Annotated in this window: 93 protein-coding genes; 46 read left to right on the top strand and 47 right to left on the bottom strand. The window is 34.0% G+C overall.

The window, feature by feature from the left end:
- The 8 genes from N4A45_09710 to pyrF form a co-directional block, all read left to right on the top strand.
- Window positions 1-1,793: hypothetical protein (locus N4A45_09710; GenBank protein ID MCT4665495.1), on the top strand; the 1,793-nt coding region annotated here is incomplete at its 5' end.
- A 39-nt stretch (window positions 1,794-1,832) separates the two neighbouring features.
- A complete protein-coding gene (locus N4A45_09715; GenBank protein MCT4665496.1) occupies window positions 1,833-2,219 on the top strand; it encodes a hypothetical protein in 387 nt (128 codons plus the stop codon).
- Window positions 2,220-2,242: 23 nt separating this feature from the next.
- Window positions 2,243-4,213, top strand: a complete 1,971-nt coding sequence (locus N4A45_09720; protein ID MCT4665497.1) for a hypothetical protein — start codon at window positions 2,243-2,245, stop codon at window positions 4,211-4,213.
- Between the two features lie 6 nt (window positions 4,214-4,219).
- On the top strand, window positions 4,220-5,803 hold the full coding sequence (locus tag N4A45_09725) for a hypothetical protein (GenBank protein ID MCT4665498.1): 1,584 nt from the start codon (window positions 4,220-4,222) through the stop codon (window positions 5,801-5,803).
- Window positions 5,800-6,468 carry a hypothetical protein gene (locus tag N4A45_09730; protein MCT4665499.1) on the top strand — a complete coding sequence of 223 codons (669 nt, stop codon included), beginning with the start codon at window positions 5,800-5,802 and terminating at the stop codon, window positions 6,466-6,468. Before N4A45_09725 ends, N4A45_09730 begins: the two co-directional genes overlap by 4 nt.
- Before the next feature lie 88 nt (window positions 6,469-6,556).
- Complete coding sequence (locus N4A45_09735; protein ID MCT4665500.1) at window positions 6,557-7,723, top strand: AIR synthase-related protein; 1,167 nt, start codon at window positions 6,557-6,559, stop codon at window positions 7,721-7,723.
- A gap of 9 nt (window positions 7,724-7,732) precedes the next feature.
- Window positions 7,733-8,806 (top strand): peptide chain release factor 1, encoded by a 1,074-nt coding sequence (prfA, locus tag N4A45_09740; protein MCT4665501.1) that lies wholly within the window; start codon window positions 7,733-7,735, stop codon window positions 8,804-8,806.
- On the top strand, window positions 8,799-9,617 hold the full coding sequence (pyrF, locus tag N4A45_09745) for an orotidine-5'-phosphate decarboxylase (protein MCT4665502.1): 819 nt from the start codon (window positions 8,799-8,801) through the stop codon (window positions 9,615-9,617). The genes prfA and pyrF overlap by 8 nt, the downstream gene beginning before the upstream one ends.
- Before the next feature lie 321 nt (window positions 9,618-9,938).
- On the opposite strand, the gene N4A45_09750 is transcribed toward pyrF, so the two are convergent.
- Entirely contained in the window at window positions 9,939-10,715 is a 777-nt protein-coding gene (locus tag N4A45_09750; protein MCT4665503.1) for a DUF3667 domain-containing protein, read from the bottom strand.
- Between the two features lie 705 nt (window positions 10,716-11,420).
- Between N4A45_09750 and N4A45_09755 the strand changes: the two genes are divergently transcribed.
- Window positions 11,421-12,527 (top strand): Fic family protein, encoded by a 1,107-nt coding sequence (locus tag N4A45_09755; protein MCT4665504.1) that lies wholly within the window; start codon window positions 11,421-11,423, stop codon window positions 12,525-12,527.
- A gap of 515 nt (window positions 12,528-13,042) precedes the next feature.
- On the opposite strand, the gene N4A45_09760 is transcribed toward N4A45_09755, so the two are convergent.
- From N4A45_09760 to N4A45_09810, 11 genes are all read right to left on the bottom strand, one after another.
- Complete coding sequence (locus N4A45_09760; protein MCT4665505.1) at window positions 13,043-13,828, bottom strand: DUF3667 domain-containing protein; 786 nt, start codon at window positions 13,826-13,828, stop codon at window positions 13,043-13,045.
- Between the two features lie 154 nt (window positions 13,829-13,982).
- Window positions 13,983-14,549 (bottom strand): SRPBCC domain-containing protein, encoded by a 567-nt coding sequence (locus tag N4A45_09765; GenBank protein ID MCT4665506.1) that lies wholly within the window; start codon window positions 14,547-14,549, stop codon window positions 13,983-13,985.
- Window positions 14,550-14,656: 107 nt separating this feature from the next.
- Window positions 14,657-15,253: a YdeI/OmpD-associated family protein gene (locus tag N4A45_09770; GenBank protein ID MCT4665507.1), complete on the bottom strand. Its 597-nt coding sequence runs from the start codon at window positions 15,251-15,253 to the stop codon at window positions 14,657-14,659.
- Between the two features lie 98 nt (window positions 15,254-15,351).
- Entirely contained in the window at window positions 15,352-15,543 is a 192-nt protein-coding gene (locus N4A45_09775; protein MCT4665508.1) for a cold-shock protein, read from the bottom strand.
- A gap of 269 nt (window positions 15,544-15,812) precedes the next feature.
- Window positions 15,813-18,008, bottom strand: coding sequence for a radical SAM protein (locus N4A45_09780; GenBank protein MCT4665509.1), 2,196 nt, complete (start codon window positions 18,006-18,008; stop codon window positions 15,813-15,815).
- 307 nt (window positions 18,009-18,315) lie between these two features.
- Complete coding sequence (locus tag N4A45_09785) at window positions 18,316-19,269, bottom strand: acetyl-CoA carboxylase carboxyltransferase subunit alpha (protein MCT4665510.1); 954 nt, start codon at window positions 19,267-19,269, stop codon at window positions 18,316-18,318.
- Window positions 19,270-19,431: 162 nt separating this feature from the next.
- Window positions 19,432-20,415: a class 1 fructose-bisphosphatase gene (gene fbp / locus N4A45_09790; GenBank protein ID MCT4665511.1), complete on the bottom strand. Its 984-nt coding sequence runs from the start codon at window positions 20,413-20,415 to the stop codon at window positions 19,432-19,434.
- 11 nt (window positions 20,416-20,426) lie between these two features.
- A complete protein-coding gene (locus N4A45_09795) occupies window positions 20,427-22,115 on the bottom strand; it encodes a Na+ dependent nucleoside transporter (protein MCT4665512.1) in 1,689 nt (562 codons plus the stop codon).
- Between the two features lie 9 nt (window positions 22,116-22,124).
- Complete coding sequence (locus tag N4A45_09800) at window positions 22,125-22,733, bottom strand: bifunctional nuclease family protein (protein MCT4665513.1); 609 nt, start codon at window positions 22,731-22,733, stop codon at window positions 22,125-22,127.
- 62 nt (window positions 22,734-22,795) lie between these two features.
- A complete protein-coding gene (locus N4A45_09805) occupies window positions 22,796-23,755 on the bottom strand; it encodes an electron transfer flavoprotein subunit alpha/FixB family protein (GenBank protein MCT4665514.1) in 960 nt (319 codons plus the stop codon).
- 24 nt (window positions 23,756-23,779) lie between these two features.
- The gene (locus N4A45_09810; protein ID MCT4665515.1) at window positions 23,780-24,523 is read right to left on the bottom strand and encodes an electron transfer flavoprotein subunit beta/FixA family protein; all 744 of its coding nucleotides are present in this window, start codon (window positions 24,521-24,523) and stop codon (window positions 23,780-23,782) included.
- A 660-nt stretch (window positions 24,524-25,183) separates the two neighbouring features.
- On the opposite strand from N4A45_09810, the gene N4A45_09815 reads away from it, so the two are divergent.
- The 9 genes from N4A45_09815 (at window position 25,184) to N4A45_09855 (ending at window position 34,676) form a co-directional block, all read left to right on the top strand.
- Entirely contained in the window at window positions 25,184-26,320 is a 1,137-nt protein-coding gene (locus N4A45_09815) for a hypothetical protein (protein ID MCT4665516.1), read from the top strand.
- Window positions 26,321-26,623: 303 nt separating this feature from the next.
- Complete coding sequence (locus N4A45_09820) at window positions 26,624-26,788, top strand: hypothetical protein (protein ID MCT4665517.1); 165 nt, start codon at window positions 26,624-26,626, stop codon at window positions 26,786-26,788.
- A gap of 65 nt (window positions 26,789-26,853) precedes the next feature.
- Window positions 26,854-27,480: a hypothetical protein gene (locus N4A45_09825; protein ID MCT4665518.1), complete on the top strand. Its 627-nt coding sequence runs from the start codon at window positions 26,854-26,856 to the stop codon at window positions 27,478-27,480.
- An 86-nt stretch (window positions 27,481-27,566) separates the two neighbouring features.
- Window positions 27,567-27,998 carry a hypothetical protein gene (locus N4A45_09830; GenBank protein ID MCT4665519.1) on the top strand — a complete coding sequence of 144 codons (432 nt, stop codon included), beginning with the start codon at window positions 27,567-27,569 and terminating at the stop codon, window positions 27,996-27,998.
- 323 nt (window positions 27,999-28,321) lie between these two features.
- Window positions 28,322-28,765 carry a hypothetical protein gene (locus N4A45_09835; GenBank protein ID MCT4665520.1) on the top strand — a complete coding sequence of 148 codons (444 nt, stop codon included), beginning with the start codon at window positions 28,322-28,324 and terminating at the stop codon, window positions 28,763-28,765.
- On the top strand, window positions 28,762-29,616 hold the full coding sequence (locus N4A45_09840; GenBank protein ID MCT4665521.1) for a tetratricopeptide repeat protein: 855 nt from the start codon (window positions 28,762-28,764) through the stop codon (window positions 29,614-29,616). Before N4A45_09835 ends, N4A45_09840 begins: the two co-directional genes overlap by 4 nt.
- A gap of 339 nt (window positions 29,617-29,955) precedes the next feature.
- The gene (locus N4A45_09845; GenBank protein MCT4665522.1) at window positions 29,956-31,563 is read left to right on the top strand and encodes a CTP synthase; all 1,608 of its coding nucleotides are present in this window, start codon (window positions 29,956-29,958) and stop codon (window positions 31,561-31,563) included.
- A gap of 3 nt (window positions 31,564-31,566) precedes the next feature.
- Window positions 31,567-33,393, top strand: coding sequence for a membrane protein insertase YidC (yidC, locus tag N4A45_09850; protein ID MCT4665523.1), 1,827 nt, complete (start codon window positions 31,567-31,569; stop codon window positions 33,391-33,393).
- 176 nt (window positions 33,394-33,569) lie between these two features.
- Window positions 33,570-34,676 carry a glycosyltransferase family 4 protein gene (locus N4A45_09855; GenBank protein ID MCT4665524.1) on the top strand — a complete coding sequence of 369 codons (1,107 nt, stop codon included), beginning with the start codon at window positions 33,570-33,572 and terminating at the stop codon, window positions 34,674-34,676.
- An 83-nt stretch (window positions 34,677-34,759) separates the two neighbouring features.
- Here the strand turns inward: N4A45_09855 and N4A45_09860 are convergent, their stop codons facing one another.
- The 3 genes from N4A45_09860 to N4A45_09870 form a co-directional block, all read right to left on the bottom strand.
- Window positions 34,760-35,977, bottom strand: coding sequence for a bifunctional 3,4-dihydroxy-2-butanone-4-phosphate synthase/GTP cyclohydrolase II (locus N4A45_09860; protein MCT4665525.1), 1,218 nt, complete (start codon window positions 35,975-35,977; stop codon window positions 34,760-34,762).
- 101 nt (window positions 35,978-36,078) lie between these two features.
- The gene (locus tag N4A45_09865) at window positions 36,079-36,603 is read right to left on the bottom strand and encodes an HAD-IIIA family hydrolase (GenBank protein ID MCT4665526.1); all 525 of its coding nucleotides are present in this window, start codon (window positions 36,601-36,603) and stop codon (window positions 36,079-36,081) included.
- On the bottom strand, window positions 36,590-37,351 hold the full coding sequence (locus N4A45_09870) for a DUF2520 domain-containing protein (GenBank protein MCT4665527.1): 762 nt from the start codon (window positions 37,349-37,351) through the stop codon (window positions 36,590-36,592). The genes N4A45_09865 and N4A45_09870 overlap by 14 nt, the downstream gene beginning before the upstream one ends.
- 122 nt (window positions 37,352-37,473) lie before the next feature.
- Between N4A45_09870 and N4A45_09875 the strand changes: the two genes are divergently transcribed.
- Window positions 37,474-37,899, top strand: coding sequence for a DUF2147 domain-containing protein (locus tag N4A45_09875; GenBank protein MCT4665528.1), 426 nt, complete (start codon window positions 37,474-37,476; stop codon window positions 37,897-37,899).
- A gap of 276 nt (window positions 37,900-38,175) precedes the next feature.
- On the opposite strand, the gene N4A45_09880 is transcribed toward N4A45_09875, so the two are convergent.
- From N4A45_09880 to N4A45_09900, 5 genes are all read right to left on the bottom strand, one after another.
- The gene (locus N4A45_09880; protein MCT4665529.1) at window positions 38,176-39,528 is read right to left on the bottom strand and encodes an FAD-dependent monooxygenase; all 1,353 of its coding nucleotides are present in this window, start codon (window positions 39,526-39,528) and stop codon (window positions 38,176-38,178) included.
- A gap of 5 nt (window positions 39,529-39,533) precedes the next feature.
- Complete coding sequence (kynU, locus tag N4A45_09885) at window positions 39,534-40,811, bottom strand: kynureninase (protein MCT4665530.1); 1,278 nt, start codon at window positions 40,809-40,811, stop codon at window positions 39,534-39,536.
- A 20-nt stretch (window positions 40,812-40,831) separates the two neighbouring features.
- Window positions 40,832-41,635 carry a hypothetical protein gene (locus N4A45_09890; protein ID MCT4665531.1) on the bottom strand — a complete coding sequence of 268 codons (804 nt, stop codon included), beginning with the start codon at window positions 41,633-41,635 and terminating at the stop codon, window positions 40,832-40,834.
- Between the two features lie 32 nt (window positions 41,636-41,667).
- Window positions 41,668-42,450, bottom strand: coding sequence for a carboxypeptidase-like regulatory domain-containing protein (locus tag N4A45_09895; protein MCT4665532.1), 783 nt, complete (start codon window positions 42,448-42,450; stop codon window positions 41,668-41,670).
- An 82-nt stretch (window positions 42,451-42,532) separates the two neighbouring features.
- The gene (locus N4A45_09900) at window positions 42,533-43,696 is read right to left on the bottom strand and encodes a hypothetical protein (protein ID MCT4665533.1); all 1,164 of its coding nucleotides are present in this window, start codon (window positions 43,694-43,696) and stop codon (window positions 42,533-42,535) included.
- 372 nt (window positions 43,697-44,068) lie between these two features.
- On the opposite strand from N4A45_09900, the gene N4A45_09905 reads away from it, so the two are divergent.
- Window positions 44,069-44,371: a hypothetical protein gene (locus tag N4A45_09905; protein MCT4665534.1), complete on the top strand. Its 303-nt coding sequence runs from the start codon at window positions 44,069-44,071 to the stop codon at window positions 44,369-44,371.
- Window positions 44,372-44,392: 21 nt separating this feature from the next.
- Here N4A45_09905 and N4A45_09910 read toward each other — a convergent pair whose 3' ends face one another.
- The 3 genes from N4A45_09910 to folK form a co-directional block, all read right to left on the bottom strand.
- Entirely contained in the window at window positions 44,393-45,499 is a 1,107-nt protein-coding gene (locus N4A45_09910; GenBank protein MCT4665535.1) for a DNA helicase PriA, read from the bottom strand.
- Window positions 45,500-45,518: 19 nt separating this feature from the next.
- Window positions 45,519-46,655: an SPFH domain-containing protein gene (locus tag N4A45_09915; GenBank protein ID MCT4665536.1), complete on the bottom strand. Its 1,137-nt coding sequence runs from the start codon at window positions 46,653-46,655 to the stop codon at window positions 45,519-45,521.
- Between the two features lie 181 nt (window positions 46,656-46,836).
- Window positions 46,837-47,340, bottom strand: coding sequence for a 2-amino-4-hydroxy-6-hydroxymethyldihydropteridine diphosphokinase (folK, locus tag N4A45_09920; protein MCT4665537.1), 504 nt, complete (start codon window positions 47,338-47,340; stop codon window positions 46,837-46,839).
- A 318-nt stretch (window positions 47,341-47,658) separates the two neighbouring features.
- On the opposite strand from folK, the gene N4A45_09925 reads away from it, so the two are divergent.
- The 16 genes from N4A45_09925 to N4A45_10000 all read left to right on the top strand — a co-directional run bounded on the left by N4A45_09925 (window position 47,659) and on the right by N4A45_10000 (window position 63,943).
- A complete protein-coding gene (locus N4A45_09925) occupies window positions 47,659-48,021 on the top strand; it encodes a hypothetical protein (protein MCT4665538.1) in 363 nt (120 codons plus the stop codon).
- A 239-nt stretch (window positions 48,022-48,260) separates the two neighbouring features.
- Window positions 48,261-48,971, top strand: coding sequence for a UMP kinase (gene pyrH, locus N4A45_09930; protein ID MCT4665539.1), 711 nt, complete (start codon window positions 48,261-48,263; stop codon window positions 48,969-48,971).
- 15 nt (window positions 48,972-48,986) lie between these two features.
- Entirely contained in the window at window positions 48,987-49,619 is a 633-nt protein-coding gene (locus N4A45_09935; protein MCT4665540.1) for a tRNA-(ms[2]io[6]A)-hydroxylase, read from the top strand.
- 8 nt (window positions 49,620-49,627) lie between these two features.
- Window positions 49,628-50,236, top strand: a complete 609-nt coding sequence (locus N4A45_09940; GenBank protein ID MCT4665541.1) for a DUF4290 domain-containing protein — start codon at window positions 49,628-49,630, stop codon at window positions 50,234-50,236.
- A gap of 65 nt (window positions 50,237-50,301) precedes the next feature.
- Window positions 50,302-51,057 (top strand): polysaccharide biosynthesis/export family protein, encoded by a 756-nt coding sequence (locus tag N4A45_09945; protein MCT4665542.1) that lies wholly within the window; start codon window positions 50,302-50,304, stop codon window positions 51,055-51,057.
- Window positions 51,058-51,061: 4 nt separating this feature from the next.
- Window positions 51,062-53,554, top strand: coding sequence for a polysaccharide biosynthesis tyrosine autokinase (locus N4A45_09950; GenBank protein ID MCT4665543.1), 2,493 nt, complete (start codon window positions 51,062-51,064; stop codon window positions 53,552-53,554).
- A 19-nt stretch (window positions 53,555-53,573) separates the two neighbouring features.
- Window positions 53,574-54,587 carry an SDR family oxidoreductase gene (locus N4A45_09955; GenBank protein ID MCT4665544.1) on the top strand — a complete coding sequence of 338 codons (1,014 nt, stop codon included), beginning with the start codon at window positions 53,574-53,576 and terminating at the stop codon, window positions 54,585-54,587.
- Window positions 54,580-55,632: a dTDP-glucose 4,6-dehydratase gene (gene rfbB / locus N4A45_09960; GenBank protein MCT4665545.1), complete on the top strand. Its 1,053-nt coding sequence runs from the start codon at window positions 54,580-54,582 to the stop codon at window positions 55,630-55,632. Before N4A45_09955 ends, rfbB begins: the two co-directional genes overlap by 8 nt.
- Before the next feature lie 6 nt (window positions 55,633-55,638).
- The gene (gene rfbA, locus N4A45_09965) at window positions 55,639-56,502 is read left to right on the top strand and encodes a glucose-1-phosphate thymidylyltransferase RfbA (GenBank protein ID MCT4665546.1); all 864 of its coding nucleotides are present in this window, start codon (window positions 55,639-55,641) and stop codon (window positions 56,500-56,502) included.
- A complete protein-coding gene (locus N4A45_09970; protein ID MCT4665547.1) occupies window positions 56,502-56,915 on the top strand; it encodes an FdtA/QdtA family cupin domain-containing protein in 414 nt (137 codons plus the stop codon). Before rfbA ends, N4A45_09970 begins: the two co-directional genes overlap by 1 nt.
- Complete coding sequence (locus N4A45_09975) at window positions 56,905-57,327, top strand: FdtA/QdtA family cupin domain-containing protein (protein ID MCT4665548.1); 423 nt, start codon at window positions 56,905-56,907, stop codon at window positions 57,325-57,327. The genes N4A45_09970 and N4A45_09975 overlap by 11 nt, the downstream gene beginning before the upstream one ends.
- 30 nt (window positions 57,328-57,357) lie before the next feature.
- Complete coding sequence (locus N4A45_09980; GenBank protein MCT4665549.1) at window positions 57,358-58,461, top strand: DegT/DnrJ/EryC1/StrS family aminotransferase; 1,104 nt, start codon at window positions 57,358-57,360, stop codon at window positions 58,459-58,461.
- Window positions 58,462-58,464: 3 nt separating this feature from the next.
- Entirely contained in the window at window positions 58,465-59,610 is a 1,146-nt protein-coding gene (locus N4A45_09985; GenBank protein MCT4665550.1) for a glycosyltransferase family 4 protein, read from the top strand.
- 126 nt (window positions 59,611-59,736) lie between these two features.
- Window positions 59,737-61,203: a hypothetical protein gene (locus tag N4A45_09990; protein ID MCT4665551.1), complete on the top strand. Its 1,467-nt coding sequence runs from the start codon at window positions 59,737-59,739 to the stop codon at window positions 61,201-61,203.
- Window positions 61,204-61,360: 157 nt separating this feature from the next.
- A complete protein-coding gene (gene rpsO / locus N4A45_09995; GenBank protein MCT4665552.1) occupies window positions 61,361-61,630 on the top strand; it encodes a 30S ribosomal protein S15 in 270 nt (89 codons plus the stop codon).
- A 117-nt stretch (window positions 61,631-61,747) separates the two neighbouring features.
- On the top strand, window positions 61,748-63,943 hold the full coding sequence (locus N4A45_10000) for a polyribonucleotide nucleotidyltransferase (protein ID MCT4665553.1): 2,196 nt from the start codon (window positions 61,748-61,750) through the stop codon (window positions 63,941-63,943).
- Between the two features lie 149 nt (window positions 63,944-64,092).
- Here the strand turns inward: N4A45_10000 and rny are convergent, their stop codons facing one another.
- From rny to N4A45_10015, 3 genes are all read right to left on the bottom strand, one after another.
- Entirely contained in the window at window positions 64,093-65,637 is a 1,545-nt protein-coding gene (rny, locus tag N4A45_10005) for a ribonuclease Y (protein MCT4665554.1), read from the bottom strand.
- Between the two features lie 215 nt (window positions 65,638-65,852).
- Window positions 65,853-66,152, bottom strand: a complete 300-nt coding sequence (locus N4A45_10010) for a cell division protein ZapA (protein ID MCT4665555.1) — start codon at window positions 66,150-66,152, stop codon at window positions 65,853-65,855.
- A 5-nt stretch (window positions 66,153-66,157) separates the two neighbouring features.
- The gene (locus N4A45_10015; protein MCT4665556.1) at window positions 66,158-66,448 is read right to left on the bottom strand and encodes a hypothetical protein; all 291 of its coding nucleotides are present in this window, start codon (window positions 66,446-66,448) and stop codon (window positions 66,158-66,160) included.
- A gap of 138 nt (window positions 66,449-66,586) precedes the next feature.
- On the opposite strand from N4A45_10015, the gene N4A45_10020 reads away from it, so the two are divergent.
- The gene (locus N4A45_10020) at window positions 66,587-68,344 is read left to right on the top strand and encodes a gliding motility-associated C-terminal domain-containing protein (protein MCT4665557.1); all 1,758 of its coding nucleotides are present in this window, start codon (window positions 66,587-66,589) and stop codon (window positions 68,342-68,344) included.
- 273 nt (window positions 68,345-68,617) lie between these two features.
- Here the strand turns inward: N4A45_10020 and N4A45_10025 are convergent, their stop codons facing one another.
- Complete coding sequence (locus N4A45_10025; protein MCT4665558.1) at window positions 68,618-69,226, bottom strand: hypothetical protein; 609 nt, start codon at window positions 69,224-69,226, stop codon at window positions 68,618-68,620.
- Window positions 69,227-69,590: 364 nt separating this feature from the next.
- Here N4A45_10025 and N4A45_10030 point away from each other — a divergent pair, with 364 nt between their 5' ends.
- Complete coding sequence (locus N4A45_10030) at window positions 69,591-72,209, top strand: gliding motility-associated C-terminal domain-containing protein (GenBank protein ID MCT4665559.1); 2,619 nt, start codon at window positions 69,591-69,593, stop codon at window positions 72,207-72,209.
- A gap of 87 nt (window positions 72,210-72,296) precedes the next feature.
- Window positions 72,297-72,593 (top strand): antibiotic biosynthesis monooxygenase, encoded by a 297-nt coding sequence (locus tag N4A45_10035; protein MCT4665560.1) that lies wholly within the window; start codon window positions 72,297-72,299, stop codon window positions 72,591-72,593.
- A 222-nt stretch (window positions 72,594-72,815) separates the two neighbouring features.
- On the opposite strand, the gene N4A45_10040 is transcribed toward N4A45_10035, so the two are convergent.
- On the bottom strand, window positions 72,816-74,273 hold the full coding sequence (locus N4A45_10040) for an aminoacyl-histidine dipeptidase (GenBank protein MCT4665561.1): 1,458 nt from the start codon (window positions 74,271-74,273) through the stop codon (window positions 72,816-72,818).
- 154 nt (window positions 74,274-74,427) lie between these two features.
- On the opposite strand from N4A45_10040, the gene N4A45_10045 reads away from it, so the two are divergent.
- Together N4A45_10045 and N4A45_10050 are read left to right on the top strand one after the other, a co-directional pair.
- On the top strand, window positions 74,428-74,820 hold the full coding sequence (locus N4A45_10045) for a hypothetical protein (GenBank protein ID MCT4665562.1): 393 nt from the start codon (window positions 74,428-74,430) through the stop codon (window positions 74,818-74,820).
- Window positions 74,817-75,095 carry a DUF3817 domain-containing protein gene (locus N4A45_10050; GenBank protein MCT4665563.1) on the top strand — a complete coding sequence of 93 codons (279 nt, stop codon included), beginning with the start codon at window positions 74,817-74,819 and terminating at the stop codon, window positions 75,093-75,095. Before N4A45_10045 ends, N4A45_10050 begins: the two co-directional genes overlap by 4 nt.
- Before the next feature lie 10 nt (window positions 75,096-75,105).
- Here the strand turns inward: N4A45_10050 and N4A45_10055 are convergent, their stop codons facing one another.
- The 12 genes from N4A45_10055 to htpG form a co-directional block, all read right to left on the bottom strand.
- A complete protein-coding gene (locus N4A45_10055; protein MCT4665564.1) occupies window positions 75,106-76,782 on the bottom strand; it encodes a hypothetical protein in 1,677 nt (558 codons plus the stop codon).
- Between the two features lie 37 nt (window positions 76,783-76,819).
- Entirely contained in the window at window positions 76,820-77,884 is a 1,065-nt protein-coding gene (locus N4A45_10060; protein MCT4665565.1) for a DUF4835 family protein, read from the bottom strand.
- A gap of 10 nt (window positions 77,885-77,894) precedes the next feature.
- On the bottom strand, window positions 77,895-79,085 hold the full coding sequence (coaBC, locus tag N4A45_10065) for a bifunctional phosphopantothenoylcysteine decarboxylase/phosphopantothenate--cysteine ligase CoaBC (GenBank protein MCT4665566.1): 1,191 nt from the start codon (window positions 79,083-79,085) through the stop codon (window positions 77,895-77,897).
- Window positions 79,086-79,089: 4 nt separating this feature from the next.
- Window positions 79,090-79,419 carry a DNA-directed RNA polymerase subunit omega gene (locus N4A45_10070; GenBank protein MCT4665567.1) on the bottom strand — a complete coding sequence of 110 codons (330 nt, stop codon included), beginning with the start codon at window positions 79,417-79,419 and terminating at the stop codon, window positions 79,090-79,092.
- 5 nt (window positions 79,420-79,424) lie between these two features.
- Complete coding sequence (bamD, locus tag N4A45_10075; GenBank protein ID MCT4665568.1) at window positions 79,425-80,231, bottom strand: outer membrane protein assembly factor BamD; 807 nt, start codon at window positions 80,229-80,231, stop codon at window positions 79,425-79,427.
- A gap of 137 nt (window positions 80,232-80,368) precedes the next feature.
- A complete protein-coding gene (gene lepB / locus N4A45_10080; GenBank protein ID MCT4665569.1) occupies window positions 80,369-81,703 on the bottom strand; it encodes a signal peptidase I in 1,335 nt (444 codons plus the stop codon).
- A gap of 88 nt (window positions 81,704-81,791) precedes the next feature.
- Window positions 81,792-82,505, bottom strand: a complete 714-nt coding sequence (gene dapB / locus N4A45_10085) for a 4-hydroxy-tetrahydrodipicolinate reductase (protein MCT4665570.1) — start codon at window positions 82,503-82,505, stop codon at window positions 81,792-81,794.
- A complete protein-coding gene (locus N4A45_10090) occupies window positions 82,502-83,026 on the bottom strand; it encodes a DUF5683 domain-containing protein (protein MCT4665571.1) in 525 nt (174 codons plus the stop codon). The genes dapB and N4A45_10090 overlap by 4 nt, the downstream gene beginning before the upstream one ends.
- Entirely contained in the window at window positions 83,023-83,964 is a 942-nt protein-coding gene (locus tag N4A45_10095) for a ParB/RepB/Spo0J family partition protein (protein MCT4665572.1), read from the bottom strand. Before N4A45_10095 ends, N4A45_10090 begins: the two co-directional genes overlap by 4 nt.
- Complete coding sequence (locus N4A45_10100; GenBank protein MCT4665573.1) at window positions 83,954-84,721, bottom strand: AAA family ATPase; 768 nt, start codon at window positions 84,719-84,721, stop codon at window positions 83,954-83,956. Before N4A45_10100 ends, N4A45_10095 begins: the two co-directional genes overlap by 11 nt.
- Before the next feature lie 262 nt (window positions 84,722-84,983).
- Window positions 84,984-85,790 (bottom strand): NYN domain-containing protein, encoded by an 807-nt coding sequence (locus N4A45_10105; protein MCT4665574.1) that lies wholly within the window; start codon window positions 85,788-85,790, stop codon window positions 84,984-84,986.
- Window positions 85,791-85,947: 157 nt separating this feature from the next.
- Entirely contained in the window at window positions 85,948-87,810 is a 1,863-nt protein-coding gene (gene htpG, locus N4A45_10110) for a molecular chaperone HtpG (GenBank protein MCT4665575.1), read from the bottom strand.
- Between the two features lie 224 nt (window positions 87,811-88,034).
- Between htpG and N4A45_10115 the strand changes: the two genes are divergently transcribed.
- On the top strand, window positions 88,035-88,430 hold the full coding sequence (locus tag N4A45_10115) for a VOC family protein (GenBank protein MCT4665576.1): 396 nt from the start codon (window positions 88,035-88,037) through the stop codon (window positions 88,428-88,430).
- Between the two features lie 82 nt (window positions 88,431-88,512).
- Here the strand turns inward: N4A45_10115 and N4A45_10120 are convergent, their stop codons facing one another.
- Window positions 88,513-89,451, bottom strand: a complete 939-nt coding sequence (locus N4A45_10120; protein ID MCT4665577.1) for a tRNA pseudouridine(38-40) synthase TruA — start codon at window positions 89,449-89,451, stop codon at window positions 88,513-88,515.
- 57 nt (window positions 89,452-89,508) lie between these two features.
- On the opposite strand from N4A45_10120, the gene bshB1 reads away from it, so the two are divergent.
- Complete coding sequence (gene bshB1, locus N4A45_10125; GenBank protein ID MCT4665578.1) at window positions 89,509-90,225, top strand: bacillithiol biosynthesis deacetylase BshB1; 717 nt, start codon at window positions 89,509-89,511, stop codon at window positions 90,223-90,225.
- A 66-nt stretch (window positions 90,226-90,291) separates the two neighbouring features.
- The gene (gene msrA / locus N4A45_10130; GenBank protein MCT4665579.1) at window positions 90,292-90,909 is read left to right on the top strand and encodes a peptide-methionine (S)-S-oxide reductase MsrA; all 618 of its coding nucleotides are present in this window, start codon (window positions 90,292-90,294) and stop codon (window positions 90,907-90,909) included.
- A 38-nt stretch (window positions 90,910-90,947) separates the two neighbouring features.
- Here msrA and N4A45_10135 read toward each other — a convergent pair whose 3' ends face one another.
- From N4A45_10135 to N4A45_10145, 3 genes are all read right to left on the bottom strand, one after another.
- Entirely contained in the window at window positions 90,948-91,547 is a 600-nt protein-coding gene (locus N4A45_10135; GenBank protein MCT4665580.1) for a DUF3575 domain-containing protein, read from the bottom strand.
- 158 nt (window positions 91,548-91,705) lie between these two features.
- On the bottom strand, window positions 91,706-92,734 hold the full coding sequence (locus tag N4A45_10140; GenBank protein MCT4665581.1) for an o-succinylbenzoate synthase: 1,029 nt from the start codon (window positions 92,732-92,734) through the stop codon (window positions 91,706-91,708).
- Between the two features lie 134 nt (window positions 92,735-92,868).
- Window positions 92,869-93,258: a DUF302 domain-containing protein gene (locus N4A45_10145; protein ID MCT4665582.1), complete on the bottom strand. Its 390-nt coding sequence runs from the start codon at window positions 93,256-93,258 to the stop codon at window positions 92,869-92,871.
- Window positions 93,259-93,445: 187 nt separating this feature from the next.
- On the opposite strand from N4A45_10145, the gene N4A45_10150 reads away from it, so the two are divergent.
- Window positions 93,446-94,183 carry a T9SS type A sorting domain-containing protein gene (locus tag N4A45_10150; protein ID MCT4665583.1) on the top strand — a complete coding sequence of 246 codons (738 nt, stop codon included), beginning with the start codon at window positions 93,446-93,448 and terminating at the stop codon, window positions 94,181-94,183.
- A 46-nt stretch (window positions 94,184-94,229) separates the two neighbouring features.
- Here N4A45_10150 and N4A45_10155 read toward each other — a convergent pair whose 3' ends face one another.
- Genes N4A45_10155 through accC form a run of 3 tightly spaced genes read right to left on the bottom strand, consistent with a single transcriptional unit; the run spans window position 94,230 to window position 97,100 of the window.
- Window positions 94,230-94,964, bottom strand: a complete 735-nt coding sequence (locus N4A45_10155) for a 1-acyl-sn-glycerol-3-phosphate acyltransferase (protein ID MCT4665584.1) — start codon at window positions 94,962-94,964, stop codon at window positions 94,230-94,232.
- A complete protein-coding gene (locus N4A45_10160) occupies window positions 94,957-95,640 on the bottom strand; it encodes a DUF4294 domain-containing protein (GenBank protein ID MCT4665585.1) in 684 nt (227 codons plus the stop codon). Before N4A45_10160 ends, N4A45_10155 begins: the two co-directional genes overlap by 8 nt.
- The gene (gene accC, locus N4A45_10165) at window positions 95,619-97,100 is read right to left on the bottom strand and encodes an acetyl-CoA carboxylase biotin carboxylase subunit (GenBank protein MCT4665586.1); all 1,482 of its coding nucleotides are present in this window, start codon (window positions 97,098-97,100) and stop codon (window positions 95,619-95,621) included. Before accC ends, N4A45_10160 begins: the two co-directional genes overlap by 22 nt.
- Before the next feature lie 343 nt (window positions 97,101-97,443).
- On the opposite strand from accC, the gene N4A45_10170 reads away from it, so the two are divergent.
- On the top strand, window positions 97,444-97,890 hold a 447-nt coding region (locus N4A45_10170; protein ID MCT4665587.1), incomplete at its 3' end, for an Rpn family recombination-promoting nuclease/putative transposase.

The raw sequence follows: 97,890 nt of genomic DNA on the forward strand, positions 1-97,890 counted from the left end.
ACAATGCTGTGGGTACTCCACAACTGAAAGATGTTTCGGTAAGTGCTTCGAAAATTCAAGAAGATGCGGTTACTAGAGATCATATTAATCCAAATGTAGCGGGTGCGGGTCTTACTCAAGATGCAAACGGTGCGCTTATTGTTAATCCGGATGCAATATCGGGTGCAGGTAACTTAACTTCTACGGACATCACCGTTACAGGTGGTGATACTGCCCTACTTCACGATGTTTCTTTGGCCTTAGCCAATAACTCGGTAAACTCAGATGAAATTGCAGATAATGCAGTAAAAACTTCGGAGATTAACAATGGAGCGGTGACTGCTGATAAGATTGCAAACAATGCGGTTACTACTACGAAGATTATTAACAATGCAGTTACCACTGATAAGATTAACAATGGGGCGATAACAACTACAAAAATTGCCGACAACGCGGTTACTACTGCAAAGATTGCTAATAATGCAGTAACTACAGATAAGATTGCAACAGGAACGGCTAATAGTTTCTTAACTACCGATGGAAGTGGAAACCCTCAATGGTCTCTAACTTCAAGTATCGACAATTCAAATGATGCTTTTGTCAATAACTCTGCCAATAACCGTGTGGAATTAGGAACTCAAGCAGACGGAACCACCGCACGAGCGGCAGGTACAGAATTTGTTATTCAAAATAACGGAAGAGTCGGAATTGGAGAAACCACCCCGCAGGCACTCTTACAAATAGGGAATGATTTCCCTTCAAATGGAACTTCTTTAAAAGTAAATGGAAGCAATGTTGAAGGAGTTCTCGCTTCATATAATGGTGGTATTGAAGTTTTTAAAGGTAATGCAAACAATGCTAGTATATTCTTTGGAGAGAATAGTAGTTTCTCTGGTTATTCTGAAATACGATTTAAACATGAAGCTGATGATAAACATTACCTACAATTAGGAACTTTCAATACCAATTTCTTTGAATCTTCAACAATTAGAATTGGAAGCAGAAAACCAGGAGCTGGAAACACCTCAAACATTGAATTCAAAACCATAGAACAAAATGGTGCTATTTCTAAAATGGTAATGGATGGAACTGTTTTTTATCCAAACAATAGCATGTTCCTAGGAAGACCAGCAAATCATTGGACATCTACTTACACAGACGATATATTTATAACACCTATTGATAGCTCTGCTGCTGCTAACAAAGTATTAGTGTCGCTTAGTGCTATTGGTAATGCAACATGGTCAAAATTAGATTCAGCATATATTGATGATCTCTCTATTTCACACCAAAATCTAGCTCCTGGAACTGCAGATGGTCAAACATTAAAATGGAATGCTATAGACTCAGCATGGGAACTGAGCACTCCATTTAGCCAGACCTTAGCTGAAGTTTATAATACTACAGGAACACAAATTTTGGATGAAGGAACTTTTACAGATATCACTTTTGGAACCGACGGAATTGTGGATGGTGATTATACTACTGCGGCAACTTCTATTACTGTATCAAATGCAGGACGCTATGAAATTACTTATCGGGTATCGACTACATCAGAGGACAATGCACGAACAGGTGCGGAGTTCTATTTAGATATCAATGGAACAGAATCTCCAGGTTCTCGTTCTTATACCTACAGCAGAAATAATTTGGTAGGAAATAACTCAGCAACCGTTACCAAGATTGTACAGCTAGCGGCAAGTGCAGTGATCAGAATTAAAGGGCAAGTATATGCCTCTAACCAAAACGGGACATCAGCACAAATCAAAATGGCTGCAAATGGTTCTTCACTTATTGTGAAAAGAATTAAATAAAGTTTTATGAATGCACAAAAATCAAACACAAACAACAACATGATACGATATATCATGTTGTTGTTTACTCTACTTTTTATAGAAAATCAAGCGAATGCTCAAATTAGCTTGCCTGCCAATACCAATATTTCAACATACAATACGGCAAGTGAAGGGGATTATTACCAAGTTACGGGGAATCCAGAACTTTATATTGGGATGCAAAATGGTTCTCTTAAAATAGTTTCAGATTTTCAACCAAAAAAAGTTGAGAATGAATTATTTTTTGAAGACAACAGCTTTTATTATGTTTCTATGAGAATCAACACGAATGACTTCAAAGTCATTCGTTATAACAAAACAGACCTCAATGATGAGCAAGAAGCATCTGGAACAGCCACTCAACCCAATACATTGGCTTTAGTTCAAGGATTAACGTATAACTAATTTTTTTTCAGACACGCGCCGCCATGAAGTATCTTTTCCTTCTTATTAGTTCCTTGGTATTAACCGATGTATTATCCCAAGTAAATCTCGAAACTGTTTCAAATAACATTACGAAACAAGGTTCTGTATATACTGTTCAAAACGGTACTGTGAATGTTAATCAAGCGATTAACCCTGTTGAAGAAGGGATCATTATTATCCGCAATAGTGGACGACTACGATTTCGTCCAAATGCCGATATTACTTTGGGGAAAATAAAAAGAGAAAATGGGCAAATTGTTCGTGGTATTGATGGCAAACCTATTGTTGAAAAAAGAGTCATAATAATAGAAGAAAGCAATGCAGGAACATGGGGAGCTGATAACTACAACAACAGTACAGGTAATCGATTTAACTCGGGAGCTACAGTAAATTTAGAAGGAGTTACATGGATTCAGGCAACAAGTGGAACAAGTCATTTTGATATACGCTCGGGGGCGAATGTTCATTTTAGAAATTGCGAAATTATTCTTAAAGGTTCAACAAACTTTCCACACTTTGCCAGTACCAACGTTACCATAGATGGATTAATTATGGACAATAGATCTAATGCAACAGCTTTGGAATTTGCTCAAGGTGGCGTACCCAGCTCCATTAAGAACTTAGAACTTATTGATAATAATTCAGGTAGTACCACTAGGCATTTTGTTTTCGTAAGTACGCCTGCAGGAACCTATGAAGTAGAAAATCTTCAAGCGCGTAATATTGTTATTTGGAATGCTTCTTCTAACCGAATTATTCATCTCATCAACCCTTTATCTAATATGCAAAAAGCTCAGCAAACGGGTGGAAAGCTGAGTATATTTAGAGATTTATCAGTTTCAGCCATAGATCAAAGTGGAGCAGCTTTAGCTAATATCAAACTAAAAATCCGTAGGAAAAATAGTTCTTTAGCCTATGATCAAGAATTTTCTTTAGACAACATTGGTCAACACAAAGAACGATTATTACAATACGATATTAATCACGGTTCTTTTTCTAGAACAAATCATAATCAATATGATATTCAACTACTCAGTTATAACAAAAATATTTATTATAATGACTTCACTTTGGACTTAGTAGCGAATCTTAATGGAGAAAATAAAATTGAGAATGTCATGTTAATTGACGATCCCAATATTTCGAAAAACATTACCGATGCTGGAAATATATCAGGAATTAGTGTATCACACAATGCAAACAATACTGGAGGAACGATAAATATAACAGATAGCATCAGTTTATGCGACCTCTACGACTTTCTAAAGCTAGATAAAGTAGTTACCAATGAATTTGAACCTTCACCTTCTACACTGGTAGCAACACCATTGGGTAAAACCATCAATCTTGGAGATTACAATATCACCTTTGGAAATAATGGAAAACTCACAAGTTGTGATAAATTTAGTGAACTAACCACCAACGGTACCACTACCCTACCTAACCCAAGTTCCAATATCGAAATTTCCCTTACCGACAATAACTCTACATACAAACTCATCAAGTTAGAAGGACTTAGCAATGCTAATATTCAAATCCTTGATAATAATAGTAATACTACTCTAACAACAACGACAAATACTTCTGGAATTTTTTCATTTGTAACACAAAATAATTCAGACTCTTTAAGTATTTTCATCACAAGAAACGGATATACTAGTTGGGCTTCAACTTTAGATTTAACCGCTAGCAGTTTCTTTAACTATATTGTTAATCAAGCACCATTAGGGGGAAATATTGGAAATCCTGCAACAGTTGAAAATCAAACTGAAATGATTTATCTGATCCAAAAAAACATACAAAAATCTCAAGGAATACTCAATGGTGTAAATGGAACAAATGCAACTTTAAATATTTCAACAATTAATCAAACAAATAACAACGCAGCAACTCAAGAAAAACAAGAAGAGATTTTAAATAGCATCAAGACAGTACTGCTCAAAACAACAGCAATTAAACAACAATTAGAATAAGCAGATATGAAAAATTTCATCATCCTAATTATCTTTACACTTTACTCATCTTTGGCATTTGCGCAAATCGAACTACCAGCAGGTACCAACACGAATACATATTCCAATGCATCTGATGGAGAAATTTATAAAGACGAAAACAATCAATACTATATTGGACTTTCGGATGGTAAGCTCATGTCTATTGGAGATGGGCAACCACAAACTTCAGATTGGACGCATACAGGAAATGCGAATACAACAAACAATAGCTTCCTTGGAACATCCAACGATAGAAAAATGACCTTAAAATCTAACAATATAAGCGTTTTGGAATTCGGGAGACGCCAAACTTTGGGACTTGTTCAAAACATTCCTGATTACTCCAATAACAACCAATACCTAACACATCTATTGGGGCAAGGAGGTATTTCGGCTTTACAATTTCAAGCAAATGGTGCAGATCTCTATAAACCTATGTTTTTTTCTTCAACCAATGGGAGCTTTCGCTTAAAAGGATCGGCAGGTCGAACTGATTTATTTGAAATAGGTTCTGCAGGACCCGATAATGGAGGGCGTTTAGAATTTATCGTTGGTGATGATGGTGACGAACCCATTATATTTAAACGATATGATCATCGAAATAGTAAATCATATAGAGAGTTATTTCGTGTACAGGGTCATGCAAATTCTGCCGATGCTAAAACACGTTTTGGAATCAATATCAATACAGGAAAAATATCTCTCGATCCCAATTTTTCTCACAATTATAATGGAACAATTCCTGCAGGAACCCAAAACGCAATAACATTAAGAAAACCCAATTCTACCCTTGAAGTAGGTGGTTCTTTTGCCACTGCAATTACAGAAACTACAGGAACTATTACTCTTTCAGAGGATCATCACACAGTTATTATTGGTGGAAATCACACCATCAACCTTCCCACAGGAAGTACCTTAAAGGGACGAATCTATATTATCAAAAACCCCAATAGTTTTGCTACAGTGGTCAATAGCTATAAAGGGATGAATGGAACGACTACCATTAACACAATTAACCCCAATACCGTACTTTGGGTTCAACACGATGGCTCTGACTGGCAACAAATAAGTGGGGGAAGTAATCCTAATGGGATCGATAATAACTCAGGGGATATTAAACATGCTGAGTATAGTTTTACTGGAACAATCAATGTCAATACCTCAACCCTTACTTTTAAAAACTTTTTTGCAACAGAAATATCCAATGATGGTGCGGTAAGTCGTCCATCAAGTAATGAAATAGAAATAGAGGAAACAGGGCTCTATATCATTAGTTTTAATTCTGCACTTATTCTTGGAAACAATATTAATTATGTAGGATCTAAGTTTATTCTTTACAAAAACGGAAGTGTACTAACCAACGCCAGTATGGAAGCACAAAACGCTTGGGTAAGAGGTAGAGGAAACAGTAATGATGAAACCTCTATTCACTTTACGACAACCTTAAAGCTTAATGACAATGACAAACTCAGAATAGCAACAATTAGGGAAAACACTGTGGAATCTGGGAGTCTTAATGCTCAAGGAAATAGAACATCTCTAACCATCACAAAACTTAAATCTCTATGATAAAATACTCCATACTAAACTTTTTTCTTATTTTTTCGACATTAGTATGCGAAGCTCAAATAGCACTACCAGCTGGTACTAATATCGAAATGTACAATTCTGCTTCAGAAGGAGATTTCTACATAGACAATGATAGTAATTTCTATATCGGACTCAGTAATGGAGGTTTAAAAATAATTCCTAAAGAAGACTCAGAATCACTACCCACTGGAACGCCTACTATTCCTTTTGAAAACCCCGTGATATGGTTAAGCTCCACTTCTGTCCCTGTAACTTCTAGCTCCTATGAAACAATTAAATCTTTCACCCTCAAAGGTGATATTTTGCAAGACAAAAACGCCGTGAGAATTACTTGTTGGAGAAGGCGTCAAGGTGGGAATATGCAAATAAATTTCCGATATGGTGGACAATCATTCTTCACTTCTGGAAGCCTTGGAAACAACTCTGCTCGTATGGAGTTTATTATATTCTCAAACGGAAATGCGAACTCCCAAAGAGCTTATATGGACGATGCGAACACAGGTGGCAATGGTCAAAGAACTGGAACATTAAGCATTAATTCAGCGGTTGACCAAACTGTAGAAATTCGTGCCAGAAGAGCTAGTGGAAGTGGAACTGCTGGTTTTATAGATTTTTGTTCCTCAGAAGCCCTTATTTATGAATAAGAACTTTAGATCATCTCATGGTCTGATTTCTTAGAAGCCCACCCCCTCATCTAATAGGATTCACGTATATTTGCAAAAATTTCTATCCATGAGTGACCAAAGATATATGCAAAGAGGTGTTTCCGCCTCCAAAGAAGATGTGCACAATGCCATAAAAAACATTGACAAAGGGTTGTATCCAAAAGCTTTTTGTAAAATCGTACCAGACTACCTCACAGGAAGTCAAGATCACTGTATAGTAATGCATGCCGATGGTGCAGGTACCAAGTCTTCTTTGGCTTATATGTATTGGAAAGAAACAGGTGATTTGAGTGTTTGGAAAGGTATTGCTCAAGATGCTTTGATTATGAATATCGATGACCTTTTGTGTGTGGGAGCGACAGGACCTATTCTACTCTCTTCTACCATCGGAAGAAACAAAAACTTGATTCCTGGTGAAGTGCTTTCAGCAATCATCAATGGTACAGAAGAACTCCTTGAAGATCTTCGAAATCATGGAATCGAAATTTATTCTACAGGTGGAGAAACTGCCGATGTGGGTGATTTGGTAAGAACTATTATTGTTGATTCTACCGTTACGGCAAGAATGGAACGCAAGAATGTAATTGACAATGCCAATATCCAAGCAGGTGATGTTATTGTGGGCTTAGCATCTTTTGGGCAAGCAAATTATGAAAAAGAATACAACGGAGGAATGGGATCCAATGGACTTACCTCTGCACGTCATGATGTATTCGAAAAATATTTAGCCGAAAAATACCCAGAAAGTTTTGATCACGATGTACCAAATGATTTGGTTTATTCGGGGAGCAAAAAACTTACCGATACTGTAGAAAACGCACCTTTGGATGCCGGAAAAATGGTTCTTTCCCCTACTCGAACGTATGCGCCCGTGATTAAAGCCATTTTAGATAAAATGAGTGATCAGGTTCACGGAATGGTTCATTGTTCTGGGGGAGCTCAAACCAAAATATTGCATTTTGTAGAAAATTTACATATCGTAAAAAATAACCTCTTCCCTACTCCACCACTTTTTGAAATGATCCAAAAAGAATCGGGTACAGACTGGAAAGAAATGTACAAAGTGTTTAATATGGGACACCGCATGGAAGTATATCTACCAAAAGACGCAGCCCAAGAACTTATCGAAATTTCAAAATCTTTTGGAATTGATGCACAAATTGTTGGGTATTGTGAGGCTTCCGAAGGAAAATCATTAAAAATAGAATCTGCTCACGGAGTATTTGATTATTAAAAAAAGACTATGCTAGATAAATTAGAGAAAATACACCAACGCTTCATCGAAGTTTCTGATCAGATTGTAGATCCGAATATCATTTCGGACATGAAACGCTATGTGGCGCTAAACAAAGAATATAAAGATCTTCAAAAAATAGAAGATGCTTATCAAGAATACAAGCTCTTGGTTTCCAATATAGCAGAATCGAAAGATATTTTGGCAAACGAAACAGATCCTGAAATGAAGGAAATGGCGAAAATGGAACTCGACGAAGCACTCCCAAGAAAGGAAGAGATGGATGAAGAAATCAAATGGCTTCTGATTCCAAAAGATCCTGAGGATGCTAAAAATGCTCAAGTAGAAATCCGTGCAGGTACGGGTGGAGATGAAGCCTCTATTTTTGCTGGAGACCTTTTCCGTATGTACACAAAATATTGCGAAGGAAGAGGATGGAAAATTTCAGTTTCCGATTTTACAGAAGGTACTGCAGGAGGATATAAAGAAGTTATTTTTGACGTAAGCGGACAAGATGTGTATGGAACCATGAAATATGAATCGGGAGTTCACCGTGTTCAGCGTGTTCCACAAACGGAAACTCAAGGACGTGTTCACACTTCTGCTGCCACCGTTATTGTGCTTCCAGAAGCCGAAGAATTTGATATCGATATCAAAGAATCTGATCTTCGTGTAGATTCTTTCTGTTCGTCTGGTCCTGGAGGTCAGTCTGTAAATACCACTTATTCTGCCATCAGAATTACCCACGTTCCTACAGGAGTTGTGGCTCAGTGTCAGGATCAAAAATCGAAACTAAAAAACTACGATAAAGCCCTTAAAGTACTGAGAAATCGTATCTACGAAATGGAACTTCAGAAAAAGCTTGAAGCCGAAGCTGAACATCGTAAATCTTTAGTTTCTTCGGGTGACCGTTCGGCAAAAATTAGAACCTATAACTACCCACAAAGTAGAATTACAGACCACCGAATAGGACTTACACTTTATAGTCTAAATGACTTTATTAATGGAGATATCCAAAAAGTAATCGACGAGCTAACACTAGTAGAAAATACCGAAAGATTAAAAGAAGGTTCTGATGAATAAACAAGAGATTGTTGACCAAATAAAAAAGAAAAAATCCTTCCTTTGTGTAGGTTTAGATACCGATATAAACCGAATCCCAAAGCATCTTTTAGAAACAGAAGACCCTGTTTTTGAATTTAATAAACAGATTATAGATGCAACTAAGGATTTTTGTGTTGCCTATAAACCCAATATTGCTTTTTATGAAGCTATGGGACCTAAAGGATGGGAAAGCCTGAGAAAAACCTTGGAATATATTCCAAAAGATATTTTCACCATTGCCGATGCCAAGCGTGGAGATATCGGAAATACTTCAAAGATGTATGCCCAGTGTTTTTTTGAGCAATATCAATTCGACTCGGTAACCGTTGCACCCTATATGGGAAAAGACAGCGTGGAACCATTCTTGGATTTTGATGGAAAATGGGTAATTCTACTGGCACTTACCTCTAACCAAGGTGGCCTGGAAATGCAAACGGAAAAACTGGCATCAGGGAAACCTATTTATCAAATGACTTTGGAAAAATCCCAAAACTGGGAAAATGCCGATCGATTAATGTATGTGGTAGGTGCCACCAGAGCAGAAATGCTTACAGATATTCGAAAGACCATCCCAGATGCCTTTCTACTCGTTCCAGGAGTGGGAGCACAAGGAGGAAGCCTTACCGAAGTTGCCAAATACGGCTGGAACAAAGATTGTGGATTGCTCATCAATTCTTCCCGAGGGATTATCTATAAATCCGATGGAGAAGATTTTGCAGAAAAAGCCCAAGAAGAAGCTCAAAAACTCCAACAACAAATGGAGAAAATTATTATAGAAAAAGGATTGTAGTTTACAATCCTTTTTTTTATTCATCCGATTCAAAAGAAAATATACACTTCTCCCCTTTGAAGAGCTTGTCCCAATTTTTCGGGAGGATAAGGGAGATATTCCATCTTGTTTCATAATCGAATATCATTTTTATAGTTTCTTTTTCGAAGGTGTTTACTTTGGTAACATCCCTTCAAAGTCAGCTTATAACTGTGAGGCAATTAACAACATAAATGGTATAATATTTTAGTTTCCTTATTTCGAGATGGTTTCAATGTGGAATATCTCTTCCTCCCCCTTAAATAGCTGTCAATTAGTCTAGAGGACTGATTCTTTAATACTTCACTTGACTACTAAATCATAAAGGAATAACACCGCTCCAGCAGCTAACCCTAAAACTATTATAATCCCTAAAAAAACTAATAAAGCTTTTACATTTGCCCAAATGATTGCCCAGAACTTTAATTTATACATTCTTATAAATAGATAATTCAAAAACACTAAAGTAAAAACAGTGCTAATAAGGCTAAAACTAAAGACTTGAAAATTGAAAATCAGTAAAAATATAGTTTGCAAAACTAAACCTAAATACCCTACAAAAGACTGAATATAGGATTGATACACTATATGTTCTGCAAAATTATCTTTCCTCTTTTTGAAAATAATATAAGATATCAATGCCATGATTGGAATAGACCCGATAATGATGAAGTTGTAGTTATCATACATTCCTGATGTCCAAGTTTGTGCATCGACCACCAAAGGATCGGTAGTTTTTGGGTTAATGTTAATATTAGAAGTCTCAACACTTTTTTCCATTACATTTGTAAACTTCAAAAACAATAGAGAGATAGAGATATAAACCATCAAAAAAGAAAATGGCTGATAATACTGTTTTCTTGCTCCTGATGTATAAGCTCTACAGACCTTATCTGGTGCAATAACTAAGTGTTTCAAGGTTTTCCAAAAATAATTTTCCCAACTAAAAAATGGTCCAATAAATTCAAACCAAATACTCTTTAAAGTGAGACGGGAATCAACAACTTTTCCTCCACAATTTGAACAGAAATTAGCATTTTTTGGCAATACTACCGCACAAGATTTACATGCAACATTCATAAATCATTATAAATTTTAAGGTTATACAAAATGGATTCAGATATCATCGTCCATATATTATTACTTATTCACACTTCAAAAAATTAAAGTATGTATTACATCTCTCAAACGAGATGCATTCAAATATTTTTAATGCTCCAAAAATAGCAACCTCAGGATAATTATTCAAAAAAATACGATTACTGATCATAAAATCTATTTAAAAAGCAAATTATAGAACAAAATTGAACCGAATAGATTAATCAGCCAACATACAGAAGAAGTGTATTATCTTTCCATTGAAAACTTATTACTTAACACACTTTTTTGGATGGTATCATATTCCATCCTGCTTGATTATCGAATAACTAATGTTCTCTTTTTTCGAAATTGTTTCGACGCAGAACATTCCCCCTTCTCCTCCCTTTCAAAATCTTTAAAAGGAGACTTTCCCATCAGGATATAATACCATTTATGGTGTTAATTTACACATAGGTATTATGCCGATACATTGCTAAAAGCCAATTATGAACGCAGTGAAATTAGTGGGTAATTTTAGCAAGTAATCGGCATAAAAACCTAAAAAACAATATCATAAATTTATTTTGAGCCGAATAAAATTTTATTCGGCTCAAAATAATTCGTATATTTGAGCCGAATACATAAGTTAATCGGCTCATAAAAACCACACAATATGAGCCGAATACAAACCCTAATCGGCTCATCATGTATAATTGGCAACAAAAAGATTGGAAAAATTTTCAATACAATTTGACAGAAATTGAGGATCTATTACTCGTTTATCAAGAGCAAATAGGAACCCTTAAAGGAACTGTGCATGTCTTATCCGAAAAACAAAAAATAGAAACACTGGTGGACATGCTCGTGACAGAAGCGATCAAAAACACCGAAATTGAGGGGGAATTTGTGAGTCGTGAAGATGTGATGTCTTCTATCAAAAATAATTTGGGTATTTACCCAAAGGTAAAAAATATCAAAGATTTGCGTGCCAAAGGAATGGCTACCGTTGTTACCGAAGTACACAAGGGATATCAGAAAAAACTCACCGAAAAAGATTTATTTAACTGGCATAAGCTTCTTTTTCCTTATCCTACAAAGCTAAATATCGGTACTTGGCGAAGTCATGAAAACCCCATGCAAATTATTTCGGGAAGCTACGGGAAAGAAAAAATCCACTTTGAAGCTCCTCCTTCTCAACAAGTTCCAGAAGAAATGAAGGATTTCATTCATTGGTTTAATGACACTGCACCCAAAGGTGAAAATACGATTAAATACGCTCCCATCCGTTCGGCTTTGTCTCATTTGTACTTTGAAAGCATTCACCCTTTTGAAGATGGAAATGGACGAATAGGGCGTGCCATTGCCGAAAAATCCCTTTTACAAACTATTGGTTCCCCTATTCTTATTAGCCTTTCTGCGAGTATAGAATCTGATCGAAAAGCCTATTATCTTGCTCTAAAAAAAGCCCAAAAAAGTAATCAAATAACCGATTGGCTCAAGTATTTTATTGGTGTTATTATAGATGCCCAAAAAAAATCGGAGGAATTGATTCATTTTACTTTAAAGAAAGCCAAATTATTTGATCGTCACCAAGAATCATTCAATACTCGACAAACCAAAATACTCAAGAAAATGCTCGAAAAAGGTCCCGAAGGTTTTGAAGGAGGAATGAGTGCAAAAAAATATATGAAGATAACCAAAACCTCAAAAGCTACGGCGACACGAGATATCCAACAACTGGTAAAACTGGGCATTTTTGTGGCTCAAGGTGGTGGACGAAGCACTTCTTATTCGCTTCATTTGTCTTTTTAGGTAAAAGAGATGGTTATATTCTCGACACAATCCTGTCAGTTCGAGTGAATTTTCTGGAGAGAAACGTAAGAAAATTTTTATCGAGAACTTTTTTGATTATCGGATGCTATTCTCGATACAATTTTTGATTCCATTGCATTTCATCAAAAAACCACTCGAATTGACAAAAGTGATACAATTTTTGATTCCTGTCAGTTCGAGTGAATTTTCTGGAGAGAAACGTAAGAAAATTTTTATCGAGAACTTTTTTGGTGATCGGATGCTATTCTCGATACAATTTCTGATTCCATTGCAATTCATCAAAAACCACTCGAATTGACAAAAGTGATACAATTTTTGACTCCACTACTTTTCATCAAAAACCACTCGGATTGACAAAACGATACAATCTTTGATTCCTGTCAGTTCGAGTGAATTTTCTGGAGAGAAACGTAAGAAAATTTTTATCGAGAACCCACTGCTTTTCATCAAAAACCACTCGGATTGACAAAACGAGACAATTAGTAACCGCGGTATTACTGAGCTAAATTTACAGCCACGAAAATACCAATAGCTAAAGCTGATAAAATAAAAACAATTCCAAAAGCAAAAAGAGCTTTTAAATTTATCAAAACACCTTTCCAAAAACCGTAACGATAAAGTTTATAGAAAGCATAATTATAATAAAACAAAGAAATACAAGTACTTAAAACACCTATAACCACGATGTTGACTCCCAATAAGTTCATAAACAAAATTTGTATTAGAATCCCCACATAGCCTACGAATGCCTGAATATAAGACTGATAAACAATATGTTCTGCTAAATTGTTTTTATACTTTTTGAATATCCAATAAGAAATTAGCCCCAAAATAGGAATCATCCCAATAATGATGAAATTGTAATAGCCATAGAAAATATCTGCAAAATTTTTAGCAAACTCTTGTGATGCTTGTAGAGATTCTTCTGATCTATTTGGGTTATTTATTTTTATTCCTCTATTAAAAGATTTTTCCAATAAAACAGGATTAAACTTGAGCATCAACAAGGAAATCGTAGTGTAAACAATTAGAAATGGAAAAGGACGGAAGAACTTTCTACGGGCACCTTCTATATAAGCATTTAATACCCATTCTGGCTTCAATATCAAACTTTTAATTGTCTTCCAAAAATTATTTTCCCAACTAAAAAAAGGACCTACAAATTCTTTCCAAATACCACCTAAGGTTAAGCGTTCATTAACAATTTTTCCGCCGCAATTTGCACAAAATTTAGCTTGAGGCATTAAAGCTGCATGGCAAGATTTACAATAATCACCCATTTTTTCTATAGTTTTTTTATAAAAATAACAAATTTATAATGGCTAGAATATCGCTCGACAATATTTTGCAGAATATTAACAAAGTAGATTCACAAAAAAAGAGTTGAAAATTTTCTCTTCAACTCTTTGTAATCACACGAATACTAAAATAGTATTAATCTTCAACTTCTTTTTTTAACTGACTGTTAAATAAATTATACCCTTCTTGTGTTTGAGCTGATAAAGCAGGTAAAGGAAATTGAGGGTTTTCTCCTGTAAATTCGTCCGTTTGTATAAAGCGTGTCTGACAATCAGATATTGCTTCTAGTTTAAATAGATGATTATCTGTTATTTGTGGAGCAAATGCAATTGGGTCTGCCCATCCAAATTCTTCACCATCTACAAAATGCAAAGCATGTGGAAAATGTAATGTATCGGTTCCAAGTAGATAATGAGCTACAATTTGGCCTTCGTCTCGAATATCTCCTGTAAGACCAATAAATGATGTACTCCAATCACCCATTTTCTCCCAATTTGTTAGCACATTCCATACTTCTTCTTTTGGTGCATTTATCACGATATCCGTATAAATGTAAAAAGTACTAGAATCCGCATTGGTGGTAATATTAGAATTTACTACTGTCAAACTTTGATCAGGTGAACAGATTTTATCTTCGCTACATGAACTTACAAATAGACCAAAAACGAAAAGAATACCCAAATGAATTTTTGTGAATTGCATAAAATTTTGTTTAAAATTAATACACAAAATTAGACAGTTACTTTTGTTCAATTCGTATACAAATTTCAGTTATGTGTACACTTTTTATAGATGATTTATCCAAAATATTAAGAACGATATTGATCATTTAAACTGAGGCCTTGTTTGATCATTGGAATAATTTTTAAGATCCTTTTTTCTTTAGTTGCTGCTCTTTTTGCCTCTTGAATATATTTACAATATTCTCTTTTTTTCCCTGGAGTTAAAGCATCAAATTGGTCTTTGAGTTCAAAATCTTCATCGAAAACCTGTTGTAACTCTTCAGGAATTTCTATTGGCTTTGTGTTTGTTCTTTTTTTGTGTTTTTTCCCTTCTAGTTCATTGGCAATAGCTTCTTGAACATATTTTAAAAACAAAGCAGTATCCAGAGTATCTTCATACTCCATTCGCCATTGTCTAAGAGCAATCGTTTTATTCTCTTGGGCATTAATTAGTACGTTTTCTTGATCTGCTAAAAAAACACCTTGATGAAACCATACTGCCAAATAATTCTTAAATCCTGCAATTCCTACTACATTTCCTTTACCGATAACATAGCAAGGAACGCCCCATTTGACTGTTTCTTCCAGTTCTGTATCCAATAAAATTTGTCTTATTTGTGAAAAAAGCTTGATTCCTTTTTCTTGAGAGTCGTAAAAATCTTGAGCAGTTTTGTATTTTTTCATAAATCAAAAATAGTAAAATTCATATAAAATATTGCAAAAAAAAAGCCCATCCAAACTCTGGACGGGCTCTATTCAATAAAAATAAAAAAGATCTATGATTAAATCACTTTCACGTTTACTGCATTCGGTCCTTTACGACCTTCTTCGACGTCAAAGCTTACTTTGTCACCTTCTTGAATTTCATCAATAAGTCCATTGATGTGCACGAATACATCTTTACCACCATTCTCTGGCTTGATGAATCCAAATCCTTTCGAATTATCGAAGAATTTTACTGTTCCTGTTTCCATAAAAAAATAATTTGTGCCAAATGTATAGCATTTTTTTACATTAGAGGTCTTATTCTATAAAAGCTTTTCAATTATTTGCAAAAAAACATCATTTTTACTGATTATGTGCTAAAATCAATCACATTTTCTCACTACATCACAATTGATTTCCAGTAATGTATCGAGATATCTTTTATTGAAAGATTAATACCAGAAATAGTATTATTTACCTTACAAATATTGAATTGTATAGTGTATAGAAGCCATCAAACTAAAAATTTTATTACCATCTACAGAACAAGTAGACCACAAGATCTCAATTTGTTTACAGATTTAGAATACCACATCATTTCGAAATCTTGATTGGGTAAGTCAAATGAGCTTTTTAACTGAGAAAATGTTGTTTTCTTTTCGTTTTGAGGACTTAAATCAGAGAGTTTTGCCACCCACCACACTCCTATTTCCTTGTCGAAAGAAATAGAAACCTTACCATTAGGTAGATAAAAATGAAGCTGAATACTTTCAAAGACGTTCCCTTTTTTCTTTTTAGAATGATGGGATACAAAAGGAATTTGCCCTATCCAAATTACTTTTTGGGTGGGCTTTATGACATGAAAAGTTTCTTTTTCTAAATACGATTCTATTAATTGGGGTGCAATGGTGGTTTGTGGAATTGGAAAATCAAACCATTCTTGAATTGGGAAATCAAAACCTACTCCATGCATATAATTATAAATAGATTTTTTGAGTCCAAAACTAAACTTGGAATGATCTATTCTTGTAGAATCCTCAAATTGAACATCATTATCGGCAAAAAGAATTTCTTCTTTCTTTGGAAGGATTCCATATTCTTCGGGAGTTTTCCCTATGGGCGAGTGACTTGTTAATGCAAACTGATGCCAAAAACCAGACTGAATAATGCCCAGTTCAAAAATTTGCCGAACGAGCTCTAAGCTATCAATAGTTTCTTGTTCTGTTTGGCTAGGGTAGCCATACATTAAATAAGAATGCACCATTATTCCTGCTTTTGTAAAAGCTTGGGTTACTTGAGCTACTTGCTCTACGGTTACCCCTTTATTAATCAGTTTTAATAATCTATCAGAAGCCACTTCCAAACCTCCTGAAACGGCAATACAACCTGAAGCCGCAAGAAGCGTACAAAGGTCTTGGCTAAAACTTTTTTCAAATCGGATATTGGTCCACCATGTAACTTGCAACCTTCTTTTGAGTATTTCTAATGCCAACTCTCGCATAAGAATTGGTGGTGCCGCTTCATCTACAAAATGAAAACCTGTATTTTGAGTTTGCGCTACTAATTCTTCCATTCTATCTACCAAAATTTTTGCTTTCAGCGGATAATATGTTTTGATATAGTCTAAGGATGTATCACAAAATGTGCATTTTGCCCAATAACAACCATGTGCCATGGTCAGCTTATTCCATACCCCATCACTCCATAAACTGTGCATTGGGTTTGCCACTTCTATTACAGAAATATATTGATCCAAGGGTAAATCTGTATAATCGGGTGTACCCGTTTCAGACATCCGATAATCCTTTTGTTCAGATTTATTACAATAAACTACTTTTCCGTTTTCTTCATAAAAAGTTCTTTTAAAAGGAAAATTGCTTTTCTTCTTCTCACTTTTTACAAATTGATAAAGAAGCTCTACAGGTAATTCCCCATCATCCAGTGTGATAAAATCTACAAAATCAAACACTCTAGTGTCTTTTAGACTCCTGAGTTCTGTATTAGGAAATCCTCCCCCGATAGAAATAACCATATTTGGGTATTTCTTTTTAGCATAAGCTCCAAAACGCAAAGCAAGGATTAAATTCCCAGGAAAAGGGATAGAGATGGTGAGTAATTTGGGTTGATGCTTTTGAATTGCTTCTTCCAAAAGGTCTATAGAAATTTGCTCAACGAAACTAAGATCAGATTGCAAAAATTGATAAATTTCATCAAAAGAATTGGCACTCAAACCCAGCTTTTCTGCATAACGACTAAATCCAAAATTTGGATCTATGCATTCTACAATAAAATCGGATAAATCTTCAAGATACAAAGTAGCCAAATGCTTTGCTCGATCTTGAATTCCCATATTTCCAAAACTCCAATCTAAATCTTCAAGTTGATCAAATCGAGAAGCCTTAGGTAAATAATTTAATTGGCAAATTTTTCTGGCTATAGCCGAGTTTTTCCCTTGCAAAAAGGATATAACAGCATCAATACTTTGTAGATATTGTTCTTTCTGAAAAAAAATTCTCTGGGCATTTTCGGAAAAATCCTCAAAATTATACTCAGCTATTTCAAAAATTTCAGTCAAATATTGTGCTGAAAAAAGCCGCAATATTGTCTCTATTCCCAAATCCATCTGGCGAGAATCTATGCCTTTGGTATTCAAAAAGCCTTTTAAATAAGCAGTTGCAGGATAGGGCGTATTCAGCTGGGTAAAAGGTGGAGTTATTAGAAGTATCTCTGCCATTTATGAAGATTTTATACCATTTATGGTGTTATACCGTTTAGGGTGTTTATTACTCACTGCTATAATGCCCCTTTGAAAGGGGCGAGGGGAATGCTACACAAAGTAAAAACCCCTGAAAAGAAACAAAAAATTTGAATTACAGAGCATATCCCGAAATTTCTAAAGAAACTATACCAGTATGTAAATAAACAATATAATAGATCAAAAAAACTAAAAAACCCCTTTTAAATAAAGGGGCTTATATTGTTCATTCTTTACTGTAAAAGAAGGATTTTTTATTCCAAGAAATTAACTTTTTACAAGTTAATTATTCTTGTACCACTCCCATATCACAGAATTTTTCAATTCTTTGATTGACTAAATTGCTGATCTCTATTTTAGAAAGATTATCAATTTCACCAATAAGGTAATTTTTCACTGTTTCGAAAGTAGTCTCGTAATCATAGTGTGCTCCACCTTGTGGTTCTGGTAATACGTGATCTACTAGATTATTGTTTGACATGTCTGTAGAAGTCAATTTTAATGCTTCGGCAGCTTGTTCTTTAAAATCCCAAGAACGCCAAAGAATGGTAGAACAGTTTTCAGGAGAAATTACAGAATACCAAGAGTTTTCTAGCATTACTACTTTATCTCCTACACCTATTCCCAAGGCTCCACCTGAGGCTCCTTCTCCAATAATCACACAGATAATAGGTACACGAAGTTTTGCCATTTCGTAGATATTTCGGGCAATGGCTTCTCCTTGTCCTCTTTCCTCTGCTTCAAGACCTGGATAAGCTCCTGGAGTATCAATCAAACAAACAACGGGTCTATTAAATTTCTCCGCCATTTTCATCAAACGCAAAGCTTTTCTATACCCTTCAGGATTTGCCATTCCGAAATTACGATACTGGCGCATTTTGGTATTTTTCCCTTTTTGCTGACCAATAAACATCACGGGTTTTCCGTCTAAGGTTCCCCATCCTCCTACCATGGCTTTATCATCCTTTACGGTTCTATCCCCATGGAGTTCTATAAAATCTCCACCTGTTAAGGCTTCAATATAATCTAAAGTATAAGGTCTTTTTGGGTGTCTAGAAATCTGTACTCGTTGCCAAGCTGAAAGATTTCCATATATATCTTTTTTTACTTCCTCCAATTTAGCTTGGAGATTCGTAATTGTATCATCTACATCAACACCTGCATCAGAACCAATTTTTTTGGCATTTTCCAATTGCTCTTCCAATTCCAAAATTGGTTTTTCAAAGTCTAAACGCTCCATATATCGCAGTATTTATTTTTTCAGAATGCTAAGTTAAAAAATTTCGTTGAACAATAAGGAAAGTATTGTTTCAAGGAAGATATAAGAAATGGTTATTTTTACTTATAATTCCTTACTTTTCTAAATAAAATTCAACTTTTAACTCACCTAAATTAAGAGATCCTATAAAAAAGTTAAAAGTTTATCTACTTTATTGGCTGAACCTACAATGAAAGGTATTCTCTGGTGAAGTTCTGTGGGTTGAATATCCATTACAGATTGTTCTCCATCTGAAGACTTCCCTCCTGCTTGTTCTGCAATCATCGCAATAGGATTACATTCATATATAAGTCTTAGTTTTCCTTTTGGCGATGTTTTTGTTCCTGGGTAGATAAAGATTCCTCCTTTGAGCATATTTCTATGAAAGTCTGCTACTAAAGAACCTATAAATCGTCCTGTATGAGATCTTTTTCCATCTTCTTGTAGTTCCTTACAATAGTTAATATAATTAAGATACCCTTTATCATACAAATGGAAATTCCCTTCGTTGATTGAGTAAATTCCTCCTTCTTTCGCTATTTTTATATCTGGGTGAGAAAGAACAAAAACTCCAATGGTAGAATCTAAAGTAAATCCGTTTACTCCATGCCCTGTGGTATAAACCATCATGGTAGAAGAACCGTAAATCACATAACCTGCACAAACTTGTTCTTTCCCTGGTCTTAAAAATTCTTCTGTGGTTGCAAGTCCTGTTCTTGTTCGTTTATAGATAGAAAAAATAGTTCCCACTGGAATATTTACATCAATGTTAGAAGAACCATCTAAAGGATCGAAAGCAATGATATATTTGGCATCTTTTCGATCTTCAAAAGCGATAATATCATCTTGTTCTTCGCTCGCTACTGCGGCTATTTGACCTCCCAAGTGCATTGAACGAATAAATTGATTATCTGCATAAACATCTAGTTTTTGCTGTTCTTCTCCTTGCACATTGGTGTTTCCTACTGCTCCAAGAAGCTCTGTAAGCCCTGCCATATTTATTTCACGATGAATGATTTTTCCTGCAAGTGCAATATCATTCATAATTCTAGAAAAAGAACCCGAAGCATTTTGATGTTCTTTTTGTCTGCTAAGAATAAAATCTGTTAGGGTTGTTATATTCTTCATAATCTATTTTTTTATATGATCATTCCAATAATGGCCGCCGTGAATAAACAGGCAAAAGTACCACCTATTAAGGCATAAACTCCCAATTTGGATAAAGTTGTTTTTTGATTTGGTGCCAATACACTGATTCCTCCTATTTGGATTCCGATAGAGGCAATATTTGAAAATCCACAGAGAATATAAGTAGCAATAATGATGGATCTTTCATAAGTAAAAACTCCTGCATCTTTCATTTCTCCCAGTGTTTTGTAGGCATAAAATTCGTTTAGAATGGTTTTTTCTCCCAAAAGCTGTCCTACCATAACGATATCTTCAGAAGGTACTCCTACCATCCAAGCAATGGGTGCTCCGATATATCCTACCAAAAATTGAAAACTAAAAACGTTATATTGAGTATTGGTGGCAATAACTTCGTTTAGCCCTGTTTTTGCTCCTATAATATCTCCTAGTAAATAATTCCCCATGGCTATAAGAGCGGTAAAAACAAGCAACATCGCTCCTACATTTACTGCAAGTTTTACTCCGTCGGTAGTACCATTACTAATGGCTTCTAAGGCATTACTTCCTATTTTTTCTTGAGAAACTTTAAGTTCCTTGTCAAATTCTTCTGTTTCTGGAACTATAATTTTTGCGGCAACAATGGCTGCTGGAGCAGACATTACTGAGGCTGCCAAAAGGTGTTTTGCAAAAAACACTTGCATTTCAAGGTCTGTTCCTCCTAAAAACCCGATATAGGCTGCCAAAACTCCTCCTGCTAAGGTTGCCATTCCTCCAGTCATGAGGCTCATAATTTCAGATTTTGTCATCCCTGCAATAAAGGGTTTTACTAAAAATGGTGATTCTGTTTGACCCAAAAAGATATTTCCTGCTGCCGAGAGGCTTTCTGCACCCGAGAGACCGAGTGTTTTTTTCATTGCCCAAGCAAGGAGATAAACTATTTTTTGGAGTATTCCCATATAATAAAGTAAGGAGGTAAGGGCAGAGAAGAATATGATTGTTGGAAGTACTTTTACTGCAAAATTCACCAGTCCGTTATCTAGTTGTCCATCTACCCATGAGTTAAACAAGAAGCCTACTCCAGCATTGGTAAAATTAATAACCTCAACAAAAAACTTACTCACTGTATCAAAAACATGGGCTACAAAGCCAACTTTTAAGACCAAAAAGGCTATTATTATTTGTAAAACAATTCCTTTTCCTACTAATGCCCAATCAATACTTTTACGGTCTCTACTGAGTAAAAAAGCAAAGAAAACGATCATTAAGATTCCCAAAATTCCTTTTCCAATTTTTGAAAAAATCCCTCGATTTTCTTCCAAAATAGAAATAGGAGTCTTGATAGATGCAAATCTAAAAGTGGTATTTCCTTCTTGAAGATTCAACATTTTATTTTTTATAGAATACTGATAGATTCTTGTGGTATCATTGGGTTGCGAATAGTGGAAAATCAATCTGTTTCCATCGATATGATAATCGCCCTTGGCATGTAGATCTTTGGACGCCAAAGCATATTCAAAAAAATTGTTTTTAAAAACCAAAGAATCTTTTAAACTCACATTAGACAGTGATTTTCCTTCTTGGTTTTTGATCGATTCAAATCTCCATCGACCTTCTATTTGAGCAGTTGCTGAAAAAGAAAGAGTAAAAAAGCTTAGAAAAAGTAATAAAAGGGAGACTTTTTTTAAGTCAAAATTTTTCATTGGGTGGATTTAGTTGTTTCTTTTATTGATGAGGTCACGGAGTTTCGCTGCCGTTTCAAAATCCTCATCTTCTATGGCTTTTTGGAGTGCAATTTCCAATAATTCCTGCTCCATATTCTCCATATTTACCTCTTGTTCTGGAGCTTCATCAAAAAGTCCTTCTATATGAATTTCGATAATTTCTTCTTCCTCCTCTTCTTCCTCTTCATCTAAGAAAATGGTGGTTTGGTTGAGAATTTCATCAAAAGTATAAATGGGTGCGTTCACACGAATGGCAATAGCAACGGCATCGGAAGTTCTACACTCTAATTCCTGTTTTTCTCCGTCTTTTACTAAAATAAGCTTGGAATAGAACAGATTATCCTGATAAGCAAAGATAATGGCTTCCTCTACCTCTATTTTGTACATTTCCAATAGGTTTGCCATCAAATCATGTGTTAAAGGTCTTGGTAACATGATTTCTTTTTCCATGGCTATGGAAATGGATTGTGCTTCAAAAGGACCTACCACTATTGGGAGGTTTCTTTCGCCATCTACTTCTTTTAGGATTAAGGCAAAAGCTCCGTTTTGTGATTGGCTATACTGAATAGCACTTATATTTAAAGGAATTTTTTTCATTCTAATAAAAATAAAAATTCCTGCCGAGAAAACAGCAGGAATTTTCTTTTATTTTCAAAAAACTAAGCTTTTGCCTTAAATTTCTTTATGGCTTCTGTTAGCTTTGGAAGAACTTCGAAAGCATCTCCTACGATTCCGTAATCTGCAGCTTTAAAGAAAGGTGCTTCGGCATCGGTGTTGATTACCACAATATTTTTTGAAGAAGAAACTCCAGCAAGGTGTTGAATCGCTCCAGAAATTCCTGCAGCGATATACAACTCAGGGTTGATTGCCAATCCTGTTTGTCCTACGTGCTCATGGTGAGGTCTCCAACCAAGGTCTGCCACGGGCTTAGAACAAGCGGTTCCTGCTCCAAGTTCTTGTGCCAATTCTTCAATTAAGTGCCAATTTTCGGCTCCTTTTAATCCTCTTCCTCCAGATACTACAAGCTCTGCTTCTGGCAATGGAATTGATCCTGTAGCTTTATCTACAGACACAATTTCCATCATTTTTCCTTCTGCCGAAAGGCTCATTTCTTCTACTGAAGTATCAACGGTATTTTCTGTGATTCCTACATTGTTTGGAGCTAGTGTAAGAACCGTTTTAGCTGTCTCTGAAGTGTATTCTACAAGAGCTTTATTTGAAAAAGCTTTTCTTTGCACGGTCAATGGAGATACGCTTGAAGGAACTTCAATTGCATTGGTAATAATACTTGCTTCTAAACCAACTGCAATAGTTGGAGCGAGCATTTTTCCGTTATTGGTTCCAGAAATCACTACGATATCCGAAGTATTTGTATTGGCAATATTTTCTATAGCCTTTGCAAAAGATCCGTTCTCGAAAGTCTCGAACCCTCCTTTGATATGAACCACTTTGTTGGCTCCATATTTTCCTAATACTTCTACGGCTTCTTTTGTGTCGAAAACGACTGCTATACAATCTACACCTTTATTTTGGGCAATTTGAGAAGCATAGCTTACTGATTCAAAGGAAGATTTTTTAAAGTTTCCTTCCCAGTTTTCTACATATACTAATACAGACATATTTTTACTTTTATAAAGGGTTGATTAAAGAACTTTTGCTTCAGAATGGAGTAATTCTACAAGTGTATCCATATCATTAGCATCAATCATTTTACAAGCTGCTTTTCCTGCTGGCTTTTCAAACTTATTGATTGCTACTTTGGTTTCATTGTTTCCTTCTATTACTGCCAACTGCTTTTTTCTAGCCATCATGATTCCTCTCATTGAAGGAATTCTCAAGTCCTTTTCTTCTACAAGTCCTTTTTGACCTCCCAATACCACTGGTAATTTAGCTTTTACAGTTTCTTTTCCTCCGTCTATTTCTCTCAACAATTCTGCCGAGTCTCCATCTACAGAAAGACCTACACAAGCATTTACAAATGGCATATTTGACATCGCTGCTACCATTCCTGGAACAATTCCTCCATTGTAATCAATAGATTCTCTTCCCATAAACACAATATCATAAGACTCACCAGAAAGATAGTCTGAAATTGATTTGGCAACTGAAGCTCCGTCTTTAGCTTCTGCATTTATTCTTACGGCGCTATCGGCACCTATTGCTAAAGCTTTTCTCAAAGTAGGTTCTGTGGTAGCATCTCCTACATGAAGTACGGTTACGCTTCCTCCTTTCTCTTCTTTGAGCATTAAAGCTCTTGTTAGTGAAAACTCATCATAAGGATTGATTACATAAGTCAACCCATTGGCATCAAGTGATTGGTTATCACCTGTGAAATTAATTTTTGATGTCGTATCAGGAACATGACTGATACATACTAATATTTTCATCTGCTAATGTTTTTGTTAGTTATTGTCAGATGGAATTCACTAAGTTTTTCTTGGGTTTTAGACCCAAAGTATTCCTTAGCTCATTTCATATCGCAATGTACTTTTGTTATGATTCAAAAACTCCGCTTTGGAGCAATTCCACAAAAGTAATCATTTTTGACATCTTATACCATTTCTAAGTTAATTTATCCATAGGTATAATACCTACACATTGTTAAAGCTCAATTATGAACACAGTGCTATAAGTGAGTAATTTTAGCAAGTAACTGGTATTACCATAGTAAATACACTATCGTTTGACGTTTAAAGGTTTAATGATATGGCTTTATGTCGTGTTTGGAGGGTACAACGAAAAATTAGGCTATTGCATTTTTTAGCTTAGACAACAAAATTATTCATTTGTCGTTGTAATTAACAGTCCTTTAATTATAGAGGAGGGTAATTGAAAATATTTGTTTTATACAAAAAATCAAAACTAAATTTTGAAAAAAACATAATGCATAATACCGATTATTTGCTAATGTGACTCACTTATTTCACTTCATTCGTAACTGATATTAACAACGTATCGACATTGTACAGTGGGTAAATTAATACCACAAATGGTAGATGACGAAATAAGGATAGGCTTTCGCTAAAAATTAATTAAAAAAAATTAAAATGAAATTTTGGACAATATTTCTTTTTGTATTTCAATTGACTTTTGGGCAAGACAGTATCACCTTCTTAAACAAAATCCCTCTGCTGAAAAATGGGTTCTATTTGCACGATGAGCACCATTTTCAAAACTCAGCAAGGCTAATTGATAGCGAACTTCTGAAGTTTTATGTACTTCATAGGAACGTAAAAAATGTGTTTATTGAGATGGGGCATAGTACCGCTTATCTTATGAACCAATATCTGGAATCTGGTGAAAACAAATGGTTGTGTAGGTTACTACATGCCAAAGTGGGTGAGAATTTTGTACACTTTGTCAAAGAGGCAAGAAAACTAAACCTACAAAAAAAGTTTAAATTTTATGGATTAGATGTTTATTCCTTTCATTCGGACTGGAATTATACCATAGATCATATCCTGAATAAATATGTGGATTCCCTTCCAGAATTCACATATTTCACCAAAGAAATCAAACCGATGATAGTGTACTATGAATCACTTAACTTAAACAATTTCAAAACTTTAGAAGATAGTATTGTTAGTCCAAACAAATGTTATAGTTTACACGAAAGATTTAATGTTTTTTTTAACCAAAAGAAGAAATACTTAAAAAATAAAATGAATGAACAAGACTTCAAAACCATTGAGTATATATTGTTTTCAGAGGTGGCAAGAAGCCTTGAAGAGGAAAGGACTTTAGAAACAAATAATCAATGGCTAGATAATGTTCATTATGCAATGGAGAATTTAATACAAAACAATGATAATTGTTTCGCGCAAGTAGGTCAAGCACATACAATGAATTATCAGGGAAGTTTTTCAAGAATATTAAATGATCTAGATTCGTCGTTTTTTAAGAATAATGTTTTTTTGTGCCACTCGGATTATGTAAATTCTTATCAAAGGATGTATAATGAGCCGTCTGATTATAAAACTACCAACAACTTTACCCACCAATACAAGAAATACAAAATAGAGAGAAAATTTCGGAGATTTCATAAAAAAGCTAAGACAAACTCGAAGTACGAGTTTATCCCAATTGGGAGATACAAAAGATTTAAGCATGCAGGTATTTTGTTAATACGATATGACACCCCAGCTGATTCAAGACTAAAATTCTGTGGTGATGGTGGATGGTAGAATGAAACAAACTATTCGATTAAAAAAACATAAATAAATTATAGTTATTTATTCAGCTAACAAAATTAACCATTCATCTAAAAATCAAAACTTTTAACACAAAAATTTGGTTATTCCTTTTTCTTTTTTTCAATTTAGACAATGTAAATATTTATTTGTCGTTTGTAAATTTCTGTCAATCAATTTTAGCGGATTGAAAAAGGAAAATTTGTCGTTGGATCTTTATACGATAGTAGGGAAATATTGTAAATCATTATTATGAACAAATAATCAAAATCAAAACTGAACTTTGAAACAAACAAAATGCATACATTGAGCAATAGCGAAATGGAAAATGTAAAAGGAGGAGCGTATTTGTCAATCGGATGTAGTAGAAAAAACTCATGCCGTAGAGCTCATAGAAAAGGTTATTGTAACAGAGCAGGTGTAATTAGAGCACCAAAAGGTGCTTGTACTGGAACAATGTAAATCTTTCAAAATTATGAAACATTCACCCCTACATTAATTTATAAGGGGAATTAAATATATTGAGTATGAGATACTATGTACTAGTAGTGTTGTTTGTTAAGATTTTTGCAACTAATGGGCAAGACTCAATTGCATTGATACATAAAGTTTCATTAGAAAAAGATGTCTTTTATTTATCAGATGAATATCACTTTCAAAAATCAGGTAGGGATATTGATATTCAACTTTTGGAATTTTATGTTTTAGACAGAAATGTAAGGAATGTGTTTATCGAATCTGGGCATGTTACAGCTTATATCATTAATCGATATTTAGAAACAGGCGATGAAAATTTTTTATGTCAACTTGTTCTCTCTAAAACCTATGAGAATTTTGTTTTTTTTCTTAAAAAAGCAAGACAAGTCTATAAAATGAAGAAGTTTAAATTTTATGGAATTGATCATTACAGTTTTCATTCTGATTGGAATTACGCCATAAGAGACTTATTAAAAAGAAATATTGACTCAATTCCCGAATTTAGAAGTTACTTAAATAGGATAGAACCCATTATTTCTGGGTATTATAATAAAATGAGTTTGAATAATTTTAAAACATTAAATAATTCAATAGCAAAGAGTGAGAATTGTTATAGAATCAAGAAAGATTTCAAGAACTATTTCAGTACAAATAGGGCTTTACTGCAAAAAAAATAAATCATAACGATTTTTTAGAATTGAACTATATTATGTTCTCCGATATCACAACCAAAGATGAAGATAGAAGGTTGGATTTGACAAATATGAAATGGTACGAGAATGTTCATTTCACAATGAAAACTGGAATGACTCAAGACGGGAATTTTTATGGTAAGTTCGTTAAATATCATACACTTAACACGACGAGTTCATTTTCTAGGATATTAAACAATACTCAGTCTTCAAATTTTTACCGTAAAGTTATCCTTTGTCATTCAGAATATAAAAACTCATTTATAGGCGATAGCAAGGTGCTGCCCGAATTTACTAAAGCAAATAACTTCACTTTTTCTGTGCCTAAGAAAAGGGCTAATGAATTATTTAAACGCTTTCACAAAAGGGCAAAAACAAATTCTAAATATGAAATTATTCCGACAGGACGATTTAAAAAATTTGCAGGTAGATATATCTTACTGATTAAAAATGACACTCCAGCTGATACAAGACTAAAATTCTGTGGTGATGGTGGATGGTAAAAGAAACAAAGCTACTCAGATTAAAAAAACATAAATAAGCTATAGCTATCCATAACGAATAAAATCAATCATTAACCTAATAATTAAACTTTTAACATAAAAATTTTACTATTCCAGTTTATTTTTTTCAATTTAGATGGAGCACCCATCTTATTTGGAAGATTTGAGGCTAAAATGATTAATAGAATTGACAAAAATGATACGATATTCATCCGAAATGGAATTTTTAAATTGACTTACGAATAAACAATGAACTTCTAAAGTTTACTTTATATCCAACATCCAATTAACCCGTTGTGCAATCAGATTATATGAAATTTTCTATGAAGAGAATAATTTTTACCAATATTTTATTCATTTTACTTTACAGCTGTTCAAATGATAGATATTCCTTGTGTGGTCTTGGTATAAAATATCCTTATTATTACACCGAACTTTCTTATGAAGGTGAACTATTTGCGATTTCCAAAATTTTCGATAAACAATATATTCCTGTTAAAAATGGCACCAATCGCTCTGGGATAATTACCGTTTTTTTTGACATTAATTGCCATGGAAGAACTGGAAATTTTCGATATAAAACATTAAACTTTGATTACCTACCCATAGACTTAAACCCAGATATTATAGACCAAATTTTAACAATCACAAAGACATTGGATGATTGGAATCCAGGAGTGAATGAGAAAGGAAACAATGTTAATTCCTTTATGTTTTTAACATTTAAAATAAAGGATGGACAACTAATTAATATATTGCCAAAATGAAAATTATAAAAAGGATACTTAAATTATTAATGGGTATTATTATATCTTTCATAATAATACTTACAATATTATACCTTACCTACCCAAAACCCTTTTTCCATTTTGAATTATTAATAGGTAATAAACTTAAATGGCATGGGTTAGAACAAAAAGGTGACTATTTTATTAGAAAAGGCCTAAATAGTATAGACGGAGATAAAAGGTTGAAATATGGTGAAATTTATCGTTACGCTTCAATTCAAGATTTAAAAAATGGAAATTATCAACAAGCTTTTAAACATCTGAACAAAGCAGCTCAAATTGACCCAGAAGTTGATGGATATTTTGGGTGGGTACTTTTGTATTATTTCAAAGATTATAAACGTGCCTTATTCCATTTAAAAAAATATAAAGAATATCACAAAGATAATGTCGCATTTGTAGGAGACGATCATGTTTCTTACGCTATTGGTCTTTGTTACAAAAACTTAAATCAACATGAATTGGCATTAATCAACTTTGATGATGCAATTTCAAGCTTGTTATCTCAATATACGGAAGAATGGATCACTCACCAAATGTATTTTCAAAAAGCAAGAACACTTCATTCATTAATGCGTTATGATGAGGCATTAAAATTTTATAATAGTTCTTTAATAATTTGGCCCAAATCTTCCGAAACATATTTCTATAAGGCCCTCTTATTTGAAGAAATTAATAAGAAAGGCAAGATGTGTGAATCTTTAAATAAATCTTACTCACTCATAAAAGATGGCTATAAAAATATTGATGTTTATATATCATTTTTTGATGAGATTTACGAATTACAGGTTTTAGAAACCCTAAATAATAACTGTAAAGATGACTATTAAAGATTTGTTTATCACAAAGAACCACATAAATCCTAATGGGTTTGGCAAAGTGAAAAATCAGTTGGGGAAGTGTCCAAAAGTAATCGGTATTACCATAGTAAATACTCTACCGTTTGATGTTCAAAGTTTGGCTTTACTTCAAAGGGGGGATTTTACCCATTTTAATTTGTAATTAAACCAATATTCGATTCTCAATAAAAATTTTCTTTCGTTGTTCTGTAGAAAATTCACTTGAACTGACAGAAGGATAAAAATTCTATTCTCTATAAAAATCTAAGATGAGAATTCTGATAGCACATTTTTTTGTCATAATTTTGCGTGACTTTAAAAAAGAAAAAGATGGCTCAGTCTAAATATATTTTTGTCACGGGAGGGGTAACTTCATCACTTGGAAAAGGGATTATCGCTGCTTCTTTGGCAAAACTTCTGCAAAGTAGAGGGTACTCGGTTACGATTCAAAAACTTGACCCTTACCTCAATGTGGACCCAGGAACACTTAATCCTTATGAACACGGAGAATGTTATGTAACCCATGATGGTGCAGAGACGGATTTAGATTTAGGACATTACGAGCGTTTTTTAAATACGCCAACTTCTCAGTCTAATAATGTAACCACAGGTAGAATATATTCTACAGTTATTGAAAAGGAAAGACGTGGGGACTTCTTGGGAAAAACGGTTCAAATTATCCCTCATATTACCAATGAAATCAAAAACTTTATCCAAATTCTTGGAGAAAGTGGTGACTATGATATTGTTATCACAGAAATTGGAGGAACTGTTGGAGATATAGAATCGCTACCATATATAGAAAGTATGCGTCAGATGCTTTGGGAAAAAGAAGGAGATTGTATTGTGGTACATCTTACCTTGATTCCATACCTAAATGCAGCTGGGGAATTGAAAACAAAACCCACTCAGCACTCTGTTAAGATGCTTCAACAAAGTGGGGTTCAACCCGATGTATTGGTGTGTAGAACAGAGCATGAACTTACTGATGATATCAAAAGAAAATTGGCACTTTTCTGTAATGTAAAAACAGAACAAGTAATTGAGTCCTTGGATGCCGATACGATTTATGATGTCCCTAATCTTATGCGTGCAGAACGCTTAGACGAGGTAGTTTTAGATAAACTAAATTTACCGAAAGGAAAACCTGTTGACCTTACTAAATGGAATGATTTCTTAACCAAATTAAGAAATCCGAATGATGAAGTAAATATTACTATCGTAGGAAAATATACAGAACTTCAAGATGCCTATAAGTCCATTTCGGAAGCATTTATCCACGCAGGAACACATAATCAGGTAAAAGTGAAAATTAACTGGTTGCATTCTGAATCTTTAACAGCTGATAACACCATAGAACAGCTCCAAGGAACACACGGAATTATGGTGGCTCCAGGATTTGGAGAAAGAGGAATTGATGGAAAATTAGTAGCGGTACAATATGCTCGTGAAAATAAAATTCCTTATTTCGGAATTTGCCTTGGAATGCAAATGGCGGTTATTGAATTTGCCAGAAATGTCCTTGGGTATAATGAAGCTCATAGTCTTGAAATCAATCCAGATACTCCACAACCTGTGATCAGCATTATGGAAGAGCAAAAGAATATCTCAAATATGGGAGGAACGATGAGACTCGGTGCTTGTGCTTGTAAAATAGAGCCTGGTTCAAAGGCTCACTTGGCTTACCAAGAAACGGATATCACAGAAAGACACCGACACCGTTTTGAGTTCAATAACCAATACCGTGAAGAGTTTATTGCTAAAGGAATGAATCCAACAGGATTAAATCCGAGTACAGACTTGGTAGAAATTGTAGAAATCCCAGATCATCCGTGGTTTGTGGGAGTACAGTTTCACCCAGAATATAAAAGTACAGTGGAAAAGCCACATCCATTATTTATCGAATTTGTAAAAGCAGCTATCGAATACAAAAACTAGACTATGCTAAACAATCAAAACAAAGGATTTGACAAATCATCAATTGTAGGAATGGTCCTCATTGGAGTGATTCTTATATGGATGCAATATGCATTTTCGGATGATCAAGAAAAAGAAAATCCTAAAGACAAAACAGAACAAACACAAGAAGCCAATACAAGTAAAACGGTAGAAAATAAAGCAGAAGAATCTGTTTCTAGTACTCCATTTGCCCTTGTAGATTCTAATGGGCAAACTGTTGCTCAAGAAAGCACTATCTATACTTTAGAGAACGAAAAAGTAAAGATAGAGATCGATTCCAAAGGGGGACGTGTGGTTTCTGCATACCTAAAAGAATATACTACTTGGGAAGAAAAGCCTGTAAACCTCATCCATAAAGATAAATCTGCTTTTGATTTAGTTTATGCACAGCAAGGAAAGAAAGTACATACTCAAGATATGTATTTCCAAGCTCAGGAGCAAAAAACAGATGATGCCCAAATCCTTGCATTAAGTTATAAAGATGCAACAGGAGCTACGGTTTATTTCAAATATTCTTTGAAAAAAGATGACTATCGATTGGCTTTCCAAATTAGCTCAACTGGTTTAGAAAATCAATTAACGATGGATTCTCAAGCTAAGCTGAATTTTCAAATAGATGCACCTAGACAAGAGAAATCTGTTTCTAACGAAAGAAATTATAGTTCTGTTTACTATAACGAAACTGGAGAGGGAGTAGATGAGTTATCAATGTCTTCTTCTGATGAAGAAACCATAGAAAGTGTAGATTGGATTGCTTTTAAGGATCAGTTCTTTGCAACCATATTTGAGCCTAATTCTAGTATCAAAAACGCACAACTTGCTACTGTAAGATATGAAGATGAAGAAACTAACTATGTTAGAAAAATGTCTTTAGCTTATGCTCTACCGATCAAAAGGGAATTGAATTATGATTTCAATTTATACTTTGTACCTAACCACTACAAGACTTTAAATGATTACAAAAAAGACTTTCATTACCTTGTAGATCTCGGTTGGGGAATTTTCGGATGGATTAACCGCTTCGTGGTTATTGAGCTTTTCCACTTATTAGAAGGTTGGAATCTGGGATATGGAATCATTATTTTTATTATGGCATTGGTGATCAAATTGGCTTTATTCCCATTCACCAAAAAATCATACACTTCGGCAGCAGCCATGAGGGTTTTAAAACCTCAACTAGATAAAATAAAAGAACAGTATCCAGATGACCAAATGAAACAACAGCAGGAACAAATGGCACTCTACGGCAAAGCTGGGGTGAGTCCTTTGAGTGGTTGTTTACCTCTTTTGGTTCAAATGCCTATTCTTTTTGCCTTATTTAGATTCTTCCCTGCATCTATAGAACTTAGACACGAAAGTTTCCTTTGGGCAGATGATTTATCTACTTATGATGTTATTGCTAATTTACCTTTTGAAATTCCATTTTATGGGGCACATATCAGTTTGTTTGCTCTTTTGATGGCAGGTTCTTCTTTCTTACAGATGATTTACAACCAGCAAACTTCATCTATGGGAGATAATGAGCAAGCTAAGATGATGAAGAATATGATGTACTTTATGCCGATCATTTTCTTGGGGGTAATGAACTCTTATGCTTCTGGACTTTCTTACTACTACCTTATTGCCAACTTAATGACCTTTGGACAACAATGGTGGATAAGAAAAAACACCAATGATGCAAAAATTCTTGCTAAAATAGAAGCCAACAAAGCCAAAAGATCAAATGGTGAAGGTGGTGGTGGAAACCGATTCCAAAGAAGAATGGAAGACATGCTTAAACAACAACAAGATATGAAGAATAAAAAATAATACGATTTACTGTATTCACTTATTACTCTATCGTAAATTATCACCATAAAGGGTATATTTTCACAAAAAAAGAAAATTCATAGGAATTTAACGAGAAAAAGGGAGGCTATGCCTCCCTTTTTTATATTTTTGTATTCAGAAATCAACTTGAACAAAGAATACAAATTTAACTTTAGATGAAAATTGCCTTTGATGCTAAAAGAGCTTATCATAACACAAGTGGACTAGGAAACTACTCTAGAGACTTAATCAAAATGCTTGCAACAAGCAATCCATCTTGGAACTTATTTGCATTTAATACTAAAAAAAGTCATCAATATAGCTTTAACCAAAATAATGTAAAAGAAATTTTACCTAAAGGACTCGCCAAAAATTTCCCGTCTTATTGGAGACGATCAAGAATCCTTAAAGAAGCTAATTCTTTGGGTGCCGACATTTTCCATGGACTCAGTAATGAAATTCCTACTGGCAAAGTAAAAAAAACCAAAACAGTCGTGAGTATTCACGATACTATTTTTATTCATCATCCAGAGTGGTATCAATCAGTAGATAGAAATATTTATCTACGTAAAACGGCACATGCCTGTAAAAATGCAGACAGAATTGTTGCGATAAGCGAAACTACAAAACAAGATTTAATTTCTTTCTTTGATGCAGATGAAAACAAAATTGACGTAATCTATCAAAGCTGTCACCCTACTTTCTTGGAAAAAAGAAATAGTGAGACTAAAGAAAAAATTCGTGAAAAATATCAACTACCCAAAGACTTTATTCTCTGCGTAGGAACTATTGAAGAACGTAAAAATATTTCGATAGTATTAGATACCATAGCCAAAAGACCTGACCTTCCATTAGTCATTATTGGGAAGAAAACAAGTTACTGGAAAAAAATAGAATATAAAATAGAAAGACTTCAAATGGAACATCGAGTTTTTGTTCCGGAAGTTAACAATATGGAAGATTTGGCAGGAATTTATCAAATGGCAAAAGTCTTTATCTATCCTTCACTAATGGAGGGTTTTGGAATTCCTATCATTGAAGCTTTATTTTCTGAATGCCCTGTAATTACTAATTACAAAGGAGTATTCCCCGAGGCAGCCGGACCTGATTCTCACTTGGTAAATACCGAAAATATTGCTGAAATTCGAGAAAAGATTGACTGGATTATCAATAACCCAGAAGAATCTCAGAAAAAAATAGAGAAAAGCAGACAATTTGCTCAAAAATTTGAAACAAAAAACTTACTCCCTCAATGGGAAAAACTTTATAAAAGCATGATTTAAACACCCTTGTTAAATCAAAAAAAAGTGATCTGAATTTCTGATCACTTTTTTTATGTTTTCACTTTCTTATACCGTTTACAGTATTATTTAAAATCTTGTTTGAGCTCATGCCCCATTTTATCTTTCTTTGTTTTCAAATAAAAATCATTGTACTCGTTACTTTCTATCTCAATAGCAACATTTTCAACAATTTCTAATCCGTAACCAATCAAACCTTTCCTTTTTCTAGGATTATTAGACATTAATCGAATTTTTGAAATCCCCAAATCTTTTATAATCTGAGCTCCTACTCCATATTCTCTTTCATCGCCTTTAAAACCTAGTTTTAGATTTGCCTCAACGGTATCAAAACCTTCTTCTTGGAGTTTATAGGCTTTTAACTTATTTACCAATCCAATCCCTCGACCTTCTTGATTCATATATACCACAACGCCTTTTCCTGCCTCTTCGATCATTTGCATCGCCTTTTCTAACTGAGGACCGCAATCGCATCTACAAGAACCAAAAATATCTCCTGTGATACAAGAGGAATGAACTCTTACCAAAACAGGTTCATCTTTGTCCCATGTACCTTTATATAATGCTAAATGGTTTTTTCCATTGTTTATTTGCTCGAATGCTGCTAATTTGAAATTCCCTTCTTTTGTAGGCATTTCAACAGTTTCAAGATGCTCGATTAAACTTTCTTTTTCCATTCTATAGGATATTAAATCTTCAATTGAAATGATTTTTAAATCAAATTTCTTTGCTATATCCATAAGTTCTGGCAAACGAGCCATACTTCCGTCTTCATTCATGATCTCTACAATCACTCCTGCGGGAGCAAAGCCTGCCATTCTAGCTAAATCGATAGCGGCTTCTGTATGTCCAGCTCTTCTTAGAACACCTCCTTCTCTAGCTTTTAAAGGAAAAATGTGCCCAGGTCGAGATAAATTCTCAGGGTTGGTTGTTTTGTCCACCAAAGATAGAATCGTTTTCGCTCTATCCGATGCCGAAATCCCTGTTGTTACCCCATCTCCTACTTTATCTACAGAAATGGTAAAAGCAGTGTTATTGGGATCCGTATTTTTCCCTACCATAAGGTCTAGGTCTAATTCTTTACACCTTTGCTCAGTAAGAGGGGTACAAATAAGACCTCTACCGTGCATAGCCATAAAGTTGACCATTTCGGGAGTTATTTTCTCTGCAGCACAAACGAAGTCTCCTTCGTTTTCTCTGTTTTCGTCATCCACTACAATAACTACTTTACCATGCTTTATATCCTCTAAAGCTTCGGTGATGGAGTTGAGTTTTGTTTGCATTTACTTATGATTGTTTGCACAAATTTACCAAATCCTTTGGGAGTTTGGGTTTGATATAATTAAAGTTCTTTTCAAAGACTTATGAAATCCGTAAAACTAGGTTAATGAGACTCTATTTTTGTATTTTCCTCCCAATCTCCTTTGGTACGCATTACATGCTCTATGAATTCTCTTACACAACCTTCTCCTCCATTCAAGGGAGAAATATAGGTGGCGATATTCTTGATCTCTGTTGCTGCATTTTTAGGACAAGCTGGAAGAGCCACTTCTTTCATTACTTCCCAGTCTGGTAAATCGTCCCCCATATAGGCTAAATCTTCTAGTTGGATATCATAACAAGCCATCAAATCCTTTAAACATTCCATTTTATCATGAGCTCCAAGATACACATCATAAATCCCGAGATAATGCATTCTTTTTCGAACAGATTCTGACCTTCCGCCTGTAATTATGGCAACTTTATAACCTTTTTCCATTGCCAATTTCATGGCATAACCATCACGGGTATGCATCTCCCTGAGTTGATCTCCATTGGGCATAATAATGACTTTACCATTTGTTAGCACGCCATCTACATCAAACACAAAGGTGCTGATATTCTTCATTGTTTCTTTAAAATTCTCCATGTCTTTTTATAATTTGATCACTAAGTATTTTATAAATATTTTGATAATCTTCTGGATAAGATTTTAAAATACTTTGGTGTTTCTTTATCGTTTTAAAGTCCTTTCTTTTTGCTGGACCCGTTTGTGCCTCAAAAGCGGTAAGGCTTGTTAGTTTCTCAATAGATTCTTCTACTAATGGAAGAATAATTTTAGGATTTAAACCTTCTTTCTCTAATATTTCTTGTGAAAAATCTATCATTAAATTTGAAAAATTTGAAGCAAAAACCGCTGCCAAATGAAGTTTTAATCTTTGGGTAGAATCTATGATAGAATTTCCCGACAAAAATCGCATAGCCATTGTTTCTAACTCATTGATTACCTCTACATCGCTTCCTTCAATTAGAATATGAATTTTTTCAAATAAAACTTCTTTTGATTTAGTAAACGAATGTAATGGATAAAAAACACCTTTTCTACTTGATTGTAAACTGGAAATATCCGTTGCTCCTGAACAGTGAATATGTATTCCTCTTTCGGATATTTGCTGAGATAAATGGGCTATTACATCATCTGGAACACAAAAAAACAAAAGTAATTTCTCCGAAAAATCTTGTATATCTTTAAGTGCCTTTGCATTGACCAGATCAGCTAATTCTTGAGCATTCTCGTGATTTCTAGAATAGATTTCTTTAATCTGATATCCTGTTTCATCCATTTTTTTTGCCAAATGGAAAGCGATATTTCCAGAACCGATGATTCCTATTTTCATAATGATTTCTTTTCTATTCTCTCACAAAACTTCAATTTTGTGTAATAAAGTTTAATGTTTCACGTTGAATTCTTTCAAATTTAGTAGATTATTTGTATTTTTTCATCATGAAAACAGTTACTATGAAGAATTTATTTTTAAACCTATTAGCCTTTTTATTATTTCAATCCTCTTTTGGACAGAACATTGTTGGAGAATGGAATAATATTGACCCTGAAACTCAAAAAGTAAACTCTACCATTACCATCACCAAAAGGGGTAATGAATATTTTGGGGCAATTACACATATTTCAAACCCTGCAAAAAGGAATGAAATATGTACAAAATGTAAAGGCGACTTAAAAGGTAAACCTATGCTTGGATTAGAAATCCTAAGAAATCTTAAAAAAAATGACGATATTTTTGATGGTGGTAAAATCCTTGACCCAAAATCTGGAAAAGATTACAAATGTAAAATCTGGGTTGACGAAGATGATGCAAACACCTTAAATGTGCGAGGATATATCGGTTTTTTCTATAGTACCCGTACTTGGGTTAGAAAAAAATAGTCCTAACTATTCATACTCACAAAAAAGCCTTATTGTTATAAAACGATAAGGCTTTTTTCTCATTTCTTAACTCACTTTGATACAGAATCCTTGTTAAAAATACACCGATTTTGATGTTATTTACCTATAAGTTCAGTTTCCTTTTCTGAGTATTCCGTTTCCGTTGTAGAACATCCCCCTTCCCCCCTTCAAAAGGGGGCTTAAATTAGTGTGTGTAAATTAAAACCATACATAATCTAATTCGACTTCCCCAAAAAAAACTAGAGTCATTTTTAATTATAATCTATTAAGAATAGCGTTTTCTACCTCTTTGCTATCCCATATTGCTTCTATATTTTCAAAAGATGCCATTACTTCATCCATAATCTTAGATTGCTTTATCCCTATTTCCCATGCATCTGCATAAGGTGTATGGCTAAATGTGACCATAGAATAAAGTGGAACCCATTTGTCTGGATGGTTTTTAAGCATTTTCTTTTCGATCTTTTTACGGAGCAAAAACTCTACATCAGCAGTTTTATCACGCATTTCGATAAAATTATACAATGCCAAATCAGCAATTGCATCCGCATTTCTTTTTCTAGCTTTTTGATATTGATCTAGGATTGCGTCCCAATCATTTTTATCTGCTGCCCTTTCAATAATCTCGTGTAAAACGGTGCAATCTTCAAAACCGGCATTCATTCCTTGCCCATAGAAAGGTACAATTGCATGAGAAGCATCGCCAATTAAGGCAGTATTATTTCTTACCCAAGGGTAGGATCTGATAATACAGAGTGATGAGGTAGGATTTTCATTATAATCTGCAATCAAATCTGGAATTAACTCAAGAGTATCTGGGAAGTGTTTTTTAAAAAATGCCATTACTTTAACATCGTCTGTTAATTGCTCAAAAGATTCTTCCCCCTCAAAAGGTAAAAATAAAGTACAGGTAAATGAACCGTCAAGATTAGGCAAAGCGATTAGCATGAACTCCCCTCTTGGCCAAATATGTAAAGCATTTTTTTCTAGTTTATGACTTCCGTCTGGATTAGCTGGAATTTCTAATTCTTTATACCCATGATCAATATAGTCTTGCTGATAATCAAATCGATCTGTTCTTTGCATAGAGGCTCTCACTTTTGAGAATGCACCATCTGCTCCAAAAATTAAATCTGATTGATTGGTGAGTTCTTCACCAGTTTCTGTATTGGTGAGTTTTAGACTCGTTTCCTTTAAATTAACCCCTCTACACTTATGATCAAAAGTGACAGTGACATTTTCGTGTTTTTCTGCCAAGGTGATCATCGCATTATTCAAACCTCCACGAGAAACAGAATAAATTGCTTGGTCATCAATTCCATAAAACTGCTCTGTTAGACTTCCGTCAACAGCATGCATTACACGCTTATACATAGGTATAGCATGTTTTCTAATTTCATCAGATATTCCCACAATATCCAATGCTTTCCATCCTCTATCAGAAAGTGCCAAATTGATGGATTTCCCAGCGTAAGCAGACTCTTTTCGAGAATCTGACCTGGCTTCAAAAATATCTACTTTATGACCTTTTTGTGCTAGAACAAGTGAAAGCAATGATCCTACTAATCCTGCTCCAGCAATTTGAATATGTTTTTTTTCTGTTTGCATCATTTCTAAGAAAGTTTATTTAGGGCGTTTTCTAGCGCTTTCCCAAATTTATAAATATCTGTAAAACTATTATATAAAGGTACGGGAGCAATTCTAATAACATTAGGCTCTCTCCAATCGGCAATTACCCCTTCTTCTGTTAATAGATCAAAGAATTTTTTATCATAACCATGTACAAATAGAGAAAACTGGCAACCTCTAGCTTTTTCTTCTTTTGGAGTGATTAATTCTACCACTTTTTTTCCTTGAGATGCATCTACTTCATTCAAAACAAAATCCATAAAATCTCTTAGCTTTTTAGCCTTATTTTGAATATTCTCCCAGCCTGCTTTTTCAAAAATATCTAAAGATGCTCTATAAGCTGCCATTGCTAACACAGGGGCATTACTGGTTTGCCAAGATTCAGCAGTAGGAATAGGAACAAAACCTTTTTTCATTTCAAAACGATCTGATTTTCGATATCCCCACCAGCCTGCAAATTTGTGAAGTTCTTCGTTTTCATGATGTTTTTCATGCACGAAAATACTAGAGATGGATCCTGGTCCTGAGTTTAAGTATTTATAAGAACACCAAGCGGCAAAATCCACTTCCCAATCATGAAGATGTAAATCAATATTCCCTGCTCCATGTGCTAAATCCCAACCTACAGTTATACCTTTCTTCTTGGCTGCTGCTGTAATGGTTTTCATATCAAAAACCTGACCTGTATAATAGTTTACTCCACCAATCATGAGCATGGCAATCTGATCACCTTCTTTCTCAATAGTCTCTAAAATATCTTCGGTTCTCAATGTGTATTCACCTGCTCTTGCCGTCATTTCTAGAATAGCATCTTCTGGTTGATAACCATGAAACTTCACTTGAGATTCTAGTGCATATTGATCTGATGGAAAAGCGTTTTCTTCACATAAAATTTTATACTTCCCTTTTGTTGGACGATAAAAAGAAACCATTAGTAAGTGCAAATTCGTAGTCAAAGTATTCATGGCTACTACTTCTGTTGGCTTTGCTCCAACAAGTTTTGCAAGGCTATCGCTAAATCTTTCATGATAAGGCATCCAAGGATTTTTTGCATGAAAATGCCCTTCTACCCCATGAGTTTCCCAATCTTGTAATTCTGTCTCTATGGCTTTTCGGGCGCTTTTAGGCATTGCACCTAAAGAGTTTCCTGTAAAATAAATAGATTCTTTTCCTTGATATTTAGGTATGTGAAATAAATCTCTGAAAGATTTTAATTCATCTTGCTCATCCAGTTGTTGAGCATATTCTAAGCTATAATTCATTGTGGTATTTTTTCCAGCCTCTAAGTTATCACAAATCCTCGTTCTACAAAAAGACTTATGACATACAAAATTGGAATAGATTCTAAAGCAATGGTAAAAAGAAAGTCTGGTGCGTTTTTACGGAGCATTGGAACAAGTTTTAAAAAAACTAGCACAGCGATAAGTAAAGACCAAACTGGCTCCAAAAAAATATAAGTAAATCCGGCCCAAACAAACATATTAAGGGTAATAATTATGGGCATATCTACCCGATCTGCAAAGTGTTTTTTTAGAATATTTTCTTCTCCGTCATATTCTATATCTCGGAAATCGAAAGGTAGCGTTAAAGAGAATATGAGTAAAAAATTACTAAAGAATAAAATCCAATGGTTATCAAATTTAATTTCTCCAGACATTTCGTAGGGAATACTCACCGTAACTACGGACCAAATAAAAGCGATTAAAAAAGTTTTGAGATATGGGAGCTTTCTTAAACTCCACCATTTATTTTTGGTTTTTATAAATGGAATGGTGTAAAACACCACTGAAAAACCAACAATGACCACCCAAACAAGAGCCTCTCGCCAATTACAATTAAAAAAGAAATGATAAAAGGCATAACCTAAAGATAACGTCATTGTAATTCCAAGATGGTTCATGAATTTATCTAAAAAACTAAGCCTTTCCTCTGATGCTTTTTCTGAAAAATAAATATGCCTGCTCAATCTGTGAAAGTGATAAACTCCATTGGATCCAAGAAATACTGTAATAATATAAAAGATATCGAGCTTCACCCCAAAATACACATAGCTTGAAACTGTAAGCATAGCTACGCTAAGTGACATTATCAAATTACTTTGTGAAAGAAATGTGAGCATTAATTGAATCCTAATTCCCGATCTATTTCTTCTTCTTTTATTAATGAAAAGAAGGCTGGGGTTTTTGATTGCATAAAAAGAACCATCTGATAATAATCTTTAATTTTCAGTAAATGATTGAATAGTGGTTCTGTAGAACAAAAGTAAATAAATCTGTTAATATCTTTTGGAAGAATATTCATTTTGGAAAACAGACTGTCTCCAAAATGAACCCTAACACTTTCTAGTTCTGACGACTGATTCTTCAACATATGAAGTTTTTTCATATCCTTCACATACTGACTTCCTCCCATAAAAACATTAGCTATTAATGAAGAACCAGCATAACTAAGTTCTCTTTCTTCATAAGTTTTATTTATTGGACCGGTATCCCAAGGTAAGTCAAGATTTTTGATTGCTTTTGCGGCATCGTCATCATCTCCAAAATGTTTTCTATACATAGAAAACCCTTCAGAAAGTACTACTTCATTCAGTTCAAAATTCTTTGGAAAGAGTAACACTTCTAGTATTCCTTTAAAATTTTCTTCAAGTATTATCAGGTCTTGATTTTGTAAATTGACAGCCGAAAACCTTAAAGTATCTCCCGCTTTTGCAGAAATTTCAAAGTATCCATCTTGACGATTTGTGGTTCCTTTTTTTGACCTGAGATTAATAATATTAATTGGAATTTTTTCCTGAGATACAATTTTCACGACTCCTTCTACTTTTTTCTCTTGTGCAAAAGAATTTTGAGAAGAAAACAATAATAAAAAAGCGAAAAATATTTTTAAAAAATTTGTCAAATCAATCAATTTGTAGCAAATAAAACCAAAAATTATCATCAAAAGAAACCTTTTAATTGGCTTTGGTATTAATTCACTTATATTAACCCACTACAGGATGTCTTTCAAAAGGAATGTTTTCATCTATCATATACCGATAAGTGATCAGTTTTCTGTGTACATTAGTATCCAGGCGTTCTACAATTTTTAACATTTTGGGATTAAAATCACCTATCCAGTTTAAAGTAGTTTCTTCATAAGAAACTCGATGCTTAACATGATCAGAAAACCACTTCACCATCACTCCTTCAATTCCCTGTCCTTGAAATTCTTTTACTACTCCAAAAATTAGTCCAATCATTATTTTTGGTTTTTTGGTCATTTTATAATACATGAACTTCAATTTTCCAATCAAATTTAATTTAGAACCAACATGTCTAAATATTTCATTGAGCTCAGGGATATTTATATAAAAAGCAATTGGTTTTCCTTCATTAAAAACAAAAACAATTATTTTTTTGTCCATAATAGGTTTCATGCTTTTTATCAACTTTAGTGCAACTTCTGGTTTCATTGCTTTAAAATTCTTAAAAGAACCTCCCCATGCACTATTATAAATAGTAACAAAATAGGAAGCAATTTCTTTTATACTCATCCCTTCGGCTGTTTTTACTTCGAGCTTTCCAGATCGCATGGCTAGATTGTATTTTCGTACAAAAATTTCTTGAGCAGGAACATCAAGACTTCTGTGAAACACAAATTGCTCAAAATAATTTTGAAAACCATAATTTTCAATCAGCTTTTGGTAATAAGGCAAATTGTACCCTTGATTATAGCTTGGAATTGCTGTAAAATTCTCCACTACACAACCCCAAAACTTATCTCTTTCTCCAAGGTTAATGGGACCATCAACTGCTTGAACACCCAATTTTTTTAAAAAATCTATAGCGGTATCAAATAATACATTTGCCGCTTCTTGGTTATCAATGCATTCAAAAAAACCTATTCCGCCTACCTTTATTTTTTCGGCTTTATATGTTTTCTGGTTCAAAAAGGCGGCTATTCTACCTAATGGTTGGTTATTATCATCAAACAAAACATAACGTTTACACCATTCTGCCTTATAAGCCTTATTTTTTTCTGTAAAAGTATTTTTTACTTCATTATCTAAAGGCTGAATCCAATTCTTATCTTTATGATAAATTTTTTTTGGAAGTTCATAAAAAGCTTTTTCTAACGCCGGAGCATCAACTTCGTGAATATGCATGAGTTTGTTTTTTTAACAAAAACAAAGGTAAGAATTTGATAAGACCAAATGAAATTAAGAAGAAGAGATATAGAAATCAACTAGATTACATAACAATGTTCAGCTAAAAAAAAGCTGATTTGTAACTTTATTATATAAAGTGTGAAATAAGGTAATTTTTCTGGGAAATAGCCTAAAAAATATTTTAAACTATTGTCGATAAAAAATATTTATTCCCGAATTTTGCCTTGTAAATATATATAACATTCCTAATCGAAAGACGAATATCGCGCCATTTGTCTTTCGATTTTTTTTTGTGATTTTATTTTTGATGACACAAAATGTCACTCCTTATTCTGTACTTTGTTCTATTAACCTATGAACTAGACCAAAATGAATACAGGAATTCAAAATGCCGAAAAAATACGGGACTTTTTTACAGGAACCAATGAAGATAACATGGTTCTACAAATGATTCCCTGTTTAAATAAAAAAATCTATTTAGCTTCTAAAACAGAGATATCAGAAAAAAGCATAAATCTATACATCAGATCACTACTAGACTGCGATATTAAACTGAGTCGTTATATCCATAATAGAATTGTAGGAAAAGGTTCTGTTTCACAATATATATTTATAGGAAACAGCTTAGAAGAGCATGAAAATATTTTAGGAATGGTTATGCTTCCCCATTAGTGTTTTTTTTTCAAATTAAGACTAAGAACTTGCGATAATGATTCCGACAACAATAAGAATGAACACAACCGTAAAGAATATTTTCCAGAAAGAATAAGGTCTTTCACCATGAATAGTCCCGTTTTGTCCATTTACATAAAACGTATAATTCTTTCCCCCATAACGATAATTCGAAATATAAACTGGTAATAGGATTTGCTTGAAGGTTTCCTCAAAAAGTCTTTTATTTAATTGAGATATTCTTTGCGTATCACCTCCTATATCACCTCTTGCCCAATCATGAGCCAAAGAATCTGCAAATTCTTGTGCTTTTATATGCCCATCTTTTAAGGAGATCGTATATTTTTCTGTTACAAACCCCACTAAATAACTTCTGTCAAAGGGAACTAATGCTTGAAGATTCCAGTTTACAATTTTCTTTGGGAAAATCCTTTTCGCTTTTTGGGAAGCGTTCACTAAGGTATCGTCCACAAAACCTGTAAGGCTTCCACTTGCAGGATACCATCTTACTTTTTGCACCTGTCTGGTTTCGTTTCTAGAATTACCATTTTCATCATTCACTGTGTATGTTTCTGTTTCATAGTAATATTCTCCTCTCTGCCCACTATATTCCACATACATTTGTGCATCAAAAGTCCAAAAAGGCGTATAAACTCCTTTAAGTTGATCTGTTTGCAAACTTGCTTTTTTGAATTTATTGGGAGCAAACCATCTAGATTTCGCCCAACTCTGAAAACGTAATTGAGCCTTTTTTTGGTCGATTTGAAAAGGTAAAATTGCTCCAGGAAGTATCCAATTTTCTTGATACTGATCTTTAATATCCAAAGGACTGGTACAGAAAACACAAGCGAGAGTTTTCATGTGTGATTCAATATGTTGCTCTGCTCCACACTCTTTGCATTTCACCATAGAAATTTCTTCCTGCTGATGCGAAGTCTCACCAAGTCTTTCTAGATGCTCGTATAAATCGAGTTCTTGAATTCCTTCATCTTTGGGATCTTCTTCTATTTGCTCTTGATGACCACAATAGCCACACTTGAGATAAGTAGAGCCGGGTTGATAATGAAACTCGGCTCCACAGTTTTTGCAAGAATGTTTTTTATGACTTTCTTGTTCGTTTTTTTGCATTTTTTAGATGAACTAAGGTTTATGACATTGGAGGAAGAGGAGGCGGTGTCAATCCGTTAACTTTTTGGTATTCTTCAAGAGTATTGAATGCTGCCCAATTTGCCATTCCCATTTTCCAAACCAAAGTATCACCAGAAATTGTTTTTTGTTTAAATAGATCTATTAATCTCTGAAGATTTATAGGACCTATTTGTGCTCCATTTTCTGCATAAAAATATTGAGTTTCTTGTGGCAATGGCGGAGGTGCGGCGTTCCCCACAGTTTGGTTGTTTTGTTGAGTATTTTGATTTTGTTGAGCGAATGCATTCCCAAATTGGTTTGCCATCGCAAATCCCATTCCCATACCCATTCCAGCTCCTGCAGTACCACTTTCATTGGCTGCTGCAATTTCCATAGCTTTTGCAGATTTGAATTTCATGAGTTTATCCATATCCACTTTGTCTAAACGACTGTACTCAAAAATTTCTTTTTTGAGTTCTTCTGGCATAGACACATTTTCTACAAAGAATTTTTCTACAGAAAGCCCTACAGATTTGAATTCCGCCTGCAAAATATCTTGACAAAGTTCTGAAAGTTCATTGGAGTTCGCGGCATAGAGTTCTATGGGGATATTTGCTTCCCCTGTGGCATCTGTAAATCTTGTAGAAATCAAACTTTTTAGGTGTTCGCTAATTTCATAAGAAGAAAAATGTCCATCAGTACCCACAATTTCTTTGATAAATTTAGCGGCATCATCTATTTGGAAAGCATAGGTTCCAAAAGCCCTTATCTCCACAAGACCAAAGCGGTCATCATTTAAAATTATAGGTGACTTTGTTCCCCATTTTTCGTTGGTAAATAATTTTGTTGATACAAAATAGATTTCAGCTTTAAAAGGAGAATTAAATCCATACTTCCATCCTTTTATTGTGGAAAGTACTGGAAGATTCTGTGTACTCAATGTATAAGTACCAGGAGTAAACACATCAGCCAATTGACCCTCTGAAACAAAAACGGCAGTTTGCCCTTCTCTAACAATTAGTTTTGCTCCATTTTTAATTTCGTTTTGATAACGCTCAAAGCGATGTGCGATGGTATCATTGCTGTTGTCAAGAAACTCAACAATGTCAATAAATTCGTTGCTTAATTTTTCTTTAATTTTATCAAATAGTCCCATAATATTTTGTTTTTATGATAATATGAAAACTTGATTCTTTTTTTTTCTAAAATCAATTCGTTTTCATGGAGATAAATTTAAGAATTCCCTGTTGAACCTCAAAACAACTTTAAAGCTTACTCAATGTTTTTTTAAGTGATTTAACAGTTTTTATCTAAATAGTACAAGAATCAGCTCTCTATCAAAAAGTATCAAACCAACTATTTGAAAGAACTTTTTCCAATAATTCTTTATCTGGGCAATCTTGTACTAATTGAGTAATTGTTTTGTGTAAAACAGGATGTGTCCAGTGTGGAGTGATCTCTAGCATTGGAATCAACACAAAGTTTCTATCACTCATTCTTGGATGGGGAATTATGAGGTTTTTACTTTGAATAATTTGTTCTTCATAAGCAATGATGTCAAGATCTATTGGTCGATCCTCATATTCACCAATTATTGTTCGTTTTCTACCAATCTTATTTTCAATACTTAATATTTCATTCAAAAATCTCTTAGGCTCAAACAAGGTCTCTATCCACAAACATCCATTATAATAATCTGCTCCTGAATATCCCCAGCTCTTAGATTTATACAAAGAAGAAATGGACGAAACTTCGCCTAAATTTCTTAACTCATCAATAGCAAAAAGAATATTCTTAATTCTAGATCCTTGGTTGCTACCAAAAGAAAGAAGGTATTTCAATTTTATTGGTGTCAAATAGTTTGATATAAAACAATAATTTATGTTGTTCTGCCTTTACAGAGCAGAAACAAATTTAAAGTAAAATGAATTAACAATTTCATAACTTTGAAAATTTCCTCTTTTTTGGATAGCGTTTTTATTGATATACCTATACATTAAAAGCTTTTAGAACGTAAAAAATAATCTTATTTTGTTTTAACGAGCATTCTTACCCAATAATCGACAAAACTCGCAATGTTAACTTAATGTTAATATTAATTTGGTTAAATGTAAATTTATTGTTAACTTTGCCTTAGTATTAATTCAAAAACTAATGCCATGAAAACTTTTATATACACTTTAATCATACTATTATTTTCAGCTAATTCATTTGCTCAAGAAGTTACAAAAGATAGATACACCGTTAAGGAAACTCACATATTTGTAGAAAGAGTAAGCAAAAAAAATATCATCCTTGAAAAAGGATCTTATCTTAAAAACGGAAAATTAGATGGAAAATGGGTTGCTTATCATACAGATGGAACCATAAAAAGTATTGCTGAATATCAGAATGGAGAAAAAGTAGGAAACTGGCTTCACCATGACCAGTTTACAGGAAAAACATTCCAAGTATCTTATGATCAAAATATGGTCGCAAGCATCGTAGAAACTGACAAGACGAGCTTGGTTATCGAGGACTAAAAATTCTTTTTCAATTTGTTTGTTTAACCCCAAAAGGCTAATAATTGCTTTTTGGGGTATTTTTTTTTATAAAAAATAGGCACTATTTTCAATAAGAATAGAGGATTTAAAAAGAAGAAATTCAAACAATAAAATTTACAAAAAAAAGAAACAACCTAAGCATTCAACTAAAAAAAGCCTGTATCTTACCAATCTTAAAAACATTATCATAAATTTGAAGCCGTAAAAAAAGAGAAAAGATGAAATATCAAAGAGTCTTAATTAAGTTAAGCGGAGAATCCTTAATGGGAGAACAAAAATTTGGAATCCTTCCTGAAATGCTTACTCAATATGCCTTAGAAGTTAAATCAGCCGTAAAACATGGTGCTCAGGTTGCTGTAGTAATTGGAGGTGGTAATATTTTCAGAGGGCTTAATGCAAAAGGATCTGATATTCATCGAGTTCAAGGAGATCAAATGGGAATGTTGGCAACAGTAATTAATGCACTTGCCTTACAAAGTGCATTAGAAGCAAATGGTGTGGATACCCGAGTGATGACAGCCGTTAAAATGGATCAATTAGCAGAACCATTTATCAGAAGAAAGGCAATAAGACATTTAGAAAAAGGACGTGTAGTAATCTTTGCTGGTGGAACAGGAAACCCGTTCTTTACCACAGATTCAGCAGCGGCACTAAGAGCTTCTGAAATAGAAGCCAATATCATTCTTAAAGGTACACGTGTGGATGGAATCTACAGCGCTGATCCAGAAAAAGACCCAACAGCAACTAAATATGACCAAATATCTTTTGCTGATGTTTATGATAAAAACCTCAATATAATGGATATGACTGCCTTTACGATGTGTAAAGAAAATAATATTCCGATTGTCGTATTTGATATAAACAATAAAGGTAACTTATTGAACGTTCTTGAAGGTGAAAAAATTGGAACCTTAGTATCCAACCAATAAGAAACCATTTACTCAATGACCAAAAAAATCAAGTATACCCAAGAGGAAATGCTGGATCCAGTAAAAATCTTGGGCTTAAAAATGTCTACTGACCCTAGGTGGGTCAACATCCAAGAGAAAAATCTTGCTGACATTTTGAATGATCATGCATTTGCAGAACAGAAAGCAACAAGTTCATGTATATCTTTGATTGTACGATACTGGGATAAACCAGATATTGTTGAAAAGGTAACTCCTGTTGTAGCCGAAGAATGGGCACATTTTAGGATGGTACTTAGGGAAATGGAAAAAAGAGGAATAGAACTGCAAAAACCACAAAACGATAATTATGTTCATAAATTATTGAGTTTTTGTAGAAAAAACGTTCCTCTTGAGGTAAAAATGCTTGATCAACTACTGGTTTCAGCCATGATAGAAGCGCGTTCCTGTGAACGTTTTAGACTCTTGTCACTTTATTGTTCAGATACTGATTTAAGAGATTTTTATTATGACTTCATGGTTTCAGAAGCCGCTCATTATACCATGTTCATTAAACTAGCCGAGAACTATTTCTCTAGAGAAGAAGTAAGAGAAAGATGGAATGAATTCCTTGAATATGAAGCAAAATTCTTAGAGGAATATGTGGGAGAAGAAGGTAGAATACACTAAAAATATTGATGATGAAAATGGAAATGACCTATAACTCAGAACTTGAACCCCTTTTGATGCCAGAATATGGTCGAAATGTTCAAAAAATGGTGTCTTACTTATTAAAAATAGACAACCGTGAACTCAGAAATCAACAAGCTCAAAATGTTATCAGTGTAATGGGGAATTTAAATCCTCATCTAAGAGATACTCCAGATTTTCAGCACAAACTTTGGGATCATTTATTTATCATGTCTGCATATCAATTAGATGTAGATTCGCCATACCCGATTCCAAAACCAGAAGAACTTTCTCAAAAACCAGAGCCTCTACAATACCCAAAAGGGAAGATTCGCTATCGTCATTATGGAAGAAATATCCTTCAGATGATTGATTATGCCAAGACTATTGAGGATGAAGAAGAGCAACAAACTTATATTACAGCAGTCTGTAATGTAATGAAGAATAGTTATATTCTATGGAACAATAAGATGATTGAGGATGAAGTAATCATTGCTCAATTTCAACAGCTTTCAGGAAACTATTTCGATATTTCATCAGAAATAAAACTCAAGAATATGTATGTGAAAAGAAAGAAGAATCACACACAGAACAGAAATCATAGAAAACGCTCTTAGATTTTTTCCATTTTAACTAGAAACTCTCAACTATATTACTATTTTTGTGTAATAAAATGAAATCAATGTACATCAGAATAATCACATTACTTTCACTAATAATTATGGCTGCATCATGTGTACCAGTTAGCGAAATGGCATACCTTCAAACAGACAAAGCTGTAGAAGACCAAGAATATGAAGTTAAATATGACGACTATGTTGTCGGTTATAACGATATCCTTCACGTTCAAATTACTATCAAGGAAGAACAATACCTTGAACAACCCAATAGAAACTATGCCTCAGATGCCTCTTTCTTTTTGAGTGGATATACCGTTGATAAAAATGGATATATCGAACTTCCTATTCTAGGTGAGGTTTATGTTTTCGGTAGTACAATTGCTCAAATTAAGGACAGACTTTCTGAATTACTATCTTCATACTATACAAAATACGTAGTGAGAGTAAAACCAAATGGGGTAAAAATCACGATTCTAGGAGAAGTAAATAGACCAGGAGCCTATACTTTTTACCAAAATAATGTTACCATTTTCCACCTTATTGCTAGTAGTGGAGATTTAAGTACGTTCGCAAATAGAAAACAAATAAAAATCCTAAGACATACAGATGATAATGTAAAAGTCCATTATTTGGATTTAACAAATCAAGATATTTTTACCTCAGATTTTTATTATCTACAACCAGAAGATGTGATATATGTAGAACCTTTAGGTGTAAAAACTTGGGGAATAGGAACTACAGGATTTAGTAGTGTAGTTACAATTACTTCAATTATTTCTTCAATTTTCCTAGTTGTAAACGTAATTAGTAGAAGCTAAAACTATGAATGAAAACAAAATAAATAACAATCTGAGTTCACTAGGATCTAAGGGAGTTGATAATAAAGCTGATGTTAGTCTAAACATAGACTTGAAAGCTATTTTAAATTTAATATTAGCCAATTGGTATTGGATTGCTCTTTCAGTTTTAGTTTTTGGAGCTGGTGCTTATATGAAAAATAGATATGCAAAAAATATCTATTCAATGGAGCTAAAACTCTTCATTTCGCCAGATGGACAAGTAGCCTCTACTGCTGATCAAATCCAGAGAAAACAAACTTGGGTAAGACCATTAGAGTTTTATCTAAACGAAAAAGAATTTTTGAAAAGTAGAAAGATGACTGCAAAAGTTGTCAGACAACTTAATTTTGAGGTTGGATATTTACTAAGAGGAGATTACAATACCACAGAAATATACAATCAAGCACCTTTTGAAGTAGAATACGATACAATCATGTATCAACCTCTTTTTCAAGACTTTATTATTCAGCATAAAACAGACTCTTCTTACACTTTAAGCTTCACTCCATTTCCAACCACCACCTTATATAACTATGGCGAGGAAACTTATGGTTCTAAATCAAATGGTGCTGAACCACAAGAAATTAAAAAAACACTTAAATGGGGAGAATGGTATGAAGGTAAATTCGGTAGATTCCGATTAAACAAAAAGGTTGGATCTATTATGGTTCCGAGATTTCAATATGTTTTTAAATTTATTGATTACAATTCATTAGAAAACATGTACCATAATCTTACACTATCTGACGTAGATGGAGCTTCTGTTACCGTTTTATCTATGACTGGTGAAAATAAGCAAAAACTAGCTGATTATCTCAATGAATTAGCCCGTACTTATATTGATCATTCTATTGAATATCAAAAGAAAGTTTCTAGGAAAACTATTGATTTTATTGATCGACAAATCAATAAATTGAGTACAAATATTGAGAATACAGAAAGTGACGTAGCAGATTACAAAAAAACAAAAGGGGTTGTTAATTACGAAATTCAAGCCCAAGAAAAATATAAAAGACTTTCTAGCTATGATGAGAAAATTCTGGAGTTAAGAACTTCAAAAGATTATCTCAGACTCATCCAGAAAAGACTAAACTCAGCGGAAGACAAAGACTATTCAGGATTAATGTCCCCCAGTGCCGCTGGTGTTGCGGATCAATCTGTAAACAACTTAGTTAGAAGCATTCAAGGCTTAGCTTTAAGAAGAAGTGAATTAATGACATATAGTTTACCTGATGCACCTGAAGTAGTTAAGCTTACCAGTCAAATTAATAATCAAAAAGAATCTCTTCTTAGAGATGTGAGTGCCTTAATCAAATCAATAAATTCTAGAATTAGTAGTTACCAGTCTAAAGTGGGACAAGTTTCGGGGCAATTAAGACAACTACCAGATCGCCAAAAGGACATGAAAACCCTTCAAAGGCAATACGACGTAAAAGACCGTTATCTTACTTTTTTATACGAAAAGAAAGCCGAAGCAGGAATGCTTAATGCAGCAATAGAACCAAGACATAGAATTATTGACAAAGCTGAAGACAGAGGGCAAGGTCCAATCCTACCAAAAAAACGAACAACCATGATGTATGCTATTATCATGGGTCTTCTTATTCCAGTGATCATTCTTCTTATTGTTGATTTCTTCAGAACAAAGATTATTGTTGTAGAAGATATAGAAAACGTAACTAATGTGCCGATTGTTGCCACTATTACGCACGATAAATCTAAATATGATTTACCTGTTTTTGAGCAACCAAAATCAAAATTGGCAGAATCTATACGAGGTTTAAGAACAAACTTGAACTTCTTGATCCAAAAACAAGATCAACAAACAATCTTATTCACCTCCAGCTTATCTGGAGAAGGAAAAACTTTCTTAGCGATCAACTTAGCTTGTCTAAATGCATTATCAGACAAAAAAACGATATTAATTGGGGCTGACTTGCGTAAACCGAAAATTTTCAAGGAATTTAAACTTACCAATGATTTAGGTTTAAGTAATTACCTTTCGGGAGAAGCAAGCATTGAGGAAGTAACAAATGCTACGGTAAATGAAAATCTAGACGTAATCCTTTCAGGACCTGTACCTCCGAATCCTGCAGAACTATTAGAATCAAAACAATTTGATAATTTCATTACACAAATGAAAGAAAAATATGAAAGAGTAATCATTGACTGTTCTCCAATAGGGCTTGTAACAGATGCTCAAATAATTTATCATTATGCCGATTCTTTAGTTTATGTATGTCGCCAAGGTGTTACCAATAAAAACCTATTGAAAATTATCGATATCGGTTATAACAGTGGTAAACTTGATAAAGCATGTATTGCTCTTAATGGATTTAAAATTGAAAAATCCAAAGGATATGGATACGGATATGGTTATGGTTATGGATACGGATATGGATATGGATATGGGTATGGGTATCTTGATGAAGAGAAAAAAGGTTTCTTCGGAAGATTATTTAGTAGAAAAAAATAAAATAATGTTTTCTTAAACAATGAGAAACAAATTTCAAAAATATCATGGAGTTGATTTGAATAATCACTCATTTTTGATAACAGGTGGTGCAGGTTTCATAGGGTCTAATCTCGTGGAATACCTGCTACAGTTTGGAGCTAAAAAAGTGCGAGTTTTAGATAACCTCTCAAATGGTTACTACAAGAATATTGAAGAATTTGAAAAATATCCAAATTTCGAATTCATTCAAGGTGACATCAGAGACTACTCAACTTGTCAAAAAGCTGTAAAAGGAATTGATTTTGTCTCTCACCAAGCAGCCCTAGGTTCTGTACCTAGATCTATCAATGATCCGATTACTTCCAATGAGGTAAATGTCTCTGGATTTCTAAACGTCCTAGAAGCGGCTAAAAACGAAGGGATTATCAAAATGGTTTATGCTGCGAGTTCTTCTACTTACGGCGATTCCAAATCACTTCCTAAAGTGGAAGACAAAATTGGTAAACCACTTTCTCCTTATGCCGTTACTAAATATGTAAACGAACTGTATGGCGATGTATACGCTAATGTCTATGGCTTTGCCACAGTGGGTTTAAGATATTTTAATGTCTTTGGACCCAAACAAGATTCAAATGGTGCTTATGCTGCCGTAATACCCTTGTTTATGGATGCAATGATCGAAAAGAGAGCTCCAACAATCAACGGTGATGGCGGGCAAACAAGAGACTTTACTTTTGTTGATAATGCAGTACAAGCAAATATCAAAGCACTCTTGAATGCACAAAATGTTAAAACACATGAGGTATGTAATATTGCCTTTGGAGAAAGAACTTCTCTGCTTCAATTATGGGAAATGATTCAAGAGGCCGACGGAAACACTCTTGATGCAGTTCATGGCCCAGATAGAGCTGGTGATATCCGAGATTCCTTGGCAGATATCTCAAAAGCAAAAAAATTAATAGGCTATGATCCCGGTTTTTCTATGGCTCAAGGTCTTTCAAATACTTACAACTGGTTCAAAAACAATTTAGAATTTATCAAACAAAATGGCTAAAAATATCTTAGTAACAGGTGGAGCTGGTTTTATAGGCTCACACGTTATACGATTAATGGTAAATAAATACCCTAATTACAATATTTATAATTTGGATCTATTAACCTATTGCGGAAATCTCGAAAATCTTAAAGATATCGAGGATAAACCTAATTATCACTTTATTAAAGCAGATATCAATGATGGAGCTTTAATGATGAAAATTTTTGAAGAAAAAAATATCGATTCTGTAATCCATTTGGCTGCAGAATCTCATGTGGATAGATCAATCACTGATCCCTTGGCTTTTGTTAAAACCAATGTTATTGGAACTGTCAACTTACTTGAAGCTGCTAAAAAACATTGGGCAGGAAATTGGGATGGTAAAAGATTCTATCACGTTTCCACAGATGAAGTATTCGGTTCTTTGGGTGAAACAGGATTCTTTTTAGAAACCACACCTTACGACCCACAATCGCCTTATTCAGCGTCCAAAGCAAGTTCTGATCACTTTGTAAGAGCTTATGGTAACACATATGGAATGCCATTTGTGATTTCAAATTGCTCCAATAACTACGGACAAAATCAGTTTCCGGAAAAATTGATTCCATTGTTTATTCACAATATCAAAAACAATAAAAATCTTCCTGTTTATGGAGATGGAAAATATACCAGAGATTGGTTATACGTGGTAGACCATGCAAGAGCTATTGACACCATTTTCCATAAAGCAGAAAACAAAAAAGAATACAATATTGGTGGTTTTAACGAATGGACTAATATTGACTTGATAAAGTTACTTTGTTCTATCATGGACAAAAAACTTGATAGAACCTCTGGTTCATCAGAAGGATTGATTACTTATGTAAAAGATCGTCCAGGACATGACAAACGCTATGCTATTGATGCTACTTTGTTGAAAAACGAACTAGCTTGGGAACCATCTCTTCAGTTTGCCGAAGGATTAGAAATTACCATTGACTGGTACCTCAATAATGAAGAATGGTTAAACAATGTAACCTCAGGATCTTATCAAGATTATTATAAAACTCAATACCAACATTAGAATATTATGAAAGGAATTATATTAGCAGGAGGATCGGGTACTCGATTACACCCACTTACTTTAGCTGCAAGTAAACAGCTATTACCAGTTTATGATAAGCCAATGATCTATTACCCGCTATCGATTTTAATGTTAGCAGGAATTCGAGAAATTCTTATCATTACTACTCCACATGATCAAGAAGCTTTTAAAAGACTTTTGGGAGATGGTTCTGAGTTAGGATGTAGATTTGAGTATATAGTTCAAGAAGTGCCAAATGGTCTTGCTCAAGCCTTTGTACTAGGGGAAGAATTTATTGGCGATGATGGAGCAGCTCTTGTTCTAGGTGATAATATTTTTTATGGATCGGGAATGGGTAATCTTTTGAGATCAAAAGTAAACCTTGATGGTGCTTGTGTTTTTGCTTACCGAGTAAATGATCCTGAAAGATATGGAGTAGTTGAATTTGATGAAGCTGGAAAAGTCCTCTCTTTAGAGGAAAAACCAGAAAATCCAAAATCAAACTATGCAGTCCCAGGTTTGTATTTCTATGACAATGATGTTGTAGAAATTGCAAAAAACATCAAACCTTCTGCAAGAGGTGAATACGAAATTACTGATGTAAACATTGAGTATCTCAAAAGAAAAAAACTACAAGTAGGAATTCTTGACAGAGGAACCGCTTGGCTTGATACAGGTACTTTTCCTTCTTTAATGCAAGCAGGTCAATTTGTACAAGTTATTGAAGAAAGACAAGGATTCAAAATTGGATGTATTGAAGAAATAGCCTTCCGTCAAGGATTTATTGACGAAAAACAATTACTTGTTCTTGCAGAAAAGTACAAGAAAAGTGGTTACGGTGAATACCTTAGAAAACTAACAGAGCTTTAATGTTTTCTGTTCAAGATACCAAAATAATTGATTTACCAAAAAAGATAGATCCGAGAGGAAATCTATCTTTTTTGGAATCTAAGGAACATATTCCCTTTGAAATAAAAAGGGTTTATTGGATCTATGATGTTCCCGGTGGTGAGGAAAGAGGTGGACATGCATTTAAGGAGCAACTAGAATTTATCATTGTTCTTTCAGGAAGTTTAGATGTGGTAGTTTTTGATGGAAATGAAGAGAAACGATACCACCTAAACCGATCTTATTACGGCTTATTTATTCCCAAAGGAATCTGGAGAAGAATGGAAAATTTCTCTACCAATTCTTTAGTCGTTTGCTTAGCAAGTACTGCTTTTGACACTTCTGACTATATCAGAAACAAACAAGACTATTTAAGATTCAAAAATGAAAGGTAGAACCAACACCATACACCATTGTAAAAAAATCACCTTACCTAAGGTGAATAATCCAGCAGGAAATCTTACTTCTATCCAAGAGAATCAAGAAGTCCCCTTCCCTATCGAAAGAATCTATTACCTTTATGACATCCCTGGCGGGGAAGAAAGAGGTGCTCACGGACACAAGGAACTTCAACAATTACTTGTGGCTGCCTCAGGAGCTTTTGAAGTGGTACTTTTTGACGGAAAAGAACAGAAATCTGTTTACCTCAACAGACCCTATGAAGGTTTACTCATAGAACCAGGTATGTGGAGAGAACTCAAAAATTTCTCATCAGGTTCTGTCTGTTTAGTTTTGGCTTCACTAAAATATGATGAAAAAGATTATATCCGAGACTATCAGGAATTTTTAGATTTTAAAGACTTATAACTATCTTACTCTCTCAAAGCATAAAAAATTATGATCAAATTTTTAGACATTAAAAAAATAAACGACCGGCAAGAAAAAGAAATCAGCCAAGCCATCCAAAGGGTTTTAGATTCAGGATGGTATGTTTTAGGAAATGAAGTAGCTTCATTCGAAAGAGAATTTGCTGAATTTCATGGCGTAAAATATGCTTTGGCAACTTCCAATGGTTTAGATGCACTAAAAATTATCATAAGAGCTTATATAGAAAAAGGAATTTTTCAAGAAGGTGACGAAATACTCGTACCTGCCAATACTTTTATCGCTTCTGTATTAGCGATATCTGATGCCAAACTAAAACCTGTTTTAGTAGATATTTCTGAGAAAGACTATTTGATTGATTCATCAAAAATTGAAGCTAAAATAAGCTCAAAAACCAAAGGAATTATGAATGTTCATTTATATGGACAAATCTCCTATAATGAAAAGTTAGATCAAATCATTCAAAAACATCAACTCATCCACATTGAAGATAATGCTCAAGCTATTGGAGCGAATCTCAACGGAAAAAAATCTGGAAATATTGGGCATGCAGCGGCCGTAAGCTTCTACCCAGGGAAAAACCTTGGAGCTTTGGGTGATGCTGGGGCTATTTTAACCAATGACGAAGCGCTTTATAGAATAGGAAAAAGCCTCGCAAACTATGGCTCAGAGAAAAAATATAGTCATGATTATCAAGGCTTCAACAACCGAATGGACGAAATACAAGCTGCCGTACTTAGAGTAAAATTGCCTAAAATCAATCAAGACAATCAAAAAAGGCAAGCCATAGCCAAAAAATTTGTGGAAGGAATTTCGAATCCAAAAATCGAACTTCCAAAAATCCCAACAGATCCGTCAAAACACGTTTGGCATCTATTTGTTGTTCGATGTAAAGAAAGACAAAAATTACAAGAATATTTACAAGAAAACGGAATTCAAAGCTTGATTCACTATCCTATTCCAGTGCATCAGCAAAAATCCTATCAAAGCCTTTTTGAAGGAGAAAAATATCCTATTACAGAACAACTCTCTGAAGAGATTCTCTCCATTCCCATTAGTCCTGTTTTAGAAGATTCTGAGGTTGAAAAAATCATTAACGCACTCAACAAGTTCTAGAACATGCATATTTTATTGGTTTCTCACGAATTTGCCCACCCACAACTTGAAAGAGCTGGAGGAATAGGGAATTTCTTGGCAGATTATGCCCAAAGATTGGTTTTTGAAGGTCACCAAGTAACAGTTATAGGTTATAATAAAATTGCCCTTGATGAAACTTGGAATGGTGTCCAACTCAAATTTTTCAAAAGTCAGTTTAGTGGATTTTACCAACAACTGGCAAGGCTTTTTCATAAATTCAATTACAGTAAAGGGCTTATTCCTTTTTATGCAAAAGACCGCTATTTCTTGGCTAGAAAAGTAAAAGATTTCGTTGAAAAAAATCATGTAGATATTATAGAAGTAAACGATTATCTAGGCGATGGAGCTTTTATTGAGGTAGAAATTCCATTGGTTATGAGAACTCATGGATCTTACAGAATGCTTAAGCATGAAGTAGGACTTAGAAACAATGATGCTTTTGAGTATTTTGAACAAGAACAGATTAAAAAAGTAAATGCCGTTTGTTCTGTTTCTCATTTTAGTGCCGAAAAATTTTGCAAATATTTTGATTATCCAAAAGATCAAGTAGCCATTATTCACAATGGAGTTGATATTCCCGCTGAAAATCAAAAAAGCAGCCAAACAGACTCCTTATCTGTTTTCTATTTTGGAACTTTTTCCCATGCTAAAGGAAGCGACCGTTTGGCAGAAATAATAGAACAGTCTAAAGATCTACCCATACATTTTACACTTGCGGGAAAACCAGAATCGGCATTCAAAAACTTTATAGAAGAAAAAATAAGCACAGAAGCCAAAAAGAATATCAACTTTTTAGGGTATATCAATCATGATCAACTAGAAACAGAACTTCAAAAAAGCCAAGTAGTACTTTTTCCCTCCCGCTTAGAGAACTTTAGTATTGCCCTTTTGGAAGCCATGATTTATAAAAATATTTGTATTGGTTGGGATATCCCATCTTTCAAAGAAGTAATCATTTCTGGAGAAAATGGTTTTTTAGTAGATTCTGTAGAAGATTGTATTTCACTTTTGAAAGATTATCAAAAACACCAAGAAATTGGACAAAAAGCTAGAGAAACAGTAGTAAAGAACTATTCAAAAAGTAAAATGATTGAAAAGAGTATACAGTTCTATATTTCAAAGCTATAGAACGGTTTAAAAAAAGCGCGTAAGTTATTCTACACCATCTAAATTTATATCAGATTACTACATTCATCTGTATTGCGTATCTTTCCTGTGCTAATTGCAAATATCACTTCGAAAAAAGTCTTAAAAATGCTCCAAAAAAACACCACCAAATCTATTACAATTTGGGTTATCACAATCCTTTTGTTGGGATATTTCGGGCATAATTTATGGTTAAATTTTGAAGCACATACTCATGTTCCATTAGATGGCGATTTTGTTTATGTAACACATCCACGAGACAGTTATAAAAAAATATTGGATCACCCTTTTGGTTTTCCTGCAATCTTTAATGGGGAGGAATACCCAGCTACAAATCGTTATTTTGCACACTATATTTTTAGAGAATATGCATTAGGCATGCCACTTTTTCTCCAAAAATGGTTCAGCCCTATCGACTCTATTTATCTCTCAATTGCCATTCTAAAAATATTATCTATTAGCCTCATTATCTATCTTCTGTCAGTGATAACGACTGGGAAATTTATGATATTCAATTTTTTTAATGTTTTTTTATATGCGTTCTTCATCTCATTTGTCTTACACGGAAAATATTATCATCATTATGGCTTAATTGATTATGCTTCAACCTATGCTTTTAATTATACAACAGGGTTCATTTTTTTACTGATTTATTACCTCCCTATCACTTTTATTCTGATTTACAATAAAAACATTAAATATCAGAAACTGTTATACCTTTTTGTTTTCCTTTGGGGAATATTAACCACACTGAGTACCCCATTAAATAGCCCCTTAATATTAATCATTTCAGGTGTAATACTATTTTATTACTTGATCAAATTGATCGTAAAAAAAGAAAAAATCATTGTGTTTTGTAAAAAGAATTCATTTCTGATATTTTTTCTTATAACTAGTCTTTTATTCGCTGGGTATTCTATTCTATTAGGCACCTATAATTCTGAAAATATTTGGAGTGAACCCAAACCTTTATCAGAAAAATTTGAACTTTTGACGAAAGGAATACACAAAATGCTATTTGGCAAAAGAGAAATGCAAAATTTGTTGATATGGACTTTATTTCTGACACTTCTATTCTACAAATTTGGATCAAAAGCAAGAAAAAATTTATTCCCTATTCTACTATTCTCTTTAGTCGTTTGTTATATCTTTCTACTCCCATATGGTGGTTATAGACCCTATCGTCCTCTGATATTACGAAGAGATACTTTTGCACCCATTTTTTTAACCATCCTACTACTTAATAGCTACTTAGGATATCAACTAATAAAAACAAAAAAAAGATTACTCCAATTTATTGTTTATATTGGGCTTATATATAACGCATATTCATTTGAAAGAAAAGATTTTGGACATGTCACTGAGGGAAGTAATCAATGTGAAAAAACAGCTTTAAAAACACTTCAAAAAACAACTGAAAAATTTGTTTATTTCCCCGGAGAATGCTCCATACTTGCCTGGGGTTATATAACAGAACACGAGAATTCAGAATTAGTAATAAATATGTTAGTTCACTACCAAGTAATTAAAGATCCTGATCTTCGATTTATCAATCACAGAAAAAAAAGAAATTAGCATTTATAGTACACTACTTACATCATTCTATATTTCAATTTTAGAAAATTGAACGAATAGAATATAATCAAAAAAAATAGACATTTTATTCGAGTAAAAGTTATACATTTGCACAGATTTAATCGTCGCATTACAAACATTGAAAAACAATTTTGCTATGTATTTAACAAAAGAAAAGAAAGCCGAAATCTTCGAAAAATACGGTAAAGACTCAAAAAACACAGGATCAGCAGAAGGACAAATTGCATTGTTCTCATTCAGAATCTCTCACCTTACAGAGCATTTGAAGCAGAACAGAAAAGATTACAACACGCAACGTTCGCTAATCCTTTTAGTAGGTAAAAGAAGAAGTTTACTAGACTACTTAAAGAAAAAGGATATCGAAAGATACCGTAATATTGTAAAAGAACTTGGACTAAGACGATAGTTTAAGGTAAGATAAAAAGGCAGTTTTCGTAATTGCCTTTTTTTATTTGTATCAATTTAATATTCCACTCTCAAAGATCTCTCTCTGGAGAGTAGATGACTAAAAAAAGATGAAAAGATGATGAACGTAAAAGAAAAAACACTTACACTTCCAGATGGAAGAGAGATCAAAATCGAAACAGGAAAACTAGCACGCCAAGCTCATGGATCTGTAATGGTATCTATGGGTAAAATGAGAATGTTGGCTACAGTAGTTTCCAATCACAGCCCAAAAGAAGGAATCGACTTCCTACCTTTAACCGTAGATTACCGTGAGAAATTTGCCGCTGATGGTAGATTCCCAGGAGGTTTCTTTAAAAGAGAAGCAAGACCTTCTACAAACGAAATCCTTACGATGCGTTTGGTAGATAGAGTTCTTAGACCTCTTTTTCCAAAAAATTATCACCACGAAACGCAAATCATGATTCAACTTATGAGTCATGACCCAGAAGTAATGCCTGATGCATTTGCAGGATTGGCAGCTTCGGCTTGTTTGGCAGTTTCGGATATTCCATTTAGCGGTCCTATTTCTGAAGTAAGAGTAGGAAGACTCAATGGTGAATTTGTTATAAACCCTTCACTAGAAGACCTTGAAAATTGTGATATCGACCTTATGGTGGGTGCTTCAAAAGAAAGCGTAGTGATGGTAGAAGGTGAAATGAAAGAAGTTTCTGAAGATGAAATGATCGAGGCAATTGCTTTCGCTCATGAAGCTATTAAAGCTCAATGTGACCTACAGCTAGCTCTTGCAGAAGAAGTGGAATCTGCTTATCCTAAAAGAGAAGTAGCCGTTGTAGAGATCAATGAAGAAATCTATAATAAAGTAAAAGAAGAAGCTTACCAAAAGCTTTATGATATTGCTAAAAAAGGAACGGCTAAACACGAAAGAAGTGCTGCCTTTGCCTTAATCTTAGACGAAATTCTTGAAGGTCTTTCTGAAGAAGAAAAAGAAGAAAACGGAGGATTATACAAATCCTACTTCTATAAAATCCAAAAAGACGCTGTTAGAAACTTAGTTCTTGACGAAGGAATTCGCCTTGACGGAAGATCTACAACAGACATTCGTCCAATAGCTTGTGAAGTAGATTTATTACCATCTACTCATGGTTCTGGACTATTTACCAGAGGGGAAACTCAAGCACTTTCTACTGTAACTTTAGGAACTTCTTTGGATGACAATATCGTAGATGATGTTTCTTTAGTAGGAAAAGAAAAATTCTATTTACACTATAATTTCCCACCATTCTCAACAGGAGAAGCAAGACCAATTCGTGGTACTTCAAGAAGAGAAATTGGACATGGAAACCTAGCTCAAAGAGCTTTGAAAGATATGATTACGGATGATTGTAAATATACCGTTCGTGTAGTTTCTGAAGTATTAGAATCTAATGGTTCTTCTTCAATGGCTACCGTTTGTTCGGGTACAATGGCACTTATGGATGCTGGAGTTCCAATGAAGGCTCCCGTATCAGGAATAGCCATGGGATTAATTACCGATCCTGACACAGGAAAATATGCCGTACTTTCAGATATCCTTGGAGACGAAGATTTCTTAGGAGATATGGACTTTAAAGTAACTGGAACGGATAAAGGAATTACCGCTTGTCAAATGGACATAAAAATCCAAGGTTTGACTTACGAAATTTTGAGTAATGCCCTAAACCAGTCTAAAGAAGGAAGATTGCATATCCTTGGTAAACTTACAGACACCATTGATGCTTCTAGAGATAACGTAAAAGATCATGCTCCACAAATGGAGAATATGACCATCAAAAAAGACTTTATTGGTGCTGTTATCGGACCTGGAGGAAAAGTGATTCAAGAACTTCAAGCAAAAACCGATACAACCATTACGATTACAGAAGATGGTGATTTCGGAAAAATTGAAATTTTGGGTACCAACCCAGAAGGAATGAAAGCTGCAATTGCGAAGATCGAAGCCATTACTTTTGAACCTAATGTAGGAGATATCTTTGATGCCAAAGTAGTTTCTATCCAAGACTATGGAGCATTTGTAGAAATTGCACCAGGAACACAGGGACTTCTTCATATCTCAGAAATTACTTGGGAACGTTTGAAGTCTATGGAAGGTGTTTATAATGAAGGTGACGATGTAAGAGTAAAACTTCTTGCAATAGATGCAAAAACGAAAAAACTCAAACTTTCGGCTAAAGCACTTCTAGAAAAACCAGAAGGATACGTGGAAAGAGAAAGAAAACCACGCCCTCAAGGTGATAGAAACAAAAGAAATGATAGAAGAAACGATAAGAAATAATCTATAAACTTTTATCTGAAATATCAAAAGCTACTCAATGCAAATTGAGTAGTTTTTTTGTGGGATAAGGTTCGGGGTTTCGTGAACACAAAAAAACCATCTAAAAATAAAATTTTTAGATGGTTTCAACTTTATAAGGATTTGCCTTTTTACTTAGCGTAGTTCACAGACCTTGTTTCTCTAATTACAGTAACCTTTACCTGACCTGGATAAGTCATTTCTGTTTGTATTTTTTGAGAAATTTCTAATGATAGTTCTGAGGCTTTTTCATCGGAAATTTTTTCACTTTCTACAATTACTCTTAGTTCCCTACCTGCTTGGATTGCATAAGATTTTAATACCCCAGGCATATCTGTAGCAATAGATTCTAGATCATTAATACGCTTGATATAAGATTCTACAATTTCTCTTCTGGCTCCTGGTCTGGCACCAGAAATGGCATCACAAATTTGAACAATTGGCGAAATCATCGAAGTCATTTCTATTTCGTCGTGGTGTGCCCCAATTGCATTGAGTACTACAGGTTTTTCACCAAATTTCTTAGCGATTTCCATTCCCGAAATTGCGTGAGGAAGTTCTGGATGTTCATCAGCTACTTTTCCAATATCATGAAGAAGTCCTGCTCTTTTGGCAATTTTTGGGTTGAGTTTTAGCTCAGAAGCCATTATCGCACACATATTCGCTACTTCTCTAGAGTGTTGAAGTAGGTTTTGTCCATAAGAAGAACGGTATTTCATACGCCCTACCATACGAATAAGACCTGGATGAAGTCCGTGAATCCCTAAATCAATAGCGGTTCTTTTTCCGATCTCTACAATTTCTTCCTCTATTTGCTTTTTAGTTTTTGAAACGACTTCTTCTATCCTTGCTGGGTGAATTCTTCCGTCGGTAACCAGTTTATGGAGAGACATACGTGCAATCTCACGTCTTACAGGATCAAAACAAGAAAGGATAATCGCTTCAGGTGTGTCATCTACAATAATCTCCACTCCTGTAGCGGCTTCCAAAGCTCGGATATTTCTTCCTTCTCTACCAATAATTCTACCTTTAATATCATCCGAAGCAATATTGAATACAGAAACAGCGTTTTCGATCGTTTGCTCGGCTGCGACTCTTTGAATCGTTTGAACCACAATTTTTCTTGCCTCCTTATTGGCTTCAATTTGTGCCTCTTCCATTATCTCTTGTTTGTAAGCAAGAGCAGCCGTTTTGGCTTCACCTTTAATAGACTCTACCAACTGTTGTTTGGCATCATCAGCACTCAATCCTGAAATAGTTTCTAGAGCTTGCACTTGTTTTTTGTGCATGCTATTCACTTCATTCATTTTCTGATCAAGCTTAGACTGATTACGTTCCAGTTTTTCCTTCAGATTTTCATTTTCCTTAAATCTACGTTTATTATCATCAATAGATTTCTGGATTTTCTTCTCTCGATCTTTGAGTTTTTTCTCTATATCCGAAAGTTTTCTATTTTTTTGGCTTACTGCTTTATCGTGATTTGATTTAAGCGATAAAAATTTTTCTTTGGCTGCCAATTCTTTTTCTTTGAGGATTCTTTTTCCTTCTTTTTCGGCTTCCTTTATAAGATTTTCGCTTCTTTTCTCTATACTTTTTCGGATCACATTGGTAGCAATCATATAGCCTAATCCTAGACCTCCGACACCTCCCAAAATTCCTATTATTACTGGATTCATTCTTGTTGTTGTTTTAAAAAACCGCACCACAATTGAAGTTTTAAACTCCTAAAAGTTAGGAATTAGTATCACCATCTGCGTCAAGTTTCCACTTTGCCTTCCAAAGAGGAAGTACCAATTCTGCATTGGCTTGAGGCCTGCTCTCGGCATTCAGAGATCAACTATAAGTAAATAAGTGTTGAGTTTAAATACTTGATAGATATGGTGCGGTATATTTAGTCTTCTTCGGCTTTATCCAAAAAAAGGTTCATATCTTCCACATATTGCACAAGCTGCTTTTCATTAATAGTCACAGTGTCTTTAAAACTTTCCAACTCTGTTGCTAATCTTACGCAAATCATAGCTAAAGGATCTTGTATATCTTTTATATGATACTTAGATTGATATACTTTGAGTTGTTTATTGATAAAGAGCGCGGCTTTTCTCACCACCTCTTCTTTATCTCGCTCAATGCTCAAAGGATAAGCCCTTCCTGCAATATCAATTTGTATTTTTAGTTGTTGTTTACTAGACAAAATACCTATTTATTAAGTCGCTCAATGCATTTATCGATTCCACGAATAAGTTCGTTTACTTTAGCTCGAACTTTTACTGGGTTTTCGCCCAATTCATCAAAGCTTTTGGCAACACGAAGTTTTTCATATTTATCGCTCATTATCTCCAGATCATCAATCTGATTTCCAAGCTCTTTCTTTAGCATTTCATTTTCTGCTTCCAGCATTTTTAGTTTTCTTTGCATTTGTTGATAACGCTCTGAAAATCGTTCTGTTCGCTTCAATAATTCCAAAAATTGCTCTTCGATTCTACTCATAAATCCTTGGGATAATATACAAATATAAGCATCCTGATGTTCTTTTCATAATTAATTCACTTGAAATATGATATTAAGAGTGGCTTTAGGGAATGATTTTTGCTTAACTTCATGCTTTATTTAGTACAATGCCTTGTTATGCGTGTTTTTATTCTCTTGTTTTTATTTTTTTTAGCCAATGATTCCTTTACCCAAATTAGTGGGATACAATCTTATCAAACTCAAAATAACACTAGTTATCCTTATCTTATGCATTTACAAAATGGGGATTATGTTTTGGGAATTGCTAGAGCCAATAATTCTGATGATTTTAAAGAATCTGTAAGAATTACAAAATTTGATGATTGTCATGGAATTCTGTGGTCTAATGAGTATCAAATTAACTCCTATCCTACGCAAATTGTTGATATCATTGAGGATCCAAATGATCATAGTTTTCATATTTTTCTTATTTCCCCAAATCCTCAAACAAGTTATCATCTCAACTGGGTTCATCTTGATACAGATGGTGCTGTTCTAGATTCTAAGTTGTATTTATTTAATCAAGAAGCTTTTAGGTATGCTTATAATGCAGAACTTATTGATAATAAACTCGTCGTATTTTGCAAAACAGGACCAGCAGCCGGTAATAATTTTATTTCTCTTCTTAAATTTTCTTTAGATGGAAATTACCTTGATGGTTTTCAGCTATATGATAGTTATACAGGCTTAGAGGTAAGCAAAACCATTGATGATAAAGTTTTCATTCATTCTGGTAAAACAATTTTAGAAACCGACATAGATGGTAATCTTTCTTGGGCAAAAGAATTAAAAACATTTATGATCAGTTCTTCATTCTATCCAACAGTTTACCATCAGGGTTTTAGTTATTTTACCACCTTTAAATTAGGCTATTGTAGTATTTCTCAAGTAAATTCTGAAGGTAAAATTCTTTGGACTTCTCCTAAAATTCCATCTACTACTTATCCGCTCCTCAAAAAAAGTAAAAACGGCTCGGTAATTTTACAAACTTATCAAACCGTTAATGGCAATCAATATCCTCAATTCATAGAATTTAATAAAGAGGGAACTATTCTAAGAAATTTCACCTTAGATATGCCTTATCAAATGCTTGGTTTTCATGGATTCAATAGACATTATACCCAAACTACTGACATGGTTTTCTCAGCAAGTTATAACAATCAATCATATATCTATCATGCAAGAAATATTGAAAACGAACAGTGTCAATTACCTTTAGATTTACTCAATCTAGAAGATCCTATTGAAGATTTATCTACAACAGATCTTCCTTTAGATATAAAAAAAGAAGTTCTTTTAAAAGAAGCCTTACCTGTTAATGTTGTCTTTGAACCCTCTAGTCTAGAAGAAGGAGTCATTTGTGCCACTACTATTCCTGAGGATTCTATGAAGGAAACAAGTTTTCTCTATTGTCATGAATTTTACACCTATTCAGATCATTTAATAAATGCTAAATACGAGTGGCAGGATAATTTTAGTAAAGACAAACACCGAGTAATCAATGATTCAGGAATCTATGAACTTCATATCAAAACTTGTAATAGAAATATCATTAAGACAATTGACCTTCAGTCTACCTGTGATTGCGAAATTTTTATTCCAAATAGTTTTACCCCAAATGAAGATCAAATAAATGACCTCTGGACCATCATTTCGGGCTGTGAACTTGCCACGCTGAGTTTTCAGATTTACGACCGATGGGGAAAATTAGTTTATCAAAACGCTAATAAATCCAACGTTTGGAACGGGCAAGATCTCCAAGGGAACTCTATGGAAACAGGTACTTATCTCTATCAATTAAGTTACTCTCTAAAATCCTCCGTAAATAATTTAGATAGAATACACAAAAGCGGTGTACTTTCTTTGTTGAAATAATCCTTATTTGAGTATCAAACCAATTCTATATTGCTAAAAGTAAATATATACACGCAAAAAATTGATAATTTAAATATTAATCAGAATATCTATCTCGAAAAAAAAGCCTTTGTAATTTCTTACAAAAGCCTTTTCTATTCTATATATGGGTTATCATTTCATATTATACGATTACTTGCCAAAATTACTCACTTATTTCACTACGTTCATAAATGAGCTTTAGCAATGCATCAGCAGAATACCTATGAGTAAATAAATACTATCTAAGTGGTATTATTTACCAATTTGATAAATGAAACTTAAAGCAGCCACTTGGTTTGTCCATCCTGCATTTACCTGCACACCACCTTCGTATGCCTTTTTCTTGCTTTCATCTGGAATGTATGGAAATACCACCGAAACTCTTGGAATCGTTTCTAGAGAAGCAACCATTCTTTTACTAAGTTGATATTGCACCCCAAGAATATAACCAATGGCGGGAGCAATACTTACATAATCGTCCCCTTCCCCAAAATAAAAATCAGCTGTTGCTGAAATCTCTGGACCATAATAAACCTCAAGCCTTTCATCAACTTTCATTCTCGTTTCTTTTCCTAAACCAAGTCCTGCACCAAGATAAAATCTCTCAGATCCTGCTTTAAATCCCAAATTAAACAAGCTTAGTCTGTAAAATTTTTCCAAATCTGAATCCTCTGAATCTTTTTGAAGCTTAAAAATCATTCCGAATTTATTAAAGGAATGCATTCTTAAACCTACTTCACTAAAACTAAGCGATATTTCTTTTGAATTATCCTCAGTAGTTGTACTTTGAGAAAAAGCCGATTGCGAAGAAGTAATCACAAAGATTAAAATCAAAAAAGTAATAATTTTATTTCTTTTCATTTTTATAAGTGTTTTGAGTTTAAATTTTAAAAAAATCTATGGCTAAATTACACATAAAAAAGTGTAAGTTTAGTATAAGCCAAATGTAGAAAAACCTGATCATTTCCCTCAAGGACATTCGATATATTGACATTTTGTTTATGTATTTGACTAAAAAAACACAATAAATGGATGGAAAACAAAATAATTGGCGTTTGTTATATCAAAAAAACTGTCTCATTTGCGTGGACTTGACTTTTAAATCAATGGAATTCTAAACAAAAAAAAGTATATTTGTGAATCAAGGTAACACTTTGTTTTTAGAACGATTTATTCCATTCTTTCTTTGGAATCTAAATTGAGTTTGAAAAAAGTTTTTAGAAATATGAAGAATCTTTTTTTATCCTTAGGGATATTTTTATTTGTTTTATGGTCTTTTTCAACCGAGCTATCTGCTCAAGGATTTGCCTGTCAAACCATTGATATAGAAGTTGACTACAACACGGTAACGGGTTCAAACCCATTAGACTTGTCTCAAAACGAAATTTTGAATACCTGTGAAGGGTTCACTTTAACAACTACTGTAGACTTTCCACAGAATAATGTCAACTATTCTCAAACCCTCGCAAACTCCACTTTTACTTGGACTTTGAAGAATCCATCAGGAGTACATCATAACCAAGTACTTAATGGGATTAGTCCTACATTTGAACTTACAGATTTTGTATTGTACAGAGTAGAATTAGACTTTACCGACATAAACGGATGTAAAGAAAACTTCCATTTCTATATAGTGAATACTTCTCCAAACACAGAAATCAATTTGAGTTTGGATGAAGATACAATTTGTTTAGATGAGCAAACTATTGTTCGAGCAGCAGCAATTGCTGGAGATGTTCCACCATTTATGGACTATAGTAGTGATCCAAGAATAATAGATTTTGACTCTACGGGAAATAACCCAGGATTTTTATCAAGCTCTATTAATGTAACGGGGTACCCAGCTGGTGCACAACTCACATCTAATTGTGTAGAAAGAGTATGTATGACCATGGAACACTCAAATGTAAATGAACTAACAATTTACATGACTGTTCCCAGCGGTGACACAATTATGCTTATTCCAGATTTAGGAAACGGATCTAACGGAATGGGTGACACACTTTTAATGGGAATCCCAAACATAAATGACGAAGCCTTAGGAACTTTGAATGCCAATAACCCTATTGGAACTCCATTTAGATATTGTTTCTCACCAGATGCCACAAATCACATGCATAATCTTGCTGGCGGAATGACCGCTGGATCAACTTTTGCAGAATCTGTAGAAGGAACTCCAAATCAAAATTTCTATGCGGATAATCCAGTAAATGGAAACTCTTTTGATAATATAGGAGGTTTTTTAAATGGTGCATATACCCTATTCATCACAGACTCTACCGTTCTTAATAATGGTTACTTCTTCGGATGGGATTTTGAACTTTGTGCAACAGCACCAGTAGAATACGTTTTTACAGCATGGGCATCTGATCCTAATGGAACATTTGTTAGCTCGCAAGATGCTGATTCTACCATTCGTTTAATAAAAGGAATAGCAAATACCGCAAATAACGGAATTACAGAAATAACTTATGAAGTAGTTGACAACTATGGATGTAACTGGGAAGAATCTATCGATTTAAAAGTATGGGATTTACCCCAAGCAGGTGACACTGATACGGTTTTTTGTGAAGACACCTATAATATTAATGTTACGATCCCACAAGGTATGCCAAGTGGTAGCTGGACAACAACTACTCCTCCAGGTGCAATTGGTGATGTAGTTTTTTCACCCAACAACTCTGCCACAAACCCAACAGTAACGGTACCCGCATTAGGAACCTACGATTTTATTTATACCAGTATTTGTGGTACCGTAAGTTCTCAAACCATTACTTTTGACTCAGAAGAACCTATTCTAGAAGTTGCAAATGATACTGTAATTACCTGTAATTTAACTGTACCTTTAAAAGAATTAAAAAATAAAAGAGCTGGAAAATGGACGGTTTCTGCACCAAATGGAGAAACCGTGAATATAGCCAACCCTAATATTTTTTCAACTACTGCTACAGTAAGCGACTATGGAAAATATATTTTCACTTTTACTTATGACTGGTGTGATGCCTCTTCAAGTTTTGAAGCAATTTTTGAAGAAGCTGATCCTATTATCGTGAAAGAAAGAGATACAGCGTATTGTTCAAAAACAATTGGATTGAGTGCCACAGTAGAAGGAGCTCCAGGAAACTGGAGTGGTAAAGGTCCTGGAAATAGAACCTTTACAGATATCACCGCATTAAATACGGATGTTACCGTAGATGAATATGGAGATTATACCTTCTATTATACTGGATGTAACCGTAAAGACTCCATTATGGTTCACTTTACAACAGTTGCACCTAATATTCAAGCACCTAAATTTGTAAACTGCGGAAAAGAAGCTTATATGACATCCGTGTACTATTCTTATGCTGATTCTATTTCTTTACCTGCAACTTGGTCTATCACAAAAACGCCACCAGGAACAAGTGCTAACCTTATACAACAAGGTAAAAACGCACAGGTTTTACAAGTTTCAGACTATGGTGTGTATGGTGTAGAAATTGTTTCTTGTGACTCGGTTCATGAAACTGAAATAGCCTTTTTCTGTGATTTAGAAATCCCGAACGTATTCTCCCCTGATAATGATGGAGTGAATGAATTATTTATCATCAGAAATTTGAATAAAGATATTTATACACAATCAGATTTCAATGTTTGGAACAGATGGGGAAATACAGTCTATCATCACGGAGCTTATGGCTTAATTGGTGATTTCTGGGATGGAAAAGATAATAATGGAGAGCCACTAAGAACAGGTGTTTATTTCTATGAACTGGTTACCCTTAATAAATACTCTGGAGAAGAAATTTCTTTCAAAGGAACCATAAATATCTTTACAGACGGAGAACATAAACAACAATTCTAAAATTGTTATTTCTTTTATACAACCTAAAAACTCTTTGATGCCCTCAAAGAGTTTTTTATTGAAAAAAACTACTAAAAACAATTATTTATGATCCATATCATTGCCAAAATAACCGCAAAAGCAGAACATTCAGAAACTGTTTTCAAAGAACTACAAGGTCTAATAAACCCTTCAAGAGCAAAAGACGGTTGCTTGCAGTATTATATGTATAAGGACATCAAAAAAAGTTCTATTTTCTACTTCGTTGAACAATGGGAAAATAAAGAGATTTTCGCAAAACACATGGAAAGTGAATTGATCAAAAATTATATGAAACAAACAGAAGGAATGATCGAAAGACTCGAACTCTCTAAAGTAGAACCTGTTCCTTCAAGTGATTCATAAGTAAAAAGTCATTATTAAGTTACTGTATTACTGCGTTTAAAACAAACAAAGCAACACCTAAATATATTAAAGACTTTTTGATAATTTGTACATTACACCAGTATATGGATTTCAAAAAGCATCTGTAAAAACAATAAGAGAAATAATTTCAAAAAAAGATTACACAAAAAAAGTCTCGCTATAAAAGCAAGACTTTTTTTATTGTATTCTGATCTATCTCTTTTAAATAGAAGCCAAAGACTTGGTTAAAAATGTCCAAAAATTTTCAACGGTATCTATTTTACATCGCTCATCGGGTGAGTGAGCACCACGGATTGTTGGCCCCACAGAAATCATTTCCATTTCGGGATAATTCTGTCCCAAAATTCCACACTCCAATCCTGCATGAATTGCCATAATTTCAGCCTCTTTACCAAAGACCTCAATATGCATCTTTTCCATCAGTTTTTTAATTTCCGAAGTAGGTTTTGGTTCCCACCCTGGGTATTCTCCACTATGTTTTACTTTTGCTCCTATGTTTTCAAAACAGGCACTCACTTTCCAAGCAATATCCCATTTAAGACTCTCCACTGAAGATCTTTGAAGTGTAAGAATAGTCATTGTACCTTCGGTAATTAAGATACGTGCAAGATTGCTTGATGTTTCTACTAAACCATCCATATTCTCACTCATTTTATGAACCCCATTTGGGCAAGCATAAATGGCACGAATCATTGCATTCTTAGCCAGATCTGAAACACAGTTTTTTGGTTTCTCGTCGATCTTTTTAGTTTCAATAAACAAACCATTATCAGAAAGCTGATATTCCTGTTTTAGTGAAAATGCTATTCTCTCCAAGGTCTCTTGAAATGACTGCACATTACTCATATCCATTCCAACTACGGCATTTGCCTCTCTAGGAATCGCATTTCTTAACCCACCACCGTCAAAGGATACCAAATCATAGGGAAGCTCTTGCGATAACTGCCACAGAATTCTGTTCAAAAGGATATTTGCATTTCCTAATTGAAGATGAATATCTCCACCAGAATGTCCTCCTTTTAATCCTCCCACAACAATTTTAAATACCTCAAAATCTGCATTGAATTCTTTTTCTTCATACTCCCAATCAACTGAGGTGTCAACTCCACCAGCACATCCAATATAAATTTCGCCTTCTTCTTCAGAGTCAAGATTAATTAAATATTTTCCTTCTAAAATTCCTCCTTGGAGACCTTTTGCACCAGTCATCCCAGTTTCCTCATCTATGGTAAAAAGGCATTCAATAGGACCATGATTTACATCGTCAGAAGACAAAACAGCCATCATTGCAGCCACTCCCATTCCGTTATCGGCACCCAGAGTCGTTCCTTTGGCTTTTACCCATCCTTCTTCGATATACATCTCAATTCCTTGGGTATCAAAATCGAATGTCACTTCATTATTTTTTTGATGTACCATATCTAAATGACTTTGAAGTACAATGGTTGTTTTACCCTCAAAACCCTTAGTAGCAGGTTTTTTAATAATGACATTACCTACTTGATCCACCAAAGTTTCTAATCCCAGTTTTTCACCAAAATCAGCCATAAACTGAATCACTCTTTCTTCCTTTTTTGAGGCTCTTGGCACAGCATTTAGATCACAAAAGTGGTTCCACACAATTTTTGGCTCTAAAGCTCTTATATCTTTATTTGTCATAGCTTTTGTTCTTTTACACAAAGATAAGTGAAGACTGTTGAAAAAAGAATTTGAAATAAACCAAAATTCTTACAAAGGAAAAGTCCAACTTCTCTACCTAATAAATTCTAAAAGAAGTGCTAAAAATAATGTACTTTTGCTCAAAATTTTGACGATGAAAAAAAATCTTCATATTCTTATTGTAGCCACTGTTTTATTGCCCGTTTTCTATGTGGCTTACTCTATTCTAAGCTTCAATAGTATGGAGATTGACGAAGAGGAAATAGATGTGAATGGTGTTTTCGGATACGAAATCCCTATTGCGGAGATTGACACCATTATTTTAATAGATGCATTGCCTACTTTGTATCCTGCAGGGGGGTTTGAGGTAAATAAACAGCTTAAAGGTCAGTTTGTGAGAACAAGTGATCATAAAATGGTACAAATAATTAGTCATCACTCGGATCTGTATATCAAAATTATTACCAAAGATTTAGATATTTTCTTCTATAATGCAGAAGGAATCACTGAAACAAAAATGCTTTTCAATCAGCTTTCAAAATTATGAACAAACTGAATTTTCTTAAAAAAATAGGCTTTTTAGAAGGTCTTTCTTTCCTTGTTATTCTTTTTATAACAATGCCTCTAAAATACATTTTTGACTATAAGGGAGCCAACTATTATGTGGGAATGGTACACGGAGTACTTTTTATTCTCTATATCCTTTGGGTACTTATAGTGGGAATAGAAAGAAATTGGACTAAAAAAGCCATTTTCTTATCTCTCCTTGCTTCTATTATTCCTTTTGGAACTTTTTGGGCAGATAAAAAGTATTTTAAATAATTTATTGGTACTACATTTTACCAGCAAGCATCTGTTTGGCTGAAGCCAAAGAAGATTCCATGATATTTTCACCAGACAGAAGAGTCGCCAGTTCTAAAATTCTTTCTTGATCATTTAGCAATTGGATATCCACTTTTGTCTTGTCTGCAAGTTCGTCTTTAGCTACTTTAAAATGTCTTTCACCTTTTGAAACCACTTGAGCCAAGTGACTAATACAAATTACTTGATTTTTCTGAGCCATTTTTTGCATCAGTAAACCCATTTTGTGGGCAACTTCTCCAGAAACTCCTGTATCTATTTCATCGAGCACAATGGTTTTATCACCTTGATTACCTGTTAATACAGACTGTAAAACAAGGCTCAGTCTTGCAAATTCTCCTCCTGAAGCAGCGTGAGTTATCTTTTGTAAATCAAAACCTTTATTGGCAGAAAATAATAATTCACAATTGGTATTCCCCACAGACTTCAGTTGCTCTGTTTGAGAAAGTTGAAATCTTATTTGCGCATTTGGCATTGCTAAATCAGATAGGTTTGACTCAATCATTTCTTGCAACTGCTCTAGGTGATTTACTCTTGCTGAATGCAATTGGTTAGCAATCACATTAGCTTCCTGATAGAGTTCCGAAACTTCTATTCCTATTTCTTTTAATCGTTCTTGATTTTCTATCTCAGAAGAAAATTGAGATTTTAAAGCATTTTTTTTAGTTCTTAATTCTTCAATAGTTTGAACTTGATGCTTTATTTTTAGTTGATCTATCTGATAAGAAAGACTGTGTAATTCATCTAATTCTTGCGAGTTTTCAGGAGTTTCGAACTGATAATTATTTATTTCATATAATAAATCTGTCAGTTCAACTGATACACTCTGTAAGCGCTCAGACCACTCTTCAAAGATTGGAGAAATATCTTTAAGTTGTAGAAAATCGTCTGTCCAATTCTGGATTTTTGATAAAGCTCCACTTTCATCTTCCCGAGCTTGTTGAATACTGAGAACCGTTTGTTGAATTTTCTCTGAATTTTCTAGTAATCGAATTCGCTCCTCTAAAGAATCTTCCTCCCATTCTGCTAATGCAGTATTTTCTAATTCATTCCAAAGAAATTCATTATAAGAACGATCTCTTTCTTGTTCTTGTATTTTTTCCTCAAAGGCTTCGAATTCTTTCTGTTTTTCTTTCCAAAGATGAAAAACCTTTTGATAATCTTTTAGTAATTTTTCAAAAGCGACTTGGGTATTTTTCTTGATGAAAATATCCAGCATTTCGAGTTGAAAAACGGGATTTGCTAAGGCAGTATTATCGTGCTGACCATGCAAAGAAATAAGATATTCGCTAATTTTTTTAAGTACCGAAATTGTTGTGGGCGTATCATTCACAAAAATCCTATTTTTCCCACTTGGTAATGCTTCTCTTCTTATGATTAATTCGTCATCATAATCAAGATCATTTTTTTGAAAAAGCTTTGCTAATCCTTTACTCTTAATAAAAAAATGAGCCTCGAGGATACATTTTTTTTCAGGATTAAAGAATAGTTTAGGTTGCCATCGAGCTCCAAGAACAATCGCTAATGCGTCCAGCATCATTGATTTTCCTGAACCTGTTTGTCCACTAAAAATATTAAGTGTTTGGGCAAAATCAACTAATTGATGCTCAATAAGAGCAAAATTGGTTATCTTAAAGGATTGAAGCATGATTTTTTTTGGAATATGAAAAGGTGCAAAAACTTATTTAGTTAATTCTTTTTGCCGTTGTTCCTTGTGAATTTCTTTGCAAAGAGTTGGCATCCATAACTGGAGTTCCGTTTAGATTTTGTATTCCAGAAGCGGGCATGATAATACTTTTACTGTTGTCAATAGGTTCAATATCTGATGGCTTATTCATGGGTGCTTTTTTACCCAATGAATTCCAAAATCTTCCGTTATTTGCAGGATTAAGAGCTTGCATATTTTTTTTAACCTCCAAGCGTTCATTGTCTTCTAAGGCCAATGCCAAGTTTCTAATTTCTTCTGCTTTTATTTCAAAAATGGTTTTTGGCAAATAATCGTTTGAAAAATATTTTAGATCCTCGATTTCTTTAATACTTGCATAAAACACATCTAATGCTTCTTCTTGATTCGTAGTAAGCACATCCAAGACTTCTCTATGGAGTGTATAGTAAAACTGATGTATTTTGTCGTATTTGTTATTATTCACTATTTGATTAACTAGTGTATAACGATTCGTTGTGTTATCTGTAGCACTCCAGTTTGAGGCATTTGGAAGACTTGATTGTGCTGAGTTAGCAATATCTAAGGCAATCTCAAAGTGCTTATCTCCTCCTTTTAGTTCAAATGAATTTTCATCAAAACCAATAATCATATTGGCATAAAAACACAGAATTGAGCTTAGATTATCTCTATAAAATGAGTTGGTAAATTCTAAGTTTGTGGCTGCATTAACTGTTATTTCAACTTGTTTATCCAGTGCTCTAAAAACCGTAGCTTGATAAGCTGTTTGATAAACAGGTCTGGATGCCGAAACATATAATGTGACCTCAAAACCATCATTGCCAAGTGCTTTTTCTACGGTGAAATCAAAAGAGCAAGTAATTCTTTCTTCGGGAGCATATACTTTTTCTGTAAATTTTGTAAAGCTCAAGAACTCCGTTATTTGTTCTTTTAAATTTTTGAATAATTCAGGATTCACTCCAGATCCCAATTTTTCTGTAGTGATAGAGACTTTTGGTCTTAGCTCTTGTGCATAAGATTGACTAAAAGTAAGGGATAGAAAAACAAATATGAGAAGAATCCTCATTTGAAACAGATTAGAAATTAATACTCTCAAAAATATCTTTGGCAACAGCCCATTTAGATTTTAACTCAAATTTATTGATTTTATTTCGTTTATCTATCAATATTACTTTATTGGTGTCATGCCCGAAACCTGCTCCAGCATCCTCCAAAGTATTTACTACAATAAAATCGAGATTCTTTTTTACCAGTTTTTGTTTCCCGTATTCAATTGCGTTTTGGGTTTCTAAAGCAAAACCTACAAGAGTTTGATGGTCTTTTTTTAAGGTTCCTAAATGTGCCAAAATATCGGGGTTGAGCTCAAATTCTAAACTTGGAAGTGTTCCTTTTTTCTTTTTAATCTTTTGATCACTTGCGTTTTTTACCTTAAAGTCAGCCACGGCAGCACTCAAAATTGCTAAATCAACATTTTCAAAGGTTGCCACGCATTCTTCATACATTTCTTGTGCAGACTCTACCCTTTTCACTAAGATGTTCGGGTGGGCTATTTCTTGAGAACTTGGTCCTAAAACAAGTGTTACTTCCGCTCCTCTTAGAGCGGCTTCTGTTGCCAAAGCAATCCCCATTTTTCCTGTGGATCTATTTCCGATAAATCTTACAGGGTCGATCGCTTCATAGGTAGGACCTGCATTGATCAAAACTTTTTTACCTGATAGATTTCCTGTAGAAAAATGAGCGACCGTTTTCCAATAGATTGTTTCGGGTTCTGCCATTCTTCCTTTTCCTACTAATCCAGAAGCCAAAAAGCCTTCCTCGGCAGGTATTTCAATATTTCCGTACTCTAGTAAGGTCTTTCTATTTCTTAAAAAACTCGGATGCTGATACATATCCAAGTCCATGGCAGGTACAAAGATAATGGGACATTTTGCAGATAGGTAGGTAGCCAATAATAGATTATCGCAAATTCCTTGAGCCATTTTCGCAAGGGTATTTGCTGTGGCTGGTGCAATGATCATTAGGTCTGCCCACAAGGCGAGTTCCACATGATTATTCCACTGGGTTTTGTCTTCACTAATGGTATGGCTGACAACTGGGTTTCCAGAAAGCGTTGACAAAACTAAGGGTGAGACAAAATCCAAAGAAGCTGGTGTTTGGATGATTTTCACCTCAGCACCAGCTTTTTTGTATAATCTTACCAATAATGGAATTTTGTAGGCAGCAATACCTCCTGTAATTCCTAGTAATATTTTTTTTCCTTCTAACAAGGTCTTATTTTTCTTCTTGAGCCTCTTGTTTTTCTACTTCCAGCTCTCCGTTTACCATCTCGTCAAGTGCGATTAATACAGGTTTAGGAAGGCTTTCATAAAACTTAGAAACTTCAATTTGTTCGTTATTTTCAAAAACTTCTTCTAGGTTTTCGTTGTGAGTTTTGAATTCTTCAATTTTCTTCAAAAGCTCTTCTCTCATTTCTTGTGAGATATGATTGGCTCTTGCAGCAACAGCCATAATACTTTCGTAGATATTTCCTGATCCTTGCTCGATGGTACGAAAATCTTTTGTTTGTGTCGTACGTGGGGCTTTACTTTTCTTAAAATCCATGGACTTTATTTTTGTTTATTTTCTTCTAACCATGCTAATGCACTTGAATGCATGTTATTTGCTTTGTCCAGTTTTTCACTCTCTGGGAAAGCATGCTTAAAATCTTGGTAAGCGATGGTTACGTTTTTGTATCTAATTTCCTTTTTCTCTTCAACACTTCTATCCGCCAACAAATAATAGGCTTCTACTAAGCTGAATTTCATTTTTTCTTCAAATGGAGAATCAGGATGCTTTTGCAAAAATAAGCTAATTGCTCGAATTGAGGGTTTAAAATTTTCTGTTTTTAAATAAAGCAGTGCAATCTGTGCGTCTTTTTCTACCAATTTGCTTTTCAGATCCTTAATTCTAAATTTAACTTCTTCTAGTTTTTTCGTTTCTGGGAATTCTGAAATAAAAGCTTGATAATTTTTAATTGCCTTTTGAGTAAATTCTTGATCCAAATCCACATCTGGTGATTCTTCTTCATAGCATCTTCCAATCATATAAACCGCTTGTTCTCTCCTTTCTGATCTAGAAAAAGTACGAGAAAACACTTCAAAATGATGGGCTGCCAAAAGATATTTCTCTTCACAATAATAGGATTCTGCTAGTTTTAAGAATAGCTTCTCAGATTTTGCTGTTCCCTTGTAAAGGTTTAATAAATCATCATATAATTGAGTGGATTTATCACAATCACCTTTTTGAAAGTATTTATTTGCCATTGCCTCTTTGTATGTGGCATCTGTACTGGTAAGTACTTTTGAGAAATTTCCACAACTGGAAATACTCAAGCTACCCAGCACCAAAAAGGTGAATAATATTGTTTTTTTCATCTGTATATGTACTTTTTTGTCTGATAAAATTCGCTGATAAATAATTCAGTGAGTCCACTCAAATTATTAGCACGGCTTTTTTTTTCATAGTCTGCAAAAGTAAGACTTTTGATCCTTTTATGATTCAGGCAATTTTTTTAAGCTATTTTCTTCTTTTTCTTTCTTGATTTATAGAACTGCCAAATTGCAATCAAAATCATCACTGGCCAGAAAAAAGAAAAGGGCTTTCCTTCTCCATGAATGGTCGTGAACATTCTATCAAAACGGATTTTTTTGAGAATATTGCTTTCATTCGCATCTAAACTTAGCCAATTGAAAACAGGTTTTCCTACGATATGACTCTCTGGCACAAATCCCCAATATCTAGAATCTAAAGAATTATGACGGTTATCTCCCATCATCCAGTAATAATTTCCTTCAAAAGTATATTGGTCTTGCGGCGTTCCGTCCACAAAGGCTTTTCCTTCTTTCCATTCTACTAAATGATTTTCATATTTAGCAATTGTTTCCTTATAAGTTGCCACATTGAGTTCTGTTAATTCAATGCTTTCACCTTTCTTTGGAATATAAATAGGCCCAAAATTATCTAAGTCCCAATTCTTATTCACACCCTTAGGAAAAAGATAAGCTCCTTTGGTTTCAACTCTATGTTTTGCAGGTTCTACAAATTCCACAAAATTGGTCATTTTTCTCAATTCTTCTGCTTTTGCATCAGTCATGGTGATAATAAAAGAATTTGGAGTTGCTCCTCTTCCTGCTAACTGTAAGTCATATTTATCAACAGTTTTTTGGCGAATCTGCACCTTAAACTGTACCAAATAATTATGCTGAAGAAGAATTCTATCACCTACTGGCAATTCTTTCCCGTTTACAAAAGCCTTCCTATTTCTCATTTCAATACGATCTCCAGGAATTGCTATACATCTCTTTACATAATGTGTTTTTTTATCAAAAGGCATACTCGGGTATAGCTTATCTTCTGGATAATTAAACACCACAATATCATTATTTTCTACACTTCCAAAACCGGGCATTCTATGATAACCTGTTTGTACGGCTTCAGAATAGGGTTTTACATCTTTGGTTCCCCAAACGGTATTGTGCATAAAGGGAAGAGACAATGGTGTATTAGGAACATAAGGTCCATAATGCAATTTAGAAACCAAAAGATAATCTCCTACAAGCATCGATTTCTCCATTGAGGGTGTAGGAATGGTAAAGGGTTGCATGACAAAAGTGTGAATCATTGTGGCTCCCACAATAGCAAAAAGCAGCGCCGAAGCAGTTTCATGTATTTTGGATTTATATACCCTTTTTACTTTTTCTCTTTTTTTCCAAAAAGTCCAATTGACATTTTTCCAATAGAAATAATCTGCAATTATCAAGACTCCAAAGTAGAGCCAATCAAAACCAATGAGGTAACAAACTGCCAAATAGGCCAAGAGTATTCCAATGAATTTTATGTGTTTCATGTTGTTCTAGTCAATTTTTATCGAAAATACGTTTTTCTCTTATTTAAAAGTTCTTTCTTTAAGAAAATTGCGGTTGTTTAACCAATATTTAGTCAAAAAGAACATCTTTCATTTGGAAGATTCCTTTTTTGTCTTTTATCCATTCTGAGGCAATTACGGCTCCTAATGCAAAGCCTTGCCTATTGATCGCTCTATGCTTGATTTCTATCTGATCAATTTCATTTTCATAATTAATGATATGCGTTCCAGGCACCTCTCCTGTTCTTTCCACATCTATCCACAATTTTTCTGTTTCTTTTTCATTTAAACTCCATTGTTGATATTTGGATTGTTCTTCCATTATTTGCTCCGCAAGTGTAATGGCCGTTCCACTGGGTTTATCGAGTTTGTGAATATGGTGAATTTCTTTGGTTTTAATGTCGTAACTGGGATAGTTTGACATCAATTTTGCGAGTTGTTTATTGATCTCAAAAAAGATATTTACTCCTAAACTAAAATTGGAAGCATAGAGAAATGCACCACCATTTTGTTTACAAATTTCTTCTACTTGGGTTTTATTTTCAAGCCATCCTGTAGTTCCTGAAATTGTAGGAATTCCTTTTTCTTGCATCAAGATATTAAGTTCAAAAGCAGTATCAGGCACAGAGAAATCTATTGCGACATCTGTATTTTCTTTTGAAATTTTTTGAGTTTCTTCAATATTTGAAGAACCTATTGCAAAAGAAATTTCATGACCACGGGATTTTGCAATTTCCTCAATGGCTTTTCCCATTCTTCCGTATCCTAAAAGAGCTATTTTCATTTTGAGTATAAGTTTAGCGAGAGTCCCACATAGGTTTGGTTTTCCTGCGGAATGACTATTGGTGTTATCAGAAGACTTAAATCATCATCAACATCAAAATCAAACATATTCGCATCAATATAGGCATCTAGAACCTGTAAACCATATAATCCTGCGGTAATCATAATGTTTATATCACGATCATTTCTGTTGTCTTGTGTAAAAGAAAGTAAGGTTTTGGTGTTGTATTTTCCTTTGAATGGATCATCTTTACCATCTTGCCTAAGTTGATAGGCATCTCGATAAGTTTTATATCGATCATTATACTGGATAGCAAGATAAGTTGTTGTACCCATAGCTCCATAAATTAAAGGTACTTTCCACCATTTCTTATTATAAATCTGCCCAGCACCTGGCAAAGCCACGGATAATAAGGTAGCTTTTTTTATTGAGTGTTTCTTGGGTGTTTCTTTTTGTTTTTCTTGAGCAAGGATACTCTGAAAACCAAAAACAAACATCAAAATTAGGAATACTCCTCTCATTTTTTATCTATTAACTCCAAGATTCTTTTTAAATCTTCTTCGCTGACAAAGTTAATGGATATTTTCCCGCTTCCTTTATCATTAAAAGAAATTGCGGTTTTGGTTCCAAAATGAGCACCAAGTTCTGAGGACTCATTTTTCCATTTTTTAGAGAGTTCTGCTCCTTTTTTAGGTACTTTAGGAAGTGTTTTATTTACTGATGTGTCTTTTTTAAATTCCTTCACCATCTCTTCCGTCTGTCTTACTGAAAGTGCTTTTTTGATGATTTCTTTATACAAAAGACTTTGGTGCTTTTCATTGTTGATTCCCAAAAGAGCTTTAGCATGCCCAGGGCTAATGATATGATCTCTTAAACCTGCTTGGATCAGTGGCTGAAGTTGTAAAAGTCTCAGAGCATTTGTGATTGTAGAACGTTTTTTTCCCAATCTTTCACTAATTTGTTCTTGAGTTTGTTTACATTCATCCAATAGTCTTTTATAACTTAAGGCAATTTCTATGGGATCTAGTTCTTGCCTTTGGATATTTTCCACAATCGCCATTTCGAGCATTTCTTTGTCGTTTGCCGTACGAACAAATGCTGGAATAGATTCTTTCCCGATCATCTGTGAAGCTCTCAGTCTTCTTTCTCCCGAAATGAGCTGATAGGTATTCATATCGATTTTCCTAACAGTAATAGGCTGAATAACACCTAACTCTTTGATGGATTGACCTAGCTCTTGCAGTCTTTCTTCATCAAAAATGGTTCTTGGCTGATATGGGTTTGTTTGAATTTGAGCAATAGGAATTTCTAAAACATTACTAAATGCTTTATTCTTAAATTTTTTAACAGGAGCATTTCCTCCCTCTTTTTTATCTGCGGGCTTCTTCTTCTCCACTTTATTATCCTGTAACAAAGCTGATAAACCTCGCCCTAAGGCTTTTTTCTTATTATTGCTCATTTTTCTCTATTAACTCTTTAGCCAAATTCATATAGTTGATTGCTCCTTTTGAGCTTGCGTCATACAAGATAATATTTTCTCCGTAACTAGGCGCTTCACTCAATCTTACATTTCTTTGGATGATGGTTTCAAAAACCATTCCGCCAAAATGGGTTTTCACTTCTTCTATCACCATGTTTGACAGTCTTAGGCGTGAATCATACATGGTTAAGAGTAATCCTTCGATGTCTAAATCTGGGTGTACACTGTTTTGCACTCCTTTGATGGTGTTCATTAGTTTTCCAAGACCTTCCAAAGCAAAATACTCACATTGAATAGGAATCAATACAGAATTTGAAGCACAAAGCGCATTTAAAGTAGTTAAACCTAAAGATGGAGCACAGTCTATGATCACATAGTCATAATAATCGCTAATAGGGCTAACTGCTCGTCTTAGCATCAGTTCTCTATCTTCTAAATCTACAAGGTCAAGTTCTGCTGCCACTAAATCCATTGTAGAAGGAACAATATCTACATTGGGACTATTGGTTTCACAAATAATTTCTTGAATAGGTGCCGACTGTGTAATACATTCATAAGTTCCAGCATCTATTTCTTCTGGATTTAAGCCAAATGCACTTGTAGCATTTGCCTGAGAATCGGCATCGATTACAAGGATTTTCTTTTCGAAAACACCAAGAGCAGCGGCTAAATTAACTGCTGTGGTTGTTTTTCCAACTCCACCTTTTTGATTGGCAACTGATATGATCTTTGACATAATTATAGTAGATAGATAGCTTCTTTCTGTATCGCAAAATCTTCCTAAAATTTATTAGCAATCTTTCCTAACAATGATCAAATTCTCTTGAATCATTTATAAACTTAACTAATCATTTTAATGAAGCATTTTACTACGTTCCTCAATTTGCTAAAATACACAATAGCCTCAGTCTATTCGTTAATATTTTGAAAAGTTTTCAACAAAAAAAGCCAATCTTTCAACAAGATTGGCTGGAATTTTTATGCACAAAAAAAAGGATTTACAACACTGCTTTAGCAGAAGTTCCATCCTTTCTGTGAGCTTCTCTACAATCGTAGCAATAATAATAGCTTTCTGTCCAAGTAGTTTCTTCTTCTTTTCCACAGCTATCACAAATACGTACGTTTGCTCTTGTATCATTTTCTCTACATGAAGTACAGTAGAATTCTGGTCCGTGCCAGTTTGTAAGCTCAGAATCTCCACAAGACATACATTCTCTGTAGTGTTCGTTTCTTTCAAGCTTTAAGAAATCAAGATGTTCGTCCAAATATAAATTTGGGAAATCAAAATATCCTGCTTTTGATTGTAACCTAGTATCTAAACTTGTAGAAATTCCTATAAGCAATACTCTTTTACCTAGCATACGCAAACGCGAAACCATTGGTAAATAACTTGGATCACTTACGATAAGAGCCGCTACATCAAAAGTTTGTAATGCACAATTCCCCATTACAGAAGAAGCTAGTGCAATATTTAAAGACTTATCCTTTGGCTTAAACTCAGCATCGTTTTGATAATCAATATCAAAAACTTCTGTTTCAAAATAACAATCTTCTTTTAAGTACTTGTAAAAAGACTTTTGTTTGTTTGAATTGAAATCTGGCTTGTTTACTGGAATTGATCCAAAAAAGTTTGTGCGAACAAGATCTACAGAGTTACCTGCAACCTTCTCAATGTGTTTTTTTACCAATAATGGGATTTTTTTGTAGTCCACATCACTTTGTTCATTATCGAAAGATTCCAATAACAACTTTTTGTTGTGAAACATCCATCCACCATCAATAAAAAGCATGGTTTTAACTGACATAACAGCAAATTTAAAATTATTAATAAACTAGAAATTTGTAAATATAAGTTCTCGTTAAAATAACATTCCTATACCCAATCTATCTTATATTTACTAGAAACTTCTATTGTAAGTGGCACAAAATTACACCTTTCGATGTAATCTTGTGCACATAAACTTAAATATTTCTAAAACTTTGTTTAACAAAGGCGTGTAATTCCTCTCCTGAGAGTAGATTCTTAGAGAGTTTAGCGAGGTTATAAGCTTTTTGAATTAAGGCTATTTTTTGCGTTTCATCCTCTTCATTTAGGATTCTAGCAGAGAGTTCATGATTGGCATTGATTACTAAATTATAGCTATCAGGCATCTCTCCAAACATCATCATACCACCTCCTGTTTGTTGCATTTCTTTCATACGTCGCATTTGTTCCGTTTGCGTGAGCATAAAAGGTGTGGACTGAGAATCTAAACTTTCAATTTGCACGACATAGGTAGTATCTGAAACTACTCCTGTTACCACTTCTTTTAATTGATCCTCTTGCTCTTTTGATAATAATGATGGAATTTCTTCTGTTTTCGGGATCAATTTATCCATTGTATCGGCATCTACACGTGCAAATTTGATTTTTTCACCTTCCGTTTCAATCTTTTGGATAAAATGTGAAGCTATTGGAGAATCTAAAACCACCACCTCATACGCTCTTTCTTTTGCTTGAGCGATATAAGAATGCTGAGCCGTTTTATCGTTGGTATAAAGGATAACCAGATTGTCATCTTTATCCGTTTGATTCGTTTTCACTTTCTCTTTCAGCTCTTCTAGTGTCATATACGAACCTTCTGTGGTTTCAAAAAGGAAGAATTTTTGAGCTTTTTTGTAGAATTTCTCTTCGGTAAGCATACCGTATTCTACAATCATCTTGATATCATTCCATTTTGCTTCAAAACCTTCACGGTCTTTTCTAAATAATTCGTCAAGCTTATCCGCTACTTTTTTGGTAATATGCGAAGAGATTTTCTTTACATTTCCATCTGCTTGAAGATAAGATCTAGATACATTTAATGGAATATCTGGTGAATCTATCACTCCGTGTAGAAATGTCAAAAAGTCTGGTACGATTCCCTCTACGCTATCTGTAACAAATACTTGTCGGCTATACAGTTGGATTTTATTTTTCTGAAGATCCATGTTTTGCTTAACCTTAGGAAAATAAAGAATCCCTGTAAGGTTAAATGGGTAATCCACATTTAGATGAATATGAAACAATGGCTCTTCAAACTGCATAGGATACAGCTCTCTATAAAAATCTTTATAATCTTTATCTTCCAAGCTAGATGGCGACTTCACCCATGCTGGAGTTGGATTATTGATGAAGTTATCTTCGGTAATTTCCTTGGCATCTTCTCCTTCTCCTTCTGTTCTTGTTTGCGTTCCAAATTTGATTGGAATAGGAAGAAACTTACAGTATTTGCTTAATAATTCATTAATTCTATGATCTTCCAAAAACTCAACAGAATCTTCTGCTACATGCATCACTATTTCTGTTCCTCTTTCTGTTTTATCATGATCTTCCATCACAATTTCTGGAGTACCCTCGCAAGACCAATGAACTGCAGGAGCATCTTGAAAAGATTTTGTGAAGATTTCAACTTTGTCAGAAATCATAAAAGAAGAATAGAATCCTAGACCAAAATGACCGATAATTCCTGAATTTTCAGACTCTTCTTCATATTTGTTCATAAAATCTTTTGCCCCAGAAAAAGCTACCTCGTTGATATATTTCTCAACTTCTTCTTTGGTCATTCCTATTCCGTTATCTTTTACGGTAATGGTTTTTGCTTCTTTATCTACAATAAGTTCTACTTGTAAATTTCCTATTTCTCCCACATTTTGTCCTTTTCCTGAAAGGAAATGTAGTTTAGAACAAGCATCTACAGCATTAGAAACTATTTCTCTAATAAAAATATCATGATCCGAATAAAGGAATTTTTTAATGATCGGAAATAAATTTTCCGTGGTTACATTTATTTTTGTTGTTGACATAATCAAGTTTTCTGTTTTTTTCTATTTCGATTTTTACAAGGACAATGCCACGCGCTATTATTTGACATTTTGTCAGATTTCTTTACTCAAGAGAGACTTTCTAATTCGAACCTTCTCCTTTTTTCTTCTCTTTATGCAGATTATATTTATTGGTATATTTAACACTAAAAATAATATTACTCACTAAAATTATCATAAATTAGATCACTAAAAATTAAATCATTATGAAGTATTCTCACACTATTTTTTATGTTGAAAATGTTCAAGAAACTCTTGAGTTTTATCAAAATGCATTAGGTTTTGACGTCAAATTCACTACTCCCGAAAAAGATTATGGAGAAATAAACTCTGGGGAAACCACTTTAGGTTTTGCAAATTTTGAATTGGCGGATTTCAATCTTCCAAAAGGGTATCAAAAAATGAATAAAGACGAATCACCCATAGGAATAGAAATCGCTTTTACATCTGATAATATTGAGGCTGATCTTAAAAAAGCTCAAGAAGCTGGAGCTGAAATATACCAAGAATTAACCGATAAACCTTGGGGACAAAAAGTAGCTTATATTAGAGATAATAATGGGTTTTTGATTGAGATAGGAACCCCTATGGAAGAGGAATAAAAATGGGTTTAAAGTGTGGGGCTAAATTTTAGCAATAATCTATCTACCTCACACTTTAAAGCTTTTTTACTCTTTGATTCTTCTAAAAACTGTCAAAATCATTTACCGCAACATTTTCTACTTTACCATCATGAGTTTTGTATTCCATGGCGTGAAGAAATAAGCCAGAAGCAGGGGCTGGATAGTAGAATTTTTCTTTGTCTTTACCCAAAAGAGATTCTTTTAAATCATCCAATGAGCATTTCCCTTTTCCGAGACGAAATAAAGCCCCCATCATAAAACGAATTTGATATCTAAGAAATCCTTTACTTTTTACGGTGAAAACAAAACTTTTTTTAGGAAAAAAATTCGCTTCAAGGTAGGTGTTTTCTTGTATAGAACAATGGTTTATGGTTCTTACAAACTGTTTAAATTCTGTAGGCTGACTGCAATATTTGCGAAAATCATGAGTTCCCTCAAACAGTTTTGCGCCTTCTTTCATTAATTCAATATCTAGATGCTCCGTTTCAAAGCCCATAAAAGGAGCCGCAAAAGGATGAAATTTTTCTCCAAAAGAAAAAATATAGCGATATTCTTTTTCCACTACATCCAACATCACATTAAACTCTTTATCTACTTCTTGAATTTTGAGTGCTCGAATATCAAATGGTAGATTTTTATTGAAAGCTTCCAAAAAAAGATTCAAATCTTCTATTTCTTGTTCTATAAAAAGCTCAAAAGCATAGAGATTTGAAGATACCATAGCATCAGTTCGTCCTGCTCCCAATGTTTTAAAACGATCTGTTTCGGTCACGAAATTGACAGTTTTTTGTATCATTTCTTGAACCGTTTTTACATCCTTCTGCCAAAACCAACCTCGATACCGAAAACCTAAATATTGGAGATGAATAAGATATAGATATTTCCTTTTTCTCTGCATTCTTTGAATAAGATTTATGCTAAAAGTTAGCATCTTTTTATACGTTTCAAAGCTAGTGAATAAATCGGTTTTTGACATATCTTCTGAAGATACAAAAGGCATTCTTTTTCATATTTTTTCGATAAATTAGGCATCCATTGAACAAAAAAAATCACATTTATGAAAATAGATATTCTTGCTTTCGGAGCACACCCAGATGATGTAGAACTATCGGCATCAGGAACTATGGCAAAGCACCAAAAACTGGGTTACACCACTGGAATAATAGATCTTACCCGAGGAGAACTGGGAACAAGAGGAAGTGCCGAAATCCGAGATCGAGAAGCAAAAAATGCTGCTGAAATACTTAAATTATCTATCCGAGAGAACCTTGAAATGGCTGATGGTTTTTTTGAAATAACACAAGAAAATTTACTCAAAATCGTTCAAAAAATACGACAATATCAACCTGATATTGTTTTATGTAATGCTTTTCAAGATCGTCATCCAGACCATGGACGAGGATCTGAACTGGTATCTAGAGCTTGTTTTTTATCAGGTTTATTGAAAATAGAGACTCAAATTGATCAAAAAAATCAAAAACCATGGAGACCTAAAGCCGTTTATCACTATATTCAATATCAAGACCGAAAACCTGATTTTGTAGTGGACATTAGTGATAGTATCCAAGAGAAAATGCAAAGTATTATGGCTTATGAATCACAATTTTATCAGGCGGGAACTGATGAGCCAGATACACCTATTTCTTCAAAACAATTTCTCAATAGTGTAGAGGCAAGAACCGAAAACTGGGGAAAAGACATTGGCGTTAAAAACGCAGAAGCTTTTGAAATAGAACGATTTATTGGAGTATCCAATTTATTTGATTTAAACTAGGAAGAAATTCTTATGGCATAATTTGTGCTTTTATATTCCTAAAATTTCAAACAAAATACCAAATCAATGTTAAAATCAAAAATACTCTATTTGATTTTTCCACTTTTTATTTACATTTATCCTATAAATGCGCAAAACATGGAAAACTCAAACAAACAAACTGCCACGCTTGGTGCAGGGTGTTTTTGGTGTGTGGAAGCTATTTTCAGCCAGCTGAAAGGGGTCAGTTCAGTAGAATCTGGTTACTCTGGAGGGACAGTAGAAAGTCCTACCTACAAACAAATCTGTGAAGGAAACACAGGGCATGCTGAAGTGGTAAATGTACATTTTTCTGCAGATGAAATTAGTTTTGAAGAAATTCTTGAAATTTTCTTTAAAACCCACAATCCTACCACCCTCAATAGACAAGGAAATGATATTGGAACGCAATATCGTTCTGCCATATTTTATCATTCTGAACAACAAAAGAAAATCGCTCAAGAAATTATTCAAAAGCTTACAAAAGCAGAAGTTTTTAGCAACCCTATTGTTACAGAAATAACACCTTTTGATACTTTTTATGTTGCAGAGAACTATCATCAAGACTACTTTAAACTCAACGGCACAGAGCCATATTGTAATTTTGTGATCAAACCTAAAGTGGAAAAATTTCAAAAGGTTTTTAAAAGTAAACTCAAAAAATAAATCTCGCCGAAGCGAGATTTATTTTTTTATACAAGCTATCAGTATCCTTTTCTCGTTTTCTTCCTACCAATTCGGATACCTAAAGCAATTTTCCCAAAAACAGTTGGAATATCCCCTTTATAATCTGTTGGATGATTTTTATCAATAATCACTCCGTCTTCTTTCCTATATTCGGATAGCTTTGCACCAATTCCTATTGAAAAATCCAACAAGAAGGAGGATTTAGCAACATATTTATACCCCAAGCCTGCACCTAAGCTTATTGTTTCTACTTCTTTTGAGACCAATTTCTTAAATATTAACCACGCTTCTTCTCCATAATTATGCTTATTGACATAGTCATAATCCATAAAGATTGTACCATATGTTCCCGTTCCGTTTATAACAGAAAAATTGGATAAAAAATAATACTTAAAAGACAAGGCATAATAGTGAGCATCATAGAACTTATACGTGCTAGATGTATTGCTATAACCCAAATGAGCCTCCGCACCCATCTTATCATCAAACACAAATTCTGAATAGAGTCTAAATGTTCCATTTGTCAATTTCAAAGGATTAATTCCGACATCAACTTGAGCGCAAGAGGGTAGAGTAAAAATGGTGATCACAATTACCACTAATATACTTACTTTCATTTAGTTACAACTTTAATTCAATAAGGTTATCCATAAATATCTTGAGAATTTTCCTAATTTTATTATTATGCCCAATTCTCAATTAATTAATTAGCCTAAAATACATTATAATCTTAATAGAATCGTTAACTATTTGATATTTAATTTCGAACAAATTGTTAAAGCTCCTCCCAACTTTCATTACCATAATACAAGCGTTCTCCACGAATCTTTAGAGGAGCTTGAATATTGTTACTAAATAGACTTCCTGTACCTAAACCTTGTGGTAGCTTAGGTTTTTTCTGAGAAACCCACTGAGCAATGGCGTTTAAACCAATATTTGATTCTAAGGCAGAAGTAGCCCACCAGTTTATTTTCATTTTTTCTGCAATAGAAATCCATTCATCGGCATCAGAAAAACCACCAAGCAAACTAGGCTTTAGAATTATATAGTGTGGTTGGATGTCCCGAAGGAGTTTTTCTCTTTTATTTGGTTCTCTAACGGCAATCAGTTCTTCATCCAAAGCAATAGGGATAGGTGTATTTTGCACCAAATTTGCCATCTGTTTTATCTGCCCCTGGCGGATAGGTTGTTCTATAGAATGAATATCAAATACAGCTAATTCTTTAAGTTTCCCCAATGCATCATTAGGTAAAAATGCTCCATTGGCATCAACCCGTAGCTCAATTTTATCAGCAGAAAACTCATTCCTTATCGATTCCAAAAGAGCTAATTCTTCTTTCCAATCTATTGCACCAATTTTGAGCTTTACACAGCTAAAACCACTCTGTAGTTTTTGCTCAATCTGTTTTTTCATAGAAGACTTATCGCCCATCCAAATAAGACCGTTGGTGAGAATCCCTTGTTGATTAACGAAAAAATCGTTGGCGAAAAATTCTTTTTCTACTCCAAACTCCAAATCTTGGAAAGCCATCTCAATAGCAAATTTTACCGCAGGAAAATGATTCCATTTTTCCATCAAAAAATCTTTCCCTTCTGCTATTTCATGGCAAATTTCATTAAAAACGGGTTTCAAGTTCTGTTTCCCCTCAATACTTAAATTAGGTAAAATAGAACACTCTCCTATTCCTTTTTTTCCATCTTTTTCGAGAATCAGAAAATATGAGTCTTTGGTGTGGAGAATACCTCTTGAAGTTCCTGCGGGAATTTTGAAGTTTAAGGTTCTTTTGTAAAAACGAGCTTTCATAAGGTAATTTGTTCTCTATTTTGAATAAAAAAATATCCTCTAGTGACATTTTTAACCAAATTAAGGCAAAAAAATCCGAATGAACTTACAAACTTCCATTCGGATTTTTCTTGTTAAGAACTTTTAGAAGTTTCCTATTGTAAATTCTTCAAAACTTCTTGCATCATTTCTCCCACTTCTTTTCCAAAAGATTCTAATTTTGGGTTCTTCACAGATTGCATCAAAGCCATTGGATCGATAATTGAAACTTCTGTCGTTCCATTTTCTTCTTCCACAATTACATTACAAGGTAAAAATGCCCCTATTTTATCTTCTTCCTGAATGGCTTCCCATACAAAATGAGGATTGCAGGCACCCAAAATCTTATATTTTTTAAAATCAACATCCAATTTTTTCTTTAAAGTATCTTGCATATCAATTTCTGTAAGTATTCCAAAACCCACTTTTTTGAGTTCCACAGTTACTTTTTCAATTGCCTCTTCCATCGAAGTATTTTCTAAAACTGTATTAAAATAGTATGACATAATTTGTTTTTTGTTTACAAAATTATTTTGGAAGTTTATTTTAAACCGTAACAATAGACACGAAACACCACACTTGTATAGACAACCTTTACTCGGGAAAATACTCCATTTCAACTAAAAATCTCAATCATTAACATCAAAAATTTCATAAATTGCTGAATGAATTAATTTTAAAACAAAAAAATTTATGAAGAAAATTTTATTATTAGCTTCTTTATGTGTTACAAGTATGACTTTCGCTCAAAAATTTGAGGGTTCTGTAACATTAGGAAACAACGATGAGATGGAAGTAATGATTTCACTAGATCAATCTACTTCTAAAGCAACTTTTACCGTAACTGGAGACACCGCATCTTGGTTTGGTTTAGGAGTTGGAACTACAAATATGCAAGGTTATGCCATTATGCATAATGTGGTGGATAAAGCAAACGGAGATGCTCGTGAGTACAAAATGTCTGGAAACACGGCACCTGCAGAACAAGCCTCACAAGATCTTTCTCAAACTTCTAAAACGGTAAATGGAAGTAAGGTAACTTTTGTTTACACAAGAGATTTTGACACCAGTGATGGAGATGACTATACTTTTGATGTAACAAAATTGACGATTCCTTTATCTTATGCCATTGCTAATGGAAATACTTTTGATTACCATGGAAATGGAAATAGAGGAGCGAGTCAAATTGTTCTTAAAAACATTGGATTAGATGAAATAAATAATCAGTTTGAGATTCTTATTAACACTAATTTCGCTTCGATTTCTGAAAATACAGATGCAAACTGGAATGTTTTTGACATGACTGGTAAAAATGTATTGGAAGTAAGAAATGTGAACCAAATAAACTTCTCAGACCTTAAAACTGGTTTTTATATCTTAAAAGCAGATGTTCAAGGTACAATCAATACAAGAAAGCTTTATATTAAGTAATAAAAATATACAAGCCAATATTTATAAAACGACTACTCTACTAGGATTAGTCGTTTTTTGCTTTTAGCTCTTTATGTAAACAATCAAAAGATTCTTGCATCAAAGCTCTAACTTCTTTTCCTTGTGCCGAAATCTCCTCTAAAACACATACTTTTAGATAGCCGGGCTTAATTGCAAAACCTTTTGCACTAGGATTTATTTTATGAGCATTATGAATAGCAAACGGCCATATTGCTGTTTCTGTTTCTACTGCTACAGAGAAGCCTCCTTTTTTAAAAGGATGTAATATTTTATCGTAGTTATGAATTCCTCCTTCTGGAAAAATCATTAGAGAACTTCCACTTCTCACGAGTTTATGAATATTTTCTAAACTCCTTTTTCTAGCAGTAGGACTACTTCTATCCACGGGTATATGCCCTAATCTTCCCATAAAATACCCGATAACTGGCCAAGAAAATATTTCCTGTTTGGCAATAAAACGTGTTTTAGGAGAAATGATCATAAAAGCAACAATGATATCTAAATAAGATCGGTGATTGGCGATATAAACAAACTGCTTACTTTTTGATTTTTTTCTACTTTTATTTTTCACAACCGTTATAATTCCCACACAAAGCAACAAAGCTCTTGCAAGATGACGGATAAAAATATTTGCAAAATTTCTTGATTGATCTGTTTTAGGAAGTAAAATAATGGCAATGAGTGGTAAAAATAGAATTCCAAATATGACCCCTACAACAATCACCCAATATTTCCAGACGGCATAAAAAAATCTATTCATTTCTTTTTTTGATTTTCACAAGTTGATAAGGACTTAATTTAGATTCTTCTATTAAATCGTCATTTATGGCTTTTTGAATAATCATCTCAATGAGTTGATCATTACGATCAGACTCAGGTTGATATTCCGCCTTCATATCAATACTATAAAACCCTGCAAAAGTTTGCCACATTCTTGCTTTAAAACCCGAGTTATACTCCTTAACCAAATCATAAGCAGTTATTTGTAGGTTTCTATGCAAGAGTTTAATCAAAATTCGACCCTCAGATCTTTTAAGCTTTTTGAGTTCTTTTCCAAAAGTTTTTTTGATCCACTTCATCTGTTTCTTTACCTTACGCTTTTTCTTCCGCTTGCATTTTTCTTGCTCCATTTCTTCATGGATAGAAACATATTGCTTACTTGCTTCTAAGGCATAGGGATACACTTTCAGAACTTTTTTCCTTAGTCGATAATAAGCTCTTCTATCCTGTGGGGAAAGTGGAGTATAATCAAAAAGCTCTACCTCAGAAAGGTAATTTATGTAAATAGTATCTTCATCGGTCACAATGGCATCTAAATAGATATCATCGGGATCCGTGAAAACCTTATTGGTATCTTGAGCTTTGGAAATGAATGTTCCAAAGCTCAAGAATATCAAAAAAATGTATTGGAAAACTATTTTCTGTTTATTTTCCATTTAGAAATTGTTTCTCCATTTGATTTAGAAATAGCTTGTACTGAGTTCTCAGCAATTTTCATTCCAGCTACTAGTGCTGCTATTTCCATTTCATTCTCTTGCTGATAAGCATCAAGCATTTGTGGTTCAAAATGATTTTTTACAAAATGCGTGTCAAAGTTTCCACTTTTAAACGCCTCATGGTCCATTACAAATTTTGCAAAATCCATGGTGGTTTGAACTCCCACAATCTCATAATCTCCAATCGCTTCTTTCATTTTGGCTATTGCCGATTCTCTATCTTCTGCAAAAGCAATGAGTTTAGAAATCATTGGATCATAATAAATCGGAATTTTCATTCCTTCTTCAAATCCATCATCCACACGAACCCCAGGTCCAAATGGTCTTTTATACTTTTTTAATACTCCGATATCTGGAGCAAAATTATTTTTAGCGTCCTCAGCATACACACGAACTTCTATAGCATGACCTCTCATAACCACATCTTCCTGCTTAAAGCGAAGCTTCTCTCCTCTTGCCACACGAATTTGTTCTTTTACTAAGTCGATATCTGTAATCATCTCCGTAACTGGATGTTCTACTTGCAAACGAGTATTCATCTCCAAGAAATAGAAAGTTTCGGGACCATCTAATAAGAACTCCACTGTTCCCACTCCTTTATATTGGCAAGAGCGTGCAACATCTTTTGCACATTCTCCCATTTTCTCTCTCATTTCTGGAGACAAAACAGCTGAAGGCGCTTCTTCTATTACTTTTTGATACCTTCTTTGTACAGAACATTCTCTCTCAAAAAGGTGAATGACATTTCCATGATCATCCGCCAATACTTGAATTTCAATATGACGTGGCGAAGCAACATATTTTTCGATAAAAACAGAACCATCTCCAAAAGATGATTGTGCTTCACTCATCGCAAGTTGAATTTGCTCCTTTAACTCTTCAGCTTTTTCTACTACTCGCATTCCCTTACCTCCACCACCGGCAGCGGCTTTCACAAGAATCGGGAAACCTATTTCTACTGCAATTTTAGCGGCTTCATCAAGGTCTGTTAGTGCTTCATCTGTTCCTGGCACCATTGGAATATTGTATTCTTTTACGGTAGCTTTTGCAGCAAGCTTGTTTCCCATGAGTCTCATAGAATGAGAACTTGGACCAATAAATGTAATTCCGTGTTTCTCTACTAAATCAGCAAATTCTGCATTTTCAGATAAGAAACCATATCCTGGGTGAATTCCATCAACCCCTAATTCCTTACATACTTCAATGATTTTATCTGATTTTAAATAGGACTCAGAAGAAGGTGCAGGACCGATACAAACGGCCTCATCAGCGTACTTTACATGCAATGACTCTCTATCGGCTTCGGAATATATGGCAACTGTTTTAATTCCCATTTCTTTGGCAGATCGCATCACTCTAAGCGCAATCTCACCTCTATTGGCAACAAGTATTTTTTTCATAAAAAATGATTTTTTTGATCTGAAGAATGCAAGTTAATTAAAATATGTCATCAACTATACTTTCGTGTACTAAATTGATCTACTAGAATGTCTTTTCAAAACTGTCATTTTACGCTATATTTTCTAGTAAATTCTCCCCAAAACACATTTTTCTACAATTTGTGACTCCCTATGTGCATATCAATCTTGGACAAACTTTTGTAGAATACTTTAGGGGAAGTGTAAATACATATCTAAGAAAATTTTCGAAACAGTAATTAACTTTGGATAAGTTCCGTTTTAGGAGTAATTTTGTAAAAGTTTCTTTTAGAGAAGAATAATAAAACAATTAGATTTCAAAAAAATGTCTGGTTTTCAAGAAAAATACATCAATCCATTTACCGATTTTGGTTTCAAGAGATTGTTTGGTGAAGAGCCAAACAAAGATTTGTTATTGGATTTCCTGAATGAATTACTGAAGGAAAACGAAGGACGAATAGTGGAACTGAACTATATGAAGACTGAACATTTGGGTTCTACCCAAATTGACAGAAAGGCCATTTTTGATATCTATTGTGAGAACGAAAAAGGAGAAAAATTTATTGTAGAACTTCAAAAGGCAAAACAAAAATTTTTCAAAGACCGAAGTGTTTTCTATTCTACTTTTCCTATAAGAGAGCAAGCTCCAAAATCTGAGTGGGATTTTGAACTAAAATCTGTTTACACTATCGGGATTCTCGATTTTGTATTTGACAATGATGGCGACACCGAGGAGGAAAAAGAAAAATACCTCCACGAAGTGCAGTTGGTG

Source organism: Flavobacteriales bacterium, from assembly GCA_025210805.1.
GTDB lineage: Bacteria > Bacteroidota > Bacteroidia > Flavobacteriales > CAJXXR01 > JAOAQX01.

Bases quoted from the DNA above. Each gene is read 5' to 3' on its own strand.
- N4A45_09715 (MCT4665496.1), top strand. From the start codon at position 1,833: ATGATACGATATATCATGTTGTTGTTTACTCTACTTTTTATAGAAAAT.
- N4A45_09720 (MCT4665497.1), top strand. From the start codon at position 2,243: ATGAAGTATCTTTTCCTTCTTATTAGTTCCTTGGTATTAACCGATGTA.
- N4A45_09725 (MCT4665498.1), top strand. From the start codon at position 4,220: ATGAAAAATTTCATCATCCTAATTATCTTTACACTTTACTCATCTTTG.
- N4A45_09730 (MCT4665499.1), top strand. From the start codon at position 5,800: ATGATAAAATACTCCATACTAAACTTTTTTCTTATTTTTTCGACATTA.
- N4A45_09735 (MCT4665500.1), top strand. From the start codon at position 6,557: ATGAGTGACCAAAGATATATGCAAAGAGGTGTTTCCGCCTCCAAAGAA.
- prfA (MCT4665501.1), top strand. From the start codon at position 7,733: ATGCTAGATAAATTAGAGAAAATACACCAACGCTTCATCGAAGTTTCT.
- pyrF (MCT4665502.1), top strand. From the start codon at position 8,799: ATGAATAAACAAGAGATTGTTGACCAAATAAAAAAGAAAAAATCCTTC.
- N4A45_09750 (MCT4665503.1), bottom strand. From the start codon at position 10,715: ATGAATGTTGCATGTAAATCTTGTGCGGTAGTATTGCCAAAAAATGCT.
- N4A45_09755 (MCT4665504.1), top strand. From the start codon at position 11,421: ATGTATAATTGGCAACAAAAAGATTGGAAAAATTTTCAATACAATTTG.
- N4A45_09760 (MCT4665505.1), bottom strand. From the start codon at position 13,828: ATGGGTGATTATTGTAAATCTTGCCATGCAGCTTTAATGCCTCAAGCT.
- N4A45_09765 (MCT4665506.1), bottom strand. From the start codon at position 14,549: ATGCAATTCACAAAAATTCATTTGGGTATTCTTTTCGTTTTTGGTCTA.
- N4A45_09770 (MCT4665507.1), bottom strand. From the start codon at position 15,253: ATGAAAAAATACAAAACTGCTCAAGATTTTTACGACTCTCAAGAAAAA.
- N4A45_09775 (MCT4665508.1), bottom strand. From the start codon at position 15,543: ATGGAAACAGGAACAGTAAAATTCTTCGATAATTCGAAAGGATTTGGA.
- N4A45_09780 (MCT4665509.1), bottom strand. From the start codon at position 18,008: ATGGCAGAGATACTTCTAATAACTCCACCTTTTACCCAGCTGAATACG.
- N4A45_09785 (MCT4665510.1), bottom strand. From the start codon at position 19,269: ATGGAGCGTTTAGACTTTGAAAAACCAATTTTGGAATTGGAAGAGCAA.
- fbp (MCT4665511.1), bottom strand. From the start codon at position 20,415: ATGAAGAATATAACAACCCTAACAGATTTTATTCTTAGCAGACAAAAA.
- N4A45_09795 (MCT4665512.1), bottom strand. From the start codon at position 22,115: ATGAAAAATTTTGACTTAAAAAAAGTCTCCCTTTTATTACTTTTTCTA.
- N4A45_09800 (MCT4665513.1), bottom strand. From the start codon at position 22,733: ATGAAAAAAATTCCTTTAAATATAAGTGCTATTCAGTATAGCCAATCA.
- N4A45_09805 (MCT4665514.1), bottom strand. From the start codon at position 23,755: ATGTCTGTATTAGTATATGTAGAAAACTGGGAAGGAAACTTTAAAAAA.
- N4A45_09810 (MCT4665515.1), bottom strand. From the start codon at position 24,523: ATGAAAATATTAGTATGTATCAGTCATGTTCCTGATACGACATCAAAA.
- N4A45_09815 (MCT4665516.1), top strand. From the start codon at position 25,184: ATGAAATTTTGGACAATATTTCTTTTTGTATTTCAATTGACTTTTGGG.
- N4A45_09820 (MCT4665517.1), top strand. From the start codon at position 26,624: ATGCATACATTGAGCAATAGCGAAATGGAAAATGTAAAAGGAGGAGCG.
- N4A45_09825 (MCT4665518.1), top strand. From the start codon at position 26,854: ATGAGATACTATGTACTAGTAGTGTTGTTTGTTAAGATTTTTGCAACT.
- N4A45_09830 (MCT4665519.1), top strand. From the start codon at position 27,567: ATGAAATGGTACGAGAATGTTCATTTCACAATGAAAACTGGAATGACT.
- N4A45_09835 (MCT4665520.1), top strand. From the start codon at position 28,322: ATGAAGAGAATAATTTTTACCAATATTTTATTCATTTTACTTTACAGC.
- N4A45_09840 (MCT4665521.1), top strand. From the start codon at position 28,762: ATGAAAATTATAAAAAGGATACTTAAATTATTAATGGGTATTATTATA.
- N4A45_09845 (MCT4665522.1), top strand. From the start codon at position 29,956: ATGGCTCAGTCTAAATATATTTTTGTCACGGGAGGGGTAACTTCATCA.
- yidC (MCT4665523.1), top strand. From the start codon at position 31,567: ATGCTAAACAATCAAAACAAAGGATTTGACAAATCATCAATTGTAGGA.
- N4A45_09855 (MCT4665524.1), top strand. From the start codon at position 33,570: ATGAAAATTGCCTTTGATGCTAAAAGAGCTTATCATAACACAAGTGGA.
- N4A45_09860 (MCT4665525.1), bottom strand. From the start codon at position 35,977: ATGCAAACAAAACTCAACTCCATCACCGAAGCTTTAGAGGATATAAAG.
- N4A45_09865 (MCT4665526.1), bottom strand. From the start codon at position 36,603: ATGGAGAATTTTAAAGAAACAATGAAGAATATCAGCACCTTTGTGTTT.
- N4A45_09870 (MCT4665527.1), bottom strand. From the start codon at position 37,351: ATGAAAATAGGAATCATCGGTTCTGGAAATATCGCTTTCCATTTGGCA.
- N4A45_09875 (MCT4665528.1), top strand. From the start codon at position 37,474: ATGAAGAATTTATTTTTAAACCTATTAGCCTTTTTATTATTTCAATCC.
- N4A45_09880 (MCT4665529.1), bottom strand. From the start codon at position 39,528: ATGCAAACAGAAAAAAAACATATTCAAATTGCTGGAGCAGGATTAGTA.
- kynU (MCT4665530.1), bottom strand. From the start codon at position 40,811: ATGAATTATAGCTTAGAATATGCTCAACAACTGGATGAGCAAGATGAA.
- N4A45_09890 (MCT4665531.1), bottom strand. From the start codon at position 41,635: ATGTCACTTAGCGTAGCTATGCTTACAGTTTCAAGCTATGTGTATTTT.
- N4A45_09900 (MCT4665533.1), bottom strand. From the start codon at position 43,696: ATGCATATTCACGAAGTTGATGCTCCGGCGTTAGAAAAAGCTTTTTAT.
- N4A45_09905 (MCT4665534.1), top strand. From the start codon at position 44,069: ATGAATACAGGAATTCAAAATGCCGAAAAAATACGGGACTTTTTTACA.
- N4A45_09910 (MCT4665535.1), bottom strand. From the start codon at position 45,499: ATGCAAAAAAACGAACAAGAAAGTCATAAAAAACATTCTTGCAAAAAC.
- N4A45_09915 (MCT4665536.1), bottom strand. From the start codon at position 46,655: ATGGGACTATTTGATAAAATTAAAGAAAAATTAAGCAACGAATTTATT.
- N4A45_09925 (MCT4665538.1), top strand. From the start codon at position 47,659: ATGAAAACTTTTATATACACTTTAATCATACTATTATTTTCAGCTAAT.
- pyrH (MCT4665539.1), top strand. From the start codon at position 48,261: ATGAAATATCAAAGAGTCTTAATTAAGTTAAGCGGAGAATCCTTAATG.
- N4A45_09935 (MCT4665540.1), top strand. From the start codon at position 48,987: ATGACCAAAAAAATCAAGTATACCCAAGAGGAAATGCTGGATCCAGTA.
- N4A45_09940 (MCT4665541.1), top strand. From the start codon at position 49,628: ATGATGAAAATGGAAATGACCTATAACTCAGAACTTGAACCCCTTTTG.
- N4A45_09945 (MCT4665542.1), top strand. From the start codon at position 50,302: ATGTACATCAGAATAATCACATTACTTTCACTAATAATTATGGCTGCA.
- N4A45_09950 (MCT4665543.1), top strand. From the start codon at position 51,062: ATGAATGAAAACAAAATAAATAACAATCTGAGTTCACTAGGATCTAAG.
- N4A45_09955 (MCT4665544.1), top strand. From the start codon at position 53,574: ATGAGAAACAAATTTCAAAAATATCATGGAGTTGATTTGAATAATCAC.
- rfbB (MCT4665545.1), top strand. From the start codon at position 54,580: ATGGCTAAAAATATCTTAGTAACAGGTGGAGCTGGTTTTATAGGCTCA.
- rfbA (MCT4665546.1), top strand. From the start codon at position 55,639: ATGAAAGGAATTATATTAGCAGGAGGATCGGGTACTCGATTACACCCA.
- N4A45_09970 (MCT4665547.1), top strand. From the start codon at position 56,502: ATGTTTTCTGTTCAAGATACCAAAATAATTGATTTACCAAAAAAGATA.
- N4A45_09975 (MCT4665548.1), top strand. From the start codon at position 56,905: ATGAAAGGTAGAACCAACACCATACACCATTGTAAAAAAATCACCTTA.
- N4A45_09980 (MCT4665549.1), top strand. From the start codon at position 57,358: ATGATCAAATTTTTAGACATTAAAAAAATAAACGACCGGCAAGAAAAA.
- N4A45_09985 (MCT4665550.1), top strand. From the start codon at position 58,465: ATGCATATTTTATTGGTTTCTCACGAATTTGCCCACCCACAACTTGAA.
- N4A45_09990 (MCT4665551.1), top strand. From the start codon at position 59,737: ATGCTCCAAAAAAACACCACCAAATCTATTACAATTTGGGTTATCACA.
- rpsO (MCT4665552.1), top strand. From the start codon at position 61,361: ATGTATTTAACAAAAGAAAAGAAAGCCGAAATCTTCGAAAAATACGGT.
- N4A45_10000 (MCT4665553.1), top strand. From the start codon at position 61,748: ATGATGAACGTAAAAGAAAAAACACTTACACTTCCAGATGGAAGAGAG.
- rny (MCT4665554.1), bottom strand. From the start codon at position 65,637: ATGAATCCAGTAATAATAGGAATTTTGGGAGGTGTCGGAGGTCTAGGA.
- N4A45_10015 (MCT4665556.1), bottom strand. From the start codon at position 66,448: ATGAGTAGAATCGAAGAGCAATTTTTGGAATTATTGAAGCGAACAGAA.
- N4A45_10020 (MCT4665557.1), top strand. From the start codon at position 66,587: ATGCGTGTTTTTATTCTCTTGTTTTTATTTTTTTTAGCCAATGATTCC.
- N4A45_10025 (MCT4665558.1), bottom strand. From the start codon at position 69,226: ATGAAAAGAAATAAAATTATTACTTTTTTGATTTTAATCTTTGTGATT.
- N4A45_10030 (MCT4665559.1), top strand. From the start codon at position 69,591: ATGAAGAATCTTTTTTTATCCTTAGGGATATTTTTATTTGTTTTATGG.
- N4A45_10035 (MCT4665560.1), top strand. From the start codon at position 72,297: ATGATCCATATCATTGCCAAAATAACCGCAAAAGCAGAACATTCAGAA.
- N4A45_10040 (MCT4665561.1), bottom strand. From the start codon at position 74,273: ATGACAAATAAAGATATAAGAGCTTTAGAGCCAAAAATTGTGTGGAAC.
- N4A45_10045 (MCT4665562.1), top strand. From the start codon at position 74,428: ATGAAAAAAAATCTTCATATTCTTATTGTAGCCACTGTTTTATTGCCC.
- N4A45_10050 (MCT4665563.1), top strand. From the start codon at position 74,817: ATGAACAAACTGAATTTTCTTAAAAAAATAGGCTTTTTAGAAGGTCTT.
- N4A45_10055 (MCT4665564.1), bottom strand. From the start codon at position 76,782: ATGCTTCAATCCTTTAAGATAACCAATTTTGCTCTTATTGAGCATCAA.
- N4A45_10060 (MCT4665565.1), bottom strand. From the start codon at position 77,884: ATGAGGATTCTTCTCATATTTGTTTTTCTATCCCTTACTTTTAGTCAA.
- N4A45_10070 (MCT4665567.1), bottom strand. From the start codon at position 79,419: ATGGATTTTAAGAAAAGTAAAGCCCCACGTACGACACAAACAAAAGAT.
- bamD (MCT4665568.1), bottom strand. From the start codon at position 80,231: ATGAAAAAAACAATATTATTCACCTTTTTGGTGCTGGGTAGCTTGAGT.
- lepB (MCT4665569.1), bottom strand. From the start codon at position 81,703: ATGAAACACATAAAATTCATTGGAATACTCTTGGCCTATTTGGCAGTT.
- dapB (MCT4665570.1), bottom strand. From the start codon at position 82,505: ATGAAAATAGCTCTTTTAGGATACGGAAGAATGGGAAAAGCCATTGAG.
- N4A45_10090 (MCT4665571.1), bottom strand. From the start codon at position 83,026: ATGAGAGGAGTATTCCTAATTTTGATGTTTGTTTTTGGTTTTCAGAGT.
- N4A45_10095 (MCT4665572.1), bottom strand. From the start codon at position 83,964: ATGAGCAATAATAAGAAAAAAGCCTTAGGGCGAGGTTTATCAGCTTTG.
- N4A45_10100 (MCT4665573.1), bottom strand. From the start codon at position 84,721: ATGTCAAAGATCATATCAGTTGCCAATCAAAAAGGTGGAGTTGGAAAA.
- N4A45_10105 (MCT4665574.1), bottom strand. From the start codon at position 85,790: ATGTCAGTTAAAACCATGCTTTTTATTGATGGTGGATGGATGTTTCAC.
- htpG (MCT4665575.1), bottom strand. From the start codon at position 87,810: ATGTCAACAACAAAAATAAATGTAACCACGGAAAATTTATTTCCGATC.
- N4A45_10115 (MCT4665576.1), top strand. From the start codon at position 88,035: ATGAAGTATTCTCACACTATTTTTTATGTTGAAAATGTTCAAGAAACT.
- N4A45_10120 (MCT4665577.1), bottom strand. From the start codon at position 89,451: ATGCCTTTTGTATCTTCAGAAGATATGTCAAAAACCGATTTATTCACT.
- bshB1 (MCT4665578.1), top strand. From the start codon at position 89,509: ATGAAAATAGATATTCTTGCTTTCGGAGCACACCCAGATGATGTAGAA.
- msrA (MCT4665579.1), top strand. From the start codon at position 90,292: ATGTTAAAATCAAAAATACTCTATTTGATTTTTCCACTTTTTATTTAC.
- N4A45_10135 (MCT4665580.1), bottom strand. From the start codon at position 91,547: ATGAAAGTAAGTATATTAGTGGTAATTGTGATCACCATTTTTACTCTA.
- N4A45_10140 (MCT4665581.1), bottom strand. From the start codon at position 92,734: ATGAAAGCTCGTTTTTACAAAAGAACCTTAAACTTCAAAATTCCCGCA.
- N4A45_10145 (MCT4665582.1), bottom strand. From the start codon at position 93,258: ATGTCATACTATTTTAATACAGTTTTAGAAAATACTTCGATGGAAGAG.
- N4A45_10150 (MCT4665583.1), top strand. From the start codon at position 93,446: ATGAAGAAAATTTTATTATTAGCTTCTTTATGTGTTACAAGTATGACT.
- N4A45_10155 (MCT4665584.1), bottom strand. From the start codon at position 94,964: ATGAATAGATTTTTTTATGCCGTCTGGAAATATTGGGTGATTGTTGTA.
- N4A45_10160 (MCT4665585.1), bottom strand. From the start codon at position 95,640: ATGGAAAATAAACAGAAAATAGTTTTCCAATACATTTTTTTGATATTC.
- accC (MCT4665586.1), bottom strand. From the start codon at position 97,100: ATGAAAAAAATACTTGTTGCCAATAGAGGTGAGATTGCGCTTAGAGTG.